The organism is Rathayibacter sp. Leaf248 (genome assembly GCF_920939495.1).
GTDB lineage: Bacteria > Actinomycetota > Actinomycetes > Actinomycetales > Microbacteriaceae > Rathayibacter > Rathayibacter caricis.
Genome location: NZ_CAKLAV010000001.1, coordinates 281,434 through 395,128, shown reverse-complemented (window position 1 = coordinate 395,128; position 113,695 = coordinate 281,434). Strand labels below are relative to the sequence as shown.

The window sequence follows — 113,695 nt, the reverse complement described above, 5'->3', positions numbered from 1 at the left end:
GCGTTCCAGACGGAGGACCTGGTGACCCGGGCGCGGCAGACGGCGTTCCTGGTGCCGGGGCTCACGATCGACATCGTCGACGACCGCGCCGAGGAGCGGCGCGCCGAGATGTTCCGCTACGACGGCGGCATCTCGGAGTTCGTCGAGTTCCTCGCCCCCGATTCCGCGGTGACCGACGTGCTCCGGCTCACGGGCACCGGCACCTTCACCGAGAGCGTCCCCGTGCTCACCCCCGGCGGTGCGATGGTCTCGACCGAGGTCGAGCGCACCTGCGAGGTCGACATCGCGCTGCGCTGGGGAACGGGCTACGAGACGGTGATGCGCAGCTTCGTCAACATCATCGCCACTCCCAAGGGCGGCACGCACCAGACCGGCTTCGAGCAGGGACTGCTGAAGCTGCTCCGCTCGCAGGTCGAGGCGAACGCCCGCCGACTCAAGGCGGGCTCCGACAAGGTCGAGAAGGACGACGTCCTGGCCGGCCTGACCGCGGTGCTGACCGTACGCCTGCCCGAGCCGCAGTTCGAGGGGCAGACGAAGGAGATCCTCGGGACGCCGGCCGTGCGCGCGATCGTCGCCCAGACGGTCGGATCGACGCTGGGCGCGGTGTTCTCCTCGTCCAAGCGCGAGGACAAGACGCAGATGTCGCAGCTGCTCGAGAAGGTCGTCGCCGAGATGAAGTCGCGCATCTCGGCCCGCGCGCACAAGGAGACGCAGCGCCGCAAGAACGCGCTGGAGTCCTCCTCGCTTCCCGCGAAGCTCGTCGACTGCCGCAGCAACGACGTCGAGAACAGCGAGCTGTTCATCGTCGAGGGCGACTCGGCGCTCGGCACGGCCAAACTGGCCCGCAACAGCGAGTACCAGGCGCTGCTGCCCATCCGCGGCAAGATCCTCAACGTGCAGAAGGCCAGCGTCGCCGACATGCTCTCGAACACGGAGTGCGCGTCCATGATCCAGGTCATCGGAGCCGGCTCGGGCCGCTCCTTCGACCTCTCGGTCGCGCGCTACGGGAAGATCATCCTGATGAGCGACGCCGATGTCGACGGCGCCCACATCCGGACCCTGCTGCTGACGCTCTTCTTCCGCTACATGCGTCCGCTCGTGGAGGCGGGGCGCGTGTTCGCCGCCGTGCCCCCGCTGCACCGGGTGGTCGTCATGAACGCGGGCAAGAAGCCGAACGAGACGATCTACACCTACTCCGAGAAGGAGCTGCAGGGCGTCCTGGCCGGTCTCGCCAAGGCCGGACGCCGGTTCCAGGACCCCATCCAGCGCTACAAGGGCCTCGGGGAGATGGACGCGGACCAGCTCGCGACCACCACGATGGATCGGGCGCGCCGGACGCTGCGACGCGTCCGCGTCTCGGACGCCGAGAACGCGGGCCGCGTCTTCGAGCTGCTGATGGGCAACGAGGTCGCGCCGCGGAAGGACTTCATCGTCCGGGGGTCCGAGACGCTCTCGCGAGACCGCATCGACGTCTGACCCGCGCAGGGGCCGCCCTTCGAGAGGGCAGCGCCCCGGTTCGGGCGAGCCCACACGTCAGAGCAGCTCGGGGGCCGCGCCGATCGTCGCGATCGGGACGGCGACGGGCACACCCGAGCCGTCGCGCTTCATCCCGGACTCGGGCAGCGCGGCGACCGAGCCGTCGGCCTCGAGGGCGTGGGCGGGGCCGGGGCCGACCCAGGCGACTCCGAGCGCCGTCTCGCCCTTGAGGAAGCGCTGCGCGCGCACACCGCCCGTCGCGCGGCCCTTCGGCGGGAACTCCGAGAACGGCGAGACCTTCGCGCTGCCGGCGTCGGTGCCGGTCAGCGCCCAGCTGTCGACGGCGACGGTCGCGACGACGGCGTCCTCGTGATCGTCCGCCGAGACGACCGAGAAGTGCACCACCTCGTCCGTCTCGCCGAGCTTCACGCCCGCCATGCCCGCCGCGGTCCGGCCCTGGGGGCGCACAGCGGAGGCGGAGAAGCGCAGCAACTGGGCCTCGCCGGTGACGAAGACGAGCTCGTCGTCGTCGGCGGCGGGTGCCGCTCCGACCACCGCGTCCTTCGGACGGAGTGCGATGAGCTCGACGTCGGGCCGGTTCTGCAGCTCGGCGACCGAGACGCGCTTGACGACTCCCTGGAGGGTTCCGAGGGCGATAGGCCGGGTGTCGTCGAGCGCGACGAGGGCGAGGACGCGCTCGTTCTTGGCCAGGCCGGTCAGGTAGTCGGCCATCCGGACGCCCGCTCCGAGCTGCACGGACGACGACGGGACGGACGGGACGTCGACGGGGGAGAAGCGCAGGAGGCGTCCGGCGGACGTGACGGCGCCGATCTCGCTCCGGCTGGTCGTGTCGAGGGTGCTCAGCACGGCGTCGTGCTTGCTGCGGCGCGTCGCGCGGACGGGCTGCGCGGCCGCCTCCGGATCGCGGTCGACGCGGACCATGCGGCCCGTGGTGCTGAGGTGGATGCGGCACGGGACGTCGGCGATCTCGAGTACGGCCGCGGTCTTGCGACCGGTCGTCGCGACGGACGGCCGCGCCTCGGTCAGCAGGGTGCGGCGGGGGGTGCCGAGGCGCTGGGCGACGTCGTCGAGCTCGTCCGAGACGAGCGCCTCGATCCGGGCGCGGCTGCCCAGGAGCTCTTCGAGCTCGGCGATCTCGGCGAGAAGGGTGTCGCGCTCGGTCTCGAGTTCGATGCGCGAGAACTTCGTCAGACGGCGCAACTGGAGCTCGAGGATGTAGTCGGCCTGGATCGTGCTGAGATCGAACACCTCGATGAGGCGCGCCCGCGCGGCCGCGGTGTCGTCGCTGCCGCGGATGAGCTGGATGACCTCGTCGATGTCGAGGATCGCGACGAGGAGTCCCTCCACGAGGTGCAGCCGCTCCTGACGCTTGCGGAGGCGGTACCGCGAGCGTCGCGTCACGACCGTCACGCGGTGGCCGACGTAGACCTGCAGGAGCTCCTTGAGCCCGAGGGTGCGGGGCTGGCCGTCGACGAGCGCGACGTTGTTGATCGCGAACGCGTCCTCCAGCGGGGTGTAGCGGTAGAGCTGCTCGAGCACCGCCTCCGGGCTGAAGCCGGTCTTGATCCCGATGACGAGTCGGAGTCCGTTGTCGCGGTCGGTGAGGTCGGTGACGTCGGCGATGCCGCTCAGCTTCTTGTTCTGGACGCCGTCCTTGATCTTGTCGATGACCTTCTCGGCGCCGACGAGGTACGGGAGCTCCGTCACCACGAGCCCGGACTTGCGGGCGGTGATGCTCTCGACCGAGACGCGGGCGCGGGTCTTGAAGCTGCCCCGCCCGGTGGCGTAGGCGTCCCGCACACCCGCGAGACCGACAATGGTACCCCCGCTCGGGAAGTCGGGACCGGGCACGAAGGACATCAGATCCTCGAGCGAGGCATCGGGGTGCGCGATGAGGTGCCGCGCCGCGCCGATGACCTCGATGAGGTTGTGCGGGGCCATGTTCGTGGCCATGCCGACCGCGATGCCGCTCGCACCGTTGACCAGGAGGTTCGGGAACGCGGCCGGCAGCACCTCCGGCTGCTGGTGCGAGTTGTCGTAATTGGGGACGAAGTCGACGACGTCCTCGCCGAGGTGCTCCGTCATCGCCAGGGCGGCGGGAGCGAGACGCGCCTCGGTGTAGCGGGCGGCCGCCGGACCGTCGTCGAGGGAGCCGAAGTTGCCGTGCCCGTCGACCAGCGGGACCCGGAGGGTGAACGGCTGCGCGAGGCGCACGAGGGAGTCGTAGATCGAGGCGTCGCCGTGCGGGTGCAGCTTGCCCATCACCTCGCCGGTCACGCGGGCCGACTTCACGTGGCCGTGATCGGGACGCAGACCCATCTCGCTCATCATGTAGAGGATCCGGCGCTGCACGGGCTTCAGACCGTCGCGAGCATCGGGAAGGGCGCGCGAGTAGATGACCGAGTAGGCGTACTCGAGGAACGAGCCCTCCATCTCGGTGGAGACGTCGACGTCCTCGATGCGCTCGACCAGCGAGGAGTGCGCGGGCTGGGAGGGGGTTGCGGCGTTCATGACTCACTTCGACGGCGGACGCGGGCGCGGCACCGGAGCGGCACCTCTCGCGCTCCGAGGGCGGTGCGCCCACCTCCGCAGACGAGCGGACGGGGCGACGACCGGGATCACGGGGGTGTCGGGCGGACCCCGGTGACGCCGACCCGCACGGGCCTCGGCCCCGCGGGGCTCGCCGCACGCGAGGAGCACTGTGCGAAACTGAGCGCGATGACCCACATGCTACCCGCCGCCCCCCTCGGGCGGCGGAGCCTCGCCGACGTCCTCCCCGGTGCCCTCGACGCGGTGCTCGGTGTGCCGGGCGTGTTCGGCGCCCCGAGGGTCGACCGCGTCGTCGTCGTCCTGGTGGACGGGCTGGGGGCGTCGAGCCTGAAGCAGCGTGCCGGCCACGCCCGCACCCTCGCGCCCGCGCTGACGCGCGCGACGACCATCCCCTCCGGGTTCCCGACGACCACCGCCGCAGCACTCGCCAGTCTCACGACGGGGACGCGGCCCGGAGAGCACGGCATGGTGGGGTACCGGGTGCTCGACCGCTCGGCCGACCGCCTCGTCAACCAGCTCTCGGGGTGGGACGCGGGCATGGTCCCGGAGCTGTGGCAGCCGCGTCCGACGGTTTTCGAGCGGGCGACCGCGGAGCACGTCGCCGCGAGCGTCATCGGCCCGTCGCGGTACGCCAGGTCGGGCCTGACCCGCGCGATCCTCCGCGGGGCCGAGTACCGGTCGGCCGGCAGCATCGCCGAGCGCTTCGCGGCCGCGCGCGATCTGCTCGACGGCGGTGGGCGCCGCCTCGTCTACCTGTACGTGCCTGAGCTCGACATGACCGCGCACGCCCGCGGCTGGGAGTCGCCGGAGTGGACCGCCGCCCTCGAGCTCCTCGACGGCGAGGTCTCGTCGTTCGTCCGCGGCCTGGGGCCGCGCGAGGCCGCGCTGCTCACGGCCGATCACGGCGTCCTCGACGTCCCCGCCTCCTCCCACGTCCTCGTCGGAGGACCGCTTCTGGAGGGGGTGCGCCACCTCGCCGGCGAGCCCCGCTGCCTCCAGCTGCACCTGGAGGCGGACGCCGATCTCAGGGCCGTGCTCGAGCGCTGGCGGGCTGCCGAGGGCGACAGAGCGTGGATCGCCTCCCGCGACGAGGTCGCCGCCAGCGGCTGGTTCGGCGAGGTCGGCCCCGCCGCCGCCGACCGGATGGGCGACGTGTTCGTCGCAGCCCGGAAGGCGATCGCCTACTACGACGCCGAGGACGCCTCCGGCCGCTCCATGATCGGCCAGCACGGCTCGCTCACCCCCGAGGAGACCCAGGTGCCGCTGATCGGCTTCGGAGCCCTCGCGGGCGTCTGACGGGATCCGGCGAGCCGCGCCTCAGTCCTCGCTGCGGGCTCCGAAGACGATCTCGTCCCAGCTCGGCATCGACGCCCGACCCCGGCGGAAGCCGCCGCGGGCGCTCGACGGGGCCTGCTCCTTGGCCGGAGCGGGAGCGGCGGCGGGCGGTGCCGGGCGCTCGGGCTCGGGGGCCTTCTCGACGACCGGCGCCTCCTGCACGGGCTCCTCGCGCACGCGCAGCGACGATGCGTGATCGCGCTCGCCCCGACGACGCCGCAGCGCATCGAGCAGATCGGCGGTGTCGTTGAGGTTCCGCTCACGCTGCTCGGTCGTGGTCGACACGCGGGGGAGGGTCGACACCACGCGGGGCGTCTCGGCGAGGGCCGGCTGCGGCTCCGTGTCGGAGGGGCGGACAGCGGTCGGCCGCGCATGCGGCAGGGCCGACGGGCGTCCGGTCGCGGGGTGCTCGCCGCGGGAGCTCCTCGAGGAGTCGCCCGATCGGGAGAAGGCGTCGGTGTCGAAGCGCGTCGCGAGCTCGTCCACGGCGGCAGGGATGACGGCGCGCAGGCGGGGGATGAGGGTCGGCCGGATCTCACCCTGCTGGGAGAGGGTCGTGGCCTCGGGCGTCAGCGGAGAGAGCAGCGCCTTCCGCGGGTCGAAGCGCCAGCGCGCGTCGTGGTCGATCTCGTCCGAGCGGAACAGGAGCTTGACGACCCAGCCGTCCTCCTCCTTCCAGCTCGACCACTGCTCGCCCTCGGCGCCCAGGGAGGCGAGGCGCTCCCGGATGACGTCGCCGAACGGCGTGCCCTCCTCGAGGGGATCCGGGTCGGCGCTCGTGTAGACGCGCACGGAGAGTGCGGAGGCGACGACGTGCTCGCGCTCGGCGGTCACGGGGCCCTCGAAGCGCTGCACGTGCTCGAGCGAAGCGCCGGTGAGCTCGGCGACCTCCTCGGGGGAGAGCCCCGAGCGGATGTGGGCCTGGATCTCGCGGGGCGAGACGCGCGTCTCGCGCGGCGGCAGGGAGTGCACGCGCGGGCGGAGCTGGCTCTGCAGCGTCTCGTCGATCCGCACCGAGAACCGTTCGCCTCCGTCGGAGACGAGGACGAGCGATCCGCTCTCGACGCCGATCACCTTCAGTTCCATCATCGTGCGGGACCTCCTTCTGGACGCGAACGGGGCAAGGATGACACGGGTTGCGCCCGATGCCCGGGAATACCGCGGGCGGGTCGAAAGTTGGGCCGGACGAGGGCGCTGACAGGCGGTGTCAACCACGGATCCATTTGGTTTGCGAATCGATACGTCTTGATGCACACTGTCCCCGCCGATTTGTTGAACAGCTGAATATAAGAAGTGGATGGGAATGGCTACGGACTACGACGCCCCCCGCAAGACCGATGACGACTCCGAGTCGATCGAGGCCCTGAAGGAGCGAGTCCCCGACAAGATGTCCGGAGTCGTCGACGTCGATGACGCCGACAACCCGGGCGGATTCGAACTGCCCGGAGCCGATCTCTCCGACCTCGATCTGGACGTCGTGGTCCTTCCGCCCCAGGCGGACGAATTCACGTGCGTGAGCTGCTTCCTCGTGAAGCACCGCTCTCAGATCGACCACGAGGAGAAGCTGGGACCGATCTGCCTGGAGTGCGCCGCTTAGGCCTCTCCACGCTCCGAAGGACGACCTCTCCGTCGCCGTGATCCCCGGATCGCGGCGACGATGTCGTTCGGGCGGCGACTCGACAGCAGCCAGTACGGCGTCGGGTCCTCAGGGTCCTCGATCGGCACCCGCACCACGTCGCGCACCCACCCGCGGATCACGAGGTACGCCCGCGCGTCCAGCCGCGGCCCCCGCTCCGCGAACGCCTGCTGCCCCGCGTGGGTCGTCGGCTCGCCCACGAGCTCCAGCGGGATGTGCGCCCGCCCGGCCCGGAGCTCCCCGTCGACGACCTCGATCACGGGCGAGAGCGCGAGCAGGGCGCCGATCGTCCCTCCGTACAGCACGAGTGCGACGACGACGCCGACGACCGGATCGATCGGCGCGAAGACCAGGATGCTGGCGGGGATCACGAGGGCTGTGGAGACGAAGAGCCACGGCGCGGGCCAGAGCCTCTCCCGGTAGGACTGCATGTCCCTATTGCACCAGACAACTGGTCTACCCTCGTCACGTGAACGAATCCGTCGACGTCCCGATCCGCGCGGACAGCATCCCCGGCTACGCGCACCCCGGAGACGCCGGAGCAGATCTGCGAGCGAGCGAGGACGTGGTCCTCGCCCCCGGTCGGCGGGCCAGCGTCGGCACCGGAGTGGCCATCGCCCTCCCGGACGGCCACGTCGGCTTCGTCGTCCCGCGCAGCGGGCTGGCCTTCAATCACGGCATCACCATCGTCAACGCCCCCGGCACCATCGACGCCGGCTACCGGGGCGAGATCCGCGTCGCGCTCCTCAACACCGATGCGGAGCAGGCCTACCGCGTCTCGGCGGGCGACCGGATCGCGCAGCTCGTGATCGTCCCCGTCGTCCGCGCGCGCTTCACCCCGGTCGACGAGCTGCCCGACTCCGTCCGCGGACTCGGCGGCTTCGGATCGACCGGCTACGACGCCTCCACGACCAGCACTCCGAAGGAGAACGCATGAGCGACATCCAGGCAGCGACCGGCTCGGACGCGCCCGCCGAGACCGTCGAGCAGGACTTCGAGAAGTCCGCTCCCGAGGATCGCGCGGAGGCGGGGCCCCTCGACGAGCGCGAGGCCAACCCGGTCCGTCCCTACATCGACCTCGGCGGAGTGAAGGTGCTCCCGCGCGAGGGCATGCACATCCGCCTCGAGGTCGAGGAGGGGACGAAGCGGGTCATCGCCGTCGGCCTCGACTACGCCGGCTCGACCCTGCAGGTGCAGCCGTTCGCCGCACCGCGCTCGTCCGGACTGTGGCACGAGATCCGCGGTCAGATCGCCGACCAGGTCGCCAAGCAGGGCGGTCGCACCGCCGAGCGGGAGGGCGTCTTCGGACCCGAGCTCGTCGCGCAGCTCCCGATCGCAGGAGGGGAGTCGCGCGTCGCCCGCTTCGTCGGCGTCGACGGTCCCCGCTGGTTCCTGCGCGGAGTGATCGCCGGCGCGGGTGCGGTGAACCAGGAGGCGGCCGCCGCGGTGGAGGACCTGTTCCGCAGCATCGTCGTCGTCCGCGGCTCCGGCCCCATGCCTCCCCGCGACCTGATCCCGCTCAAGGTCCCCACCGGCGGGCAGACCCAGCAGAGCGCGAGCTGACCAGCATGGAGCAGAGCCCGTCCGAGCAGCGGCCGGGGGAGCCCGAGGCTCCCCGACCCGAGGTGGGCGAGGCGATCGCGCAGGCGGCGCGGCGCTCGGCCCTCGGCGCCGTCGCCGACGGCGAGCCGTTCGACGGCCGCGCGCTGCTGCGCTCGATGGGCGGGGTGCGCGGGATCCTCGAGGCCGTCGTGCCCGGAGTCGCCTTCGTCCTCCTCTTCACGATCACCGGCGAGCTCGTGCTCTCGCTCGTCGCGTCGGTCGGCCTGGCGGTCGCCTTCACCGTCGCCAGGATCCTCGGTCGGACACCCGTGATCCAGGCCGTGGGCGGACTGCTCGGCGTCGTCGTGTCGGCGGTGCTCGCGCTGGTCACCGGACGCGCGGTCGACAACTTCGTGCCGGGGCTGATCACCAACCTGGTCTACGGCGCGGTCTTCCTGGTGTCCGTGCTCGTGCGGTGGCCGCTGATCGGAGTGGCCGCCGGCTACCTGATGGGCGAGGGCACCGCGTGGCGGGACGACAAGCGCAAGCGCCGCCTCTTCGCCGCGCTGACGCTCGCCTGGGCCGGACTGTTCCTGCTCCGCCTCGCGGTGCAGTACCCGCTGTTCCTCGCCGAGGACACGACCGCGCTCGGCACCTGGAAGCTCGTGCTCGGCCTTCCGCTCTACGCGCCGCTGCTCGTGCTCACTGTGCTCGCCGTGCGCGCCGAGTACCGCGGCGCTCGGGAGCGCGCGGACGAGGGAACCGCCGCGCCGCGTGCGTGACGGCCGCGTCGTGCACGTAGAATTGTCTCGACGTCGAGATAAATAGCTCCCGTTCGCCGCGCGCTCCGATGCGCCGTGCAGCGGGTGCGACGACGCACCGGTGTTAGGTCCTCCTTGGTGGAGGCCGCTCTGCGCGGTCGCCAAGATGGACTCGGATATGTGGGTCCGCCCGTCGGCGGGATCCACGTCAGCGAAGGAGAGGGCGACGTGTCCGCGGTAGACAGCTTTGGATCGAAAGACACCCTGAAGGTCGGTCAGACCGACTACGAGGTGTTCCGCATCGACCGGGTCCCCGGTCACGAGAAGCTCCCGTTCAGCCTCAAGGTGCTGCTCGAGAACCTCCTCCGCACGGAGGACGGCGCCAACATCACCGCCGACCACATCCGCGCCCTCGGCGAGTGGGTCCCGGAGTCGGAGCCCGACACCGAGATCCAGTTCACGCCGGCGCGCGTGGTCATGCAGGACTTCACCGGCGTGCCCTGCATCGTCGACCTCGCCACCATGCGCGAGGCCGTCGCGGCCCTCGGCGGCGACCCGGACAAGATCAACCCGCTCGCTCCGGCCGAGATGGTCATCGACCACTCCGTCATCGCCGACCTGTTCGGCACCGAGGACGCCCTCGAGCGCAACGTCGAGCTCGAGTACGAGCGCAACGGCGAGCGGTACCAGTTCCTCCGCTGGGGCCAGACCGCCTTCGACGACTTCAAGGTCGTCCCGCCCGGAACCGGCATCGTCCACCAGGTCAACATCGAGTACCTCGCTCGGGTCACCATGACCCGTGAGATCGGCGGAGTCCTGCGCGCCTACCCCGACACCTGCGTCGGCACCGACTCGCACACCACCATGGTCAACGGCCTCGGCGTGCTGGGCTGGGGCGTCGGCGGCATCGAGGCCGAGGCGGCCATGCTCGGCCAGCCCGTCTCGATGCTCATCCCGAAGGTCGTCGGCTTCAAGCTGTCGGGCGCGATCCCCACGGGCGTGACTGCGACCGACGTCGTGCTCACGATCACCGAGATGCTGCGCAAGCACGGCGTCGTCGGCAAGTTCGTCGAGTTCTACGGAGCCGGCGTCGCCGAGGTCCCCCTCGCGAACCGCGCGACCATCGGCAACATGAGCCCCGAGTTCGGCTCGACCGCCGCGATGTTCCCGATCGACGACGTGACCCTCGACTACCTGCGTCTCACCGGCCGCAGCGACGAGCAGATCGCCCTCGTGGAGCAGTACTCGAAGCTGCAGAAGCTCTGGCACGACGCCGACGTGGAGCCCGTCTTCAGCGAGTACCTCGAGCTCGACCTCAGCACCGTCGTCCCGTCGATCGCCGGCCCGAAGCGCCCCCAGGACCGCATCGAGCTGACCTCGGCCAAGACGCAGTTCGAGTCGGACCTCAACAACTACGCCGACGTCTCGCACGACATCGTCGACCTGACGATCGCGGAGTCGTTCCCCGCGTCGGATCCGGGCGAGCTCCAGCCGCAGGACGCGCACAGCTCGCACGAGCACGTGCACCGCTCGCACGCTCCGAGCACGGCGTCCAAGCCCACCACCGTGGAGCTGGGCGACCGCGGAGAGACCTTCACGATCGACCACGGCGCCGTCGCGATCGCCGCGATCACGTCGTGCACCAACACGTCGAACCCCTCCGTGATGCTGGCCGCGGGCCTGCTCGCCCGGAACGCCGCGCAGAAGGGCCTCAAGGCCAAGCCGTGGGTCAAGACGACCCTCGCGCCCGGCTCGAAGGTCGTCACCGACTACTACGAGAAGGCCGGCCTGACCGAGTCGCTCGAGGCGCTCGGCTTCTACACCGTCGGCTACGGCTGCACGACCTGCATCGGCAACTCCGGTCCGCTGCTCGAGGAGATCTCGGCCGCGGTCCAGGACAACGACCTCGCCGTGACCGCGGTGCTCTCGGGCAACCGCAACTTCGAGGGCCGCATCAACCCCGACGTCAAGATGAACTACCTGGCGAGCCCGCCGCTGGTCATCGCGTACGCCCTCGCCGGGTCGATGAACTTCGACTTCGAGGTCGACGCGCTGGGCACCGACGCCGACGGCAACGACGTGTTCCTCAAGGACATCTGGCCCGACGCCGCCGAGGTGCAGGCGACGATCGACTCGTCGATCGACAAGTCGATGTTCGACACGCAGTACAGCGGCGTGTTCGACGGCGACGAGCGCTGGCGCTCGCTCCAGACCCCCGAGGGCGCGACCTTCGAGTGGGACCAGGAGTCGACCTACGTGCGGAAGCCCCCGTACTTCGACGGCATGACGATGGAGACGACTCCGGTCACCGACATCGCCTCGGCCCGCGTGCTCGCGAAGCTCGGCGACTCCGTCACGACGGACCACATCAGCCCCGCGGGCTCGATCAAGGCCGACAGCCCCGCCGGCCAGTACCTGGCCGAGCACAACGTCGACCGGAAGGACTACAACTCCTACGGATCGCGTCGCGGCAACCACGAGGTCATGATCCGCGGCACGTTCGCGAACATCCGACTGAAGAACCAGCTGCTGGACGGCGTGGAGGGCGGCTACACCCGCGACTTCACGCAGCCCGACGCTCCGCAGTCGTTCATCTACGACGCGTCGCAGAACTACCAGGCCGAGGGCACGCCGCTCGTCATCCTGGGCGGCAAGGAGTACGGCTCCGGATCCTCGCGCGACTGGGCGGCGAAGGGCACGAGCCTCCTGGGCGTCAAGGCGGTCATCGTCGAGAGCTTCGAGCGGATCCACCGCTCGAACCTGATCGGCATGGGCGTCATCCCGCTGCAGTTCCCGGCCGGCGAGACCTGGGCCTCGCTCGGGCTGGACGGCACCGAGTCGATCAGCATCTCGGGCATCGAGGCGCTGAACGAGGGCGTCACGCCCAAGACGGTGCACGTCGTCGCCGAGCCGACCGCCCACTCGTCCGAGGGCAAGCAGACGATCGAGTTCGACGCGGTCGTCCGCATCGACACCCCCGGCGAGGCCGACTACTACCGCAACGGCGGGATCCTGCAGTACGTCCTCCGCTCGCTCGTCTAGCGCCGACACGGTTGTGCGCCTCCCCGCAAGGGGGAGGCGCACAGCCGTTCCCGGGGGCCGCGTGCGTAGACTCGGGAGACGTCCACTCCCTCTCATCGACCCCGGAAGGCGGCGCGAATGGCTGTTCTCGAGACCATCGGCGGACCGCGCGACCTCGATCGCCTGACCCGCACCGAGCTCGAGGCCCTGGCGCAGGAGATCCGGGACTTCCTGGTGCGCGAGGTCTCGAAGACCGGCGGGCACCTCGGTCCGAACCTCGGGGTCGTCGAGACCACGATCGCGATCCACCGCGTCTTCGATTCGCCGCGCGACGCGATCATCTTCGACACGGGGCACCAGTCGTACGTCCACAAACTGCTGACCGGACGGCAGGACTTCTCGGGCCTGCGTCAGCGCGGCGGCCTCGCCGGCTACCCGCAGCGCTCGGAGTCGCCGCACGACATCGTCGAGAGCTCGCACGCCTCGAGCTCGCTCTCGTGGGCCGACGGCATCTCACGCGCCTTCACGATGACAGGTCAGACCGATCGCCACGTCGTCGCCGTTGTGGGCGACGGCGCCCTCACCGGCGGTATGACCTGGGAGGCGCTGAACAACATCAGCGACGACAACGCGCGCGGTCTCGTCATCGTCGTCAACGACAACGGCCGCTCGTACGCGCCGACGATCGGCGGCATGGCGCGCTTCCTCAACGGAGTGCGGACGAAGCGCAGCTACCGCACCCTGCACCGGGGCTCGCGAGCCGTGTCGGAGCGCCTGGGCAGCCCTGCCGCGGCCGTCTACCGCGGCGTGCGCGGGGGCCTCCACGGCTTCCTCAGCCGATTCATCAACAACGAGGCGCTGTACTCCAACCTCGACATCAAGTACCTCGGCCCGATCGACGGGCACGACGTGACCGCGATGGAGGAGGCGCTGCAGCAGGCCAAGGACTACGGCCAGCCCGTCATCGTCCACGCGATCACCCAGAAGGGCAAGGGGTTCGGCCCGGCGGTCAAGGACCTCGCCGACCAGTTCCACGCGGTCGGCCAGATCGACCCCGAGACCGGCGAGCCTCTCGCGGCTCCGGGAGCCCAGTCGTGGACCTCGGTGTTCGCCGACGAGATCGTCGCCCTCGCCGACGAGGACGCGACGATCGTCGGCATCACCGCCGCGATGCTCCGGCCGGTCGGGCTGCACAAGATGGCCGAGAAGCACCCGGACCGCGTCTTCGACGTCGGCATCGCGGAGCAGCACGCGGTCACCTCCGCGGCGGGGCTCGCCTTCGGCGGTCTCCACCCCGTCGTCGCCCTCTACGCGACCTTCGTCAACCGCGCCTTCGACCAGGTGCTGATGGATGTGGCGCTGCACCGCGCCGGAGTGACGTTCGTGCTCGACCGCGCCGGGGTGACGGGGCCGGACGGTCCGAGCCATCACGGCATGTGGGATCTCGCGATCCTGCAGGTCGTGCCGAACATCCGGCTGTCGGCGCCGCGCGATTCCGTCCGCCTCCGCGAGGAGCTGCGCGAGGCTGTCGGCGTCACCGATGCCCCGACCGTCGTGCGCTTCTCGAAGGGCAACGTCGGCGAGGAGATCGAGGCCCTCGAGCGCCTCTCCGACGGCGTCGACGTGCTCTCGCGCGCCGAGCGCCAGGACGTGCTGGTCGTCACCGTCGGCCCCATGGCGACGATGGGTCTGGACGTCGCGCGCCGCCTCGCGGCGCAGGGCATCGGCGCCACGGTCGTCGACCCGCGCTGGGTCGTCCCCGTGCCCGCCAGCATCATCGAGCTCGCCCGCGACCACCGGCTCGTCATCTCGATCGAGGACGGCGTCCGCGTGGGCGGCATCGGCACCCGCATCCGCCAGGACCTGCGGGAGGCCGGTGTCGACACCGCGGTGACCGAGCTCGGCCTGCCGGATCAGTTCCTCGACCATGCGAAGCGCGAGGAGATCCTGGAGGACGTGGGGCTCACCCCGCAGCACATCGCGCGCGACGTCGTGGCCCAGGTCCTCGGCAGCAAGATCCCCGTGGCGCGCCCGCTGCCCGAAGAGGCCGAGGCGCACGACGAGGCCCGCACCGATTGACGAGGCCTGTCGCAGGACCGATCAGAACCGGTAGACGAGCTCGATCGCTCCGCCCGAGAACGGTGTGGTGCCGACGAGCTCGAACGGCTCGGTGCGGCGCATCGGCAGCAGCGGCCGACCGCTCCCGAGCAGGACGGGCATGATCGTGACCAGGATCTCGTCCAGCGCTCCGATCTCGGCGAGGCCGGCTGCGACGCCGCCTCCGCCGACGACCCAGACGTCGCGACCGCCGGCGGAGTCGCGGATCGCGGGGAGCAGCTCGGCGAGGTCACCGGACGCGAAGCGCACCTCGCCGCCCTCGGGCTGCGGTCGGTCGGCGGAGGTCAGCACCCAGGCGGGGAGCTCGTACGGCCAGGCGCCCTCGCGACGGACGAACTCGTAGGTCGTCGAGCCCATCACCACCGCGCCGACCGTCTCGAGGAACCGGTCGTAGTGCTCCTGGAAGGCCTCGAAGCCGAACTGGAGGAGCCAGTCGAGGCCGTCGTCGGAGTCGGCGATGAAGCCGTCGAGGGAGGAGGCGACGTAATAGACGATGCGGGTCATGCGGGGAGGCTAGACCGGACGTCCGACACGGGACGACGTCTCGGGTCCGGTGCGGGCCGCAGGACCTCAGCCGGACAGGAACGGAGGCGGCTCACGGGAACCGGCGGCTCCTGCGAGCCGAACCGATTCCCGTGAGCCGGAGGTCGTTCTGCCCGCCGCCAGCGCGACCGTCAGTCGACTCCGCGGATCACCGGGTGGTGGAAGGTGTCGCCGAAGGCCCGCTCGCTCGCGCCCACCCGATCGAGGTAGGGCGTCAGTCCGCCCATCTGGAACGGGTAGCCGGCGCCCAGGATCAGGCAGAGGTCGATGTCCTCGGCGCCGTGGACGACGTCGTCGTCGAGCATCCGCTTCACCTCGTCCGCGAGACCCGTCTCGACCCGCAGACGCAGCTCCTCGGCGGTCATCGGGTCCGTCCCTCCTGCGACGATCGCCACCGCGCGCTTGTCGACGCCCTTCACCCGGCCCTTCGAGTCGCGCTCGAAGACGTGGCCGAGCTCGGCCAGGCGGTGCAGGTTCTCGCTGTCGAAGAAGCGGTCGGGGAACGCGGCGTGGTGCGTGTCGAGCACGTGCGCCCCGACCTTCAGCCCGACGAGCTCGAGCAGCTCGAACGGAGTCATCGGCAGCCCGAACGGAGCGAGCGACTGCTCGACCACCTCGAACGGCGTGCCGGTGTCGACGGCGTGCATCGCCTCTCCGAGGACCTTCGCGAGAACGCGGTTCACGACGAAGCCCGGGGTGTCGCGCGTGATGACGGCGTTCTTCTTGAGCTTCGCCGCCGTCACCATCGCGGTCGACAGCGTCTCCTCGTCGGTGAGAGGAGTCCGGACGACCTCGACGAGCGGCATGACCGCGACCGGGTTGAAGAAGTGGAAGCCGACGAGCCGCTCGGGGTGCTCGAGATGCTCGCCGATCCGCTCGACCGACAACGACGAGGTGTTGGTCGCCAGCACGGCGGTGGGGGAGACGTACCGCTCGATGTCGGCGAAGACGTCCTGCTTCACCGACAGCTCCTCGAAGACGGCCTCGATCACCCAGTCGGCGTCGGCGAAATCGGCGCGATCGGTCGTGCCGGTGATGAGACTCCGGAGCCGGTTCGCCTCGTCGGGGGAGACCCGGCCCTTCGCGAGCAGAGCGTCGATCTCGCCGACGATGCCCGCCACTCCGCGGTCGACCCGCTCCTGGTCGAGGTCGGTGATGACGACGGGCACCTGCAGCCGTCGGACGAAGAGGAGGGCGAACTGCGTGGCCATCAGCCCCGCGCCGACGACGCCGACCTTCGTGACCGGCTTCGCGAGCGCCTTGTCGGGAGCACCGGCAGGACGCTTGGCGCGCTTCTGCACGAGGTCGAAGGCGTAGATGCTCGCGCGGAACTGGTCTCCCGAGATCAGATCGGCGAGGGCCTCGTCCTCGGCGGCGAACCCCTCCTCGCGCGTCGCGCTCTTCGCGCCCTTGAGGAGCTCGAGTGCTCGGTACGGCGAGGCCGCGACGGTCCCGATGCGCGACTCGAGCTGCTTCCGGGCGATGCCGACGGCGACGTCCCACTTCACCATCCGCTCGAGTCGCCCGGGAGCGTTCGGGCGCGAGACGACGACCGTGCCGCCGAGCACGCCGTCGGCCCAGCGCAGCGAGTCCTCGAGGAACGAGGCGGACGGGAAGAGCGCATCCGCGATGCCCAGGTCGAGGACCTCGCGGGCCTTGAGCGTCCGATTGTTCTTGAGCGGGTTCTCGACCACGACCTTGAGCGCGTTCTCGATGCCGATCAGGTTCGGCAGGAGCCAGCTGCCGCCCCAGCCCGGGATGATGCCGAGGAACACCTCGGGCAGCCCGAGAGCCGGGATGGAGGCGTCGACGGTGCGGTAGTCGGCGTTGAGCGCGATCTCGGTGCCGCCGCCGAGCGCCAGTCCGTTGATGAACACGAAGGACGGGACGCCGAGCTCCGAGAGCATGCCGAGCGTGCGATGGCCGAGCCGCGCCAGCTGGCGGCCGATCTCGCGGCTCGGGATGCTCCCGACCTTGCTCAGGTCGGCGCCCGCGGCGAGGATGAACGGCTTGCCCGTCACCGCGACGCCCTGGATCGCGCCGGCGGCCGCCCGCTCCTTCTGCGCGATCAGCACGTCGGCGAGCTCGAAGAGCGATGCCGGACCGAACGTGTTCGGCCGCGTGTGATCGCGGTCGTTGTCGAGGGTGATGAGCGCGAGCACGCGGCCGCCTGCCAGCGTCACGTCGCGGACGTAGGAGTGGGTGACGACCTCTCCGTCGGAGAGTTCGGCGAGGTCCTCGAAACCGTCGAGCATGATCAGCGTCCCTTTCGTCGTGCGCGCTTGCCGTCGAAGTGCGGGTTCTCCCAGATGACGGTCCCGCCCTGGCCCAGCCCCACGCACATGGCGGTGAGGCCGTAGCGCACCTCAGGGTGCGCCTCGAACTGCCGGGCGAGCTGGATCATCAGCCGCACCCCCGAGGAGGCCAGGGGATGACCGACGGCGATAGCTCCGCCGTACTCGTTCACGCGCGGATCGTCGTCGTCGATGCCGAAGTGGTCGAGGAAGGACAGCACCTGCACGGCGAAGGCCTCGTTCAGCTCGAAGAGGCCGATGTCCTCGATGGTCAGGCCCGCCTTGCGCAGCGCCTTCTCGGTGCTCGGGACCGGTCCGATCCCCATGATCTCGGGCTCGACTCCGGCGAAGGCGAAGCTGACGAGACGCATCTTCGTCGACAGGCCGAGCTCCTTCGCGGCGTCGGCGCTCGCGAGGAGGGAGACGGTCGCGCCGTCGTTGAGCCCGGAGGAGTTGCCGGCGGTCACCCGCCCGTGCGGGCGGAACGGCGTCCGCAGTCCGGCGAGCCCCTCGAGCGTGGTCTCGGGGCGCGGAGCCTCGTCGGCGGTCGCGAGTCCCCATCCCGCGGCGCTGCGGGTCGCGACGGGGATCAGGTCGGGCTGGATGTCACCGGCGGCGTAGGCCGCGGCGAGCTTCTGCTGACTGCGCAGCGCGTAGCGGTCGGAGCGCTCCTTGGTGAGCTGGGGGAAGCGGTCGTGGATCCGCTCGGCCGTCTTGCCCATGTTCAGCGCCTCGTCGCCCACGAGCCGCTCCGAGAGGAAGCGCGGGTTCGGATCGGCGTTGAAGCCCATGGGGTGTCGCCCCATGTGCTCGACGCCTCCGGCGAGCACGACGTCGTACGCACCGAAGGCGATGCCCCCGGCCGTCGTCGTCACGGAGGTCATCGCACCCGCGCACATCCGGTCGATCGCGAAGCCGGGGACGGTGCGGGGGAGCCCCGCGAGGAGGGCAGTGGTTCGCCCCAGGGTGAGGCCCTGATCGCCCTGCTGCGTCGTCGCCGCGATCGCGACCTCGTCGACGCGGTCCTTCGGCAGCGACGGGTTCCGCTCCAGCAGGCCGATCATGGCCTTCACGACCAGGTCGTCTGCCCGCGTCTGCCAGTACACGCCCTTCTCGCCCGCACGTCCGAACGGAGTACGCACTCCATCGACGAACACGACTTCGGATCTCTCGGCCACAATGCCTCCCTGGAACTCACGGTCGCCCCGATCGTAGGAAGAGCACGGTCGCAGCCGGAATCCTTTGCCGCTTCCTACGAAGCGTTTTCCGTGCTGTCCTCGGTCGCTTGGGCGGCTTCCACAAACGCTGTCACCAGCGGACCGGAGGTCGCGTCGACCTGCCAGGCGCGCGCTCCACCGCGGCGGAGCTCGGCGGCGACGGTCTCGGGAGTGAGCGGCTCCGGCGGGTTCCAGGCGAGGCGGCGCAGCAGCTCCGGGGTGAGCAGGTTCTCGACGGGGAGCGAGAGCAGCTCCGCGATCTCGATGACCACCGCGCGCGCCGACTTGAGCCGCAGATCCGCGGGCGGATTGCGGTCGCCCCAGGCCCGCGGCGGGGGCAGCGTCTCGACGGCGGGCCGCGTCGCCGAGGGGAGGTCCTCGGTCGTCATGCCGCGCTGGATGGCCGTCCACCAGCGGTCGACCTCGCCGCGGCTCGCGCGCCCGGTGAAGTCGCGGCGACCCGAGAGCTGGCCGAGGCTGGTGGGGATGTTGCGGGACACGGCGACGATCGAGGAGTCGGGGATGAGCCGGCCCGGGGCGATGTCCCGCTCGCGCGCGAACGCGTCGCGGGCCAGCCAGAGCTCGCGCGCGACGGCGAGGGCGCGCAGACCGCGGAGGGAGTGCATGCCCGAGAGCCTGCGCCACGGATCCGGGAGCGCCGCCTTGGGCTGCCGAGCGAGCGTCGCCTCGAACTCCTCGCGCGCGATCCTGGTCTTCCGCGCCTCGATGAGCATCTCCTCCATCCGGTCGCGCAGGTCGACGAGGAGCTCGACGTCCTTCGCGGCGTAGACGAGCCAGCTCTGCGGGAGGGGGCGGGTCGACCAGTCGGCCGCGGAGTGCTCCTTGGCCAGGTGGATGCCGAGGAGATCCTCCACCACCGCGCCGAGGCCCACCTTCGGGAGCCCGAGCAGGCGCGCGGCGAGCTCGGTGTCGAAGATGCGGGTCGGGTCGAGTCCGACCTCGCGCAGGCAGGCGAGATCCTGGCTGGCCGCGTGCAGCACCCACTCCTCGTCGCCGATGACGTCCTGCAGGGCGTCCATCCGCCCGATCGCCGGAGGATCGAAGAGGAACGCTCCCGCACCGCGTCGGTAGACCTGGATCAGGTACGCGCGCTGGGAGTAGGTGAAGCCGGACGCGCGCTCCGCGTCGACCGCGACCGGCCCCTCGCCCGCGGCGAGGGCGTCGACGGCGGCGAGGAACTCGTCGGGAGTGGAGAGGACACGGTAATCAGTCACGGTTGTTCCGTCGGAAGGCGAGTGAGGTCACACCGTCGCTCGATACGGGCGGGAGACCCGCGAGCATGCACAACAGCTCCCCCCAGCCTTCCACGTGTGCGGCGAGCTGCGCATCATCGGGGCTCCAGGAGGCGCGGATCTCGATCTGCGCTCCGTCTCCCTGGGCGGCGAGCTCGCCGAATCCGGTGGAGAGGACCTTCGTCGCCGTGCCCGAGGCGGCGTGGTAGGCGGCTCCGCGGGCGTCGAGGGCGTCGATGAGCCACGACCACGCGACCTCGGCCAGGAAGGGGTCGGTGCCGATCTCGACCTCGAGCGGCGCCTGGGCGAAGCAGACGACGCGGAAGGCGCCGCCCCACTGCTCGGGCTCCTCGGGGTCGTGCAGCAGGATGAAGCGGCCCGTCCCCAGCTCGGAGTCGCGTCCGTGCGCGTGCGGCGACACGTCGCCCGAGAGCGCCAGTGCGTACGGCGCGAGCCCGGTGGGGGACGGGATCTCGGACACGGTGAGCTCGGAACGGGTCGAGACCGCGCGGATCGCCTCCGTCGCGGCCCGGAACTCCTCCGGAGGCTGAGACGGCGCTGGGAAGTCGGGCACGTTCCGAAGACTAGAGTTCCGGCATGCCCGATGCCCGCAGGCACGCCGCGGAGGGCGGTCGGCGCACCGGCGCCCTCCTGCTCGCCCTCCTCGCCCTCCCCGCTCTCGCCTCCGCCGTCGCGCTCGGCACCTCCGCCCTCGTCACCGCCTTCGTGCGCGGAGTGGTCATCCCGCCCTCGCGACGGAGCGAGGACGCCCGCGTGCTCGACGTGCGTCCCGCCGCCCGCGAGATCGTCCTCGCCGCCGACGCCGACACGACCGTGCACGGCGGCTTCAGCCTCTGGTTCGACGGCGGCCGCGGTCATGCGCGCATCGGTCGCGTGCTCGCGACGGGGCAGGGGCGCGTGGTGCGGGAGCTCGGCACCGTGGACCGGGGGACCCTGCGGCCGGGGGCTCGGGGCCGCATCAACGGCTGGCTGCTCCTCTCCCCTCGGGAGACGGGGCTGCCCTTCAGCTCCGAGCAGGTGCCGACGCAGTACGGGCCCGCACCCGCCTGGCTCTTCCCGGCGGGTGACGGCGGCACGTGGGCGATCCACGTGCACGGCCGGGCGACGCACCGCGAGGAGACCCTGCGCGGTGTGGCCGTGTTCCATCGGGCCGGGCTGAGCTCGCTGGTCGTCTCGTACCGCAACGACGGCGACGCTCCGGCGAGTCCGGACGGCCGCTACGGGCTGGGCGACACGGAGTGGCGGGACGTCGACGCGGCGATCCGCTTCGCGCACCGGCGAGGTGCCCGCTCCGTCGTGCTGGTCGGCTGGTCGATGGGCGGGGCGATCTCGCTGCAGACCGCGCTGCGCTCCTCCCTGCGCCACCTGATCGCCGGGGTGGTCCTGGACTCGCCCGTGATCGACTGGCGCGAGACGCTGCGCGGTCAGGCGCGGCTCCGGCGACTCCCTCCCGTGATCGCCGCTCTGGCGCTGACAGCGATGCAGCTCCCGTGGTCGACGGCCGTCACGGGGCAGAGCGAGCTGATACCGCTCCAGGACCTGGACCTCGTGGCGCGTGCCGCTGAGCTCACGACTCCGGTGCTGCTGCTGCACAGCGTCGACGACGACTTCGTGCCGAGCGCACCCTCCGAGGCACTCGCCGCCGCGCGGCCCCACCTCGTCGAGCTCGTGCTGGTGCACGGCGCCCGGCACACCCGGATCTGGAACGACGATCCCGAGCGCTGGGAGCGCGCCGTCGAGCAGTGGCTCGACCGGCGGGGGATCAGCGGATCCGCGTCCAGCGCGCGTACGTGAACCCGGCGTCGTCGACCGCGAGCCGCTCGAGCGCGTAGCCCTCGTCGACCGCCACACCCGTCGTCGCGACGGGAAGCCCGGGGAGGACGACGCGCGGAGCGGTCGTCAGGCAGATCTCGTCGACGAGCCCGGCCGCCAGGAACTGACCCGACAGCGAGGCTCCGCCCTCGCAGACGACGCGCTCGAGCCCGAGGTCGGCGAGGGCGGCGAGCATCTCCGCCGGGCTCATCCGACCGTCGACGGCGGGGACGCGCACCACCTCGACCCCGGGCGGCAGGGGCCCGGTGGCGGCGAGCGACTCCGGGACGAGCAGCAGCACGCGGGCGCCGTCCTGCAGACGCAGCCGGTGGCCGGCGAGGTCGCCGCGCGACGAGACGACGGCAAGCGGGACGCGCCGGGGGACCCGGTAGCCCTCGGCCCGCACGCTCGCGGCGCCCACGAGGACCACCTGCGCCTGCGCCCGGATCACACCGAGGATCGTGCGGTCGACGCGGTTGGTGAGGGTCTCGCTCGTGCCGTCCGAGCCGATGCTCGACCCGTTGACGCTCGCGATCATGTTGAGGCGGACGCGGACCGCGTCCGCCGGCCGATAGGCGTCCTCGATCGCGGCCCTCGCGCCGTCGTCCTCCAGCCGCACCGCGGGTCCGCCGGGGACGAGCGGCTGCAGGATCACGCGGCGGCGTGCGCGCGGATCTGGCGCTTCGTGCGGCCGAGCAGCGCGCTCATCCCTCGCAGACGTAGCGGCGAGACCGCCTCCGAGAGTCCGATCGTCTGCGGGAAGTCGTCGGGCACGGCGAGGACCTGCTCCGGGGTCAGCCCGTCGAGGCCCTGCGCGAGGATCGAGGCGAAGCCTCGGGTCGTCGGCGCCTCGCGCGGCGCGGTCGCGTGCAGGTGGATCACGTCGCCCGCGAACTCGACGACGATGAAGACGGGGGACTGGCACTCCTCGACCCGCTCGAACAGGTCGGGGTGGTCGCGGTAGCGCTCGGGCAGCTCGGGCAGCTCGTTCGAGAACTCGAGGAGGAGCTGGAGTCGCTCCGGCTTCTCGAGGGCGAGGAACTCGTCGCGGATCTCGCGGAGGGCGTCGGGCAGCAGGTCGTCGGTCGGCACCGTGTCGGAAGTCATCGTGTCGATTCTCTCACCGCGTGAGGCCCCGACCGTGGAACGGTCGGGGCCTCACGGACGGTCAGCGGGCGGCCGGGGCCTCGCCGGGCTCGGAGCCCTTGACGATCGGGACGCGCACGGCGCTGCCCCACTCGGTCCACGAGCCGTCGTAGTTGCGCACGCCCTCGAAGCCGAGGAGGTGGGTGAGGACGAACCACGTGTGCGAGGAGCGCTCGCCGATGCGGCAGTAGGCGATGACGGTGTCGCCCTCGGCGAGGCCCGCACCGTCGCGGTAGATGCCGTTCAGCTCCTCCAGCGGACGGAAGGTGCCGTCCTCGGCGGCCGCCTTGCCCCACGGCACGTTCTTCGCGCTCGGGATGTGGCCGGCGCGCAGCGTCCCCTCCTCCGGGTAGGCGGGTGCCGTGGTGCGCTCGCCCGAGAACTCCTCGGCCGAGCGGACGTCGATCAGCGGGTTGCCGAAGTGCGCGAGCACGTCCTCCTTGAAGGCGCGGATGTCACCGTCGCGGCGCTCGACGACGGGGTACTCGACCGCCTCCGGCGTCGAGGCGTCGGTGGTCAGGGGGCGGCCGTCGGCGATCCACTTGTCGCGGCCGCCGTCGAGCAGGCGGACGTCCTCGTGACCGAAGAGCGTGAAGACCCACAGGGCGTAGGCCGCCCACCAGTTGTTCTTGTCGCCGTAGATGACGACCGTGGTGTCGCGGGTGATGCCCTTGGCGCCGACCAGGGCGGCGAAGGCCGCTCCGTCGATGTAGTCGCGCTCGACCGGGTCGTTGAGATCGGTGTGCCAGTCGACCTTCACGGAGCCGGGGATGTGCCCGGTCTCGTAGAGGAGGACGTCCTCGTCGGACTCGACGACGACGAGGCCGGGGGTGCCCAGCCGTTGCTCCAGCCACTCACCGCTGACGAGTCGTTCGGGGTGCGCGTAGGCGGCGAACTTCGGCGACGGATCGAGTTCAACGGACAAGGAGGACCTCCAGGGTGGTGCGCGGAGCGCGGGCGTGAATCCAGGAGCGGGCTACGCTGGAGCCCGCCCTTCAGCGACAGTACGCGCCCCCGAGCGCGGGTGCACGGAAGGGGCCGTAAGAGTTCGACACAGAGCCGTCCGGGTCCTCCACGGAGTCCCGCGGCCCGTGCCGCACGGTTCGATGCAGAGTCAGACAGAGCGGCCGGAACCGTCCGGACGCACGATGCGAGGTGCGCGTGATCCCCGACGACGTCCGTTCGACGAGCAGCCTCACGACTCGCTCGCCCCAGATCAGCGGGCACGAGATCGCGTCGACCCTCGTGCCGCCGCGCCAGTTCGAGGGCGCGACCTTCGAGAGCTACCGCCCCGACCCGGAGTACCCGTCCCAGGCGGAGGCGGTCGAGGCGCTGCGCGCGTTCGCCGCCGGCGGCGGCTCCCGCGGGGGCGGCGGCGGGTTCTTCGGCTTCGGCCGGAAGAAGGCCCCGGAGGTGAAGCCGGGCGTGTACCTCGACGGAGGGTTCGGCGTCGGCAAGACGCACCTCCTCGCCGCGATCTGGCACGCGGTGCCGGGCCGCACCTACTTCGGCACGTTCATCGAGTACACCGCCCTCGTCGGCGCGCTCGGGTACGCGGCGACGGTGTCGCTCCTGAAGGGCTCCGCCCTCCTCTGCATCGACGAGTTCGAGCTCGACGACCCGGGTGACACGATGCTGATGACCCGCCTGCTGGGCGAGCTCGTCGCCTCCGGCACCCGGATCGCGGCGACCTCGAACACCCCGCCGAACGCACTCGGCGAGGGCCGGTTCGCGGCCGCCGACTTCCTCCGCGAGATCCACGCGATGGCGGAGCACTTCCAGACGATGCGGATCGACGGCACGGACTACCGCCGTCGCGACATCGAGGGCCACGCCGTCACCCGGACCGACGCCGAGATCGCCGAGGCCCTCGCGCAGGCGCCGACCGACGCCGTCGTCACCGACGACTCCTTCCGCGCGGCCGTGGACCACCTCGGCTCCGTGCACCCCTCGCGCTACATCAAGGTGATCGACGGAGTGGACGCGATCGTGCTGCGCGACGTCGTGGCGCTGACCGACCAGACCGACGCGCTGCGCCTCGTCGCCTTCATCGACCGCGTCTACGACGCGCAGATCCCGGTGCTCGCCTCGGGCGTGCCGCTCGACGAGGTCTTCGGGGGCGACATGCTCAGCGGCGGCTACCGCAAGAAGTACCTCCGCTCGATGTCCCGGCTCATCGCGCTGACGAGCATGGCGGCGTTCGCGGCGCCGTCTTCGTAGGATCCGAGCCCCATCGGAGGGTCCGAGTCGTTCCGCAGAGCGCTCCGGCAGGTCCGTGTAACGCGTTGTTCACACGAATCGCTTCCCTGTAACGCGCCCGAAACGCGGCGCCCCTCGGAACGAAACGTCGCACGGCCAGACTGTCCGCGTACTCAAGCGACTCGACTCCGCTGACGCCCAGGCGTTCTCCGGGTCGCTCCTGCGCACCCGAAGAAAGGTTTCAGAATGGATCAAGGCAACACCGCCTTCCTTCTCATCGCCGCGGCACTCGTGCTGCTGATGACGCCGGGACTGGCGTTCTTCTACGGCGGTCTCGTCCGGGCGAAGAGCGTCATCAGCATGATGATGCTCAGCTTCGGAGCGATGGGGCTGATCGGAGTCCTCTGGGTCCTCTACGGCTACGCCATCGCGTTCGGCAACGGCCCCGCTGGCCCCGCCGGCACCGACACCTTCTTCGGGATCGACGGCTTCCTCGGCATCGACGTCGCGCAGATCGGCCTGCAGGGCCTCTACAACGACGCGCTCGGCGAGCAGACCGCGGCCTACCCGACGATCGCGTTCGCGGCGTTCCAGGCCACGTTCGCCATCATCACGGTCGCGCTCATCTCGGGTGCGATCGCCGACCGCGCGAAGTTCGGCGCCTGGATGGTCTTCGCCGGCGTCTGGGCGACCCTGGTGTACTTCCCGGTCGCCTCCTGGGTCTTCAACTTCACCCTCGGTGACGAGGGGGTCGTGGACGGCGGCTGGATCGCCTACAACGTCGGAGCGATCGACTTCGCCGGTGGCACCGCGGTGCACATCAACGCCGGTGCGGCGGCCCTGGCCCTCGCCCTGGTCCTGGGCAAGCGCGTCAACTTCACCAAGGGCGCGCACCAGCCGCACAACCCGCCGTTCGTGCTGCTCGGCGCGGGTCTCCTCTGGTTCGGCTGGTTCGGCTTCAACGCCGGCTCCGAGCTGGCCGCCGACGGCATCGCCGCGATCGCGTTCCTGAACACCATCGCCGCTCCGGCCGCCGCGATCCTCGGCTGGCTCGTCGTCGAGAAGATCAAGGACGGCAAGCCCACCTCGATCGGCGCCGCCTCCGGTGCCGTCGCGGGTCTCGTCGCGATCACCCCCGCGTGCGCCAGCCTGTCGCCGTTCTGGGCGATCGTCCTGGGCATCATCACCGGAGCCGTCTGCGCCCTGGCGATCGACCTGAAGTACCGCCTCGGCTACGACGACTCGCTCGACGTGGTCGGCGTCCACCTTGTCGGCGGTCTCATCGGAACGCTCTACATCGGCTTCTTCGGCACCGATGTCGGACTGTTCCTCGGCGGCGGAGCCGCTCAGCTCGGCGCGCAGGCCCTCGCGGCGTTCACGGTCCTCGCCTACTCCTTCCTGATGACCCTCCTGATCGGCTTCGTGATCCAGAAGACCATCGGGTTCCGCGTCAAGAACGAGGACGAGGTCGCCGGCATCGACACCGCGATCCACGGCGAGGCGGGCTACGTCCTCGCGGACTGACCCCTCCCACCCGCACCGCACCGCACGGGGTGCCGCTCTTCCGAGAGCGGCACCCCGTCGCTGTTCCCGCGCCGCGCCGGGGATCCGGGCTAGGGTTCCCGGGTGCCCTCCTCGCGCTCGGTCGTGTCCCTGCTCCTCCGACTCCTCGGCCGCACCGTCGCGCCGCGGGCCGACGCGCAGCCGCCGGCGCAGCGTCCGTTCCTGACGCCGACGGCGTCGACTCCGGGAGCGAGCGGAGTCGGCCGGACGGTCGAGATCGACCCGGCCCGCCTGCGCGGAGTGCACGCCGGCTACGCGCCGACCGCCGACGGCGACCCCGACCCGGGGGAGATCGTCTGGACCTGGGTCCCCTACGAGGAGGACGACGGGCGTGGCAAGGACCGCCCGGTGCTCGTCCTCGCGGTCGAGAAGGCCGGGACCGTCCTCGCGGTGCGCCTGAGCTCGAAGCAGCACGACGGCTACCTGCCGGTCGGCACGGGGGACTGGGACGCCGAGGGGCGGCCGAGCTGGGTCGACCCGGAGCGGGTGTTCCGCATCCACCCCGCCGGCATGCGTCGCGAGGGCGCGGTGCTCGAGCGCTCGCGGTTCGACCCGATCGCGAAGGCCGTCTCGGCGCGCTACGGCTGGCGCTGACGGCGCCCGCCCGTTCCGGACGGGGCCACGGGGGCTCAGGCCAGAGGATCGATCGGCACGAAGTCCGGGAACTTCGCCGCGCGGCCGTCGCCGGAGGAGGTGCCGGTCAGGCGCCTGCGCACCCACGGGGCCACGTGCTCGCGGTAGTACTGCGCGGATCCCTGCCGGGCGGCCGGCTCCGACGGGATGTCCCGCCAGGCGGCGGGCGGGGTCAGCCCGAGGGCCGAGAGGACCTTGGACGCGACGCGGTGGTGCCCGCGCGTGCCCATGTGCAGCCGGTCCTCCGACCACATCTCGGGACGCTGGAAGGCGGAGTCGTTCCAGTTGTCGGCGACGACGATGTCGTCGCGTCCGCCGATGCGGTCCAGGACCGCGGCGGTGAGAGCGTCGCCACGGCGCTTGATCATGCGCCCCAGCGGCAGTCGGGCGGAGGGGTCGGCGCCGGCCAGGGCGATCAGCACCACGCCCTCCTCGTCGCAGCGGCGGAGCACGTGCGCGTACGAATCGGCGATCCTGTCGATGTCGGCGCGGGGGCGGAGCATGTCGTTGCCGCCGCCGTTGAAGGACAGGTGGGTCGGCTTCAGGGCGAGGGCGGGCTCGAGCTGCTCCTCGACGATGGGCGCGATGAGCCGGCCCCGGATCGCGAGGTTGGCGTAGCCGATCCGCTCGCCGGTCGCCTCGGCCCAGCCCTGCGCGGCCAGGTCGGCCCAGCCGCGGGTGGTCCCGTCGGGCAGCTCGTCGCCGACGCCCTCGGTGAAGGAGTCGCCGATCGCGACGTAGCGGACGGCGGTCATCGGTGTACTCCCCGGCACTGCATCGTCCCACGGTAGCGGGCGGGACGGAGCCCGACCTCGGGGATGGACCGTCAGCCCTCCCAGCCGAGGAGCCAGGTGATGCCGTACCGGTCGCGGACCTGACCGTCGGTCGCTCCCCACGGCTTCGCCCCGAGCGGATCGACAACGGCGCCGCCCTCGGCGAGCCCCTCGAACCAGCGCTGGAGCACCTCCGGTTCCGCGGCTCCGAGGAGCGCGAAGAGGACGCCCTCGAGGTGGAGCGACTCCTCGCCGGTCGCCGCGTCGGACGCGGCGAGCGCCACCGGGCCGGTGAGCACGCCGTGGGCGATCGCCTCGCCGGGGCCGTCGGTGCGGCCGAACTGCGCGAAGGTGTGCAGGGCGAGCTCGCCGCCGAAGACGTCGCGGTAGAAGCCGAGGGCGGACCGGGCTGTGCCGGGGAACGCGAGGTAGGGCAGCGGCGCAGTCATGCGGGCCACCCTAGAGCGCCGTGCCCGCCCTCGGGAAGCGGCCCGGCACTCAGATGCCGCGGCCGAAGACGTGGAGGTCGAGGTCGGCGCTCAGCCGATCGCTGACCCGGCGGCCGCGGACGCTGGTGCCGTCGCGGTCCAGGGGCGGGCTCACGACGGCCGCGCCCAGCCGACCGGGGACCGAGAGGACCAGTGCGCCCGACACGCTCGACTTCGAGGGGATCCCGACCGCGCGCATCCAGCGGCCGGAGCCGTCGTAGACCCCGCAGGTGGCCATCACCGAGAGCACGTCGCGCGCGACCGAGGGAGGGACGACGCGCTCGCCCGTGACGGGGTTCACTCCGCCGAGGGCGAGAGTCGCGCCCATGACCGCGAGCGCGCGGGTGTCGACGAGCACGGCGCAGGCGCGCGCGTAGGCCGAGACCGCGTCGTCGGCTCCGACGTGCAGCGTGCCCTCGGCGCGCATGAGGTGCGCGAGGGCGTGGTTGCGATCGCCGAGCAGGTGCTCGTTGCGGGCGACGGAGCCGTCGATCTCCAGGGGGCGGCCGGCGAACGCCGACAGACCGCGGAGGATGCGCTCGCTCCGCTCGTCGGCGCCGTCGCCGTCGACGAGGGAGGCGGTGAGCAGCGCGCCCGCGTTCACCATCGGGTTCGGCGGCCGGCCCGTGCCGCTCTCGAGCTTGACGGCGTCGAACGCCTCGCCGGTCGGCTCGATGCCGACCCGCTCGAGTGCGTCACCGCCGGTGTCGAGCAGCGCCAGGGCGAACAGGAACGGCTTCACGGCCGACTGGATGCTGAAGGGCACGTCCGCCTCCTCGCTGGAACGCACGGAGCCGTCGGGCAGCACGAGGGCGAGGGCGAGCAGGTGCGGGTCGGCGGCGGCGAGCTCGGGGATGCTGTCGTCGACGGCGCCGACCTCGTCCCCGTCGTCGGCGAGGACCCGGCGGCGCAGCGCGTCGAGGTCGTAGGTGCGGGGATCGGCGGGGGAGCTCATCCGACCAGCGTGACACGCGCACCTCGACGCAGCGCCTGAGGGCGACCGGCGGTCACCGGGTGGATACCCTGGCCGGATGAGCACTCCGCGCCCCCTCGAGCAGTCCGCGAAACTCCGGAACGTCCTCTACGAGATCCGCGGGAAGGCCCTCGTCGAGGCGTCGCGACTCGAGAGCGAGGGGCACCGCATCCTCAAGCTCAACACCGGCAACCCGGCCGGCTTCGACTTCGAGGCGCCGCACCAGATCGTGCGCGACATGATCGCCGCGGTTCCGAACGCCCACGGCTACAGCGACAGCCGCGGGATCCTCTCGGCACGCCAGGCCGTCACCTACCGCTACGAGGAGATCCCGGGCTTCCCGCCGGTCGATCCCGAGTGGGTGTTCCTGGGCAACGGCGTGTCGGAGCTCATCACGATGACTCTGCAGGCCCTGCTCGACGACGGCGACGAGGTGCTGATCCCGGCGCCCGACTACCCGCTCTGGACGGCGATGACGAGCCTCGCCGGCGGCACGGCGGTGCACTACCGCTGCGCGGAGGAGGACGCCTGGCAGCCGGACCTCGAGGACATCCGCTCGAAGATCACGCCGAAGACCAAGGCGATCGTCGTGATCAACCCCAACAACCCGACCGGGGCGGTCTACAGCCGCGCGGTGCTGGAGGGGATCGTCGCCGTCGCCCGCGAGCACTCGCTGCTGCTGCTCGCCGACGAGATCTACGACCGCATCCTCTACGACGACGCGGTGCACATCCCGCTCGCGTCGCTCGCACCGAACCTGCTCTGCCTGACGTTCAACGGGCTGTCGAAGACGTACCGGGTGGCCGGCTACCGCTCCGGATGGATGGCGGTCACGGGGCCGCGGGCGCACGCGGAGGGGTTCCTCGAGGGCATCACCCTGCTCGCGTCGACGCGGCTGTGCCCGAACGTGCCCGGGCAGTACGCGATCCAGGCGGCGCTGTCGGGCGTGCAGTCGATCGAGGCGCTCGTGGCGCCGGAGGGGCGGCTGCACCGCCAGCGGGACGCCGCGTGGTCGGGGCTCGAGCGGATCCCGGGCGTCTCGTGCGAACTGCCGCGCGGTGCGCTCTACGCGTTCCCGCGGCTGGACCCCGAGGTGCACGACATCCGCGACGACGGGAGGCTCGTCTACGACCTGCTGATCGCGGAGCACATCCTGCTCGTGCCGGGGACGGGGTTCAACTGGCCGACGCCCGACCACCTCCGCATCGTCACCCTCCCCGAGGAGCGGGTGATCTCGGAGGCGATCGAGCGGCTCGGCAACTTCCTCTCGTCGTACCGGCAGTAGTCCCACGCCGGGCGGGTCAACCCAGGAGTGCGCGCAGGTCCTCCACCGTCCGGCCCTCGAGGGTCGGCCAGAGCACGCGATCGGCGCCCTCGGCGAGCGCCACCTGGTGCGGGACCCCGACGGCCGCGGCACCCGAGGCGACGGCGGCGGCGAGACCCGTCAGGGAGTCCTCGACGGCCGCGCAGTCCTCGATCGCGACTGCGAGGCGGCGGGCGGCGAGCAGGTAGGGCTCGGGATCCGGCTTCCCGTGGACGACGTCGTCGCCCGTGACGATCTCGGCGAAGGAGACCACCTCGGCCAGCCTCTCGGCGACGATCGAGGCGAGTCGCCACGACGAGGTGGTCACGATCGCCTGCGGGATCCCCGCGGCCGTGACGGAGCGGAGCAGTTCGTGCGCTCCGGGTCGCCACGCGATGCCCGCGCGCAGGGCGGCCGCGACGTCGCCCTCGAGCGCGTCCTCGATCGCGGCGTCGTCGAGGTCCACCCCCGCCGCGCGGAGGGCGACGGCGGTCTGCTCCAGGGTCGATCCGACGAGCGCGAGCGCGTCGGCGTCGCTCCAGACTCCGCCGGAGCGCTCGACCAGGGCGTACTGGGCGGCGATCCAGGCGGGCTCGGAGTCGACGAGGGTGCCGTCCATGTCCCAGAGGACGGCGGCGAGCACCCGGCTCACTGCGCGGCCTCCCCGCGGGAGCGGCGCGTACTCAGCACGGGGGAGAGGACGACCGCCAGGACCGCCGCGAGCGGGACGACGGCCAGGCCGGCGCGCAGGCCCGCGCTGTCGGCGATCAATCCGACGAGCGGCGGCGACAGGAGGAAGCCGAGCCGCATGAGCCACGAGACGAGAGTCACTCCGGTGCCGGCGCGCAACCCCGGGATCTCATCGGCCTCGTGCATCGCGGCGGGGACGGTCGTCGCGAGACCGAAGCCGGCGGCGGCGAAGCCGAGGATCGTGCCGGGGACCGAGGGGAGCAGGAGAGCGAGACCCATCCCGATCCCGGCGATCGCTCCTCCGGTGCGCACCACGGCACGCTGACCGAAGCGGTCGACCAGGCGGTCGCCGAGGATCCGGCCGACGAACTGGGCGCCGACGAGGGCCACGAAGCCGTACGCGGCGACCGGGGCGCTCGCTCCGAGATCGGCGGACAGGTAGAGGGCCGCCCAGGTCGATCCCGCGTCCTCGACGAGCGTGCCCGCGATCGCCACGCCGACCAGCGCGGCGAGGACGAGGGCGACCCGCGCGCCGACGCGGGCCCGCGGAGTGCGGTCGCCGGCCACGGGAGCCGGTCGGGCCTCGTCGTCGCGACCAGGGAGGCAGAACCGCAGCGCGACCAGCGCCACGATCGCGAAGAGGGTTCCCGAGAGCACGAGATGGAGGGAGCGGGGGACACCCAGCGCGAGGGCGCCGGCCGCCATCGAGCCGCCGAGCACCGCTCCGATCGACCACACCGCGTGGAAGGAGTTGATGATGGAGCGGCCGTAGCGGCGCTGGACCCGCAGCCCGTGGGTGTTCTGCGCCACGTCGGTGATCGCATCGGTCGCACCGGCCAGGAGGAGTGCCGCGGCGAAGGCGAGCAGGGTCGGCGAGAAGCCGGCGACCATCGTGCCGATCGCGGTCAGGACCGTGCCGGCCACGGCCGCGCGGCCGCTCCCGAAACGCCGGATCACGGAGGCGGAGGCGAGGCCGGCGAGGACCGCGCCGGTCGGGAACGCCGCGATCGCGACTCCGTACGCCGCGTTGTCGAGCAGGAGGTCGGACTTGATCTCGGGGAGTCGGGGCACGAGGTTGGCGAACAGCGCGCCGTTGGTGAGGAACAGGGCCGCGACGGCACCGCGGGCGCGGCGGGCCTCCCTGGTCGGAGGAGCGGAGTCGGGAGCAGGCATGCGTACGAACGTACACGTCATGTGTACGATCGTGCACATGGAGTGCTTCGCAGAAGACGATCGGACGGACCGGCGGACGCCTGCCGGCTCTCCGCGTGCGGTCGGCGATCCGGAGGCCGACCGGTGACCGGGGAGGACCGGGTGCGCGCGGTCCGGCGCACCGATCCGCATCGGCGAGATCGGATCATCGACGCCTGCCTCGACGTGATCGCGGAGGTCGGCGTCTCCGGGACGTCCCACCGGCGCGTGGCCGCGGCCGCCGATGTCCCGCTCGGCTCGATGACCTACCACTTCGCCGGGATGGACGAGCTGCTGCACGCCGCGTTCGCGCGCTTCTCCGACTCGGTGGCGGCCCAGGCGCAGCGCCGGATGGACGGCGCCTCGACGCGGGACGAGGCGCGGCAGGCACTGGTCGACCTGGTCGTGCACGATGTCTTCGGCAGCCAGCGCGAACTCGTGCTGACGCACGAGCTGTACACGCTCGCCTCCCGGCAGCCCGAGTTCCGCGCTCTGACCCACCGCTGGATGGCGCGGACCCGCGCGGCGCTCGAGCAGCACTTCGATCCCGCGACCGCGCGGATGCTCGACGCGCTGATGGAGGGGCTGACGATCCACCGGGCGCTCGACGACGAACCGGCGGACGACGCCCTGGTGGCGGAGGCGGTGCGCCGGCTCCTTGCCTGACGCCGTCAGGGACGCCGCTGAGCTTCCCTTCGGCGCGGGGCACGTCGGTGACGCTGGTCGATCCCCTCCGTCGTCCTCAGCACGGCTCCTCCGATCCTGCGGCACCGGAGTAGCATCGGCCCGTTCCCGCCGACGAGAGGACCGCCATGACCCCGAGCGACGAGATCGACGCGCTGATCGCCCGCACCCCCGACTGGCGCGGGGAGGTGCTCGCGGAGCTGCGCCGAGTCGTCCTCGCCGCCGAGCCCGGCATCGTCGAGGAGTGGAAGTGGATGGGATCGCCCGTGTGGGAGCTCGACGGGATCCTTTGCGTCGGCGACGTCTTCACGGCGAAGGTCAAGCTCGGCTTCCTCTACGGGGCCTCGCTGCCCGATCCGCACGGGATCTTCAACGGCGAGCTGGGCGGCAACCAGCGCCGCTCGGTCGAGTTCGGCGAGGGCGACACGGTCGACGCGGAGGCGCTCGCCGAGCTCGTCCGCGAGGCCGTGGCGCTCAATGGGAGGAAGGTCGCCGAGCGCGCGGCCGCGAAGGTCGCGAAGCGGGAGGCTGCCAAGGCCGCCCGGGCGGCCGCGAACGGCTGATCCGGCCGCGCACGTTCGGTCGCCGCCGAGCCCGGATCAGGCCCGGGCGGCCTTCACGTAGGCGACGAGCGCGTTCGCGTGCCCGTGGCCGAGTCCGTGCTCCGACTTCAGCCACGCCACGACCTGCATGTGGGGCTCGGAGTCGAGGCGCTCGTCGACGAGATCGAGCCACTCCTGCACCGGTCGACCGTAGGTCTTCTCGATGCTGGGGAAGTAGGAGGCGGGGCCCTTCGGCTTCGAGCCGTCGGCGGGCGGTTCCGGAGCGAGAACGCGGTCGGTCATGGCGACACCCTAGCCAGCGCCCGCCCGCGGCACGAGTGCCCGCGCGAGGGGGCACCGCTCCGTAGGCTCGGAGCGTGACGGTGGAGCGGACGGACGTGCTCGTGGTCGGCGGCGGGCCCGTCGGGGTGTTCCTCGGCGCGCTGCTCGCGCAGGCGGACGTCGGCGTGCAGGTGTGGGAGAAGCGGGCGTCGGTGCCTGCGGGATCGCGCGCGATCGGCATCCATCCGCCGTCCCTCGACGCGTTCGAGGTGATCGGAGCGGCGGGGCCCGTCCTCGCGGAAGCGGCGCTCGTGACGCACGGCGTCGCGCGCAGCCGGGGCCAAGATCTGGGCGTGCTGTCGTTCGCTCGCGCGTCGCGGACGCATCCCTACGTCGCGACCCTCGATCAGCACCGGACGGAGACGATCCTCCGGGGACGGCTCGAGGCCCTCGACCCGACGGCCCTGCGGACGGGGATCGAGGTGAGCGGCCTGCACCGTCGCGGGACGCAGGTCGAGGTGACGGGCACCGGCCGGCACGGCGAGGCGATCGAGCTGCACGCCTCCTTCGTCGTCGGGGCGGACGGCGCCCGGAGCGCTGTGCGGGAGCTGCTCGGCATCAGCGTCTCCGGCCGCGACTACTCCGATCGTTACGTGATGGGCGACTTCGCCGACCCCGAGGTGGCCTCGCTGGCGTCCTCCGCTCTCGTCGACGTCGGTCCGGAGGGCGTCGTGGAGTCCTTCCCCCTGCCCGGCGGTCGGCGGCGCTACGTCGCGCTCAGCGGACCGGACGCCTCGCTCGGTGCCCCCGCCTGGCGCCCCGACGCGGCTCCGGACACGACGGCGGCGGCCGCGCTCGCCGCGGTCGTCCGCGCGCGCACGGGAGCACCTGTCGACGCGGCGACCTGCACGATGCTCAGCGGCTTCCGGGTCCGCCGGCGCGAGGCGGGCCTCGTCGGGATGGGGCGCGTGGTGCTCGTCGGCGACGCTGCGCACGAGATCAGCCCGATCGGCGGCCAGGGGATGAACCTGGGCTGGCTCGATGCGGCGGAACTCGCTCCGCTCCTGGTGCACGGCGTCCGCTCGGGAACGGCCGGCCCGTGGTCCGCCTTCGCCCGTCGACGGATGCGCGTGGCGCGCCGGGCCGCCCGACAAGCCGAGCTGAACATGGCGCTCGGTCGGCCGCTGGGAGCCGTCGCCCATCGAGGTCGCACGGCCCTCCTGCGCACGCTGCTCGCGCTGCCGACGTCCGATCTTCTGGCGCGCGTCTACGCGATGCGCTGGTCCTGATCCGGGTCAGGCCACGAGACGGGCGCCCGAGAGCCCCAGCTCGACGACGAGCACGAGCGACGCCGCGATCACCAGGCGGAAGAGCAGACGCGTCGGGGGTCCGGTCAGCACGAGGCGGATCCCGACGGCGGCGAGCGCGATCACGGCGAGGGCCCCGGCGACGGCCAGCGCGATGCCCGGCCCGCGCACCGCCTCCGCACCCCCGATCTGACCGAGAAGAACCAGGAGCGCGGCGACGACGAGGGAGCCGAAGGCGACGACGCCCGAGAGCCGGAGTCCCAGTCGGTGCGGGAACCCGCGGACGCCGGTGGCCTCGTCGTCGACCAGGTCCGGCAGCACGTTGGTGCAGTGGATCGCGACGCCGAACACGGCTCCGGTCGCGATCGCCCAGACGGCCGGGAGGGGACCGCCGCCGGCCGCGACGGCGACGACGGGGAGGAGGCCGAACGCGACGACGAAGGGGAGCACCGAGACGGCTGTGCGCTTGAGTCCGGCGTCGTACGCCCAGCCGGCCGCGACCAGCACGATGTGGGCGATCGCCGAGACCGGGCCGAGCAGGAGCGAGAGCACGACCGAGACGGCGGCGGTGACGATCGCGGCGGTCCGCACGGCGCGGACGCTGATCGCTCCGACGGCCGCCGGCTTGTCGATGCGACCGACCGCGCGGTCGCGGTCGACGTCGATCCAGTCGTTCGCGAGCCCGATCGAGAGCTGCCCCGCGAGCACGGCCAGCGCGACGAGCACCACCACGGGGAGGGGTCGACCCGCCGCGGCGGCGAGCACCGTGGCGAGGACCGTGACGGTGACGGTGGGCCCGGGGTGCGACGAAGCCAGGAGGAGGCGCACCCGGGACGTCATCGCCCCAGCCTACGGGCCGCTGCCGTCGTTCAGCCGACCGTGACCGCCGCGCTGGAGGGCCTGCGACCGTGCCGCATCCAGACGAAGAACCCGAGCAGCGTGAACGCTCCGTAGACGACGTACATGAGGCCGGAGGCGTAGTACCCGGCCGAGAAGAGCAGGGGCACGCCCACGACATCGACGGCGACCCAGATCAGCCAGAACTCGACCCACCCCTTCGCCATGCCGTAGGTCGCGAGCAGCGACCCGGTGAAGATCCACGCGTCGCTCCACACCGGCTCGTACGAGCCCAGGGCGCGGAACAGCGGAGTGAGCACCGCGGTGCCGCCGACCATCCCGAGCACCAGGAGCGCGCGGGTCCGCCAGGACGCCCACCGCGGCTCGATCACGGTCGGCGACGACTCCGGGCGGTGCGTCCACCGGTACCAGCCGTAGACGCTCACGATCATGAACATGACCTGCCGTCCGGCCTGTCCGAGCAGGTTCACGGGGTTCGGAGTGCCGAAGAGGGCGCCCATGAAGACCGTGAAGAGCAGGGCGTTGCCGACGAGCCCGACCGGCCAGGCCCAGACCTTCCGCCGCATGCCGCCCAGAGCACTCGCGAGCCCGAAAGCGTTGCCGATGACCTCGCGCCACAGCACCCTCTGGTCGCCCAGGACGATCTGCGCATCGAACAGCCAGTGCACGAGCTCCACGTGATCCTCCTCAGCCCCCTCGTGCAGCAACGGAGGAGGGCCGCGCATTCCCGAGGTCAGAACAGCGAGTAGACCACGTCGAAGCAGACCGCCGCGGCCGCCGTGACCGCGAGTGACGCGAGCACGACCAGCGGGCCGGGCCTGCGACGCAGGACGGCGAGCAGGAGGAACCCGACGCCGAGCACGATCTCGAGCCACCAGTAGACCGGGCTCGTGGTGTCGGCGACGGCGCCCAGCGCCCAGATCCCCTCGCCGATCAGGACCCCCGAGAGCGGAGCGACAGCCGGCACCCGCCAGGCGGTCGTGCCGTGCAGAGTGAGCGCCGCGGCGGCTCCGAGGATCGGGCCGGCGGGGACGGCGAGCAGCCAGAACGGATCGGAGAACGGCGGCGACCAGCCGAAGCCGCGCCAGCCGGTGACCAGGTCGTAGCCCTCGAGCATCGCGAGGAACGAGACGAGGCCGACGACCGCGCCGGGCACGGGACGCACCCGCGTGAGCCGCACGAGGGCGAACACCAGCATCGACCAGCCACCGGACGAGTTGGCGAACGAGTTCAGCGCGGGCGGGAGGACGGTCTGCAGGAGGCTCGTCGCCCCTCCCAGCAGCAGTCCGCCGACGAGGGCGAGGGCGAGGGCGGACAGCAGGGAGGATCGCGAGGCGGAGGGCACGCTCCGATCCTGTCGGGCCGCGCGGCCGAGCGGATCGGGGAGAACCCTGATTCCACACCGGCCCGTGCCGGGACGGGCTCAGTCGGCCCGCACCGACACGTTCTCGCCGAGCGGCGTCCAGTCCTCGAAGGAGGAGTCCTCCGGCCCGCCGCCGTCGGGATGGAGCTGCACCGTCCAGGCGCCCGGACCCGACGACACGGTCCCTCCGCCCGTCGTGCAGGCGCTGCTCGACTGAGCGCCGGCGTCGACGATCACGCACTGATCGCCGCGTTCGACGGAGGAGCCGAGGTACACCTCCAGGCCCTCGACCGAGCCCGCGTAGCGCGCCGACTCCGGATCGATCCCGTCGGTGACGACTCCGAGATCCGGCAGTACATCGGTGTCGGTGCGCTCGCGACCGAAGTCCGAGAACGCGATCGGTCCCGCGCATCCCGAGAGCAGCGGCACCGCCGCGAGCACGACCGCGAGCGCGGCGATCCGTCGTCCGTCCCTGGTCCTGCTCCGCGCCATCGAGGCCCCCTTCGCGCTGCGGTCCGCCCACCCTAGCGGGGGAGCGCGATGCCGGGGCCACGAGGGCTCAGGCCGAGCTCTCCCGCACGATCAGGCGCGGCGCGGCCATGTACTCCTCGGCCGCCGTGGTCCCGCCCGCGATCCGGTAGACGAGCCGCTCGACCGCGGTGCGCGCCATGAAGGCGTGGTCGGGATCGATCGTGGTCAGCCTCGGCACCGTGTACTCGCCCTCGAGGATCGCGTCGAAGGCGGCGACCCTGACCTGTCCCGGCACCGGGATCCCTCGATCCGCGAGACCCCGGAGGACCCCGATCCCGACGGTGTCGGTGATGCAGAACACCCCGTCGAAGGGGACGCCGCGGTCGAGGAAGTCGCGGATGCCCCGGGCACCGCCGGCCATCGTGAACTCGCCGACCTCGATGTGCAGCGCCGGGTCGACCGCGAGTCCGGCCTCCTCGTGCGCGCGACGATAGCCCTCGAGGCGCAGACTCGAGACGTCGACCTCGTCGGGTGCCGGATCGTCGACCATCACGATCCGGCGGCAGCCCTTCTCGATCAGATGGGCGACGGCCATCCGGGCCCCGTCCACGTTCGCCATGGCCACGTGATCGACCGGCCCCTCGAAGATGCGCTCGCCGAGGATCACGAGCGGATGATCGACGCGCAGCAGCTCCGTGTCGGCCGCGCCGAGCCCGACGGTGCTCAGGATGATGCCGTCGTACAGCCGCTTCCGGGAGGACGCGAGCGCCCCGAGCTCGTTCTCGCGCTGGGCGCCGGTCTGCTCGATCACGACGCGGAGGTCGTGCTTCTCGGCGGCGGCGATGATCTCGGCAGCGAGCCGGCCGTAGTACGGCCGGTCGATCTCGGGCACCGCGAGTCCGATGGTGCCGGTGCGTCCCGTCCGCAGGTTCCGCGCGGCGACGTTCACCCGGTAGTCGAGCCGCGTGATCACGTCGAGCACCTTCTCGCGCGTGGTCTCGCGGACGTGCGGGTGGTCGTTCAGCACGTGCGACACGGTCATCGCCGAGACCCCGGCCTCTTTCGCCACGTCGTGGATGGTCACCATGACGCACCTCCTCCCCTCGAGCTTCCCACGGGTGCAGGCCCGATCCCGGCACGGGAGCGGAGCCGTGCCGCTTCGTCGTCGGTGAGCGCGAGGAGCGACCCGTGGCGCGCGTCGTCGGGTAGACGCGCGCCACGGACCGGTTCGAACCCTCCGGTCCCGGGTCGGGCGGAGGAGAAGACGCGGTACCCGCGCAGGCCGAACTCATCGATCAGCAGCCAGGTCGTGGTCCCGTCGGGGGAGCGGATGACCGCGGGACCTTCGCCGCGGGCGAGCTCGGGGCGGCCAATCCCCGTCCGCACGGTCTCGAAGCGGCCGTCCAGGGACACTCCGCGCGCGAGCGTGATCGAGGTCGCGTCGGCTCCCGTCGGCGTCTCGACCGTGAAGCGGAGCCACCCGTCGCCGTCGGGGAGGAACGTCGCGTCGATGACGTCGCGACCGGTGTCCAGGGCGATCCTCGCAGAGGAGAAGCGCACGAAGTCCTCCGTCTCGACAACGAGGATCCTCTGGTGGACGGCGGTGCCGCGATCCTGCCCGGGCGGGAAGAGCGCGCTCGAGAAGAAGACCTGCCAGCAGCCGCGCTCCTCGCTCCGGTACGCCTTCGGCGCCCACGCGTTGCCCGCCTCCTCCGGAGCGACGGCTCGCAGCTGGGGATCGCCCCAGTCGACGAGATCCGACGACTCCCACACCAGGATCGACCGGCTGCCGTGCCGCACCGCCCGGTGCCAGTCGTCGACGTCCTCCGTGCGCAGGTCCGTGGCGAGCAGCACGACCCGTCCCGAGGCGGTATCCCGCACGAGGAACGGGTCCCTGGCTCCGCCCTCGCCCACGTCCGAGCGCAGAGGCCCGCCCGGCAGTGCATGGAAGACGAGCGGAGTCGCGTCCGCGCTCACGGCGAACCGCACGGCCTCCCCACCGGGTCCCGGGAGGAAGTAGGCGAGGAGGTACCCGGTCACCCCTTCACGCTGCCGGACACCAGACCGCCCACGATGTGCTTTTGCATCAGGACGAAGAAGACCACCATCGGCAGCAGCACGACGACGCTCAGCGTGAGGAACGCGGGCCAGTTCACTCCGAACTGCCCGACCGCCTTGTACACCTGCAGCACGAGCGTCTGCTTCTCGGACGAGCTGATGAAGACGTTCGGGGTGATGAAGTCGTTCCACACCCACATCGTCTGGAAGACGCCCACGGTGATGAGGATCGGCCGGATCAGGGGGAGCACGATGCGCCAGTAGATCTGCCACGGACCCGCCCCGTCGATCCGCGCGGCCTCGAAGATCTCGAGCGGGAGCGACTTCATGTACCCCTGGATCAGGAAGTAGCAGAAGATCGACCCCGCGGCGTAGAGCAGGATCAGCCCCTCCAGGCTGTCGACCAGACCGGCGCTCGCCAGGAGGCGGTAGAGCGGGATCAGCGTCGCCTGACCGGGCACCAGGAACGCGATGATCAGCACGACCGACACGATCCGGGTGAGGAGCGTGGTGCGCAGCAGCATCGCGTAGGCCGCCATCGAGCCCACGAGGAGCATGAGCGCCACCGACACGACCGTCACGTAGAACGTGTTCGCGAAGGCCCCGACGATCGGGACGGAAACGAACACGTCGGCGTAGTTGCCGAAGTCGAGGCGGGTCGGCAGGGCGAACGGAGCGTTCGACACCTCCTGCTGCGTCTTCAGCGTGCTGACGACGATGTAGTAGAAGGGTGCGCCGACCAGCGCGGCCAGCGCGATCATGCCGATGCTGGTCAGGGCGCCCGCCACTCCGCGACGGCGCTGAGCGCGCGTGGGACGCGGGCGTCGGCGGGGGACGGGGGGATCGGCGACCGGCGGCGCCGGGGGCAGGGAGACCGCGGTGGTGGTCATGAGGTCCTCTCCTCGAATCGGCGCGAGATGAGCAGCTGCACGGCGACGATCGAGCCGACGACGAGCAGGAACACGACGGCGAGGGCCGAGGCCTTGCCGAACTGCGCCTGGCCGACTCCGTTCTGGATGATCGACTGCGTGATCGTGTAAGTCGAGAACCCCGGCCCGCCCTTGGTCAGGGTGAAGGGCAGGTCGTAGACCTTCAGCCCGCCCGTCATGAGGAGCAGCGTGCTCACCGTCACCGCGGGGGCGAGCAGGGGAAGCGTGATCGAGAAGAAGCGCCGCGGGGCCGACGCCCCGTCGATGCGGGCGACCTCGTAGTAGTCCTCGGGGATCGACTGCAGGTAGGCGAGGTAGAGGATCGCGTGCCAGCCGGTGCTCGACCAGACCCCCACGACGATGACCGAGAGCTGGGCGAGGGCGCCGTTCGAGAGCCACGGCACCGGACCGAGCCCCGCGACGGTCTCGAGCACCCGGTTGATAGCTCCGGAGCCCAGCGGCGACAGGATCAGGCCCCAGACGAGGCCGAGGATCGCGATGCTGGGGATGGCCGGGAAGAAGAGGACGGCTCGGACCGCTCCGCGACCGGCGAAGGGGCGGTTGAGGACGAGGGCCAGAGGGATCGCCAGCGCGGTGACGAGGACCGTGGTCCCGAGGCTGTAGGTCAGCGTGAAGAGGAGCCCGGCCAGCATCGCCGGGTCGCGGACGATGCTGGCGTAGTTCGCGAGTCCGACGAACTCGGAGTCGACGGAGTAGCCGTCGAAGTCGGTCAGGCTGAAGTAGAACGACTGGGCGAGCGGCACGGCGAAGAGCAGGACGAAGACGAGCACGATCGGCACGAGGAACAGGCTCGTGCTGACGGTCTCGCGACGCCGGAGCGGATCGATGCGGGCGCGCCGGACGACGGCGGCGCTTCGGCGCGGTGCGGTGAGGGCTGACATGGTTCTCCGTTCCCGGAGGGCCGGCCCGGCCGGAGCCGGGCCGAGCCCTCAGCCCTGCGACTCGAGTCGCGCCTGCAGCGCCGCCGAGACGTCCTCGGGGGAGGCCTGCCCCTGCACGAGCAGCTGGATCTGGGCGACCGCCTCGGTGCTCAGCGCGTCCTGCTCGCGCGGCCAGGCGATCGAGGGGAGGTAGAAGCGCCCCTCCTGCAGGCCGGCGAGGTTCGGCTCGAGCGCCGGATCGACGACCGGCGTGTAGTTGGCGGTGGTCGTCAGCGCGGAGGTCCCCTCCTGGTAGATCCGGACGCCCTCCTCGCTGCCGAGGAAGCTCAGGAACGCCTCCGCCTCGGCCTCGTGGTCGGTCTTCGCGTTGATCGCGAAGCCGGGGGACGCGGCTCCGGCCCAGAAGCCGGCACCGTCGAGAGTGGGGAAGGGAGCGAACTCGACGTCGAGGTCCGGGGCCTTCTCGCGGACGGCGGGCAGGTTCCACGGTCCGGCAGCGATCATCGCGACGCGTCCGTTCGCGAACTCGTCCACGATCTGGTCGCCGGTCAGGCTGACCACGTCCTGGCTCATCAGCCCGCTGGTGAGCAGCTCGCTCCAGGCGGCGAGCGGCTCGTCCCAGAGGTCGCCGAACTCGGCGCTCCCGTCGAAGATCGCCTCGTCGACCGCGCCGCCCTGCTCGGCGTCGACCGAGCCGACCATCGCCGACAGGCCCATCGGGATCTGCGTGGCGGCGTCGTAGTACGGCACGACCCCGGTGTCCTTCACGCTCGACAGCGCGTCGAGGAAGCCGTCCCAGTCGGTCGGCACCTCCGTGACGCCCGCCGCGTCCAGCAGTGCCCGGTTGTAGAGGATCCCTCCGGCCCAGGAGGAGGTCGACATGCCGTACGCCTTGCCGTCGCTGCTGTACGTCTCGGTGTTGTACGGCGACATCTCGGCCATGAACGGCTCATCGGTCAGGTCCTTCACGAAGCCGCCGTCGATGAGGTTCGTCTTGTTCTCGGCGGCGATCAGGAACACGTCCGCCGCGTTGTTCCCCGCGAGGCGGGTCTGCAGGGTCGAGACGTACTCGGCGACCGGAGGAGCGTTCGAGAACTCGACCGAGATCTCCGGGTTCGCCGCCTCGAAGGCCTCGATGACCGGGGTCATCGTCGCCTCGTTGTCCCAGGAGAAGAAGCTGAGCTCGGTCTTCCCGGAGTCGGCGCCGGCGGACCCGCAGGCGGTCAGGGAGAAGGCGCTCGCCGCGGCGACGGCGAGGGCGGCCGTGCGGAGGGCGACGGCGTGGGGGCGATGCGACATTGCATTCCTCGTTCTGTGGTGGGTGGGTGGGTGGGATCAGGAGAGAGGGAGTCGGAGGTGGGCGTGCCGGGGGACGACGGGCACGAGTCGGTCGCCGTCGTGGTGGAGAAGGTCGAAGACGATCTCGCGGTGCACCCCGTCTCCGCCCGGCACGGCGAAGCGGTGGTAGGCGATGACCCAGTCGTCCGTGCCGGGGACGCGGCAGATCGAGTGGTGGCCGGTCGCGAGGATGCCCTCGGCGGTGTTCTTCTCGAGCAGAACGCCGCCGTCGGTCCAGGGGCCGAAGGGGCTGCGGCCGACCGCCCAGCGCACGCGGTAGTCCTCCTCCCTGGTGTCGTTCTCGGACCAGGTGAGGAAGTAGGCGTCGCCGCGCCGGTGCAGGTGCGCCGCCTCCCGGAACCCGGTCGGCACCCACGAGTGCACCGCGTCCTCGTCGAACGACATCAGGTCGTCGCCCAGGCGCACCAGGTGGGCGACGGAGTTGCCCCAGAGCAGGTAGACCGCACCGTCGTCGTCGACGAACACCGATGGATCGATGGCGGTGCCGGGGAAGCGGCCGGCGGGGACGAGGGGGGTGCCGAGGTCGGCGTAGGGGCCCGCGGCGTCGGTGGCGCGGGCCGCTCCGATGCTGTTGCCCGCCGTGAAGTAGAGGTAGTGGGTGCCGTCCCGCTCGAGAGCGGCGGGCGCCCAGGCGAAGGAGTCGGCCCAGACGACGTCGCGCCCGAGGCGGAGGATCTCGCCCTCGTCCGTCCAGTCGACCAGGTCGGGGGAGGAGTAGCACCGGAAGGCCCGGGCGCCCCAGTCCTGGATGCCGTCGGTCGTCGGGAACAGGTGCCATCTGCCTCCGGAGACGACGAGCGACGGATCGGCGAGGAACCGCTCCAGAGGCGAGGGGGAGGGAGCCCTCGTGCCGGTGTCGTGCATCGCACTCCTTCGTGCTCGCGCTCCTGTATCGATACAGGGTTGATCATGTATCGATAAAGTACGTCGCGCTCGAAGCCGTGTCAAGAGAGCGGAGGAGTGGACTCATCGCCGGGGCGACGACTCCGGCGTCCGGATCACGCTGCGCCGGCGATGCCCGCGACGACCAGGCCCGCGCCGCCGAGAGCCGCGACGACGAGGGTGACCCGTCGCACCGCTGCGCCCGACACTCGGGGCGCGACGAGCATCGCCGCGATCGTCCCGATGACGAGCCCAGCCGCCGCCCAGCCCGCTCCCGACAGATCAGCCGGGGACGGGCCGAGCACCAGCAGCGTCAGCAGGTTGAGGGGGAGCGCGAACGCCTGGAGGGTCGCGCTCGCGACGACGGGTGTCCAGCGGCGCTGGGCGGCGAAGAGGGCGACGGGCGGACCGCCGGCGCCCGCCAGCACGGTGAAGACTCCGCTGAGCGCCCCGGCGAGGACCGCGCCCCGCGCGCCGTCGAGGAACGGGAGTGCACGTCCGCCTGCCACGAGCGCCGTCGCGAGCAGGATCACCACTCCCGCGACGACGGCGAGGGCCGCGGGCCGGACGGCGTCCAGCAGGAGTGCCGCCGGCACGACCAGCAGTGCCGCGGGCACGAGGAGGCGCAGCGCCTCCGCCGGACGCACGTGCCGGAACGATCGGAGGAGGACGACGGCGTTGAGGACGATCGAGAGCGCCAGAACGGTGCGGACGCCGCGGTCGTGGCCGATCGCGAGCACGAGCAGGGGAGAGGCGACCAGCGCGAAACCGACTCCCGACAGCACCTGGCACACCGCGCCGACGGCGACCACGAGCAGGACGAGCGCGCTCAACGCCTCCACGGACGGCTCCCTCTCCGGATCCGAACGGCGGCAGGAGCGACGTGGGTGATCAACGGCTCGCGTCCTGCGCGCGAGGTCGGCGGAGGCGCAGGGCGGTCCGGACGACGATCACCGCGACGATCACGAGCCAGACCCAGAGGTTCGCGGGAGCTCCGAGCAGAGACCGGTGCGCCGTCTCGCACCGCGACGCCGACGGCTCGACGGCGTCGTAGCAGGTGGAGACGGTCGAGAGCGGCGCGAGGACGAGGGTCGCCAGGAGCACGAGACCGATGGCCGTCAGGAGGATCAGCGGTCGCGACATGTCCCGATCCGATCAGATCGCGCGGCCGCAGGAGGCGCGACTCGCCCGGAGCGCACGAAGGCCCGCCGATCGGTGACCGGCGGGCCTTCGCAGGAAGGGTGGCGCGGCCCGCCCTACCTGACCTTCTTGATCGGGAAGATGACCAGCGCTCCGATGATCGCGGCGACCGCGCAGACGGAGAACCAGAGTGCGTAGTTGTTGCCCGACGGGTCGCTGACGTAGACGAGGATGCCGCCGATGAGCGGCGCGATCGTCTGGGGGAGGGCGTTGGCGATGTTGAACACGCCGAGGTCCTTGCCCGAGTTCTCGGGGTCGGGGAGGACGTCCACGACGAGGGCGAGGTCGACGCCGACGTAGATGCCGTAGGCGATGCCGAGCAGCGCCTCGAGGATGTAGAAGGTGGGGACGTCCTGCACGAAGATCAGCGCGAAGGTCCCGATCGCGAACAGCGCGGTGGAGCTCCAGACGAAGACCTTGCGCCGTCCGATCCGGTCCGACAGCCAGCCGGCGAAGTAGCTGGCTCCGACCAGGGTGGCGGTGTAGATGAGCACGCTCGTCGTGATGACGCCGGGGATGTCCTCGGCGTCGACGCCGATGTGGTTGAGGAGGTAGAAGAATCGGAACGTCGTGAAGCCGAAGCTCGCGAAGGTGATGAGGAAGCGGGACCACCAGGCGAGCGCGTAGTCGGGGTTCTTGCGCGGGCTGACCCAGAAGGTCTCGGCCCAGTCGCGGAGGGTCGCACGCGGCGGAGCGGCGGGCAGGCGGCGGTCGGGGAGGACGACGGCGAAGACGACCATGACGATGATGGCGAGGACCGAGGGGCCGACGAAGAGGATGAGGAGCTGGTCCTGGAACGCCTGCGCGACGTAGGTGCCGCCGAGGACGCCGACGTTCTGCGCGATGCCGAGGGCCGCGGTGATCTTGCCGCGCTGGAACTTGGGCACCTGGTCGGCGATCGTCGCGATGAAGGGCGCGAGCGTCATGTTGGCGCCGAGCTGGGCGAGCGACCAGCCGACCGTGGCGAGAAGGAGGCTGGGCGCCAGCGCCATGATCACGAAGGCCACGGTCATGATGACGGTGCCGGCGACGATCCAGACGCGACGACGGCCGAAGCGGCTCGTCGTGCGGTCCGAGAGCCGACCGAAGGCGACGTTGGCGATCGTGGCGAACAGGGCACCGAATCCGCCCAGCACCGCTGCGGCTCCGGTCGCACCGTTCGCGTCGATGACGCCCGCGTCGACGAACGACTGGATCTTGATTCCGATGCCGACGATCGCCGGCCCCAGCAGGGCGATGAAGAACACCAGCTGCGCCGCGAGCAGCCAGAAGATGTAGCTCCCCTTGGCGGGCTCGGTCGGCTCCGGGAAGCCCTGGTCGCGCCTGACCGTCGCGGTCGCCGTCGTCATTCCGGACGGCATACCCGCCGCGGATCCACTCGCAGTTGTCATCTCTGAGTCCTCTCACCGTTGAGTCGACGGGTCTCCACAGCCTCTGCCGAAAACCGAACGTCGTTTGGGAACTGAGTATGCACGGGGCGGATCGACGCCGCAAGAGATCGGACGCAGAAATTCCGACCGATGTATGGTTTTCACGTCGCGGCAGGGACGCCCGACGGATCGGAGCAGAACCACGACCCCGACCGCCCGCCGCGACCCCGCCGATGGCGTGCCCGCCACGTGAGGACACGCCGGTGAGCACCCGGCCGCCGCGTGTCGGGGAGACTGTCGGAATGGCAGCAGAGCGCAGCATCCGCCACGGGCGGCTCCGGCGACGGTCGGGACGGCGGACCGCGCTGGTCGCGGTGGCGGCGGGACTGGCCGTCCTCGGCGTCAGCGCGACCTCGCTGGTGGCCATCGCGGCCGCGAGCATCAGTCGCAACGTCACCGGCAACGCCGTCGACCTCGGCGTCGAGGCCGACGGCACCGGAGGCCTGCGGCTCGGCGCGATCGAGGGCGGCTTCAGCGTCCTGATCGTCGGCACCGACAACGACGCCGCGCAGGGCGAGCAGTTCGGCGTCCGCGACGCCACGCTCAACGACGTCAACATCCTCCTGCACGTCTCGGAGGACCACGGCAGCGCGACGGTGATCAGCTTCCCGCGCGACCTGATCCTCGACCGCCCCGAGTGCACCGACCCCGAGACGGGAGTCGTCTCACCGGCCGAGACCGCCGCCTCGCTCAACCGTGCGTTCGGCGCCGGGGGACTGGCCTGCGTCAACGACACCCTGCAGGCGTTCACCGGCCTCTCCGTGCCCTACGCCGGCTGGGTCTCGTTCAACGGCGTCATCGAGATGAGCAACGCGGTCGGGGGAGTGCCGATCTGCCTCGCCGGTTCGATCCGGGACACCGACTCCGGCCTCGACCTGCCCGCAGGCGTGTCGACCGTCTCCGGAGAGACGGCGCTCGCGTTCCTGCGCACCCGCAAGGGCGTCGGCGACGGCAGCGATCTTGGGCGCATCTCCTCCCAGCAGCAGTACCTCGCCTCGCTGATGCGCACCGTCCGCTCGGCCGACACGCTCTCGAACCCGCCCGTGCTCTACGGGCTCGCCCAGGCGGCCTCCTCGAACCTGCACCTCTCGACGACGATGACGAACCCGAGCACGATGATCTCCCTCGCGCTCGCCCTCAAGGACATCGACCTCGAGCGGATGGTGTTCGTGCAGTACCCCGCGCTCGACGACCCGGACTACCCGGGGAAGGTCGTCCCGGATCCGGTGCTCGGCGCCGAGCTGATGGCACGGGTCCTGGCGGACGAGCCCGTCGTGCTCGCCCCGGCTCCGGGAGACCCGGTCGAGCCCGCGCCGCCCGCCGTCGAGCCCACGGCCGGCGCACAGGAGCCTGCTCCGCCGCAGGAGCCCGCGGCGGTCGCCGCTCCGGGCCAGACGGCCGCGGAGGAGACCTGCGCGGTCCCCTCCGGCTGAGCCCGGGGCCTCCGATCCGAGGCCTCGGGGATCGTCAGCGCGCGTCGAGCCGCTGCGCCACGTCGGCCGGGAACCCGCCCGTCGAGACGGGGCTCCAGCGCGTCGGAGTGACGCGCAGGAGGGACTTGTCCTGCAGTGCCATCGCCGCGCGGTACTCGTCCCAGTCGGGGTGCTCGCCCGCGATGCAGCGGTAGTAGTCGACCAGTCCGTCCGCGGCCTCGGGCATGTGGAGGACCTCGCCGTCGCCGTCGACCTGGATCCAGGCTCCGTCCCACTCGTCGGACAGCACCAGCACCGACACGGCGGACCGGCGTTCGATGTTCCGGGTCTTCGCGCGGCCCGGATACGTGGAGACGACGATCCGGCCCTCCTCGTCGACCCCGCCGGACACCGGCGACATCTGCGGCCTGCCGTCGCCCCGGGTGGTCGCGACGATCATCCGGTGCCGGGGCCGCACGAAGGCGAGCATCCCGGCACGGTCGACGGCGGTGTTCGTGGAGATCGTCCTGGCCATGCCTCCACGGTAGGCCACCGACGTGATGCGGCTCGCGGTGCGGAGTCAGCCGCCGCGGCGCCCGGACAGGAGCGCGTGGAGCAGCGGCACGATCGACACGATCATGAGCGCGGATCCGAGACCGCCGTCGTCGCTCCGCACCACCGCGCCCGCGATGAGCAGCCCTGTGAACAGGACGGCCGACACCACCCGGCGCACGGTCGCGTCGAGCCGGTTCAGCCGACGCTCGACGCTCGGCACCGTCACCGCGAGAGTGCCGTCCTCGAGGGTCGAGGCGAGCGACTCCAACCGGCGGGGGAGCCGCCAGAGCAGACCGAGGTTCTCGACCGCCTGCCGGCCCAGATCCTGCGCCACGTTGCCGCGCTCCTCCCGGATCAGCCGCTGCGCGTACGGCTCGACCGAGTCCCACAGGTTGAAGGACGGGTCGAGCGCACTGCAGACGCCGGAGGTGAGTGACATCGCCCGGATGATCAGCAGGAAGTTCTCGGGCAGCTGGAACGGCAGCGAGCGGACGACGTCGCCGAACTGCTCGGCGAACTGGCGGAACTCGCGCGGGTCGACTTCACGCAGCTCCGCGAAGCCCATCCCGCCGAAGCGCGCGAACAGCTGCGTCATCGCCTTCTCGAGCTCGCGGGAGTCGGCGGAGGGCAGCAGAACGCCGAGGTCGCGCGCCGCATCGACGAGGCCCTTGCCGTCGCGCGAGGCGGCCGCGATGAGCATCGTGCGCAGCCCCGCCCGAGTCGTCGGCGGGACCTCGCCCATCATCCCGAAGTCGATGAAGGTGAGCCGCCAGGGCAGCTCGGCGCCGGGGGTCGGAGTGACGAACACGTTCCCCGGGTGCGGATCCGCGTGGAACCAGCCGGTCGTGAACAACTGGTCGAACATCACCGCGGCGAACACCGGAGCGACGTCGCGCGGGTCGATGCCGGCCGCGCGCAACCCGTCGGCGTCGGTGATCTTGATCGCGGTGACGTCCTGCAGGGTGAGGACCTTGCGGGTCGAGCGCTCCCAGACGACGTCCGGCACGCCGATCCGCGGGTCGCCGGCGAAGTCCGCGGCGAAGCGGACGGAGTTGGCGGCCTCCTGCAGGTAGTCGATCTCCTCGAGGCTGGTCGCTGCGAACTCCTCGACGAGCGCGGGGGCGTCGACGCGGTCGGAGACGAGGCGGACGTGGGTGAGCCAGCGCCCGACCCGGCGGAGCGCGGCGAGGTCGACGTCGACGATCGCGTCGATCCCGGGTCGCTGCACCTTCAGGATCGCGGTGGTGTGACCGGTGTCGGCTGAGTCGAGCGGCGACAGGAGCGCCCGATGGGCCTGGCCGAGCGACGCCGCCGCCACGGGCGACTCGTCGACTCCGGCGTACGCGCGCTCCAGTGACATGCCGAGCTCGGCCTCGGCGAGGGCGCGGATGCGGGGGAAGGGGACGGGCGGGACCTCGTCCTGCAGTCCCTCGAGCTCCCGCGTGATCTCGGGCGGCAGGACGTCCAGGCGCGACGACATGAACTGCCCGACCTTGATCATCAGACCGCCCAGCTCGACCGCGAGCACGTGGAAGCTGCGGGCGAACCGCCGCATCCGGTGCGGTCGCGTGCGCAGGGCGATCACGTTCAGCCCCAGCCGGGGGAGGACCAGATCGAACCACCAGGTCACCGCGAGGTGCCAGGCGGCGAAGCGCAGGATGCGGCGGTAGCGCCGCCGCTCACTGCTCGCTCGGCGGCCCGGGTCCCCAGGACCCGGGCTGTCCGACGGCACCCGGGTCAGTCCTGCGCGAGGATCGCGTACAGGCGGCGGCGCACGTCCTCGAGTTCGGTCACGGCCTGGCGGATCTGGGCGGGGGTTCCCGAGCGCTGCACCTGCGCGGCGGCCTGCGCCAGCGCGATACCCGCCTTGGGCAGGGCGCCGGCCTCGACGCCGTCGGTCTCGGCGAAGGGGGAGGAGGCTCCGGACGCGGCGACCTGGGCGTGGCCCGCCTCCGTGAGGGAGTAGGTCTTGCGGCCGTTCGACTCGTCGGCCGAGATCAGTCCCTCGTCGGCGAGGAGCTGGAGGGTGGGGTAGACGGAGCCGGGGCTCGGCTTCCAGCTGCCTCCGCTGCGCTCCTCGATCTCGTGGATGATCTGGTAGCCGTGCATGGGCTGCTCCGCGAGGAGCGCCAGGACGGCCGCGCGGACGTCGCCGCGCCCGACCCGGGTGCCGACCCGCTTCTCGAAGCCGGCGCGCGCCTGCTCCATCGCCTGCCAGATGCTGTCGATCGGGTTGCCGGCGCCGAACGCACCGGTCGAGGAAGAGCTGTTCATGATGACCTCCGTTTTTCCGAACGATACTCAGCGACATGTACGCCGACTGTGAGCGACATGATCGGTGCGCAGTCCGACGCGAAGCTCGGGGGGACTCCCGGGCGACGTCGGATCAGAGGGTGCCGCTGTCCGGGACCGGTCGGCGGACCGTGAACTCGAGCGCGAGCTTCGGCGCCGTGCGCGTGTCGTAGACGACCGTGAGGTAGCGCTTCCCGATCCGGGCGCCGAGGGCCGTGAGGAACGGCGCCGCCTCGAGGAGTCGGCCGCGGTGCGGTTCCCGATCGACCGTCACGCAGGTCGTCTCGAGGAGGTCGGAGTGGTGGAGACGGCCGGTCGACGTGTTCCTGGGGGAGCGGACCGCGACGTGGCGGGGATCGCGGGCGCGGAGGACGTCGTTCGCGTGGGCGGCGAGCCGGGTCTCGAGGGCGTCCTTCCGGTCGCCCGGGCCCGCCTTCGCCGTGCGGACCGCGTCCCACAGGGTCGGATAGCGGATCTGCCGGATCTGCTCGACCATCCAGAGCGGCAGGCTCGACGACTCGGCCCTCTCGATGGCGGCGACCTGCTGCGGAGTGAGGTCGACGAAGTTCGACGGATGCGACCGGTTCAATGGATGCCGGTAGTAGGAGTACGAGAGCGAGATGCCGTCGACCCTCGCTCGATCACTGAGGGTCGCCGCGGCGAGCTCGGAGAGGTGCGGCTGGGCGGCGAATCCGAAGACGGGCCCGTCGAGGGACCGCAGGGTCGCCTCCACCCCGGACGGCTCCAGCGGATCTCGGGTCGTCACGGTGGCGGTCGTCATGGATGGGCTGCTCCTGGAGGCGTCGGCTGCGGCGGAGAACGGTGCGTCGAACCCTCAGCGGAAGGACCACGTCCCTCCGAACCACTATCTTTATCGTAAAGTTACTTTACGACGAAGGTTTCTCTCTGCACAAGCCGTCGTCGGCCTCGCGAGGATGCCGATTCGTCGCGAGAGCAGCCTCGTTCGCGCGGACGACGGAGTGTCGAGATCGGCATCGCCGCCGGGACCGGTCCGAGTGCGTCGTCCGTTGCCGTCGGAACGGAGGGGTGGCTCGGGTCCTGGCATCGGTTCGGACTGACATAATGTGCATTATCGGATATTGAACGAAAGGCGCCTGGCGCCGGTTTCCCGTGCCGACGGATCGTCGCCGACCCGACGCCTGCGGCGACTACGCGCCGACGAAGTCCGTGATGTCGCCCACCAGGCGCGTGTTCTCCGCCGGGATCGGCTCGACGGCCGCCAGAGCGACCTCGGCGGCGAACTCTCCGACGTTGTAGAGCTTGCCGGCCGACTCGCGGCGCGAGCTGATCGCTCCGGGGTTCGAGCGCTCGAGCAGCGTCGCCGTGATGGTGCCCTCGATCATGTCGCCCGACACCACGACGAACTCGATGCCGCGCTCGGCGAGCTCGGGGATGCGGTCGCGCAGGGCGTCCTCACCCGCGCGCTTGGACAGCGCGACGGGCTCGTACTCGGGCATCGTCGGCGTCGAGCGGATGAAGTGGGCCTGGTGGCTCGTCACGAAGACGATGCGCGAGCCCTCGCCGAGCAGCGGCAGCGCCGCCTCGAGGGTCGCCACCTGGGAGTCGCGGTTCAGGACCATCGCGTAGTCCTCGCCCATGTTGCTCTCCATGCCGCCGGACGCGTTCAGGACCAGCACGTCCAGTCCCCCGAGCTCGTCCTGGATGCGGGCGAAGAGGTCGGTGCGCGACTGAGCGTCGGTGAGATCCGCTCCGACCGCGAAGGCCGAGCCGCCCGCGGCGACGATCTGGTCGACGAGCTTGTTCGCCCGCGGCGCCTTGGAGCGGTAGTTGACGACCACACGGGCGCCCGCCTCGGCGAAGTAGCGGATCGTGTCCGCGCCGATGCCGCGGGAGGAGCCGGTGACGAGGACGCGCTTGCCGTCGAGCGAGCCGGGAGCGAGGGGGTTGGACACGAGGAGATCCTCCAGGACGCCGATGCGAAGACCGGGGCGGGCACGATGACGGGCCGGGGCCCCGACAGGCGATCCTACCGAAACCGTCCGCCCCGCGCCCCTCGACCCGGCCGCCGACCCTCCCAGCCCGCTTCCGGGGGGCCTTGTTACGGTGGAACCGCTCATCCGGGGAAGGAGCAACCAGCATGGACGCTGTCCTCCAGTACGCGTGGATCCTCTGGCTCGCGCTGATCCTGATCTTCGTGATCGTCGAGATGATCACTCTCGAGTTCACGTTCCTGATGCTCGCCGTCGGCAGCATCGGCGGACTCCTGACCGGCCTCGTCGGAGCGCCCTTCTGGGTGCAGGTCCCGGTCGCCGCGGTCCTCGCGGTGCTGCTGCTGCTGACCGTCCGTCCGCCCCTGCTCCGCCTGCTCCGACGCGGCGGTGATCCGGCTCCGATCGGCGCCGACGCCCTGCTCGGACTCGCGGGCAGCGTCGTGATCGCGGGCGACGGCCCCGGTCAGGTCAAGCTGGCCAACGGCGAGACCTGGACGGTACGCCTGTCGCCGCTCGTCGAATCACGTCCACTCGGTCTCGGCGAACGTGTCGTCGTCACCGCCATCGACGGCGCGACCGCTGTCGTCGTCCCCGCCGAAAGGAGCTCCTCGTGACCACCTCCGCACTCGTGACGACCATCGTCGTCGCGGTGATCGTCGTCTTCGCCCTGGTCGTCCTGTTCAAATCCATCAGGATCGTCCCGCAGGCCACCGCGGGGGTCGTCGAGCGGCTCGGCAAGTACCACCGCACGCTGCTGCCGGGCCTCAATCTCGTCATCCCCTTCATCGACCGCGTGCGCCCCTCGGTCGATCTGCGCGAGCAGGTCGTCTCGTTCCCGCCCCAGCCGGTGATCACCGAGGACAACCTCGTCGTCTCGATCGACACGGTCGTCTACTTCCAGGTCACCGATGCCCGCGCGGCCACCTACGAGATCGCGAACTACCTCGGCGCCGTCGAGCAGCTCACGACGACAACACTCCGCAACGTGGTCGGTGGTCTGAACCTCGAGGAGGCGCTCACCTCCCGCGACAACATCAACGGACAGCTGCGCATCGTCCTCGACGAAGCCACCACCAAGTGGGGCATCCGCGTCGGCCGCGTCGAGCTCAAGGCGATCGACCCGCCCGCCTCCATCCAGGACTCGATGGAGAAGCAGATGCGCGCCGAGCGAGACCGCCGCGCCGTCATCCTCACCGCCGAGGGCACCAAGCAGTCGCAGATCCTGAACGCGGAGGGGCACCGCCAGGCGGCCATCCTCGCTGCTGAGGGAGACGCGAAGGCCGCGATCCTGCGCGCCGAAGGCGAGGCGAAGGCCATCACGACGGTGTTCGAGGCGATCCACCAGGGCCGTCCGGACAAGGAGCTGCTCGCGTACCAGTACCTGCAGACGCTCCCCAAGCTCGCCGACGGCAGCGCCAACAAGCTCTGGATCGTGCCGAGCGAGCTGACCGAGGCGCTGAAGGGCATCGGTGCCGCGTTCGGCCCGAAGGGCCAGGACCCCGAGCGTCCGCAGGACACCGCGGTCACTCCCCCGGCACCGCGCTTCTAGGGTCCGCGCACCGTGAGCGACAGGCGGCCGCCGTTCCTCCGGGGACGGCGGCCGCGCGTCATCGCCCACCGCGGGTTCGGGCCGGATCGGATCGGCAACACCCTGGGCGCGTTCGAGCGGGCACTGGAAGCCGGCGCCGACCTGCTCGAGACCGACGTCCGAGCCTCTCTCGACGGAGTCGCCGTCCTCGTCCACGACGAGGTCGTCCGCGATGCCGAAGGTCGGCCCCACCGGATCGGCGCCGAGCGCTGGGAGGATCTCGCGCGTCTCGTCCTCCCCGGCGGAGAGGCGCTGCTGAGCCTCGAGGACGCACTGCGGCTGCTGCCCGACGCCCTCCTGAACATCGACGTGAAGGCCCGCGCCGCGGTGGTCCCCACTGCACGTGCCGTCGACCGGCAGGGTGCGGGCGACCGCGTGCTGATCACCTCCTTCTCGGAGTCCCGCCGCGCCTCGACCGTGCGACTGCTCCCCGGAGTCGCCACATCGGCGTCCGCCCCCCGCTTCCTGGCGGCGCTGATCGGAGCGCACCTCCGTCTCCCCGCGCTCGTGCAGCTCGCGCTGCACGGGATGGACGCGCTCCAGGTCCCGGAGTCGGCGGTCGGCCTGCGCGTCACCACTCCCCCGATCCTCGCGCGCCTGCGGGTCACCGGGGTCGAGATCCATCTGTGGACCATCAACGACGCGCAGCGGATGACCCGCCTGCTCGCCCTGGGCGTCGACGGACTCGTCACCGACCGGACGGACCTCGCGCGCCGCGCCGTCGATGACCGGAAATCCCCTCTCACCTGAAGGTTCTCTGGCAAAGGAGACGACCGCAAGACCACCTCCAGGTACGCGGTCGACACTTGTCGGAGCACAGCGAGAGGAGACCACACAATGGCAGATCGAAGCTTGCGAGGAATGAGACTGGGTTCTCAGAGCCTGCAGAGCGAGGAGGGTGTCGTCTTCTCACCGCGATCGACGCACACCTACCACTGCACGAACTGCGGCCACGACACCGACATGGTGTTCTCGGCCGACGCCGAGGCGCCGGAGACCTGGGAGTGCCGCGCGTGCGGTCACGAGGCCACCCTCCTGGTGGACTCGAAGCCCGTCGTCGTCGACCGCGGTGAGCAGAAGGCGCCCCGTACCCACTGGGACATGCTGCTCGAGCGCCGCACCCGCGCGGAGCTGGAGGAGCTGCTCGAGGAGCGGCTCGCCTATCTGCGTGCCCGTCGAGGCGAGCACAAGATCGGCGCTTAGCGCCGGTCTGCGTCCCGGGGCCGGGGAGCGCGCGTCCGCAGGACGAACGAGACCAGGCCCGTGAGACCTGCGGCGAGGACGTACCAGCCGAGGTTCCGGGACCACACCAGAGCCGGGGTCGTGGTGGAGGCGAGGGGGACCTCGTCCACCATGGCACCCGGCTCGAACCATGTCAGGGAGTCGAGCGTCGAGCCGTCGGGTGCGATGATCGCGCTCGTGCCGACCGTCGAGATGTTCACCACGCTCCGGCCGGTCTCGATCGCCCTCAACCGCGCGATCGCGAGCTGCTGGACGCTCTCGTCCGTGCGCCCGAAGTCGGCGTTGTTCGTCTGGGCGAGGATGATCTCGGCGTCGCCGTCGATCATCGCATTCGTCAGGGCGTCGTCCGAGATGTCGAAGCAGATCGCGATGCCCGCCAGCACGCCGTCGATGTCGAACACGTTCGGCCGGGTGCCGATCGAGTAGTCCCGGCTCACCAGATCGACGAGGTCCGGAGCGAACATCCGCCAGAACGCCCGATCCGGCATGTACTCGGCGAACGGCACCGGATGCACCTTGTCGTAGACCTGAGTCGCGCCCTGCCCCGCCTTCCACAGCAGCGAGCTGTTGTAGAAGACGTCCTCCTCGGGGTTGGTGATCGTGCCGACGATGAATGGAGCGTCCATGGTGCGGCTGAGGTAGTCGAGCACCGCGGCCGACTGGGCGTTGCGCGTCGGATCGATGTCGACGCCGTTCTCGGGCCAGACGACCATGTCGACGTCCTCGTCGAGCACGGGAAGAGTCGCGGAAGTGTGGTCCTCGAGGATCTGCCCGCGATAGCTCTCCGAGAAGAGGCCCGCGTCGGAGTCGCCCTGGATCGCCGCGATACGGGTCGTCCCGTCGGTCGGCGCCGGCCACGCGGGGAACACCAGGGCGCCGATCGCGAAGCCGGCGACCGTCGCGACTCGGGCGGTGCCGGGGACCGAGACCTCACGGACGGCCTGCGCCAGGAGCGCCGCGAGGAACGCCACCACGAAGCTCAGCCCGGTGAATCCGATCCAGGCGGCGAGATCGGCCAGCGGGCCCGTCGACTGCGAGAGCGCGAGCCTCCCCCAGGCGAAGCCGCCGTACGGCCAGACGCTCGTGATCGTCTCGCGGCCCGCCCAGAGTGCGGCGAGCAGGGCCGGGATGCCGACCATGCGCCCGAGCGGTCCGGTCCAGACGAAGTGGCCGCGGGTGGACACGAGCGCCATCAGACCGGCGGAGAGGGCGAAGAAGATCGCCTGGAGTCCCGCCAGGGCCGCCCACGGGACGGGCCCGAGGTACAGCGTCAGCCACTCGATGTGGACGCCCCAGAACACGCCGCCGCCGACGAGGCCCACCAGCGCACCGCTCCAGAAGCCGCGACCGGCGAGCGCGAACAGGATCGCCGCGGCGCCCACGATCGCGAGCGGCCAGACGTCGGTGTCCGGGAACCCGCGGTCCAGGACCGCTCCCCCGAGCGCGGCGAGGATCAGCGCGAGCCACAGCGGTGCCGTGCGCCCCGGAGGCGCAGGAGTCGCTCCGGTCATGCGACCGCGGAGTAGGCGACGATGCCCCGGCGCACGAGGTCGAGTGCCGTGCGGGCGGCGCGGCCGACCTTGCCGTCGGCGACCACCGAGAGCTGATCGAGGAGGTCGATGGTCTGCTTCGCCCACCGGACGAAGTCTCCGGCCGCCATGTCGGCTTCGCGCAGGACGGCGTCCAAGGGCATCCCGCGGGCCCACATGTTCATCGCGAGCGCGAGGCTCGTCGAGATCGGGTTGCTGCCGGGAAGCCGGTGGTCGCGCTCGACGTCGTCGAGTCGCGCCCAGAGCAGCTGCGTCTTCTCGAGCGCCTCGGGGAAGCCTCCGCGCGGCAGGAACTTCTCGTTGAGCGTCCCCTCCTCGCGCCGCGGCTCGAAGACGAGGCAGCAGGCCATCGCCGCGAGGCCGGCCGGGTCGAGCTCCGTCCACGCCTGCTTCCGGAGGCACTCCGCGACGAGCAGATCGCGCTCCCCGTAGATGCGGCGCAGGGTCCGCCCGTTCGGCGTGAGCGAGAGCTCGCCCGCGTCGTCGCGCCGGAAGTAGCCCAGCTCGAGGAGGACCTCGGTGATGCGGTCGAAGACCTTGGCCACCGCTCCGGTGCGCGAGCGGATCTGGCGCTCGATCTCGTCGGTCTCCCGGCGGAGCTTCCACCACCGCTCGGCCCAGCGCGCGTGCTGCTCCCGATCGGTGCAGGCGTGGCAGGGGTGCGCCTTCATCCGGCGACGGAGCGAGGTCAGCTGCCCCTGCCTCTTCTCGCGCTCGGCGTGCGAGGCGGACTCCCCCCGGATCGCGCCGCGGCGCTCGAGCTCGCTGATCTCGCGCCGGATGGCGGCGTACTGCTCGAAGTCGCCCAGGTGGCACTGCATCGCCGTGACGTAGCCGTCGAGCGACTCCTCCTGCTGGCGCACCCGTCGCGCGAGGTCGACGACGGAGCGGTCGGCCTGGAACTGGGCGAACGAGGACTCGAGGATCTCGCGCGTGCGCGTCCGGCCGAACTGCTCGATGAGGTTGCAGGCCATGTTGTAGCTCGGCCGGAAGCTCGAGTTCAGCGGGTACGTCCGGCGCGAGGCCAGCGACGCCACCGCCTGCGGATTCATCCCGCCGCGCCACTGGATGACGGAGTGGCCCTCGACGTCGATGCCGCGCCGGCCCGCGCGACCGGTCAGCTGGGTGTACTCCCCCGGAGTGATGGGGACGCGGGCCTCGCCGTTGAACTTCTCGAGCTTCTCGAGCACGACCGTGCGGGCGGGCATGTTGATGCCGAGCGCGAGGGTCTCGGTGGCGAAGACGACGCGCACGAGCTTGCGCAGGAACAGCTCCTCGACGACCTCCTTGAAGGCGGGGAGCATGCCCGCGTGGTGGGCGGCGACCCCGCGCTGCAGTCCGTCGAGCCACTCCCAGTAGCCCAGGACGGCGAGGTCCTCGTCGCGGATGGTGCGGCAGCGCTCCTCCACGATGGCGCGGATCTCGTCGCGCTCGTGCCGCTCGGTGAGCCGGACCCCCGAGCGCAGCACCTGGCGCACCGCCTGGTCGCAGCCTGCCCGGCTGAAGACGAAGAAGATGGCGGGGAGGAGGTTCTTGCCCTCGAGGATCTCCACGACCTCGGAGCGCTGGACGAGATCGTCGGCCGGACGGGTGTCCTGGAACCGACCACGACCCCGGCCGCGCGGGCCTCCCCTGCCGCCGCGCTCGACGCGCGTCCCGCCCTGAGCGAGACGCGCCAGCTCGGGGTTGACCCGGTTCGTCGCTGCCCGGCCCGAGGAGTCGAACAGGTCGAGCAGCTTGCCGCCGACGAGCACGTGCTGATCCAGCGGCACCGGGCGCTCCTCCGACACGATGACCTCGGTCTCGCCCCGGACGGTCTGCAGCCAGTCGCCGAACTCCTCGGCGTTCGACACCGTCGCGCTGAGCGAGACGAGGCGGACACGCTGCGGCAGGTGGATGATGACCTCCTCCCACACCGCCCCGCGGAAGCGGTCGGCGAGGTAGTGCACCTCGTCCATCACCACGTACGCGAGATCGCGCAGCAGATCCGAGTCGGCGTAGAGCATGTTCCGGAGGACCTCGGTCGTCATGACGACGATGCGGGCCCGGGCGTTGACGTTCGAGTCGCCGGTCAGGAGGCCCACCTCGGACGCGCCGTAGTCCTCGACGAACTCCTGGAACTTCTGGTTGCTGAGCGCCTTCATCGGCGTCGTGTAGAAGACCTTGGCGGTCGGGTCCTGCATGGCGAGGTGGATCGCGAACTCGGCGACGGCGGTCTTCCCCGCACCCGTGGGGGCCGCGACCAGGACGCTCCGACCGTCGTCGAGAGCGCTGCACGCCTCGTACTGGAACGGATCGAGGTCGAACGCGAGGGTCGAGCGGAACGACTCGACCCTCGCGTGGCCCTGGCGGGTGCGGAACGCGGCGAACCGCTCCGACGGGGACTGATCGCTCACGCGGGCAGGTCGGAGGCGGTGCCGTCGAACACCGGCTGGCGCTTCGCGACGCGACGGTCGTGGAGGATCGCGATGCCGCACGCGAGGAAGAACAGCACGATGATCGGGATCGCGAGCAGGAACATCGAGATCGGGTCCGCCGCGGGAGTCGCGATCGCGGTGAAGAAGACGATCACCATGATCGCGATGCGCCACGACTTCAGGATCAGCATGCCGGGCAGGATCCCGAGGAAGTTCAGCAGCACCAGGAACACCGGCAGCACGAACGCGATGCCGACCATCAGGACGAGCTTGAGCACGAAGTCGTAGTAGTACTTCGCATCGATGAAGCTCGCCGCGTTGTCCCCGGTGAAGCCGGTGAGCAGCTCGACGATGTGCGGGAAGACGAACCAGCCCGCCGCGCATCCGGCGAAGAAGAGCGGAATGGCGGTCAGGATGAACCCGAGCCCGTACCGCATCTCCTTCTTGGTGAGACCGGGGACGAGGAACGCCCAGATCTGGTAGAGCCACACCGGGCTCGCAATCACGATGCCGACCGTCATGGCGATCTGGAGGCGCAGATCGAAGGCGCCCGCGATCGTCGGGAAGTTGAGGATCGCCTCTTTGCCCTGGGTCGACGCCACCTCGAGGATGGGCGCCTTGAGCGACTCGAAGACCCACTCCGAGACGAACCATCCGGCGATGCAACCGAGAACGATCGCGATCGCCGACTTGAAGAGCCGGTTGCGGAGCTCGATCAGGTGAGCGCCGAGGGACATGCGCCCCTCGGGATCCTTCCCCGATCGCTTCGTCCGTGGCTTCTTCGCTGCCACGGACGTCATTACTTGAGCGGTGACTCGGGCGGCGTGGTCGTGCCGGTGCCGGTGGTCGAGCCGGTGGTGGTACCGGTGGACGACGCGGGACCCTCGGTGGAGCGCTCGGAGCCGTCCTCCTCCTTCATGGTCTTGACCTCGCTCTTGAAGATGCGCATCGACTGGCCGACGCTGCGCGCGAGCTGCGGGAGCTTGGGCGCACCGAAGAGCAGGAGGATCACGGCGAGGATGATGAGGAGGTGCCACCCCTGGAGGCCAGCGAACATTGCAGACTCACTTTGCTTGTCGGTTGCGGTGTATCAGGAGCTTACCCCGTTCGACTCGCGCCGACCGGCGATCCTCGGTCCTGTCACGGCGGGAGTCGCGACGCGACTCGTGGGCCCGTCGCACCGCGTCGCGATCGGCGAAGAGCGACGACGGGGGCCGGTCGACGACCGGATCGCCGCCCTCGGGCTGGATCGCGTCGAGCTTCGCGGTGAGCTCGTCGAGCTGCCCGAGCAGAGCGCGACCCCTGCGCCAGTACGACACCAAGAAGAGCGCGAGCACCGCCAGCGCGGCGATCGCGAGCACCGCCCAGATCAGGATCCACGACCACCAGGTCACGACTCCTCCTCCCCGTTGGCCCGCAGAGCTGCGAGAGTCCACTGGGCGACGGCGACGCGAGCGGCGGGCGGAGCGACGACGGTCACGAGGCCGGGCAGAGAGGCGACCAGGCGGGTGAGGCCCTCCAGGTGCGCGACGCGGATCCGGACGAGCACTCCCTGCTCCGCCTCATCGGCGGGAACCGGCGGGAACTCGGCGTCCACGGCGTAGTCGCCGAGGAGCGGGACGGAGCTCGGCGCGACGCGGAGATCGACGAGCAGATCGGAGTCGGACGCCTCGAAGAGGCGGTCCGGCAGCGTGACCTCGTTGCGGCGGCGCAGGATCGGCGATCCGGTGTCGGCGAGACCGCGCATCCGATCGACGCGGAACGTGCGCACGCCCTCGCGGAGGTGGCACCAGCCGCGGAGGTACCAGTCGCGGTCGACGGACTCGAGGAGGAAGGGGTCGACCAGTCGCGACTCCGTCTCGCCGCGGGCGTTGCGGTAGTCGAAGGCGAGCTGGGTCCCCGAGGCCAGAGCGGTCCGGATCACCTCGAGCCCGGCATCGGCTCCGGTGCCGCGCGCGACGGCCACCGCGCTCGGCGCCGAGGAGGCTCCGCGCGACAGCTTGCCCATCAGGGCGGCGATGCGGTCGTTGCCCTGGTTCTCGGGCAGGGCGGCGAGGTACTGCATGCCGGCGATGAGCGCGGCCGCCTCCCGCGCCGAGAAGCGGGGCGAGTCGTCGATGGCGACCTGCTGGGTCAGGACGACGTGGTCGTTCTCCTCGAAGTCGTCCCAGCTGATGTCGAACAGGTCGTTCGCCTGGTACTGGGCCGTCTCTCCCGGGATGCCCGACACGGCGATGAGGCGGACGGCGCGCCGCACCTCCTCCGGGGCGATGTCGAAGTGCTCGGCGACCTCGCCGACGCTGACCCGGCCGCGGTCGAGCAGGTACGGGACGAGGGAGAGCAGGACCGCGAGGCGGTCGCGGGCCTGGAGCGTGCGGGGCCTAGCCATCGTGACTCCCTCCGGGGTCGGACTGCAGGCGGTGGTCGGACAGGGAGCGGCGCAGGCGGCGGACCACCGCGTCGCGCAGCTCGAGCGGCTCGAGGACGACGACCTCCGGACCGTAGCCCGCGAGCTCGTCCGCCAGGATGTCGGCGTCCGTGAAGTGGAGGCGGAGCAGGTGCTCGCCCTCCCCCGCCGTCTCGGCACGGCGGCCGAGGCGCAGCGCCGCGTCGGAGTCGGGCGCCACCCGCAGGAGAGCGCTGTTGCGGCGCAGCACGTCGTCGAGCTGGGCGAGCGCCGCGACCGCGTGGTCCCCCTCCTCCGGTGCGAACGTGCGGCCCGTCGACGCGACCGGCCCGACGATGCGGGAGAGGAGGAAGGTGCGCGTCCCCTCCGCACCCTCGTCCCAGGCGTGCAGGTGCCAGCGGCCCTGGTGGTTGACGAGGGCCCGCGGCCGGACGATGCGGACACGCGGCTCGGCGGCGCCGGGCTTGAGGTAGGGGAAGCGGACGACCTGACCGCGGTCGAGCGCGGTGCTCAGCGGCTCGAAGGAGGCCTCGCGGACCCGGATGGACGGGCTGATCCCGATCACCGGGTCGACCGACTCCACGCCGATCGAGCGGAGCTTGATCAGCGCCCGGCGGGACTCGGCCGAGAGGGTGCCCTCCCGCCACACCGCGCCGGCGAGGCGGAGCAGGGCGACCTCCTCCGGATCGAAGGAGATGTCGGCGGGGAGGTCGTAGCTGCGCTTCGCGATGCGGTAGCGCACGGTCTGCGTGTTGCCCGGGTCCCCCGGGGCGTCGACCGTCTCGATCGGGATGCCGAGTTCGCGCAGATCGTCCTTGTCGCGCTCGAACTGCCGCTCAAGCGAGGAGCGATCGCCGCGGTCGGACCGCTGGCGGTAGCCCTGCACGGTCGAGAGGACGTCCGCCTTGGTCAGTCCGTTCTCGGCGGCCACGAGGGCGAGCACGAGGTTGAACAGACGCTCCTCGGCCGGGATGCGGCTCGAGGGAGAAGCATCGGCGGGCACGCCCTCCAGTCTAGGGCGCAATTGGTCCCATCGATCTCGAGGATCATCCTCGCAGCCGCGTGCCAAAGGCTTTTGTTAGGACTCCAGTTAGATACTGCAAAAATCTCAGGGCCCGAGGAGCTATCGCTACCCACCTACGTGTGACCGTCGACCTGCAACGCCAAATTCGCTTGAACCGATCCATTTCCGTAACGAGATGACGTCAATTTAGGCGCCGGCAGTCCCGGAGGACCAGATGGCACGATTTCCTTCCCAGAGTGGCTTATTGTAAAGTACCAAGTTGCCATCCGCCTGCATCACAAGATTATGAACGCCGTATTGGTTTGCCGTTCCTGTGGACCACCAGACTCGCTGAGTCCACGGAGGAAGATTATAAATGACGACATTGCCGTCACCCTGAAATTTGAGTGTCTTCGACGAAGATGACGATGAATTGGACGACCAGACTGCCCGAGATCCCTTGTAGACTACGAAATTACCGTCGCCTTGAAACACTGCTTTGAATGACCCTTGCGTAAGGCAGAACGTTCCTGCTCTGAAGTCACGTTCCTAGTGAAAAACGTTTCCGTAGCTGTATGAACTTTGGGAACCGCAACTGATCGGCGGTTCGGAAGCGGCTTGAGCTGGCGCCGCGAGGAAGAGGTTAGTTCCCGCGACCAGACCGATGGCCAGGCCCCCTGCCAACAACCGATCCCGCACTTTTCCCCGCATAACAACATCCCCCTCTTAGCCAAGAATATCAATGACAAAGATGAGTGTAGATCCAGCTGGAATCTTCGGATTGTCAGTGTCGCCATATCCTTCGTCCGGTGGCACGATCGCGATGACCTGCGAGCCGACGGGCTGGTCGATGAGGGCCTCGGCGAAGCCGGGGATCACTCCGCCCTGGGTCGTGGAGCCGTCGGCCGCGGTGAAGACGACCGGCGCGCCCTTCTCCCAGCTGGAGTCGAAGGTCTCGCCCGTGCTCCAGAGCCAGCCGGTGTAGGCGACGACGACCTGGTCGCCCTCCTCGACGACCTCGCCGTCGCCCTTCTTCAGCTGCGCGATCTCGAGCTCGGTCGGAGCGTCGCCCGAGGGCTTCGCCAGCCCCGGCTGACCGTTCTCGTCGAGAGTCACGGTCGGGAAGCCGCTGGGAGCGGGCTGCTGCTCGCCGTTCGCGCGGGCGAGCGAGGCGCTCTGCACGTCGGCGACCAGGACGAGGGTGTCCTCGGGCGAGATGCCGAGCTGGGCCGAGGACTCGCCGAAGCCGTCCTCCGGGGCGATCGCGATCGCGACGCGAGAGCCGACCTGCGTGCAGAGCAGGCCGTCGTTCAGGCCCACCAGGCCGGAGCCGCCCACGGCGAAGCGTGCGGTGCTCTCGCCGTCGTACGGGGAGGCCTCGAGCACGCTGCCGTCGGCGCCGTTGACGAGCGTGTAGTCGATCGTGACCAGCTGGCCCTTCTCCAGCGGGTCGCCCGAGCCCTCGATCAGGGTGCTGACCTGCGAGGTCGAGACCTTCAGCGGGCTCGGCACCGTCACGTCGGGCTGCGAGCCGAAGTCGCCGCTCGCCTCGACCGCCGACGACGAGTCGCCCGAGGAGAAGGGGGCGTCGCAGTCGGCCGTCGGCGAGGACGCGGAGCATCCCGCGAGAGCGGCGACGATGCCGATGCTGGCGATGAGCGCGGTGGTGCGGCGCACGGGTCCTCTATTCGACGGGTGGAGCGGGGGCCCGGGTGCGGGGCCATCGGGACGGCGGCCCGGAGGCCGGAATCAGCTTAGACGATGCCCTCGTCGCCCTCGGAGCCGTCCGAGGGCTCCTCGGCGCCGAAGCCTCGCGCCCGCGACAGCTCTGCGCTGGTCGCCGATTCGCGGACCCGCTTGCGGAGGCTCTTGGGGCTGACCGCCCGCTCGCCGAGTGCGCCGGGCGTCCAGGCCTCGACGTCCTCGTCGCTGAAGTCGGTCTTGGACGGGCGGCGCTTGAGCTCGGGGAGCACGGTGTCCGGAGCGAGCCGGCGCGCGGTGATCAGGAAGCCGGTGTGCCCGATCATGCGGTGGTCCGGGCGCACGGCCAGGCCCTCCACGTGCCAGCCGCGCACCATCGTCTCGTTGGAGGACGGGTTGGTGAAGAGACCGGACGCGCGGATCGCCTCGGCCGTCCGCGAGAGCTGCGTCACGGTCGCGACGTAGCAGAGGAGCACTCCGCCGGGGGTGAGCGCCTCGGCGGCGACGTCGAGGCACTCCCACGGCGCGAGCATGTCGAGGACCACGCGGTCGGCCTCGCCTGCCGGCACCGCTCCGGGCAGCTCGTCGACGAGGTCGCCGACGGTGACGGTCCAGTTGTCGGGCGTGTAGCCGAGGAACGTCTCGACGTTGGCGCGGGCGACGTCGGCGAACTCGTCGCGGCGCTCGAACGAGGCCAGGCGGCCGGTCGGTCCGACCGCGCGCAGGAGCCACAGCGAGAGGGCCCCCGAGCCCACGCCCGCCTCGACGACGCGCGCACCGGGGAACACGTCCGCGAGCGCGAGGATCTGCGCGGCGTCCTTGGGGTAGACGATCGCCGCTCCGCGCGGCATCGACATCACGAAGTCGGCCAGGAGCGGTCGGAGGGCCAGGTGCTCCACCCCGACGGTGTTGACGACCACGGAGCCGTCGGGCAGGCCGATGATCGTGTCGTGCTCGATCCCTCCGCGGTGCGTGTGGAAGACCTTGCCCGGGATGAGCGTGATGGTGTTCATCCGCCCCTTCGGCCCGGTCAGCTGGACGCGATCGCCCGCGCGGAAGGGTCCGGAATGCTGCAGTGCCTCACCGGTCATCGGAGGGCCTCCGTCTCGGTCGTGAGCGGTCGGTCGCCGCTGTGCTCGGAGGACACCAGCGCGAGGTCCGCGAGGGTGCGGCCCGCGAGGGTGGGCCAGAGGGAGTAGGGAGCGTCGGAGTCGAGCTCGAGCTGGTGGGGCACGCCGATCGCGGCGGCGCCGGAGGCGACTGCGGCGGCGAGGCCCGCGTGCGAGTCCTCGATCGCCACGCACGCGCCGACGGGCACGCCGAGGGTCCGCGCGGCGAGCAGGTACGCCTCGGGGTCGGGCTTGCTCCGCTCCACCATGTCGCCGCTGACGACGGCGTCGAACGCCGGGAAGGGCAGGCGGTCGACGACGGCGTGCGCCATCCGTCCGATGGACATCGTCACCAGGGCCTGGGGCACGCCCGCGTCTCGCACCGCGGCGAGGAGCTCGAGCGCCCCGGGCCGCCAGGGGATCTCGACGGCCAGCTGCGCGACGACCTCGTCGGTCATCCGGTCGATGATCTGCTCGACGCTCAGGTCGACGCCCTTGCCCTGCAGGATGCGGGCAGAGGCGGGCAGCCCCGATCCGACGAGGCTCATCGCGTCCTCGTGGGTCCAGACACCGCCGTAGGACGCGACGAGCGCGTGCTCGGAGGCCATCCAGTACGGCTCGGTGTCGACGAGCGTGCCGTCCATGTCCCAGAGGACCGCGGCCGGGGCGTCGAGGGTCGGGCGCGCGGCGGAGGAGTCGGAAGTCACGAGCGACCATCGTACCGGCAGCCCTGCATGAGCCGTCCGTACGCGGACAGCGGAAAGCACCGGCGTCGCGCGGGCGCGGGCGGGGCGGGTCCTATCCTTGTGCAACGGGTGCCCGCGGACCGCGCAGGCCCGGACCTCGAGCCGAACGCGGAGATCGTGCCTATGAACGTGATCAAGGGAAACGTCCTCGTCGTGGCCTTCGAAGGCTGGAACGACGCGGGGGACGCCGCGAGCGGGGCGGTCCGCCTCGTCAAGGACGACGGCGACTACGTGCCCCTGTTCGCGGTCGACGCCGAGCAGTACTACGACTTCCAGTACACCCGTCCGATGCTCTCGATCGGCGAGGACGGCCGGCGCACGCTCGCGTGGCCCGGCACCCAGATCTTCGGACCGGCCGACACCTCCGTCCACGCCGAGAGCGCGCTCTACGTGATGATCGGCACCGAGCCGTCGCGGAGCTGGAAGAGCTTCGCCGCGGAGGTCGTCGACGCGATGCTCGCCATCGACATCTCGGCCGTCGTGTTCCTCGGCGCGATGCTCGCCGACGTCCCGCACACCCGGCCGATCTCGATCTTCGCCTCGAGCGAGAACGCCGAGCTGCGCTCCGAGCTCGAGCTCGAGCGCTCGAGCTACGAGGGCCCCGTCGGCATCCTCAGCGTGATCGGCGACGCGGCGCAGAAGGTCGGGATCCCCGCCGTCTCGATCTGGGCCTCGGTCCCCCACTACGTGCACAACGCGCCCTCGCCCAAGGCGATGCTGGCGCTGCTCGAGAAGCTCGAGGAGGTCGTCGGCCTGGGCATCCCCCGCGGCGACCTCGTCGAGGAGGCCGAGGAGTGGGAGCGCGGGATCGACGCGCTCGCGGCCGACGACGAGGAGATGGCCGCCTACATCGCCCAGCTCGAGCAGGCGCGCGACACGGTCGACTCGCCCGAGGCGAGCGGCGAGGCCATCGCGCAGGAGTTCGAGCGCTACCTCCGTCGCCGTGGCGACGGCCGCTCGGGCGAGGAGCCCTGGCGGGCGTGACCTGCTGAGCCGCGCGTCGCCGCAGCTCCTGCCGGGAATCAGCCCAGGCGGATCCCGAGCAGGGCGTCGACGGTGTCGCGCAGCAGCGCGGGGTCGTCGACCCCGGTCGCGGCGACGGCGTCCAGGAGTGCGATCGCGCCCGGAGCGTCCATGTCCTCGCGGAGGACGGCGCGGAGCCGCTCGAGCACCTCGAGAGCCGAGGCGGTCCCGGTCGCCGCGAGCGACGCCTCCCAGCGGCCGAGACGCTCGACGGCCGCGGGCAGATCCTCCGGCAGCCACTCCCAGTCGGAGCGGTAGTGGTGCGCGAGGAGCGCGAGGCGGATCGCCCGCGGATCCGCGCCCTGGGCGCGCAGTCGCGACACCAGCACGAGGTTGCCGAGCGACTTGCTCATTTTCTCGCCCTCGTAGCCGACCATGCCGGCGTGCGCGTAGGCACGGGCGAGCGGACGGCCGGACAGCGAGGCGGCGTGACCGGCGCTGAACTCGTGGTGCGGGAAGACGAGGTCGCTCCCGCCGCCCTGCAGCGTGAAGTCGGGGCCGAGCCGATCGAGCGCGATGACCGAGCACTCGATGTGCCAGCCGGGGCGGCCTCGACCGACGGCGGAGTCCCAGGCGGGCTCCCCCGGACGCTCGGCGCGCCAGAGCAGCGGGTCGAGCGGGTGCCGCTTGCCGGCCCGCTCCGGATCGCCGCCGCGGAGTGCGAACAGCTCGGCCATGGCGGCGGAGTCGAGTCGGCTCTCGCTGCCGAGGTGCCAGACGGCGCTCTCCGCCGCGGCGACGTCGTAGTAGAGGTCCGCGGCGCCCTCGGTCTCAGCGTCGGGCGCGGGGACGCGGTAGGCCACTCCGTCGCGCTCGAGACGGGCGACCGCGTCGGCGATCGGCTCGACGCTCTCGGTGACGCCGATGTAGTGCGCCGGCGGCAGGATGCGCAGCGCGGCCATGTCCCCGCGGAACAGCTCCACCTGCTCCTCGGCGAGGTGCCGCCAGTCGACGCCGGTCGCCGTCGCGCGCTCGAGGAGCGGGTCGTCGACGTCGGTGATGTTCTGCGCGTAGTCGACCTCGACACCCGCGTCGCGCCAGAGCCGCTGCACGGTGTCGAAGGCGAGATAGGTCGACGCGTGACCGAGATGGGTGGCGTCGTACGGCGTGATGCCGCAGACGTAGAGGCGGGCGGTCCCCTCCGGGGCCGCGAGCTCGACGAGCCCGCCGGTCGAGGTGTCGTGGATCCGGGGCACGGGTCCGGCTCCCGGCAGAGCGGGGAGGTCCGGGGAGGTCCAGGCGCGCATCTAGGCGGCGATGAGCCCGGTGCTGAGCGCGACCATCAGGACGCCGCCGAGCAGGATCCGGTAGATCACGAACGGGAGGAAGCTGCGGCGCGAGATGTAGCCCATGAAGAACGCGATAACGACGAAGCCGACGACGAACGCGACCACCGTCGCCACGAGCGTCTCGACTCCGCCGACCTGGATCTGGTTCGGCAGGACCTCGGGATCGGTGAGGCTCTTGTAGAGCTGGTAGAGCCCGCTGCCGAACACGGCGGGGATGGCCAGGAGGAACGAGTAGCGGGCCGCTGCGGCGCGCTCGTAGCCCATGAAGAGACCGGCGGTGATGGTGCCGCCCGAGCGCGAGACGCCCGGGATGAGGGCCAGCGCCTGGGCGCCGCCGTAGATGAGTCCGTCGCGGCCGTTCAGATCGCGCAGGCGGCGCTTCTTCGCTCCGACGTGGTCGGCGATGCCGAGCAGGATGCCGAAGAGGATGAGCGTCGTGGCGACCACCCAGAGCGAGCGGAGCGTCGTCTCGATCGCGTCCTGGAAGATCAGGCCGAGGACGATGATCGGGAGGCTGCCGATGATGATCAGCCAGCCCATCCGGGCGTTCGGATCGGAGCGGGGCACGCGGCCCACGAGCGACCGGCACCAGTTGCCGACGATCTTCACGATGTCGCGCCAGAAGTAGATGATCACCGCGGTCTCGGTGCCCAGCTGCGTGATCGCGGTGAACGCCGCACCCGTGTCGCGGCCGCCCAGGCCCGGCAGCAGCTCGCTGACGATGCGGAGGTGGGCGCTGGAGGAGATGGGGAGGAATTCGGTCAGACCCTGGACGAGTCCCAGGATCAGCGCTTCGAGCAGGCCCATGCGTCACTTTCGAGGAGGGCTGGGGCGTCGTCGGCCAGCAGGCGGTCGGTGGCGGTCGGAAGGCCGGCCTCAGGATCGCAGGAGCAGATCGGTCAGGACCTTCCTGCCAAACACTAGTGCGTCGAGCGGAACCCGCTCATCGACCCCGTGGAACAGCGCGGGGAAGTCGAGGGACCCCGGCAGCTGCAGCGGCGCGAAGCCGTAGCCCGTGATGCCGAGGGTCGAGAGGGCCTTGTTGTCGGTCCCTCCGGAGAGCAGGTAGGGCAGCACCTCGGCCTCGGGGTCGAACCGCCGGAGCGACGCCGCCATGCTGTCGACCAGGGGGCCTGCGAACGGGACCTCGAGGCCGATGTCGCGGTGCTGGACCTCGATCTCGATGTGCTCGCCGGCGAGCTCGCGGATGCGCTCGAGCACCGCGTCCTCCTCGCCGGGGAGCACGCGGACGTCGACGACGGCCTCGGCGAACTCGGGGATGACGTTGGCCTTGTATCCGGCGGAGAGCATCGAGGGGTTCGCTGTGGTGCGCAGCGTGGCCGCGATGAAGCGCGAGGCGGTGCCCGTGGCGATGGCGAGCTCCTCCGGAGTGCTGCGCTGGGGATCGCGGCCGAGGATGCGGGCGACCTCGCCGAGGAGCTCGCGCGTGGTGTCGGTGAGGCGGGTGGGCCACTCCTCGCTGCCGATGCGCGCGATCGCCTCGGCCAGGCGCGTGACCGCGTTCTCGCGGTTGATCTGCGAGCCGTGTCCGGCGGTGCCGCGGGCGCGGAGCTTGAGCCAGAGCAGCGCCTTCTCTCCGGTCTGCACGAGGTAGGCGCGCGTGCCGTCGAGGTCGATGGAGTAGCCGCCGACCTCGCTGATCGCCTCGGTCGCCCCGTCGAACAGCTCGGGACGGGTCTTCACGAGGTGCCCGGAGCCGCGCACGCCGCCCGCCTCCTCGTCGGCGAAGAACGCGACGACGAGATCACGGGAGGGTCGACGGCCGGAGCGGAGGACGTCGCCGAGCGACGCCAGGATCATCGCGTCCATGTTCTTCATGTCGACGGCGCCGCGACCCCAGAGCATGCCGTCCTTGATCACCCCGCCGAAGGGGTCCACGCTCCAGTCCTCGGCGATCGCCGGGACCACGTCGAGATGCCCGTGCACGACGAGGGCGCCGCGCTCGCGGTCCTCCCCCGCGACCCGGGCGACGACGCTCGTGCGTCCCGGGTCCGAGTCGACGAGCTCCGGCTCGAGGCCGAGGTCGCGCAGGTACGACGCGACGTACTCGGCGGCCTCCCGCTCGGGCTCCGCCCGGCCCTCGCCGTAGTTGCTCGTGTCGAAGCGGATGAGGTCGCGCGCGATCAGCGCGGTCTCGTCGAGCTCCTGGTCGGGGACGGAGGAGTGGGGGGCGCTGGTCATGCCCCCACGCTACCGGCGGGCCGCGGTCATGGACCGCTCCGAAACCGTGCTAATGTCTTCTTCGGCCGCGGAAACGCAGGCCGGAGACAACACTCGTCCGGGTGGCGGAAATGGCAGACGCGCTAGCTTGAGGTGCTAGTGCCCGTATAGGGCGTGGGGGTTCAAGTCCCCCCTCGGACACAGATCGAGAACGACGCATCGGAACCCCTGTTCCTCTTCGGAGGAGCGGGGGTTCTCGCATGTCCGAAGGCGATCGGGTCGGTTCGGGCGGTCGGTTCTGCCGTCGATCAGGCTGGCGGGCGGGCTCGGATCACGCCGGGGGTATCGTGCGGGCAGCCCACTCGCGGATCGCGCGGTCGAACCGCTCCGGGTCCAGGTTGTACTCCCCTCCGTGCACCGTGCCGGGGAACGCGGCGACCTCGACGAACCGCTTGTTCGCCGTGGCGAAGCGCTCTGTCAGTGCGAAGGGCACCTCGGGATCGCCGACGGAGTGCACGACGAGGGTCGGCACGGACACCAGCGGACCGGCGCCCCAGTCGAGGGCGTCGAGGTCGATCGGAGCGGGGAGCCCGACGATCCTGCTGAGGACCCGATCGCCGAGGGCCCACTCCGCGAGCCGCCCCGCCCCACGGGGCAGACCGGCGCGAGCTGCACCGTGACGGATGGCTCCGCGCCAGGTGGTCGCGGGGCAGACGAGGACGAGGCCGGCGATGCGGGCGCGATGCGCCGAACGCTCATGGAGCAGGAGCGCGATCTGCGCGCCGAGCGACCAGCCGACGAGGACGATCGACCGGGCGCCCTGCGCGACGGCGTGATCCAGGGCCGCCTCCACATCGGCCCACTCGGCCTGCCCGAGCATCGACGCGCCCCGCGGAGTGCCGGGTCCGTCGCCGTCGCCGCGGAAGGAGGGGACGATCGAGGTGAAGCCGAGCTGCCGAGCGACGGGGACGGAGCGCAGCGACGTGATGCGCGTGGTGCGGATGCCGTGGATGTGCACGACCCAGACGTCGGCCTCGGGACCCGCGCCCGGGAAGACCCAGGCGGGGGCCGTTCCTCCGGGGACGGCGAGGTCGACGGAGCCGACCTCGACCCCGAGCTGCTGCGGCGCGGCGAACACGTGACCGGTCCACCGGACGGGCCCCGGGCTGATCGCGGCGCCCCAGGAGCCGAGGACCTCGCGCTCGACCAGGCGTCCCGAGTCGCGGGTGCCGAGGACGGCGCCGACGCGCACGTGCCCGTCGCGCGACGGGGACCAGATCCCGAAGGACCCGGGACGGGTCGTCGCGTCGTCGGCGTCGAGGACGACGGACTCGGCCGACGCCGAACGGAGACGCACGAACCTCGGCCGACCGCCGAGCACGACGCGGCGGGCGAGCAGCACCCCGACCGCGGCGACCACGGCTCCGACCGCCCCTGCCGCGACGACGACGGTCGCGGCGGCGCGCTCCCCCGGCACCGGGCTCAGACGGCGGCCGCGCGCGCGGACGTCCAGCCAAGGGCGGGCGCGATCGACTCGGCGACGGTCTGCAGGAGCCGCGCGTTGTACTCGACGCCCAGCTGGTTCGGCACTGTGAGCAGGAGGGTGTCCGCCTCCTGCACGGCGGCGTCGGCGGCGAGCTCCGAGGCGATGAGGTCGGGCTCACCGGTGTAGCTGCGGCCGAAGCGCGCCGGCACGCCCTCGAGGGACGCGACCTGGTCCGCTCCCCCGCGGCCGCCGAAGTAGAGGCGGTCGAGCTCGCTCGTGATCGGGAGGACGCTGCGCGAGACCGAGACGCGCGGCTCCCGCTGCCAGCCGGCCTCGGCCCAGGCCGAGCGGTACTCGCGGATCTGCCGGGCCTGGAGCTCGTCGAAGGGGATGCCCTCCTCCTCGAGCAGGAGGGTCGAGGACTGCAGGTTCATGCCCTGCTCGGCGGCCCAGCGCGCCGTGGCGAAGCTGCCGGCGCCCCACCAGATGCGGTCCTCGAGTCCGGGCGAGCGCGGCTCGATCGGGAGCGGGAGCGACTGCCGCGTCATCGCCGGGTCGGACTGCGCCACGGGAGCACCGGACAGCGCCTCGCGGAAGAGCTGCACCTTGTGCCGGGCGAGGTCGGCGTCGGTCATTCCTTCCGGGGGCACGAAGCCGAACGCCTCGGAGCCGCGCAGAGCGGTCTCGGGCGATCCCCGGCTCACGCCGAGCTCGAGCCTGCCGCCCGAGATGAGGTCGGTCGCCGCCGCCTCTTCGGCCATGTAGAGGGGGTTCTCGTAGCGCATGTCGATCACGCCCGTGCCGATCTCGATGCGGCGGGTGCGAGCGGCGATCGCTGCCAGCAGCGGGAAGGGCGAGGCGAGCTGCGTCGCGAAGTGGTGCACGCGCACGTAGGCGCCGTCGAGGCCGATCTCCTCCGCCGCCTCGGCGAGCTCGATGGTCTGGAGGAGCACGTCGCGTGCGGTGTGGGTCATCGACCCCGGCACCGACTGGTAGTGGCCGAAGGAGAGGAAGCCGATGCGCGAGACCATGCCTGCTTCAGCGCCCGCGGACGGCTCGGTATTCCCCGGGCCGGATCTCAGAGCGCGTCGAAGTCGGCCGAGATCGACGCGGCGATCTCGATGTCCTCGGGCTTCAGGGCGAGCGGCTCCTCATGGGAGGCGAAGGCGGCGGCGCGGCTCATCGTGCCGTAGCCGCCTCCTCCGCCCGAGGTGTGCGGCCGCAGACCGGGCTCGAACAGGGTGAGCACGCGGGGCTGGCCGAGCCCGAGGGCGGAGGCGTACGCGGCGGCGCGCTCCTGCGCGTCGCGGACGGCCGCCACGCGGACCTCGCGCTCCACGCTCGCCCGTCGGGCGGCGGTCAGATCCCAGTCGACTCCCGAGACCACGACGCCCGGCAGTCCGGACACCGACGACACCCATCGGCCGAGTGCGTCGAAATCCCGGTACTTGACCCGCACGCTCGCCGCGGCGATGTGGAAGACCTCGGCCACGTCCGAGTCCTTGAGGAATCGGCGGACGGTCGAGACCGACACCTGGTCGGCCGACCACCACGTGGCCGCTCCGGACTGCTGCTCGGCGCGGGCCTGATCGCGCACGGTGGCGTGCAGCGACGAGACCTCGGCGAGCACCGCCGAGCGGGACCGCGACTCGCGGCGGATCTCGAGGCGGACGGTCCCCCGCTCAGCGGGGTGGAAGTGCTGCGCGGTGCCGGCGACGGTGAGGGTGACCATGCCCTCATGGTGCCCCATCCGCCTCCGCCGCGCTCCTCCGCCGCCCTCCGGCGTGCTGCCGCGTCACCCGCGCGCCTCGAGCGACCTCCGGATCGTGTCGGCGAGGGCGCGCTCGACGGAGAGGTTGCTGAGGATCTGCTCGCGGTAGCCGCCCCGGGCGGGCGGGACAGGGCGTCCCGAGACCGGGTCGGCGGATCCGCGGAGGGCGCGCTCGCCGTCGGCGATCGACTGCTCGAGCAGCTCGAGGCGCCGTACGAGACGGTCGGATTGGAAGCCCTCGGCGGTGATCCGCTCGTCGGGGGCGGTGGGGAAGGGCGAGGTGGTCGCGCTCATGGTGGTCCGATCCTTCGGGGCGCCCGGAATCGGCGCCGTCACCAGGGAGACACGGGAGAGGCCCTTCCATGACGCGGTGGCGCGGAATCAAGGTCGGGCGTGGCGCGAAGCGTCGCCTCCGGATCAGTCGCGGAAGACCGACAGGTGCTGGTTCTCGACGATCGCGAGGGTGCGGACGAGGCGGGTGTAGCGCTCGACGAGCTCCCCCTCCTCGGCGCCCTGGCCCAGCAGGGCCGAGATGCTCTCGGCGGGGAACAGTCCGACGATCTCCATCGCGACCGCCCGGGCGTGCTCGAACGACAGCGCGCGGGCGTACTCGAGGGCGCGGGCGAGCTGGGGGCGCTCGCCGTCGGCCGGCCGGGCGTCCGCTCCGCTCGCCGCGGCGTGCGCCAGGACGGCCACGAACACGCGGGCGATCTCGTCGACGCGCAGGGCCCGCACGAGCGTGAGCAGGCGGGAGGAGACGCGCGTCACTCCGCGGGCCAGGAGCTCGCCGCTCAGGGCGCGCACCTCGATGACGTCGCCGCCCGTGAACTCCCCCGACACCCGCTTGATCCCGGAGGCGAAGAGGCTCGACCCGGAGTGGACGCTCCGCTCGGCCTCGAGGTTGATCTCGACCCGCCCGCGCGCCGTGGCGACGCCCGAGATCCAGCGCTGCTCCACTGCGGGGTGCGCGTGCACCGCGCGGACGAGCGTGCCGGGGCCGGGGCTCTCGAGGGCGCGCAGGATGACCTCGGGGGTCCGCGCGCCGGCGATCCTCGTCGAGACGCCGTTGTGCGCGGCGAGCTCAGCCGCCTTGAGCTTCGAGCGGATCCCTCCGCGTCCGGTGCCGCCCTTCTGCACGCCGATGCCGCGCAGCTCGGCAATGCCGAGCTCGTCGAGGTGCACGCCCTCGGCGATGCTGCCGGCGAAGACGCCGGGCACGTCGGTGAGCAGCAGGAGGAGGTCGGCGCCCAGGAGCATCGCGAGGCCGCCGGCGACCCCGTCGTTGTCGGAGCCCGCCGAGTCGATGGTGTCGTTGCCGTTGACGATCGGCACCACTCCGGCGTCGAGCGCGTGGCGGATCGCCTCGGCCACGTGCGACATCTGCCGAGGGGAGGCCAGGTCGGACTCGCCGATCAGGATCTGGGCGACGAGCGACCCGGACAGCTCGGCGACCGAGCGGTAGAAGCCCATGAGCACGGTCTGGCCCACCGCGGCGGCGAGCCTCGAGCTGATCGGCTCGTCCTGCGAGCGGGCGAAGAGGGCGCGGCCGGAGGAGACGGCGCCGGAGGAGACGAGGACCACGTCCCAGCCGAGACCGCGGGCCGTGAAGGCGCTCTCGAGGGCACTGGCCAGGAGCACGGGGTCGGGTCCGGACTGCTTGGTGACGGAGCTCGAGCCCATCTTGACCACGAGGGTGCGCCTGCGCGGTGCGACCGCCTCGTCGGAGGAGGGAGCGGCGGCGGAGTCGGGCAGTGCGTCGGGCATGGCCCCCATGGTAGAGCTGAGCACTCCCTCCCCGGTTACCGAGCGGTGGTCGGTAATCGGGTAGCGTGCCCGGTGGAGCCGACGAGGGCTCCCCCTCGGAAGGACCTCCCATGACAGCGTCGTCGACCTCCTCGCCCACCGGCTCGCCCGTGGACCGCCGCTACCTCGATCCGCTCCGGCCCGTCGAGGAGCGGGTGCGGATCCTGCTCGGGCAGATGACCCTCGAGGAGAAGGCGGGCCTGCTCTTCCAGACGATGATCGTGCTGGGCGAGGGCGGGGCGCTCGCCGGAGCGGACGACGCCTTCGGGCTCCCCTCCACCTCCGACATGGTGCTCGAGCGGAGGATGACCCACTTCAACCTCCTGGGCGGGGCGCAGGCGTCTGCGCGCGAGATCGCGGAGTGGCACAACCGGCTGCAGGAGCTCGCCGCCTCGACCCGCCTCGGCATTCCCGTGACCGTGTCCACCGATCCGCGCCACTCCTTCACCGACAACCCCGGCACGGGATCGTCCGCCGCGGCGTTCTCGCAGTGGCCGGAGCCGCTCGGACTGGGAGCGATCGGGGACGAGGCCCTCGTCGAGCGCTTCAGCGACATCGCGCGGCGGGAGTACCTCGCCGTCGGGCTGCGGGTGGCGCTGCATCCGCAGGTCGACCTGGCGACGGAGTCGCGCTGGGCACGGCAGGTCGGCACGTTCGGCGAGGACGCCGACCTCACGGGGCGACTGGGCGCGGCCTACATCCGCGGGTTCCAGGGCGCCGCGCTCGGCCCCGAGTCCGTCGCGACGATGACCAAGCACTTCCCGGGCGGCGGCCCGCAGAAGGACGGCGAGGATCCGCACTTCGCCTACGGACGCGAGCAGGTGTACCCGGGCGGCAACGCCGAGTACCACCTGCGGCCGTTCGAGAAGGCCTTCGAGGCCGGGACGAGCCAGATCATGCCCTATTACGGGATGCCGGTCGGCACGGAGCACGAGGAGGTCGGCTTCGGCTTCAACCGCTCGGTGATCACGGGGCTGCTGCGGGAGCGGTTCGGGTTCGACGGCGTCGTGTGCACCGACTGGGGGCTGCTCACGGACGCCGACATCCTCGGCGACCGGCACCCGGCCCGCGCCTGGGGCGTCGAGCACCTCACCGTGCCGGAGCGGATGGCGAAGGCACTGGACGCGGGCGTCGACCAGTTCGGCGGCGAGGCGATCCCGGAGGTGCTCGTCCAGCTGGTGCGCGACGGGGTGGTCGAGGAGGAGCGCCTGGACGTCTCGGTACGGCGGCTGCTGCGGGAGAAGTTCGTGCTGGGGCTGTTCGACGCGCGCTCGGTCGACCCGCTCCGGGCGGAGGAGGTGGTCGGGTCGACGGAGTTCCGCGCCGCGGGCGAGGACGCCCAGCGCGCGGCCGTCACGGTGCTCGCGCACGACGACGTCCTGCCGGTGCGGCGCGGCGTGCGGCTGTACGTCGAGGGGGTCTCCCCCGAGGCGGCCGCCGGGTACGGCGAGGTGGTGGAGTCGCCGGGGGAGGCGGAGCTCGCCGTGATCCGCCTGCAGGCGCCCTTCGAGCAGCGGACGACGGCGTTCGAGGGCTTCTTCCACGCGGGGTCGCTGGAGTTCCCGGACGAGGTGGTCGCGCACGTGCTGGACGTCGCGGGGCGGGTGCCGACGATCGTGGTCGTGTTCCTGGACCGGCCGGCCGTCCTGACTCCGTTCGTGGGATCGACCGCGGCGCTGCTCGCCGAGTTCGGGGCGTCGGACGAGGCGGTGCTGGACGTACTGGTCGGCGGATCGGCTCCCCGGGGGAGGCTGCCGATGGACCTGCCGCGCTCGATGGCGGCGGCCGCGGCGCGGCGGCCCGATGTGCCGTTCGACACCGTGGATCCGCTGTTCCGCTTCGGTCACGGACTGCGGATCGGCACGGCGGAGTAGCCGCTCGGGAGGGGTGGAGACTCCTCCCCAGGGCTGCGATGACGGTGCTGCGGCGTAGTCTCCGAGGACCGCATCGGGGATGTCGGTGGCGATTGACATACTCGAACACATGTTCGAATATGGGCAGATGACAGCCTCCTCCCCCACCCTCTCCGAGGGGACGGCCGAGGCTGCGGAGCCGCTGCTGCGCCAGCTCGCGTCGGTGAAGGAGCTGCAGTCGCGGATCCGCGACATGCAGGCCACCACGCTCGAGACGAAGAGCCTGGCAACGCTGCCGGCGTTCACCTCGGTGCTGCCGGGAGGCGCGCTGAAGCAGGGCGCCGCCTACTCGGTCGAGGGGTCCCTGAGCCTCGCGATGGGGCTGCTCGCGGGCCCGTCCTCCGAGGGGGCGTGGTGCGGGGTCGTCGGCGTGCCCGAGTTCGGCGCCGAGGCGGCGGCCGGCATCGGGATCGACCTCGAGCGGCTGGTGCTCGTGCCCGCTCCGGCGGAGCACTGGCTCACCGTCACCGCCGCGCTCGTCGACGTCCTCACCGTCGTGCTCACCCGGCCGCCCGCCTCCGTCTCCTCGGCCGACGTCTCCCGGCTCGGCGCCCGGCTCCGCCAGCGCGGAGCGGCACTCGTCGTGCTCGGCGAGTGGCCGCAGGCCGAGGCGCGGCTCAGCATCCGCAGCAGCCGCTGGGAGGGGCTGGGGGCCGGTCACGGCTATCTGCGCTCCCGGGAGGCCCTCGTCGACGTCGTCGGTCGCGCGGGGACCCGCGTGCGGACCGTGCGGATGAGCATGCCCGGCTCCGACCAGGCCTTCGGAGTGCACCACGAGCACTCGCGCCTGCGCGAACGGGCGGTGTGAGGTGGCGACCGCACCCGAGCTGCGCCGCACGATCCTCGTGTGGTGCCCGGACTGGCCGCTGCTCGCCGCGGCGGGCGACGCCGGCCTGCCCGCGGAGGCGCCGCTGGCGCTCACCGAGAAGAGCCGCGTCTTCGCCTGCTCCCCGACCGCGCGCGCCGAGGGGGTGCGACGGGGCATGCGGATCCGCGAGGCGCAGTCGCGCTGCACCGGGCTCACCGTGCTGCCCTACGACCCGGTGCTCGACCACCGGGCGTTCGAGCCGCTCGTGCAGGCGCTGGAGGAGATCACCCCGGGTGTGCAGCTGATCCGGCCGGGTCTCTGCGCGATCCGCGCCAGAGGCCCCCGCCGCTACTACGGGAGCGAGCGGTCGGCGGCCGAGGCGGTGCTGCGGCGACTGGCCGAGCTCGGGGTCGACCGGGCCCGCATCGGCATCGCCGACGGGCTCTTCGCCTCCGAGCTCGCCGCCAAGCACTCGGGCGAGGACGTCGCGATCGTGCCCGCGGGGACGACCGCGGCGTTCCTCGCGCCGCTCCCCCTCGAGGCGCTCGGCACCGAGGCGGTCGGAGCCGCCGCGACGCGCTCGAAGCCGGTCCGCGGCGAGGACCTGGTGACCCTCCTGCGCCGGCTGGGCGTGCGGACGCTGGGCGCCTTCGCCGCGCTGCCGGCCGAGGACGTCGCCGCCCGGTTCGGACCGGACGGGGCCCGGTCCCACCTCCTGGCCCGCGGGGCCGAGACCGAGGCGGTCGTGCCGCGCCTGCCTCCCGAGCGGCTCGACCGGTCGCTCGAGTTCGAGCCCCCGCTCGACCGCATCGACCAGGCCGCCTTCGCCTTCCGGATCCCCGCGGAGGAGTTCGTCGCGGGGCTCACCCGGGCGCAGCTGGTGGCCACCGCGATCCGCATCGACGTCACCAGCGACCGGGGCGAGCTCTCCTCGCGCAGCTGGCTGCATCCGCGCTGGTTCACCCCGGGCGACGTGCTCGACCGCGTGCGCTGGCAGCTGCAGGGCAGCGGGGCGATCGACACGGGCCTGGGCTCCCCGATCGCGCGCATCGCCGTGGAACCGGAGGCGGTGGACGCGATCGGGAACCACGAGCAGGGCCTCTGGGGCACCGCCCCCGAGGAGCGGGTCCACCACGGTCTCAGCCGCGTGCAGAGCATGCTCGGGCACGAGGCGGTCGTGACGGCGTCGATCGGCGGCGGCCGGGCGCTCCGCGATCGGCAGCACCTCGTCCCCTGGGGTGATCGCGAGCCGGGCGACGCCCGGCCCAAAGGACTGCCGTGGCCGGGATCGCTCCCGCCGCCCCACCCGCCCACGGTGTTCACCGAGCCGGTGGCGGCACTCGTGCGGGGTCCGCGCGGGGAGCCCGTGTCGGTGGACGACCGCGGGTCCCTCGTCTCGGTCCCCGCCTACTTCACTCCCGGCACCTCGCAGGCCCGGCTCGAACCGGTGGCCGGCTGGGCGGGACCGTGGCCCGTCGACGAGCGCTGGTGGGACGCGAGGACCGCCACCCGCTACGACCGCTTCCAGGTGGTCGACGCGGCCGGGACCGCCTGGCTCCTGGTCTGCCGCGACGGGGAATGGGCCGCCGAGGCCCGGTACGACTGACCCCCGCACCTCCCTCCCGCACCACGATCACGATGACGAAGGAGCCCCGCATGGGCTGGAACAACCCGCCGATCCCCTGGTCGGAGTTCGAACGGCGCCTCTCCACCGGCCGCCGGGCCGACGGCACGGTGGTCCGGGGCGACGGAGGGGACAGCCCCGCCTGGTCGCACAAGCGGCCGGCCTACTCCGCGGGCGACGACGTGCGCTCCCCCGACCTGAAGGTGCCCTACGCCGAGCTGCACGCGCACTCCAACTTCAGCTTCCTCGACGGCGCCAACCGCCCCGAGCAGATGGTCGAGGAGGCGGTGCGCCTGGGCATCGACACCCTCGCCCTAACCGATCACGACGGCCTCTACGGGATCGTCCGGATGGCCGAGGCGGCGCAGGGCCACCCCGTCCGGACCGCCTTCGGGGCCGAGCTCTCGCTCGGGCTCCGCACCCCGCAGAACGGCATCGCCGATCCCGAGGGCTCGCACCTGCTCGTCCTCGCCCGCCGCGAGGAGGGCTACCACCGACTGGCCCGCGCCCTGACCACCGCCCAGCTCGCGGGAGCCGAGAAGGGCAAGCCGAGCTACGACCTCGAGGAGCTCGCCCGCGCGGCGGACGGGCACTGGATCGTGCTCACCGGCTGCCGCAAGGGTGCGGTGCGCCAGGCGCTGATCGCCGAGGGCGAGGCGGCGGCCGAGGCCGAGGTGCGCGAGCTCGTGCGCCTCTTCGGGGCGGCGAACGTGCTCGTCGAGCTCTACGACCACGGAGATCCGCTCGCCTCCCTGCACAACGACGCCCTGGCGGTCATCGCCGAGCGGCTGCGGCTGCGGGTCGTGGCCACCGGGAACGTGCACTACGCCCGACCCGAGGACCGCCCTCTGCAGACCGCGCTGTCCGCGGTCCGCGCCCGGCGCAGCCTCGAGGAGATGGACGGCTGGCTCCCCGCGGCGGCGGGCGCCCACCTGCGCTCCGGAGCCGAGATGGCCGAGAGGTTCGCGCGCTACCCCGGCTCCGTCGAGAACACCGTCCGCGTCGCGGACGAGATCGCCTTCGAACTCGGGAAGGTCCGCCCCCGTCTCCCCCGCCAGGACGTCCCGGAGGGGCACACCCCCATGAGCTGGCTCCGCGAGCTCGTGCACCGGGCCGTCCCGCAGAAGTACCCGGGAGCCGACTCCGACGTGCTCGAGCGGCTCGAGAAGGAGCTCGCGGTCATCGAGGCGAAGGACTTCCCCGGCTACTTCCTGATCGTGCACGACATCGTGCACTTCGCGAAGGGGCAGGGGATCCTCTGCCAGGGCCGGGGATCCGCCGCCAACTCGGCGGTCTGCTACGTCCTGGGCATCACCGCGGTCGACTCGATCTTCTACGACCTCCCGTTCGAGCGGTTCCTCTCGAGCATCCGCGACGAGGAGCCCGACATCGACGTCGACTTCGACTCGGAGCGGCGCGAGGAGGTCATCCAGCACGTCTACGAGAAGTACGGGCGCCTGAACGCCGCGCAGGTGGCCAACGTGATCACCTACCGGCCCAAGTTCGCGGTCCGGGACATGGCGAAGGCCCTCGGCTACAGCCCCGGGCAGCAGGACGGCTGGTCGAAGCAGGTCGAGGCGTGGGGGGCCATCACCGAGAGCACCGACCACGACATCCCCGACGACGTCGTGGCCCTCGCCACCCGCGTCCTCGGCGCACCCCGGCACCTCGGCATCCACTCCGGCGGCATGGTCCTCACCGACCGCCCCGTGGGCGAGGTCTGCCCGATCGAGCCGGCACGGATGGAGAAGCGGACCGTCCTGCAGTGGGACAAGGACGACTGCGCCTGGATGGGCCTGGTGAAGTTCGACCTGCTCGGGCTCGGGATGCTCGCCGCCCTGCAGTACACCTTCGACCTCGTCGCCGAGCACGTCGGCGAGCAGTGGGACCTCTCCACGATCCCCCGGGAGGAGAAGGGCGTCTACGACCAGCTCTGCCGGGCCGACTCCATCGGTGTGTTCCAGGTCGAGAGCCGCGCCCAGATGGGCACCCTGCCGCGCCTGCAGCCGCGCCGCTTCTACGACCTGGTGATCGAGGTCGCGCTGATCCGACCGGGCCCCATCCAGGGAGGCGCGGTGCACCCCTACATCCGCCGCAAGCTCGGCGAGGAGCCGGTCACCTACCAGCACCCCCTGCTCGTCACCCCGCTCAAGCGGACCCTGGGCGTCCCGCTGTTCCAGGAGCAGCTGATGCAGGTCGCGGTCGCGGTCGGCGACTGCAACGCCGAGGACGCCGATCTCCTCCGGCGCGCGATGGGCTCCAAGAGGGGGACGGAGAAGATCGAGACGCTGCGCGAGCGGCTCTACCAGGGCATGGCGCGCAACGGCATCACGGGCGAGGTCGCGGACGACATCTACACGCGGATCCAGGCCTTCGCCAACTTCGGCTTCGCCGAGAGCCACGCGATCAGCTTCGCCCTGCTCGTCTACGCGAGCGCCTGGCTGCGGCTGCACTACCCGGCGGCGTTCACCGCGGCGCTGCTCCGCGCCCAGCCCATGGGCTTCTACGCCCCGCACACCCTCGTGGCCGATGCGCGCCGGCACGGGGTGCGCGTCGAGTCTCCCGACGTCAACCGCTCGCTGCCCCACCCCGGCCTCGAGGCCGCACAGGACGCGCCTCCCCGGCGTCGGGGCGGGGCCGGCTACGGGAGCGAGGAGTGCCTGGCCGTCCACCAGCCGCCGACCGGTCTCTTCGACCGCACGGAGCCCTTCCACACCGACGACCACCGCCGCGACGCGGGCTTCGTGATCCGCCTCGGGCTCTCGGGGGTGAAGGGGATCGGCGACGCGCTCGCCCAGCACATCGTGGCCGAGCGCGAGCGAGGCGGCGCCTACGCGAGCATGTCCGACCTCTCGCGACGGGTCGGGCTGAACGCGACCCAGCTCGAAGCGCTCGGCGCCGCGGGGGCCTTCGACTCCCTCGGGCTCGACCGCCGCCAGGCGCTGTGGGAGGCGGGCACCGCCGCCGCCGACCGCGAGGAGTTCCTGCCCGGATCCGTCGTCGCCGTGCAGCCTCCGCTGCTGCCGATGCTCTCGGCGCAGGAGCGCGTCGTCTTCGACTTCTGGGCCACCGGGATCTCCCCCGACGACCACCCGCTCCGGCACCTCCGCGCCGATCTCCGAGCGCGCGGCGCGCGGTCCACGGCCGACCTGCCGGGCACCTCCTCCGGCACCCGGATCGAGGTGGCCGGCGTGGTGATCCACCGCCAGCGTCCCTCCACAGCCGGCGGAGTGACCTTCATGAACCTCGAGGACGAGCACGGGATCCTCAACGTGATCTGCTCCGTCGGAGTATGGAACCGCTACCGGCGGATCGCCCGCGAGGCGCCCGCCCTCCTCGTGCGGGGCATCCTCGAGCGCTCCGAGGAGGGCGTCACCAACCTCCTCGCCGACCGCTTCGAACCCCTCTCGGTCGGCGCCCGCACGACCTCCCGCAACTTCCGATGACCACGGCCACCCGGCGACGACCGCTCCCGCGATCGCACGCTCCACGAGAAAGCGATCCCATGACGACCACCCACTCCGCCGGTCCGCTCCCGCACCTGGACGCGCCGCTGCTCGACGACCGCGATCTGCGCGATCGCGTCACCTCCCTCATCGGCCCGGCCTACCGGCGCGCGCTCTGGCCGATCCTGCTCGACCGGGCCGGATTCCAGCTGCCGATCCTCTACCCCGTCGACGGGCTGCCCGTGCATCCCGACGAGGAGCGCACCGAGCGGATCGTCGCGACGCTCGCCAAGGCCGTCGCCCACCACGAGGTCGGCTCCCTCGCCTTCGCGCTCGAGCGTCCCGGCCGGGCCTTCCTCGGCGAGACCGACCGGGTGCTCGCCCGCTACCTCGCCGCGGCGTGCCACCGGCGAGCGATCCCCCTGCGCGCGCTGCTGCTGGTGCACGACGAGGGCGTGCGCGTCGTCGCCGAGGCCGAGTACACGGCCTCGATCCGCTGACCGGGGAGCACCCCGTCGGGAACCACCGGGGGAACGACGGAGGGACGACCCGCCGAGGCGAGCCGTCCCTCTCCGAGCGATCGGGGTCAGTCCGTGGTCGTGAGCGTGATCAGCAGCGACGAGGCGCCGAGATCGACCTCGGTGTCACCGGGCTGCACGGCGTACTCGCCGACGCCGAGCAGCGACTCCGCCACCTCGGGCAGGGGCACCCGGGCCGCCGCCTCGCCCACGTTGATCGCGATGGTCACCCGACCGCGTCCGAGCGTCAGCCAGCGCTGCTCCTCGTCGAACTCGACGACGAGCGAGCCGAAGCGCGGATCGGTCAGCTCGGGGAAGCGGCGGCGCAGCGCCGCGAGCTCCCGGTACACGCCGAGGATCCGGGCGTGGCGCCCCTCCTCCGCCTCGGACCAGTCCAGGCGCGAGCGGGTGAACGTCTCGGGGTCCTGCGGGTCGGGCACGACCTCGGGGTCCCAGCCCATCTTCGCGAACTCCTCGATCCGGCCCTTCGCCGTCGCCTCGCCCAGGTCCTTCTCGGGGTGCGAGGTGAAGAACTGCCACGGGGTGGACGCGGCCCACTCCTCGCCCATGAAGAGCATCGGGGTGAACGGGCCGAGCAGGGTCAGCGCCGCGGCGATCGCCAGACGCCCCTCGTCGAGAGTGGCCGTCAGACGGTCGCCGATGGCGCGGTTGCCGATCTGATCGTGGTTCTGGCTGCAGACCACGAGACGCCAGGCGGGCATCCGCTCGGTGTCGATCGGACGACCGTGGTGACGTCCCCGGAACGTCGAGAGCGTGCCGTCGTGGAAGAACCCGCGCGTGAGCACCTTCTCGAGAGCGCCGAGCGGAGCGAAGTCCTCGTAGTACCCGGTGGTCTCCCCGGTCAGTGCGACGTGGACCGCGTGGTGGAAGTCGTCGCTCCACTGCGCGTCGAGACCGTAGCCGCCCGCCTCGCGCGGGGTGATCAGCGTCGGGTCGTTGAGGTCGGACTCGGCGATCAGGGTGAGCGGTCGGCCGACCTGAGCCGAGAGCACCGCGACCTCCGACGCCAGCTCCTCGAGCACGTGCACCGCGCGCTCGTCCGAGAGGGCGTGGACCGCGTCCAGACGCAACGCGTCGACGTGGTAGTCGCGCAGCCACATCAGGGCGTTGTCGATGATGTAGCCGCGGACGACGTCCGAGCCCTCGCCGTCGAGGTTCACCGAGCTGCCCCAGGTGTTGGCCTTCTCGTTCTTGAGGTACGGGCCGAACTCCGGCAGGTAGTTCCCGCTCGGGCCGAGGTGGTTGTAGACCACGTCCTGCACGATCCCCATGCCAGCCCGGTGCGCGGCGTCCACGAAGCGCTGGTACGCCTCCGGTCCGCCGTACGGCTCGTGCACGGCGTACCAGAGCACTCCGTCGTAGCCCCAGTTGTGCGTGCCGTTCACCGCGTTCACCGGCAGGATCTCGATGAAGTCGACCCCCAGCGAGCGCAGGTGGTCGAGCTTCCCGGCTGCGGCGTCCAGCGTGCCCTCCGGGGTGAAGGTGCCGATGTGCAGCTCGTAGATCACCGAGCCAGCCAGCTGGCGCCCGGTCCAGGCCCCGTCCTGCCAGGCGTACGCGCTCGGGTCGAAGGTGCGCGACAGCTCGTGCACGCCCTCGGGCTGACGGCGCGAGCGCGGGTCAGGGAAGGGTCCGGAGCCGTCGACGCGGTAGCCGTAGTCGACCTCGCCCGACGGGACGGAGCCGGAGACCCGCCACCACCCCTCCGACCCGGCGGGCGTCATCGGGACGGAGTCCCCGCCGCCGAGCACCAGCTCGACGGCGGAGACCGTGGGCGCCCAGACGTCGAAGCGGTCGGGTCCGGCGGTGGCGAGGGCGTAGCGGTAGGGAGTCGTGCTGATCACGGAGATCTCCTGACGGTGTCGTGCGAGCGGGAACGGAGCCGGCCGGGCCGCGGGGGCCCGGCCGGACGGTCAGACGACCGGGACGAGCAGGGCGACGGGGAGGCCGCCGCCGAGGATCTCCGCGACGGGGGTGACCCCACCGGCGAAGGTCCGTCCGGTGAGCAGATCCTCGACCGGGTGGCCCGGCAGCACGACGACGGTGCCGCCCCAGCCGCCGGCCTCGGCCAGCCGGTGCGGGAGCCGCGTCGCGACCGTCAGGGCGCCGCCCCGGTCGAAGGCGACGGCGTGCTCGGCCGCCTCGCCGATCGCCGAGACCGGCGCGTAGCGGGTGAACAGCTCCGGCCGGTCGCGGCGCAGCCGCAGCGCGCGCGAGGTGACGAGCAGCTTGGCGGCCCCCTCCTCGTCGATCGGCGGCAGCCAGCCGCCGTCGATCCGCTCGAGCAGCGCGCGGCGCTCGGCGAAGTCGACCGGGCGGCGGTTGTCGGGGTCCACGAGCGAGGTCTCCCACAGCTCGCTGCCCTGGTAGACGTCGGGGATCCCGGGGGCGGTCAGCTGCACGAGCTTCGCCGAGAGGCTGTTCGACCAGCCGATCCCCTTCACCCGGGCGACGGTCCCCTCGATCAGGCTCCGCACGCGGGAGTCGTCGAAGGCGGCGTCTACGGCGGCGTGCATCCGCTCCTCGAACGCCTCGTCGGGCGCGGTCCACTTCGTCGAGCTGCCGGCTTCGCGCGACGCCTTCTCGGCGTAGGCGTGCAGGCGCTCCCGCGACGCGGGCCAGGATCCGACGATCGCCTCCCAGAGGAGGTGCTCGACGGGACCGTCGCCGAAGCCGACGAGCGAGTGCAGCGAGCGCAGAGTCTCGGCCCAGACCTCGGGCTCCTCCGCCAGCGCGGTGATCCTGGCGCGGGTGTCCTCCCCGCGCTTCGTGTCGTGCGTCGAGAGGGTCGTGAGCGAGGCGGGGAACGAGGACTGCCGCACGCCCTGCCGGCGGTGGAACTCCTCGAGGTCGATCGCGAACTCGTCCGGGTCGGCCCCGACCTCGTTGAGCGACGTGAGCCGGCTGTAGCGGTAGAACGCCGTGTCCTCGACGCCCTTCGCCATCACCATGCCGGAGGTCTGCTGGAACCGGACGGAGACGGCGGTGCCGGTCTCGCCGAGCAGCGCGGCGACCCGGTCGATCGTGCCGGCGATCTCGGGGCGGCGCCGCACCGCGTCGAGGCGGGCGTGCTCCAGGTGCTCGGCGCCGTAGGGCAGGTAGCTGCGATAGACCGGGAAGGTCGCGAGCAGCTCGGCGAGAGCGTCGTCCGCCCCGTCCACCGAGGGGATCAGCCGTGCGAGGCGGAGCACCTCGGAGCGGAGGATCCCGTCGGCGATGCCGCGCTTCGTGTCGTGGATGAGGTCGGCCCAGACGACCGGCGATCCGCCGTGGCCGAGTTCGGCGTCCAGTCCTTCGAGCACGCTCCGCGCCTCCGGGTCCACGAGGATCCGGTCGATGTCCGCGAGGGCGTCGTAGCCGGTGGTCCCGACGGTCGCCCAGTGCGCGGGCAGCGCCTCGTCGCCCTCGAGGATCTTCTCGACCCAGACCGGTGCCCCGCCGATGGCGCGGGCGAGGTCGTCGAGGTACCCGCCCGGGTCGGCGAGTCCGTCGGGGTGGTCCACCCGGAGGCCGTCCGCGAGCCCCTCGGTGAACCAGCGCACGATCTCGGCGTGCGAGGCGTCGAACACCTCGGGACGCTCGACCGTGATGGCGGCGAGGGTGTTCACCGCGAAGAAGCGGCGGTAGTTCAGCTCGGCGTCCGCGCGCCGCCAGTTGACGAGCTCGTAGCTCTGCCGCGCGTGCACCGTGCGTCCGGAGTCGCCGGGCTGCGCCGTCCCCGGAGCGATCGGCAGGCGGTTCTCGTAGTAGTGCAGCTCGTCGCCGACGACCTCGAGCGCGTCGAGCTCGCTGTCGCTGTCGCCCTCGCTCGCGCCGTCGCCCAGGATCGGCACGCGCAGCTTCCCGCCGCCCGCCTCCCAGTCGACGTCGAACGCGGACGCGTAGCGGGAGGACGTCCCGTTCTTCAGGAGATCCCACCACCACGAGTTCTCACTCGGCGTCGCGACGCCCATGTGGTTCGGCACGATGTCGATGAGCACGCCCAGGCCCTCGGCCTTCGCCGCAGCGGAGGCGTGGGCCAGGCCCTCGCCGCCGCCGCGGGCCGGGTCGACCTGCGAGTGGTCGACGACGTCGTAGCCGTGGTCGGAGCCCGGCTCCGCCGTCAGCAGCGGCGAGAAGTAGAGCCAGTCGGCGCCCAGGGAGCGCACGTAGTCGGCGACCTGCGCCCCCTCGTCGAGATCGAAGCCGGAGCGGATCTGGAGTCGGTAGGTCGAAGCGGGCAGTCGCACGTCAGGCTCCTGTCGAAGAGGCGGTCGCGGAGTCGGTCGACTCCGAGTGGGGGCTGGTGGAGGCGATGATCGGGATCGCGGAGGTCGCGGCCAGCGAGGCCAGCGAGGCGGCCACCGAGTGGTCCACCTCCGGCTCCGGGGCGCTGTGCTCCTGGAGGATCACGAGCGACTTGGCCTGGACGGTCAGCATCGCGCCGGCCGGACGCGGGATCGAGTCCGCCTCGGCGCCCGCGGTGTCCACGAGCACGCTCCACAGCGCGGCGTACTCGTCGCTGGGCACCGAGAACTCCACGTCGACGTCGTCGGCGTTGAAGTAGAGGAGGAAGCTGTCGTCCGTCACGGGCAGTCCGCGCTCGTCGCGCTCGCGGATCCCGTTGCCGTTGAGGTAGATGCCGACCGAGCGGCCCAGGCCCGAGTCCCAGTCCTCCGGCGACATCTCCGTGCCGTCGGCCTTGAACCAGACGATGTCGGGCAGGGGCTCCTCCGAGCCGCGGACGACGGGCCGGCCGTCGAAGAAGCGGCCGCGGCGGAACGTGGGGTGCTCGGCGCGCAGGCGGATCAGCGCGGCCGTGAACTCCAGCAGCGGGCGATCCGCGGTCGACCAGTCGATCCAGGTCAGCTCGCTGTCCTGGGCGTAGGTGTTGTTGTTGCCGTTCTGCGAGCGGCCCAGCTCGTCGCCGTGCAGGATCATCGGCACGCCCTGCGAGATGAGCATGGTGGCGAGGAAGTTGCGCTGCTGCCGGGCGCGGAGGCCCAGGACCTTCGGGTCGTCCGTCGGCCCCTCGACTCCGTGGTTCCAAGAGCGGTTGTGCGACTCCCCGTCGTTGTTGTCCTCGCCGTTGGCGTCGTTGTGCTTCTCGTTGTACGAGACGAGGTCGCGCAGGGTGAACCCGTCGTGGGCCGTCACGAAGTTGATCGAGGCGACCGGGCGGCGACCGGAGCGCGCGTAGAGGTCGGCCGATCCGGTCAGCCGTGAGGCGAACTCGCCCAGCGTCGACGGCTCGCCGCGCCAGAAGTCGCGGACCGTGTCGCGGTACTTGCCGTTCCACTCCGTCCACTGCGGCGGGAAGTTGCCGACCTGGTAGCCGCCGGGTCCGACGTCCCACGGCTCGGCGATGAGCTTGACCTGCGAGACGACCGGATCCTGCTGCACGAGCTCGAAGAAGGTCGAGAGCCGATCGACGTCGTAGAACTCGCGGGCGAGCGCCGAGGCGAGGTCGAAGCGGAAGCCGTCGACGCGCATCTCGGTCACCCAGTAGCGCAGCGAGTCCATGATCAGCTGCAGCGAGTGGGGGTGCCGGACGTTGAGGGTGTTCCCGGTCCCGGTGTAGTCCATGTAGTAGCGCTTGTCGTCGTCGACGAGGCGGTAGTACGCCTCGTTGTCGATGCCGCGGAACGAGAGCGACGGGCCGAGGTGGTTCCCCTCGGCGGTGTGGTTGTAGACCACGTCGAGGATGACCTCGATGCCGGCCGCGTGCAGCGCCCGCACCATGCTCTTGAACTCCTGGACCTGCTGGCCCTGGTCGCCCGTGGACGAGTAGGTGTTCTGCGGCGCGAAGAAGCCGATCGTGTTGTAGCCCCAGTAGTTCGAGAGGCCCTTCTCGATCAGGGTCGAATCGTTGACGAACTGGTGCACCGGCATCAGCTCGATCGCCGTGATGCCCAGGTGCTTGAGGTGCGCGATGACCGCGGGGTGCGCGACGCCCGCGTACGTGCCGCGCAGCTCCTCCGGGATGTCGGGGTGGCTCTTCGTGAGCCCCTTCACGTGCGCCTCGTAGATGACCGTGCGGTCGTAGGAGATGCGCGGACGGCGGTCCCCCGCCCAGTCGAAGAACGGGTTGATGACGACGCCCATCATCATGTGCGGCGCCGAGTCCTCGTCGTTCGTCGAGTCCGGGTCGCCGAAGGTGTACGAGAAGAGCGACTGGTCCCAGTCGATCTCGCCCGAGACGGCCTTCGCGTAGGGGTCGAGCAGCAGCTTGTTCGGGTTGCAGCGCTGCCCTGCGGCCGGGTCGTACGGGCCGTGGATGCGGTAGCCGTACTTCTGGCCGGGCTGCACCTGCGGCAGGTAGCAGTGCCAGACGTAGGCGTCCGATTCGAGCACGTCGACGCGCGTCTCGGTGCCGTCGTCGTCGAACAGGCAGAGCTCGACGCGCTCGGCGACCTCGCTGAAGAGAGCGAAGTTCGTGCCGCTTCCGTCGAAAGTGGCGCCCAAGGGGTAGGCGGTTCCGGGCCAGGTCTCCACGAGACTCCTCTGGGGTGTGGTCTCGGGCGATCCGGATGAGGCCGTCGTTCGGTCCGCGGATGCCCGACGTCGGGGGTGATGGTCCATCACCTTCGCGACGGACCGACTGCCCACCTTAGCGAGGGGCTCCTCCCGCTCACCCGGGAGCCGCTCGTCGGCGGGGGTCACCGGGCGCCGTCCTCGAGTGCAGCGAGCGAGCGCATCGCGACGAGCGGGAGGAGCGGCGGGGTCACGTCTCGAACAGTACGGGCGGCGCCGATCCCGCCGGAGGGGCTGGCGCCGCGCCGGGCCGATCGGCTATCGCCCCGTCGCGCTCAGTGCGAGCCGATCCTCCGCCGCAGCAGGTCGATCCGCGCCTGCAGCTGGGTGACGCTGGCCTGGGCGACGGCCGGCCCGCCGCAGAGCCGCCGCAGCTCGGTGTGCACCTGGCCGTGGGTCTCCCCCGTGTTGCGCGCCCACAGCCCGACGAGCGAGTTCAGGAGGCTCCGCTGCTCCTTCAGGGTGCGGTAGAGCGGCGCGGGGATCTCGCTCTCCTTCGCCTCCGGAGCTGCCGCGGCGCCCGGGCGGGTGCCGGCGCGCTTCGCCTGCCGCTGCTGCCGGTGCTGCAGGAGCTCGCGCACCTGGTCGGGCTCGAGGAGGCCGGGGAGGCCGATGAAGTCGAGCTCCTCCTCGCTCTCGACCTCGACCTCCATGCCGAACTCGGCGCCCTCGTAGACGACCCGGTCGAAGGTCGCGGCGGAGCCGAGCGACTCGAACCGCCCCTCCTCGAGCAGATCGGAGGACGCCTTCTCCTGCCGCTCGGCGTCGGCCATCAGGTCGGCCTCGGGGTACTCCTCGTCGTCCGAGCTCTTCCGGTCGAGCGCGTGGTCGCGCTGCTGCTCCATCGAGCTCGCGAGCGCGAGCAGCCCCGGCACGTTCGGGAGGAAGATCGACGCGGTCTCGCCGCGGCGCCGGGCCCGCACGAAGCGGCCGATCGCCTGCGCGAAGAACAGCGGAGTCGACGCCGACGTCGCGTAGACGCCCACGGCCAGCCGCGGCACGTCCACGCCCTCCGACACCATCCGCACGGCGACCATCCACCGGCTGGTGTCCTTCGAGAACTCCTCGATCCGGTCGCTCGCCTCCTTCTCGTCCGAGAGGACGACGGTGACGGGCTCACCGCTGATCTCGCGCAGCATCGCGGCATAGGCGCGGGCGGCGTAGTGGTCGGTCGCGATCACCAGCCCGCCGGCGTCGGGGATCGCGCGGCGCACCTCGCTGAGGCGCGTGTTGGCGGCGCGCAGCACCGACGGGATCCAGTCGCCCTTGGGGTCCAGCGCCGTGCGCCACGCCTGAGAGGTGATGTCCTTCGTGTTGCCCTCGCCGAGCCGCGCCTCCATCTCGTCGCCGGCCTTCGACTTCCAGCGCATCTGACCCGCGTACACCATGAAGAGCACCGGACGGACGACGCCGTCGGCCAGGGCGCGGCCGTACCCGTAGGCGTAGTCGGTCAGCGAGGTGCGGATGCCCTCCTCGTCGGGCAGGTAGCTGACGAACGGGATCGGCGCCGTGTCCGAGCGGAACGGCGTCCCGGTCAGCGACAGGCGCCGCACGGCGGGCTCGAAGGCCTCGCGGATCGCGTCGCCCCAGCTGAGCGCGTCGCCGCCGTGGTGCACCTCGTCGAGGATCACGAGCGAGCGCCCCGAGAGGGTGAGCTCGCGGTGGAGCTCCGGGCGCACCGCGATCTGCGCGTAGGTGACGGCGACGCCGTGGTAGTGCCGGGCGTGGCGCCCCATCCGGTTCGTGAAGGTGGGGTCCAGGCGGATGCCGACGCGGTGCGCGGCCTCGGCCCACTGGCGCTTGAGGTGCTCGGTCGGAGCGACCACGGTGATGCGGTCGACGGTGCGGTTGTGCAGCAGCTCGGCCGCGAGCCGGAGGGCGAAGGTCGTCTTGCCCGCGCCGGGGGTCGCAGCGGCGAGGAAGTCGCGCGGCTCGGTCTGGAAGTACGCCTCGAGCGCCTCCGCCTGCCAGGCCCGCAGCTTGTTCGCCGTGCCCCAGGGAGCGCGGCCCGGGAACGACGGGGACAGGTGCTCCGCAGCGGAGGTGCCGACCTGATGACCGAAGCTCGAGGGACTGTTCACGTGCGCCAACGGTAGCCGACGCCACCGACGCGGGGGCCGGGTCCGCGCGATCGGGCGCCGCACCGGGCGTGGCCTGGGCGTGTCGCGATCGTCCGCGCGACGGATCCGGCTCACCGCGTCGCGGAGCAGAATGGAGGGATGGTCGAGCAGCGTCATCCGTGGTCCCGCTACGTCGCCCTGGGCGACTCGTTCACCGAGGGGATCGGCGATCCCGAGCCCGCCAGCCCCGGCGGTCACCGCGGATGGGCCGACCGCGTCGCCGAGGTGCTGGGCAGCCAGGTCGACGACTTCGCCTACGCGAACCTGGCCGTCCGCGGGAAGCTGCTCCAGCAGATCCTCGACGAGCAGGTCGAGCCGGCGCTGGAGCTGCGCCCGGACCTCATCACGATCTCCGCGGGCGGCAACGACGTCATCCGCCCGGGCACCGACCCGGACGACATCGCCGCGCGCTTCGAGTCGGGCCTGGCGCGGCTGCGCGCGGACGACGCTACGGTCGTGCTCTTCACCGGTGTCGACGTCGGCTTCTCCCCCGTGTTCGGGCGCATCCGCGGCAAGGTCGCGATCTACAACGAGAACCTGCGCGCGCTCGCCAAGCGCTACGACTGCATCGTCGCCGACCAGTGGTCGCTGCAGGAGATCCAGGACGTGCGGATGTGGGCGCCCGACCGCCTGCACCTCAACCCGCACGGGCACCACGAGGTCGCCCGCATGGTTCTCGAGGCGCTCGCCGTCGAGAACTCGCTCCGGCCGCTCGCTCCGGAGCCGCTGCCCACGCCGACCTGGCGCGCGGCGCGCACCGAGGACGTGAAGTGGGCGCGCGAGTACCTCGTGCCGTGGGTGCTGCGGCGCGTGCGCCACCAGTCCTCGGGCGACTTCATCACGGCCAAGCGCCCGTCCGCGGAGCCCTACCGTGCCGACGCCGAGCGCGCGCAGCCCGCCCCCTCCGCACCGGGCACCGCGGCGCCGGGCAACGCGACGCCCGAGGAGGTCGCCGCCGACATCGCGACGGCCGGCGTCCGCATCGTCGTCGAGGGCGACTGAGCGCCGGCCGAGCAGTCCCGACTAGCCGAGCAGTTCCGCCGGGTGCGAGGCGCGCCAGCCGAACCCCGGATCCTCGATCGACCCGTCGGCGACCAGGGGCAGCTCGTAGGGCGTGCCGTTGACGCTCACAGTCGCGGTCCCGACGCCCGAGCCGTCGGCCACCGTCTCGAGCGGATCGAGCTCGACCGTCGTCGAGGTCGTGACCGCTCCCCAGGTCAGCACCGACCGCGCCTCGGGGGTCTCGGCCACGGCCGACTCGCCCCAGAGGCTCGTGAAGGAGCCGAAGTCCTGCCCCTCGGTCGTCAGCGGTACCGTGCGGAACCCCGCCTCGACGCTCGGCAGCAGGGTCAGGATGTCCGAGGCGAGCTGCGGATGCGTCCGCGCGCCCACGACGACGCCGACGAGCGTCACCGGCTCGCCCTCGACGACGGTGTCCACCGAGAACAGGAGGCACGATCCCGCCTCGTCCGTCGTCCCCGTCTTGATCCCGTCCACTCCCCCGCGCCCGAGGAGCGTGTTGGTGTTCTGCACCACGCCCACCCCGGGGACGTCGGCGCGGGGCAGGGCGACGATCGGCGCCAGCACCGGATCAGCGACGAGCAGCTGGCCCAGGCGCACCATGTCGGAGGTGGTGCTCACGGTGTCGGGCGAGAGCCCGCTCGTGTCGGTGACGACCGTGCGCGTCAGCCCCTGCTGGTCGAGCCAGGTGCGCGCGGCGGCGAGGTACGCCTCCTCCGAGCCGAAGGCCCAGATCGCGAGGGACTTCGAGTAGTTGTTCGCGGACGGCAGCATCAGCACCGTCAGCGCCTCGCGCTGCGTCAGCTCGAGGCCCGCGGAGACGGGCGCGACGGAGCCGTTCTCGGCCAGCGAGTCACTGTAGTAGCCGACGTCGGCACTCGTGAAGGTGATGTCCGCGCCGTCGGTCCCGTCGGCGATCGGCCGCGCGGCGAGGATCACCAGCGCCGTCACGACCTTCGCGATGCTCCCGGTGGGCACGGGCTCGGTCGAGCCGTAGCTCGCGAGCACGCCGTCCTGCTCGGCGTCGTCGAATCCGACCGCCCCGATCGCCCCGGAGCCGTACGCCGGCCAGGCGAGCACCGGAGCCTCCGTCGTCGCCCCGGGCGTCTGCGCCACGAGGGCGGTCGCGACGGGCAGCTCGGCGCTCGCCGCGGTCGCGGAGTAGGCGCCGCCCGCGCCGACCAGGACGACGGCGAGCGCGCCCCCGATGATCGCGCCGACGCGGCGCCGACGGGGCGGAGGGCCGGCAGGCTGCTCCGGCAGGACCGCTCCGAGCACGTCGATCGGCGAGTCGTCGGGTCGCGTCGGGGAGCTCACTCCGTCATCGTAGGCGCGGTGTCCGCCCGATCCTCGGAGGGTGCGGCCGCGCGCGTCAGCGCCCAGAGCGCCACCGCTCCGGCGGACGCCACGTTCAGCGAGTCGACCCCGTGCAGCATCGGGATCGTGACCACCGTGTCCGCCGCGTCGAGAGCGGCCCGGCTCAACCCGTCCCCTTCTGCTCCGAGCACGATCGCCACGCGCTCGGGGCGCCGGGCGGCGTAGACGTCCAGCGGCACCGCGTCCGGCGCCAGAGCGAGTGCCGCGATCGAGAACCCGGAGGCGAGCAGCTCGTCCCGCGCCGGCCCCCACTCCGGCGTCCTGGTCCACGGCACCTGCAGCACCGTGCCCATGCTGACCCGCACGCTGCGGCGGTAGAGCGGATCCGCGCACCGCGGCGTCACGAGGACGGCGTCCGCCCCCATCCCGGCGGCCGCGCGGAACACCGCGCCGACGTTCGTGTGGTCGACGAGGTCCTCGAGGATCACGACGAGGCGGGCGTCCGCGAGGAGCTCCGTCACGGTGGGCAGCACGGGCCGGTGCATCGAGGCCAGCGCCCCGCGGTGCAGGTGGAACCCGGTCAGCTCCTCGATGGTCTCGTCGGGCGCCACGAACACCGGGACCTCGGGGAAGCGCTCGAGCACGTCCGCCGCGTCGCCCAGCCGCTTCTCCTGCACCAGGACCGAGCGCGGGCGGTGCCCGGCGTCGAGGGCCCGGCCGATCACCTTGGCCGACTCCGCGATGTAGAGCCCGCCCTCCGGCTCCAGCACCCGCCGCAGGGCGACGTCCGTCAGCCGGTGGTAGTCGGCGAGGAGGGGATGGTCGAGGTCAGCGATGTGCACGATCGGCATCCCGGCACCCTAGGGCCGATCGACGGGGATCGCCGGCGCTCGCGACGGCGATCCCCTCTTCACAGCCCTCGGGCACCGCGGCGCTCTAGACTTCGAGACGGGCCCGCCGCGCACGCGGAGGGATCACCGACGGGAGGCGCGGATGGAGTCGAGTCCGACACCGGTCGAGGACGGCACCCGTGCCGACGCGATCGAGCAGGCCGTCGAACTCCTCAGCGGGCGGCGCATCGCCGCCGTCACCGGCGCGGGCGTCAGCACCGACTCCGGCATCCCGGACTACCGCGGAGCCGGCGCGCCGGTGCGCACCCCGATGACCTACTCGCAGTTCGTCGCCGACCCCGACTACCGCAAGCGGTACTGGGCCGGCAGCCAGATCGGCTGGCGGCGCTTCACGAGCACGCTCCCCAACGACGGGCACCGCGCCCTGGCCCGACTCGAGGAGCGGGGCGTCCTGACCGGAGTCGTCACCCAGAACGTCGACGGGCTGCACGTCCGCGCCGGATCCCGGCGCGTCGTCGACCTGCACGGGTCCGCCGACCGCGTCCGATGCATGACCTGCGGGCAGTACTTCGCCCGTGACGCCGTGGCCGACCGGATCGCCGAGGCGAACCCCTGGCTCGACGACCCGGACGTCTCCTCCCTCAACCCCGACGGCGACGCCGAGGTGCACGACGTCTCGGCGATGACCGTGCCCGACTGCACCGTCTGCGGCGGGATCCTCAAGCCCGACATCGTGTTCTTCGGCGAGTTCATCCCCACCGAGCGGTTCCAGGAGGCGCGCGCCATCGTCGCCGGCGCCGACGCCCTCCTCGTGGCCGGCTCCTCCCTCGTCGTCAACTCCGGCATCCGCTTCCTCGAGATCGCGCGCCGCGGCAAGATGCCGATCGTCATCGTCAATCGCGGCACGACCAAGGGCGACGGCCGCGCCGCGATCAAGATCGACGGCGGCACGAGCGAGGTCCTGCGGATCCTCGCCGACCGCCTCCCCGCCCGCTGACCCGGGCGTCCTCCCCTCCCCGCACCTCGAGAGGCTCCCGTGACCCAGCTCACCCTCGTCCGCCACGGCCAGACCGACTGGAACGCGGCGCGCCGCATCCAGGGAGCGAGCGACATCCCGCTGAACGACACCGGCCGTTCGCAGGCGCGGGCGGCCGCGCGGATCCTCGGCGAGCGGGAGTGGGACGCGGTCGTCGCGAGTCCGCTGCAGCGCGCCTACGAGACGGGTGCCGTCATCGCCCGGGGTCTGGGCCTCGACGAGCCGCTCGTCGTGCCCGGGCTGGCCGAGCGCGCCTACGGCGAGGCCGAGGGCATGACCGGGGACGACCTCCGCGCCCTCTTCCCCGGCGGCATCGAGGGTGAGCGCATCCCCGGCTGCGAGACCCGCGCCGAGGTCGTCGCGCGGGCGACGGAGGCGCTGCTCGAGGTCGCCGAGCGCTTCCCCGACCAGCGGGTGATCGTGGCGACGCACGGCGCCGTCATCGGCAGCCTTCTCCGCTCGCTCAGCGAGGACGCGCTGCTGCCGCAGGGGATCACCGTCGGCAACGGGTCGCGCCACGACTTCGCGATCGTCGACGGCGCCCTGCGGATCGTCGCGTTCGACGACTCCGGTGACGTGGTGGTCGTGGACGCCGATCTCGACGACGTCCTCAGCCCCACCGCTCCCTAGGGCCTGTCGAGCGAGGTCAGCAGCTCGTAGAGCACCCGGGCGGAGTCGCGCCACGAGTACGCCGCCGCGCGCTCGCGCGACCGCTCCGAACGCTCCGTCCACACCGCCGCATCCTCGAGCGAGCGGACTCCGCGCGCCACGTCTTTCGCACTGCCCGGATCCACCAGGACCGCCGCGTCCCCGCCGATCTCGCGGAAGATCGGGATGTCGCTGACGACGACGGGGGTGCCGAGCGCCATCGCCTCGACCAGCGGGATCCCGAAGCCCTCGTCGCGGCTCGCGCTGACGAGGGCGGTCGCGCGCGCGAGCACCGACCGGTAGGTGGCGTCGTCCGCGCCCTGGTGGAACACCAGCTTCGCCGTCGGGGCGAGCGAGCGCAGCGTCTCGACCGTCTCGTCGCTCGCCCGGCTCATCAGGTGCAGCTCGTAGTCGGGAAGCAGCCGCATCGCGCGGGCCAGCGTCTCGACGTTCTTGTAGGGCATGTAGGAGCCCATGTACACGAGCGAGCGGGCGTCGGAGCGGTCGGGCAGCGACGCGGCCAGCGCGGTGCTCGCCTCGTCCGGGTCGCCCGCCGCGTTCGGCACCACCACGATCGGGCGGGTCGTCAGGCGGTGCTCCCGGATCAGCTCGCGAGTGGTCTCCGACACCGTCACCACGGCGTCGGCCCGCTGCAGCAGTCGGCGCTGCGGCCACCAGGACAGGTGGTAGAGCCGCCACAGCCCGCGGACGGGCAGCGGCAGATCGCGCGGGGGCGTGCGATGGCGGTAGTAGATGAGGTCGTGCACGGTCAGCACGAGGCGGTAGCGGCGACCGAGCGACCCCATGGTCTGCATCGGCGAGAAGACCACGTCCGGCTTCAACCGGTTCACGAGGAGCGCCACGAACGGCTCGAACGGACCGGTCGGCGACGTGACCTTCTCCCACGGCAGGTCGGGCAGCAGCGCGAGCTGGCGTCGGTCGCTGATCAGCATCGTCACGTCGTGCAGAACCGAGAGCTCGCGCACGAGCTCGGAGGTGTAGCGGCTGATGCCGTCGTGGCGCTCGAGCCGGGTGTAGCGGCAGTCGACGACGATCCTCATCGGTCGATCCCCTCCTCGAGGGCGCGGCGGAGCACCGCGGCGGCCTCGTCCGGCGTCTCGTAGTGGATGAGGTGGCCGACCCCGTCGATCACGTGCAGCCGGGCGTGCGGGAGCGCCGCGAGCAGGCGGTGCTGCGCGGCGAGCGGCGTGATGTCGTCCTGCGCCGCCGCGATCAGCAGCGTCGGCACCGTGAGGCGCGCCGCGTACTCGCTCACGTCGTGCGAGACCGAGGCGCGGAACGCCTCGAGCACCGTGTCGCGCGACGCGAACGCGCTGAAGTAGCGGTCGTGCTGGTCGTGCACGAAGCGCCGCAGACCGGCGTCCTTCGTCTTCACCATCGTCAGGCTCATCACGCGCACGATCCACGGATCGCGCAACAGCCGGTACCCGAGAGTCCGCGGCAGCACCGCTCCGAGCCGGTAGTAGAGCACCGCGAGCCGTGTCAGCACTCCCCGAGGGCCGGCGAGGGCCGGAGCCGCGATCGGATTGACGAGCACGAGCAGCGGAGTCTGCAGCCCCGATGCGACGGCCGCCGCGGCCACGATCGAGCCGAAGGAGTGACCGAGCACCACGGCCTCGCCGCGGAGCCCGAGCACGTCCAGGAACTCCCCCAGCCAGGCCGCGTAGCCCTCCACGTCGTGCGCGTGCGCCGTCATGGGCGGGGACGCGCCGAATCCCGGCAGGTCCGGAGCGATGACGCGGACGTCCGCCCCTCCCCCGAGCAGACGGGCGATCACCGGCTCCAGACCGTGGTGCTCGCCGCGGAAGCCGTGCACGAGCACGATCACCGTCGCCGCGTCGTCCGAGCCGTAGCTCCAGTAGGCGGTGGACGCCCCCGGGACGGCCGCGGAGGCCTCCCGGATCGGGAGTCGTCCGAGGTCGGCGGCGTAGGGCGAAGCGACGGTCATCTCGGTCCCCATCGTAGGCAAGACCGCCCGAACTTCTCGCCGCAACGCCTTGCGTGGCCGCGATCCGAGCCGGGAGCATGAGGACGCGCTCGCTTCGCGACGCACCGCCCCGTCCTCCGTGACGGTCATCCGCTCAGGCAGCAGCAGAAGGAGCACCGTGAGCTTCACGTCGCCGATCCAACTCCCCGGACTCGCCCTCGATCCCCAGTGGTACCGCCGTGCGGTGTTCTACGAGGTCATGATCCGGTCGTACTACGACTCGAACGGGGACGGCGCCGGGGACATCAACGGACTGGCCTCCAAGCTCGACTACCTGCAGTGGCTCGGCATCGACGCGCTCTGGCTGCCGCCCTTCTACATGTCGCCGCTGCGCGACGGCGGCTACGACGTCTCGGACTTCAAGGCGATCCTCCCCGAGTTCGGCACGATGGAGGACTTCCGCGACCTGGTGCGCAAGGCGCACGAGCGCAACATGCGCATCGTCATGGACTTCCCGCTCAACCACACGAGCGACCAGCACGAGTGGTTCCAGCAGTCGCGGTCGGACCCCGAGGGCCCGTACGGCGACTTCTACGTCTGGAACGACACCGACGACCGCTACCCCGACATCCGCATTATCTTCGTCGACACCGAGGACTCGAACTGGGCGTTCGACTCCGAGCGCCGGCAGTTCTACTTCCACCGCTTCTTCTCGCACCAGCCGGACCTCAACTTCGAGAACCCGGCCGTCCGCGAGGCGATCCACGACGTGGTGAAGTTCTGGCTCGACCTCGGCGTCGACGGCATCCGGCTGGACGCGATCCCCTACCTCTACGAGTCCGACGAGGGCAACGGCGAGGGCGAGCCGCCCACCCACGACTTCATCAAGAACCTCCGGCAGATGGTCGACCGCGACTACCCCGGCCGCATCCTGATCGCGGAGGCGAACCAGTGGCCGCGCGAGGTCGCCGCGTTCTTCGGCACCGAGGAGGAGCCGGAGTGCCACATGGCCTTCGACTTCCCGGTCATGCCGCGTATCTTCTACTCCCTCCGCGCGCAGACGGCGAACGAGCTGAAGAAGGTCCTCTCCGAGACCTTCGACATCCCCACCGGAGCCGCGTGGGGCGTGTTCCTGCGCAACCACGACGAGCTCACGCTCGAGATGGTCTCGGAGGAGTACCGCCAGGCGATGTACGGCTGGTACGCCTACGACCCGCGGATGCGCTCCAACATCGGCATCCGGCGTCGCCTCGCCCCGCTGCTCGACAACTCCCGCGCCGAGCTCGAGCTGATCAACGCCCTGCTCTTCTCGCTCGCGGGCAGTCCGTTCCTCTACTACGGCGACGAGATCGGGATGGGCGACAACATCTGGCTGAACGACCGCGACGCCTCCCGCACGCCGATGCAGTGGACCCCCGACCGCAACGCCGGCTTCTCGGCCGCCGACCCCGGCAAGCTCGTCCAGCCGATCGTGCAATCGCTCGTCTACCACTACAACCAGGTGAACGTGGAGGCTCAGCTCGCGCAGTCCCGCTCGCTCCTGCACTGGATGCGGAACGTGCTGCACGTACGCCGTGGCCACCCGGCCTTCGGCCTCGGCTCGATGCGCGTGCTCGAGACGGACCACGAGTCGGTGCTCGCCTTCGTGCGCGACTACGCCGGGTCCGGCTCCGCCATGGGCGACCAGCCCGAGGAGGTGCTCTGCGTCTTCAGCTTCAACCACAACCCGGTGTCGGTGACCATCACCGACCCCGAGAACCCCGGCTCCGCGCTGAGCGACCTGTTCGGCGGCGGACGCTTCCCCGGCTTCTCGGCGGACGGCACCCTCACGATGACCCTCGGCACGCAGGGCTTCTTCTGGCTGCACGTCGCGAAGGCGGACCACGACCGATGAACCACTCGTGAGCACGCCGCGGGGCCTCCGACCGATGTCGGAGGCCCCGTTTAGGCTGTCCGCGTGAGCATCACCGCAACGACCGAGCCGACCCTGTTCGACGACGGCGCGTTCGAGGCCCTCCCGTCCGACGAGGCTCGCGCCGCTCCGGCACCCGCCGAGCTCGCGCCCGCCGAGGGCGCGCCCTGGTTCGACCTCCTCGCCGTCTTCGATCTCGAGACCACGGGCATCGACGTCCGCACGAGCCGCATCGTGACCGCGCACGTCGGAGTGATCGGAGCCGACGGAGAAGCGATCGAGGGCACCACGTGGCTCGCCGATCCGGGAGTCGAGATCCCCGCGGGGGCCAGCGCCGTGCACGGCATCAGCACCGAGCACGCGCGCGAGCACGGCCGCCCGGCGGGCGAGGTCGTCGCCGAGGTGTCCGAGGCGCTCCGCTCCCTGCTCGCCCGCGGTATCCCGGTCGTCGTCTACAACGCCCCCTACGACCTCTCGCTGCTCGCCCACGAGGCGCGACGCTGGGGTGTGCCGGTCCTGATCGATCCGAGCCCGGTCGTCGATCCCCTCGTCATCGACAAGGCCGTCGACCGCTACCGCAAGGGCAAGCGCACCCTCACCCTCGCCGCCGAGCACTACGGAGTGAGCCTCACCGACGCCCACGACGCCGGAGCCGACGCCGTCGCGGCGGGCAGGGTCGCCCAGGCGCTCGGCCGCGCCTTCGCCGACGAGCTCGGAGTGGGCGCCGACGCCCTGCACGCGCTGCAGATCGACTGGTGCCGCGACCAGGCCGAGTCGTTCCAGGAGTACATGCGCCGCGTCCGCGACGAGGCCTTCGTCGCCGACGGCGCCTGGCCCGTACGCCACTGACGCCGCGCCAGCGCCGGGTTGGGTTCAGCAGGACCTAGGTGAGCGTGCGCCCCTCCCGCAGCAGCGCCACGTACTCGCGGATCCGGCGCTCGCGCGACTCCGGCCGCTTCAACTGCTTCAGGCGGAAGAGGAACGCGAAGCGCTTCTGCCCGCCCAGGGTCGCGAAGAACGCCGCCGCCTCCGGGTCGGCCTCCAGGGCCGCCAGCAGGTCCGGAGGCACCTCCGCCCCCTTCTGCCGGTACGCCGCGTCCCAGCGGCCGTCCGCCTTGGCGCGCTCGATCTCCGCGAGTCCGGCGGGGCGCATCCGGCCCTCTTCGACCAGCCGGACGACGTGCTCGCGGTTCACCTGCGACCACGGACTGGCCCGGCGACGCGGGGTGAAGGCCTGCAGCGTGAACTGCTCGTCGAACGCGCTGGCCTGCCCGTCGATCCAGCCGTGGCAGAGCGCCACGTCGAGGGCCTCGGCGTAGGTAAGGCCGGGATCGACCGCCGCCTTCTTGCGCAGCTTCAGACGCACCCCGCCGGGATCCGGGGAGTCCGACAGGTACGCCTCCCACTCCTCCGCGGTGACGACGGGGAGGATCGGCTTGTCGGCGAAGGACACCATGCCCGGACGCTACCGCACCGGCGTCGCCAGGGACACGACGAAGGGCCCCCGACCGTGAGGTCGAGGGCCCTTCGAGGAGCGGCTACTTGCCGAAGTTCTTGTAGCGGCTGTTGAACTTCTCGACGCGGCCGGCCGAGTCCATGATGCGCTGCTTGCCCGTGTAGAACGGGTGCGAGGCCGACGAGATCTCGACGTCGATGACCGGGTAGGTGACGCCGTCGAGCTCGATGGTCTTGCTGCTCTTCGCCGTCGAACGGGTGAGGAAGGTCTCACCGGAGGCGAGGTCGCGGAAGACGATCGGCGCGTACTCGGGGTGGATGTCGGTCTTCATGGCGTGTCCTGTCGTTGGTGGTCCTGAACCGCACCTGTCGTCGACGGGAACGGGTGGAAGGGTGGTGGGCGCACCGCGAACGGGCCCGAACCAGCTATCGAGTGTAGCAGATCGTGCGGCCGTCGACGAGGGGATCCGCGGCGCGGCGGACCCGGTCGATCAGCGGCGGGCGCGAGCCGAGTACCGGCCGTCCTCGCGAGTGAGGGCGATGTCGAGTCCGAACGTCTCGGAGAGCGTCTGCTCGGTCAGAGCCTCGGCCAGCGGCCCGGCGGCGACGGCCTTCCCGTCGCGCAGCAGGAGCGCGTGGGTGAAGCCGTCGGGGATCTCCTCGACGTGGTGGGTGACCATCACGATCGCGGGCGACGCCGGGTCCTTCGCGAAACCGCTGAGGAGCGCGACGAGCTCCTCGCGGGCGCCGAGGTCGAGGCTCGCGGCCGGCTCGTCGAGCAGGAGGAGCTCGGGGTCCGTCATGATCGCACGCGCTATCTGCACCCGCTTCTGCTCGCCGTCCGAGAGCGTCCCGAACGTGCGGTCCGCGAGGTGGTCGAGCTTCCACTCGGCGAGCACGCGGCGGGCGCGGCGCTCGTCGACGGCGTCGTACGACTCGTTCCAGCGACCGGTCACCGAGTAGGCGGCGGTCATCACGACGTCCAGGACCGATTCGTCCACCGGCAGGCGGCGGGCCATCGCGGTCGAGGCGTAGCCGATGCGCGGGCGCAGCTCGAAGACGTCGACGCGGCCGAGGGTCTCGTCGAGGATCCCGGCGGTACCGGTCGAGGGGTAGTTCTGCGCCGCGGCGATCTGCAGGATCGACGTCTTGCCCGCGCCGTTGGGTCCGAGGACGACCCAGCGGTCCTCCTCGGCGACGGCCCACTCGATGTGATCGAGGATCCGCTTGCCGTTCCGGACGAAGGAGACATCGGAGAACGAGACGACGCTGGGCATGCGTCCCATCCTAAAGGGCGAGCGCGGAGGGATCAGACGAGCGAGTCGTAGATCGCCCGGGTGTCCCGCGCGATCTGCGTCCAGCTGAAATCGCTCTGCGCCCGCTCGCGGCCCGCCGCTCCCATGCGCTTGGCCGCCTCGGGATCCGCGACCACCTCGGCGAGAGCCGCCGCGAGGTCCGCGACGTAGCGGTCGGGGTCGACCGGGGTGCCGGTGCCGTCGGTGACCTGCTCGATCGGGACCAGGCGGCCCGTCACTCCGTCCACGACGACCTCGGGGATGCCGCCGGTGGCCGTGCCGACGACCGCGGCGCCGCACGCCATGGCCTCGAGGTTCACGATGCCGAGCGGCTCGTAGATCGACGGGCAGACGAAGGTCGTCGCCGCCGTCAGCACCGCGGAGAGCTCGTGACGAGGGAGGTGGCGGTCGATCCAGACGACGCCGGTCCGCTCCTCCTGCAGCCCGCGCACCAGCGCGGTGACCTCCGCCATGATCTCGGGGGTGTCGGGAGCACCCGCGCACAGCACGAGCTGCACCTCGGGAGGGAGCGTCGCCGCCGCGCGCAGGAGGTACGGGAGCCCCTTCTGCCGCGTGATGCGGCCGACGAAGACCACCGACGGGCGGGAGGGGTCGATGCCGAGGCTCTCGAGGACCGCCTCGTCCTCGACGGGGTGCCACGCGTCGAGATCGATGCCGTTGTAGACCACGTGCACCTTCGCCGGGTCCAGCGCCGGGTAGGAGCGGAGGATGTCGGCGCGCATGCCGCCGGAGACCGCGATCACGGCGTCCGCGGTCTCGTACGCCTCGCGCTCGATCCAGCTCGAGACGCGGTAGCCGCCGCCGAGCTGCTCGGCCTTCCAGGGGCGCAGCGGCTCGAGGCTGTGCGCCGAGACCACGTGCGGGACACCGTGGAGCAGCTGGGCGAGACGGCCCGCCGCGTTCGCGTACCAGGTGTGCGAGTGCACGAGATCGGCTCCCGCCGCGTCCTGCGCGATCTGCAGGTCGACGCCGAGGGTCTGGAGTGCTCCATTGGCCTGGGCGAGTTCGGCGGGGACCGGGTACGCGAACGCTCCCGGCTCGTCCCGGGGAGCTCCGAAGCAGCGGACCACGACCTCGATGTCGTGGCGCAGCGCCTTGGTGAGCTCGGCGACATGGACGCCGGCTCCTCCGTACACCTCGGGCGGGTATTCCTTGGTCAGCAGATCGACTCGCACACCCCGAACCGTAGTACAGCCGATTCCCCGGCGACAGCAGGGGTCTTCGGCGGGGCCCCACCCCCTACTGTTGAGCCATGCAGTCAAAGAAGATCTTCGGCATCGTCCTCGCCGGCGGCGAGGGCAAGCGGCTCATGCCCCTCACGGCCGATCGCGCCAAGCCCGCGGTCCCGTTCGGCGGCCAGTACCGCCTGATCGACTTCGCGCTGTCGAACCTCATCAACTCGGGGCTCACGCAGATCGTCGTGCTGACGCAGTACAAGTCGCACTCGCTCGACCGCCACGTCTCGCAGACCTGGCGCCTCTCGGGTCTGCTCAACTCCTACGTCGCCTCCGTGCCCGCGCAGCAGCGTCTGGGCAAGCGCTGGTTCAGCGGCTCCGCCGACGCGATCCTGCAGAGCCTCAACCTGATCCGCGACGAGAAGCCCGACATCGTCGTCGTGGTCGGCGCCGATCACGTGTACCGCATGGACTTCTCGCAGATGATCGACGCCCACATCAAGTCGGGTGCGAAGGCCACGGTCGCGGCGATCCGCCAGCCGATCGAGCTGGCCGACCAGTTCGGAGTCATCCAGCTCGCGGGCGACGAGGCGGGCGACGGCGTCGTCCCCACCAAGATCGCCGAGTTCCTCGAGAAGCCCAAGGACGCGGTCGGCCTGGCCGACTCGCCCCACGAGGTGCTCGCCTCGATGGGCAACTACGTCTTCGACGCCGACGCGCTGATCGACGCGGTCATCCGCGACGGAGAACTGTCGACCTCCGACCACGACATGGGCGGCGACATCATCCCCGACTTCGTCGCGCGCGGCGAGGCGGGCGTCTACGATCTCAAGCTCAACGAGGTCCCCGGATCGACCGATCGCGACCGCTACTACTGGCGCGACGTCGGCACCATCGACTCCTTCTTCGAGGCGCACCAGGACCTCATCTCGGCGCTGCCCGTCTTCAACCTCTACAACCAGCAGTGGCCGATCTTCTCGTCGCAGCTCAACTCGCCCCCCGCGAAGATCGTGCGGGACGGCAAGGGCAACATGGGCTCGACCGTCGACTCGGTCGTCTCGCTCGGCACCGTCATCTCGGGCGCGCACATCGAGCGCAGCGTCGTGGGTCCGTGGACCGTCATCGAGTCGAACGCGACCGTGACCGACTCGGTGGTCTTCGACAAGGTCCGCATCGGACCGGACGCGCTGGTCGTCCGCGCTATCCTCGACAAGGACGTCGTCGTCGAGCCCGGCGCGCGGGTCGGCGTGGATCACGATCACGACCGCGAGCGCGGGTTCACCGTCACCGACTCGGGGATCACCGTGGTCGGCAAGGGCGTCGTCGTCCGCCCGTAGCACCCCAACGGGCCGAGAGCACTGCGCTTCCGCGCGTCCGGCGTCACCGGCGCGCGGCCCGACCGATCGGACCGTCATGAGTGAGCGTCCTGCGACGCCTGCCCGCTTCCTCGTCGTCCTCGACGCCGATTCGACCCTGCTGCAGGACGAGGTGATCGAGCTCCTCGCGGCCCACGCGGGCTCCGAGGACCTCGTCGCCGCGGTGACCGAGCGCGCGATGCGCGGCGAGATCGACTTCGGCGAGAGCCTGCGGGAGCGGGTGGCGACCCTCGCGGGCGTCCCCGACTCCGTCTGCGAGAGCGTCCGGGCAGGGCTGCGCGTCACTCCCGGCGTGCAGGAGCTCATCGCGGGCGTGCATGACGCGGGCGGACGCATCGGAGTGGTGTCCGGCGGATTCCACGAAGTGCTCGATCCCGTCGCGCGCGAGCTGGGTCTCGACTACGCGCGGGCGAACCGCCTGGCCTCGCACTCCGGTGTGCTGACCGGCGCGGTCAGCGGCCCGGTCATCGACGCGCACGCGAAGGCCGCGGCGCTCCTCGAGTGGGCCGCCGACGCCGGTGTCCCCGCGCAGCGCACCGTCGCCATCGGAGACGGAGCGAACGACCTCGAGATGATGGCGGTCGCCGCACTGGCGGTCGCCTTCAACGCGAAGCCCCTCGTGCGGGAGCGCGCCGATCTCGTCGTCGACGGCATCGATCTCAGCCAGCTCCTCCCGGTGCTCGGTCTGCGCGGCTGACCCCGGTCAGTCCCCCGAGAGCGCGACCAGCCCTGCGCAGGCGAGGGCGAGCGTCCAGCTGACGAGGGAGCCGACGAGGAAGTACTCGGCCTTCGTCCCGCTGTCGCCGTCGCGCGAGATCTCGGGGAAGCGCACGATCCCCTTCGCCGCGAACACCGCTCCCGCGAGGCCGACCGCGCCGGTCAGGGTGAGCCCCGCGACCAGCACGCGCTCCAGCGGGCCGATCGCGCGTCCGCCGCGCAGGTCCGGCAGCGGCGCGGTCTCCGCGGGCGGGCGGAGGAATCGAGCGCGCAGCGACAGGGAACGGCGGGGCTCCGGATGCGGCGCGAGCTCCCGGTGCAGGGCCGCGCGGACGATCACGTTGCCGGTCTCGAGCAGGAGCAGTCCTGCTCCGACGGCGAGGAGCACCTGCTCCAGCGGCCAGCCCGAGGCGGTGCCGTCGAGTCGCGACCACGCGTTCACCAGGGGTCCCTCGGATGCGGCTCCCGCTCTGTCGACCAGGGTGAGCACGAGGACCGCGGCCGCCAGACCGACGACGGCGCGCAGTCCTCCCGGCGGTCGGCGTCCCGCTTCCGTCGTCGTGACCGGGAGCCAGAGCGCCGAGAGGATCACGACGACGACGACTCCGATGACCGGTGCGCCGAGCCCCACGGCGGAGGCGACTGCGGCGACGACGTCGACGACGATGATCGCGATCGCCACCGATCGGAGGCCCAGGTGGGTGCGCAGCACGTCGGCGGCGCCGACGAGGCCGAGCAGCAGGGCGGTCAGCACGCGTCCTCGAAGAGCCTCGCGCCGGTGAGGAGCGCGCCCGCGCTCGCGCGACGCAGCGCCTGCGACACCGCGGACTGCGAGATCGACTCCTGCTCCGCCAGCGTCTTCTGCGGCGTTCCCCGCGCTGCCCCGAGCACGAGTCGGCGGTCCCGCGCGCTCAAGGGCCCGATCAGCGCGTCCCGGGCGAGGAGGTAGGCGTTCACCGCGGCCTCCTCGGCCCCCGGCTCGTCGGAGCCCACGAACCAGGCCCGCGCACTCGGGACGGCGCCGTCCTCGAGCTCGTGGGCGCGGTCGATCGCGGTGCGGGCGCGCCACCACGCCGAGCCGTCCTGCAGGCCGCCCGCGACTCCCGAACCGATCACCCTGATCTCCCCCCGGCCGAGACCGACTCGGCAGTCGACCCCGGCGGGCAGGGACAGGCGCGCGTGCAGGGTGGCCGTGAGGGCGGCGGCGAGCGACGGGTAGACGCCCTGGAATTCGTCGCCCACCGTCGGGTGCAGCGGCTCGATCGCGGGGACGACTCCATCGACGGAGGCGAAGCCGGTCTCGATCTCGTGCTGCGCCACATCGCGGCGCTCGAGTCTGCGCGAACCGACCAGATCGATCAGAACGGCGACGACCGGCGCTTCTCTCATCCGATAAGCCTACAGCTGATATCCGGCGGATATAAGCCCACAGCTGAAGCGATCAGTGCCCCATCCCGAGGCCGCCGTCGACCGGGACCACCGCACCGGAGATGTAGGCGGCCTCGTCGCCGGCGAGCCAGCGGGTGACCTTCGCCACCTCGGCGGCGGTCCCGTACCGGCCGAGCGGGATGCTCTTGCGGTACTCCGCCTGCTGCTCCGCCGGCAGCTCCGCCGTCATGTCGGTCTCGATGAAGCCCGGAGCGACGACGTTCGCGGTGATGTTGCGCGCCCCGAGCTCGCGGGTGAGCGAGCGGGCGAAGCCGACGAGGGCGGCCTTCGACGACGAGTAGTTGATCTGACCCGGTCCGCCGTAGAGGCCCACGACGCTCGAGATCAGGATGACGCGCCCGAACTTCTGCTTGAGCATGCCCTTCGAGGCGCGCTTCACCACACGGAACGCCCCGGTCAGGTTGGTGTCGATGACCGACGTGAAGTCGTCCTCGGTCATGCGCAAGAGGAGGGTGTCGCGGGTGATCCCCGCGTTCGCCACGACGACCTCGACGGGACCGAGCTCGGCCTCCACCTGGGTGAAGGCGGCATCGATGGACGCGGAGTCGGTGACGTCGGCCACGACGGTGAGCGATCCGGCCGGACCCGATCCGGACCGAGCCGTGACGGCGACCCGGTGCCCCGCGGCGACGAACTCCTCGGCGATGGCGAAGCCGATGCCTCGGTTGCCTCCGGTGACGAGGACGGTGCGGGGCGTGGTCATGGTGTCCCTCCTGCCGACGCGCGGACGGCGCCGGACGACCCGTACATCCTACGGGCGCGCGGCGCAACACATCGGGAGATCCCGTCCGCCCAGCCTCCGCGACTCCCCCGCGACGTAGGGTTGTACAGCTGTGAAACCCCGCGAATCGCTCACCTCCCTCCCGCCGTCGCCGACCGCGGAACGTCGCTCCCGCGCGATCAAGTACTCCATCGCGATGGGCATCCGCATGATCTGCGTGATCTGCCTGATCTTCGCGCAGGGGTGGTGGCTCGCGTTCTTCGCCATCGGCGCCATCGTCCTCCCCTACTTCGCCGTGGTGCTCGCGAACGTCGGCGGAGTCGGCGAGAGCGGGAACGTGCAGCGCCCCGGTGCGATCGTCCTGTCGCGCCCCGTGCCGCCGCCCGCATCCGCCCCCGAGTCCGGCTCCTCGACCGACGACCGGGCCGAGGGCGGCGGAGCGACGACGGATCGACCGTGATCCCGCTCGGCACAGCGCCCGAGAAGCACACCTGCTCGAGAGCGGGCTGCACGAGCATCGCGACCTGGGCCGTAGAGTGGCGGAATCCGCGGATCCACGCGGAGGACCGGCGCAAGACCTGGCTCGCCTGCGGTGAGCACCTCGAGTTCCTCCGCGAGTTCCTCGCCGCACGGGAGTTCCCGCTCGAGGTGAGACCGCTTCAGACCATCGACCGGGGGACCTCGCGTTGACCGACTCCACGCCGCGTCCCTCCTGGCGCTTCGTGCTCTCGCGCCGCTGGTTCGGCTACCTCGCCCTCGCGGTGGTCTTCGCCGTCGCCTGCGTGCTGTTGTCGCGCTGGCAGGTGGCGCGCCTGGACGAGGCCGCCTCGACGAACCGGCTCGTCACGGCCAACTGGACGGCCGACCCCGTGGCTCTCGACGACCTGATCGGCGAGGACGGCGCGTGGGACGACGCGCTCGAGTTCCGGCCGGTCGAGGTCACGGGCGTCTACGAGACGCAGGACGAGACGCTCGTCCGCAACCGGCCCTACAACGGCAATCCCGGATTCGAGGTGCTCACACCGCTCCGACTCGCGGACGGCAGCCTGTTCATCGTGGACCGCGGTTGGGTCCCGGTCGGATCCGAGCAGGACTCCCCCGATGCCGTGCCCGCCCCTCCGGAGGGAGAGGTCACGGTGACGGCCAGGATCAAGCCGAGCGAGGGCCGCATCGAGGGGCGCTCCGCTCCCGCCGGTCAGATCGCGACCATCCAGCTCGACGACCTGCGTGCGCAGCTGGGAGAGCCGGTGCGCACGAGCGCCTACGGCCTGCTGGTCTCGGAATCCCCCGCACCCGTCGACGCTCCTCCTCTCGCGGCGCTGAAGCCGGTGGCCGACGAAGGCCTGCACATCAGCTACGCGATCCAGTGGGTGCTGTTCGCGCTGATGGGCTTCGGAGGACTGGGCTGGGCCGTGCGGCACGAGTTCCGGCTGCTCAACGCCGACGATCCCGAGGTCATCGCCGCGGAGGAACGGCGCGAGCAGCGCCGGCTGAAGCGCGGTCGCAGCGACTCCGAGATCGAGGACGAGCTGCTCGACGCCCACCGCTGAGCCGCCGCGCCCGGCGGGGACGGACCGCGATCAGGTCGGAGTGATCAGGCCAGGGTGATCAGGTCGAGGTAGTCCGCGGTCCAGTGGTCCTCGGTGCCCTCGGGCATGATGAGCACCCGCTCGGGGTTCAGCGCCTCGACGGCGCCCTCGTCGTGGCTGACCAGGACCACCGCGCCCTCGTAGTGCGCGAGCGCGTCGAGGATCTCGTCGCGGCTCGCCGGGTCGAGGTTGTTGGTCGGCTCGTCCAGGAGCAGCACGTTCGCCCCGGAGACGACGATCATCGCGAGGGCCAGACGGGTCTTCTCGCCACCCGAGAGCACTCCGGCCGGCTTGTGCGAGTCGTCGCCGGTGAACAGGAACGAGCCCAGGACGCGGCGCGCCTCGGTCTCGGTGAGGTTCGGGCTGCTCGACACCATGTTCTCGAGCACCGAGCGCTTGACGTCGATCGTCTCGTGCTCCTGGGCGTAGTAGCCGATCCGCAGACCGTGGCCGGGCTCGATCGACCCGGTGTCCGGCGCGTCCACCCCGCCGAGGATCCGCAGCAGGGTCGTCTTGCCTGCGCCGTTCAGACCCAGGATGACCACCTTGGATCCGCGATCGATCGCGAGGTCGACGGCGGTGAAGATCTCGAGCGAGCCGTAGCTCTTCGACAGGTTCTCGGCCTGCAGCGGGGTGCGGCCGCAGGGCATCGGCGTCGGGAAGCGCAGCTTGGCGACGCGGTCGACGGCGCGCACCTCCTCGAGGCCGCTCATCATCTTCTCGGCGCGCGCCACCATCTGGTGCGCGGCCGCCGCCTTGGAGGCCTTCGCTCCGAAGCGCGCCGCCTGCAGCTGCAGGGCGCCCGCCTTCTTCTCGACGTTCGCGCGCTCCTTCTTGCGGCGCTCCTCGTCGGCAGCGCGCTGGCGCTGGTAGTTCTTCCAGTTCATGTTGTAGACGTCGATGACCTGGCGGTTCGCATCCAGGTAGAAGACGCGGTTGACCGTCTCGCCGACCAGCTCGATGTCGTGACTGATGACGATGAATCCGCCGCGGTAGTTCTTCAGGAACTCGCGGAGCCACACCACCGAATCCGCGTCGAGGTGGTTGGTCGGCTCGTCCAGGATCAAGGTGCTGGCATCCGAGAACAGGATGCGCGCGAGCTCGATGCGCCGGCGCTGACCGCCCGAGAGCGTCTTCAGCGGCTGATCGAGGATCCGGTCCGGCAGGTTCAGGTTGCTCGCGATCGAGGCCGCCTCGGCCTCCGCGGCGTAACCGCCGAGCGCGAGGAAGCGGTCGGTCAGGTTGCCGTACTTCTTCATCCCCGCCGCACTGATCGCCGGGTCGCTGCTCGACATCGCCTCGGTCGCCTCCGACATGCCCACCACGAGGGAGCCCAGACCGCGGGCGTCGAGGATGCGCGTGCGCGCCAGCTCCTCCGGGTCGCCCGAGCGCGGGTCCTGCGGGAGGTAGCCGATCTCACCGCCGCGATCGACCGTGCCCTTGGCGGCGATGAGGTCGCCGGCCAGCACCTTGGTCAGCGTCGTCTTCCCCGCCCCGTTGCGGCCGACGAGGCCCACCTTGTCGCCGTCGCCCACCCGGAAGGAGACGTTCTCCATCAGGAGTCGGGCGCCGACTCGGAGTTCGAGATCGTGGACGCTCAGCACAGTGCTGTCCGTTCTCGCCAAGAAATGGCGGTCGCTTCGGGAGGTGTGGGGCAAGGGGCCGCGATGCGGCAGCCCTCTAGTATATTTCCTGAGCCGCGGGGCCGGTTCACGTCCGCTGTCCGCGGACGCGTCCGGACCCCTGCGCTCGGCCACCTGCAGGCTCGACCCCGTCGAGCTCGTCCTTCGTCGCCACCGGGCGCCACGGTCTTTGGAGACACTCATGT

Annotated in this window: 107 protein-coding genes and 1 tRNA gene (2 of these 108 running past the window's edge); 39 read left to right on the top strand and 69 right to left on the bottom strand. The window is 71.5% G+C overall.

Annotated elements, in window-relative coordinates; genetic code table 11:
* Window positions 1–1,476, top strand: the 3' portion of a protein-coding gene (locus LRG51_RS01895; protein WP_055792282.1) for a DNA gyrase/topoisomerase IV subunit B. Its footprint begins 606 nt before the window's first position; 1,476 of the gene's 2,082 nt are visible here — the last part of the coding sequence; its start codon lies beyond the left edge, outside the window; the stop codon is at window positions 1,474–1,476.
* 57 nt (window positions 1,477–1,533) lie between these two features.
* On the opposite strand, the gene LRG51_RS01890 is transcribed toward LRG51_RS01895, so the two are convergent.
* Window positions 1,534–4,008: a DNA gyrase/topoisomerase IV subunit A gene (locus LRG51_RS01890; RefSeq protein ID WP_230670695.1), complete on the bottom strand. Its 2,475-nt coding sequence runs from the start codon at window positions 4,006–4,008 to the stop codon at window positions 1,534–1,536.
* Window positions 4,009–4,215: 207 nt separating this feature from the next.
* On the opposite strand from LRG51_RS01890, the gene LRG51_RS01885 reads away from it, so the two are divergent.
* A complete protein-coding gene (locus LRG51_RS01885) occupies window positions 4,216–5,343 on the top strand; it encodes an alkaline phosphatase family protein (RefSeq protein ID WP_230670692.1) in 1,128 nt (375 codons plus the stop codon).
* Between the two features lie 21 nt (window positions 5,344–5,364).
* Here LRG51_RS01885 and sepH read toward each other — a convergent pair whose 3' ends face one another.
* Window positions 5,365–6,471 carry a septation protein SepH gene (sepH, locus tag LRG51_RS01880; RefSeq protein WP_230670689.1) on the bottom strand — a complete coding sequence of 369 codons (1,107 nt, stop codon included), beginning with the start codon at window positions 6,469–6,471 and terminating at the stop codon, window positions 5,365–5,367.
* Window positions 6,472–6,685: 214 nt separating this feature from the next.
* Between sepH and LRG51_RS01875 the strand changes: the two genes are divergently transcribed.
* Window positions 6,686–6,979 carry a DUF4193 domain-containing protein gene (locus LRG51_RS01875; protein ID WP_055792269.1) on the top strand — a complete coding sequence of 98 codons (294 nt, stop codon included), beginning with the start codon at window positions 6,686–6,688 and terminating at the stop codon, window positions 6,977–6,979.
* Here LRG51_RS01875 and LRG51_RS01870 read toward each other — a convergent pair.
* A complete protein-coding gene (locus tag LRG51_RS01870) occupies window positions 6,976–7,449 on the bottom strand; it encodes a DUF3093 domain-containing protein (RefSeq protein ID WP_055792266.1) in 474 nt (157 codons plus the stop codon). The genes LRG51_RS01875 and LRG51_RS01870 overlap by 4 nt on opposite strands.
* Before the next feature lie 38 nt (window positions 7,450–7,487).
* On the opposite strand from LRG51_RS01870, the gene dut reads away from it, so the two are divergent.
* The 5 genes from dut to dxs all read left to right on the top strand — a co-directional run bounded on the left by dut (window position 7,488) and on the right by dxs (window position 14,421).
* Complete coding sequence (gene dut, locus LRG51_RS01865; protein ID WP_230670686.1) at window positions 7,488–7,955, top strand: dUTP diphosphatase; 468 nt, start codon at window positions 7,488–7,490, stop codon at window positions 7,953–7,955.
* The gene (locus LRG51_RS01860) at window positions 7,952–8,581 is read left to right on the top strand and encodes a DUF3710 domain-containing protein (protein WP_055792260.1); all 630 of its coding nucleotides are present in this window, start codon (window positions 7,952–7,954) and stop codon (window positions 8,579–8,581) included. Before dut ends, LRG51_RS01860 begins: the two co-directional genes overlap by 4 nt.
* A gap of 5 nt (window positions 8,582–8,586) precedes the next feature.
* Window positions 8,587–9,342: a DUF3159 domain-containing protein gene (locus LRG51_RS01855; RefSeq protein ID WP_055792257.1), complete on the top strand. Its 756-nt coding sequence runs from the start codon at window positions 8,587–8,589 to the stop codon at window positions 9,340–9,342.
* A 207-nt stretch (window positions 9,343–9,549) separates the two neighbouring features.
* Complete coding sequence (gene acnA / locus LRG51_RS01850; RefSeq protein ID WP_230670683.1) at window positions 9,550–12,363, top strand: aconitate hydratase AcnA; 2,814 nt, start codon at window positions 9,550–9,552, stop codon at window positions 12,361–12,363.
* 117 nt (window positions 12,364–12,480) lie between these two features.
* A complete protein-coding gene (gene dxs, locus LRG51_RS01845; RefSeq protein WP_055792255.1) occupies window positions 12,481–14,421 on the top strand; it encodes a 1-deoxy-D-xylulose-5-phosphate synthase in 1,941 nt (646 codons plus the stop codon).
* Between the two features lie 21 nt (window positions 14,422–14,442).
* Here dxs and LRG51_RS01840 read toward each other — a convergent pair whose 3' ends face one another.
* The 5 genes from LRG51_RS01840 to LRG51_RS01820 all read right to left on the bottom strand — a co-directional run bounded on the left by LRG51_RS01840 (window position 14,443) and on the right by LRG51_RS01820 (window position 20,341).
* On the bottom strand, window positions 14,443–14,964 hold the full coding sequence (locus LRG51_RS01840) for a dihydrofolate reductase family protein (RefSeq protein WP_055792251.1): 522 nt from the start codon (window positions 14,962–14,964) through the stop codon (window positions 14,443–14,445).
* 170 nt (window positions 14,965–15,134) lie between these two features.
* Window positions 15,135–17,258: a 3-hydroxyacyl-CoA dehydrogenase NAD-binding domain-containing protein gene (locus LRG51_RS01835; protein ID WP_230670680.1), complete on the bottom strand. Its 2,124-nt coding sequence runs from the start codon at window positions 17,256–17,258 to the stop codon at window positions 15,135–15,137.
* A 2-nt stretch (window positions 17,259–17,260) separates the two neighbouring features.
* On the bottom strand, window positions 17,261–18,475 hold the full coding sequence (locus LRG51_RS01830; protein ID WP_230670676.1) for a thiolase family protein: 1,215 nt from the start codon (window positions 18,473–18,475) through the stop codon (window positions 17,261–17,263).
* 74 nt (window positions 18,476–18,549) lie between these two features.
* Window positions 18,550–19,749, bottom strand: coding sequence for a ribonuclease D (locus tag LRG51_RS01825; RefSeq protein WP_230670673.1), 1,200 nt, complete (start codon window positions 19,747–19,749; stop codon window positions 18,550–18,552).
* Window positions 19,742–20,341, bottom strand: a complete 600-nt coding sequence (locus tag LRG51_RS01820; RefSeq protein ID WP_055792238.1) for a DUF3000 domain-containing protein — start codon at window positions 20,339–20,341, stop codon at window positions 19,742–19,744. The genes LRG51_RS01825 and LRG51_RS01820 overlap by 8 nt, the downstream gene beginning before the upstream one ends.
* 23 nt (window positions 20,342–20,364) lie before the next feature.
* On the opposite strand from LRG51_RS01820, the gene LRG51_RS01815 reads away from it, so the two are divergent.
* Complete coding sequence (locus LRG51_RS01815; protein WP_230670669.1) at window positions 20,365–21,582, top strand: alpha/beta hydrolase; 1,218 nt, start codon at window positions 20,365–20,367, stop codon at window positions 21,580–21,582.
* On the opposite strand, the gene LRG51_RS01810 is transcribed toward LRG51_RS01815, so the two are convergent.
* The 3 genes from LRG51_RS01810 to LRG51_RS01800 form a co-directional block, all read right to left on the bottom strand.
* Window positions 21,551–22,255: a dihydrofolate reductase family protein gene (locus LRG51_RS01810; protein WP_230670666.1), complete on the bottom strand. Its 705-nt coding sequence runs from the start codon at window positions 22,253–22,255 to the stop codon at window positions 21,551–21,553. The two genes, LRG51_RS01815 and LRG51_RS01810, sit on opposite strands and share 32 nt — an antisense overlap.
* The gene (locus tag LRG51_RS01805) at window positions 22,252–22,707 is read right to left on the bottom strand and encodes a SufE family protein (protein ID WP_055792228.1); all 456 of its coding nucleotides are present in this window, start codon (window positions 22,705–22,707) and stop codon (window positions 22,252–22,254) included. Before LRG51_RS01805 ends, LRG51_RS01810 begins: the two co-directional genes overlap by 4 nt.
* Window positions 22,708–22,768: 61 nt before the next feature.
* Window positions 22,769–23,671 (bottom strand): sulfurtransferase, encoded by a 903-nt coding sequence (locus LRG51_RS01800; protein ID WP_107575179.1) that lies wholly within the window; start codon window positions 23,669–23,671, stop codon window positions 22,769–22,771.
* 236 nt (window positions 23,672–23,907) lie between these two features.
* Between LRG51_RS01800 and zapE the strand changes: the two genes are divergently transcribed.
* The 3 genes from zapE (at window position 23,908) to LRG51_RS01785 (ending at window position 27,102) form a co-directional block, all read left to right on the top strand.
* Window positions 23,908–24,966 carry a cell division protein ZapE gene (zapE, locus tag LRG51_RS01795; RefSeq protein WP_230670663.1) on the top strand — a complete coding sequence of 353 codons (1,059 nt, stop codon included), beginning with the start codon at window positions 23,908–23,910 and terminating at the stop codon, window positions 24,964–24,966.
* A 225-nt stretch (window positions 24,967–25,191) separates the two neighbouring features.
* Window positions 25,192–26,469 carry an ammonium transporter gene (locus LRG51_RS01790; protein ID WP_055792223.1) on the top strand — a complete coding sequence of 426 codons (1,278 nt, stop codon included), beginning with the start codon at window positions 25,192–25,194 and terminating at the stop codon, window positions 26,467–26,469.
* Window positions 26,470–26,571: 102 nt separating this feature from the next.
* Window positions 26,572–27,102 carry a type II toxin-antitoxin system PemK/MazF family toxin gene (locus LRG51_RS01785; protein WP_055792218.1) on the top strand — a complete coding sequence of 177 codons (531 nt, stop codon included), beginning with the start codon at window positions 26,572–26,574 and terminating at the stop codon, window positions 27,100–27,102.
* 35 nt (window positions 27,103–27,137) lie between these two features.
* On the opposite strand, the gene LRG51_RS01780 is transcribed toward LRG51_RS01785, so the two are convergent.
* From LRG51_RS01780 to glsA, 3 genes are all read right to left on the bottom strand, one after another.
* Entirely contained in the window at window positions 27,138–27,896 is a 759-nt protein-coding gene (locus LRG51_RS01780; protein ID WP_230670661.1) for an SGNH/GDSL hydrolase family protein, read from the bottom strand.
* Between the two features lie 71 nt (window positions 27,897–27,967).
* Entirely contained in the window at window positions 27,968–28,363 is a 396-nt protein-coding gene (locus tag LRG51_RS01775; protein WP_230670658.1) for a VOC family protein, read from the bottom strand.
* 49 nt (window positions 28,364–28,412) lie between these two features.
* Complete coding sequence (gene glsA / locus LRG51_RS01770; protein WP_230670655.1) at window positions 28,413–29,357, bottom strand: glutaminase A; 945 nt, start codon at window positions 29,355–29,357, stop codon at window positions 28,413–28,415.
* A 76-nt stretch (window positions 29,358–29,433) separates the two neighbouring features.
* On the opposite strand from glsA, the gene LRG51_RS01765 reads away from it, so the two are divergent.
* Window positions 29,434–30,660, top strand: a complete 1,227-nt coding sequence (locus tag LRG51_RS01765) for a pyridoxal phosphate-dependent aminotransferase (protein WP_230670652.1) — start codon at window positions 29,434–29,436, stop codon at window positions 30,658–30,660.
* A gap of 16 nt (window positions 30,661–30,676) precedes the next feature.
* Here LRG51_RS01765 and LRG51_RS01760 read toward each other — a convergent pair whose 3' ends face one another.
* Together LRG51_RS01760 and LRG51_RS01755 are read right to left on the bottom strand one after the other, a co-directional pair.
* A complete protein-coding gene (locus LRG51_RS01760; RefSeq protein ID WP_230670648.1) occupies window positions 30,677–31,330 on the bottom strand; it encodes an HAD family hydrolase in 654 nt (217 codons plus the stop codon).
* Entirely contained in the window at window positions 31,327–32,541 is a 1,215-nt protein-coding gene (locus LRG51_RS01755) for an MFS transporter (RefSeq protein ID WP_230670646.1), read from the bottom strand. Before LRG51_RS01755 ends, LRG51_RS01760 begins: the two co-directional genes overlap by 4 nt.
* A gap of 123 nt (window positions 32,542–32,664) precedes the next feature.
* Between LRG51_RS01755 and LRG51_RS01750 the strand changes: the two genes are divergently transcribed.
* Both LRG51_RS01750 and LRG51_RS01745 read left to right on the top strand, forming a co-directional pair.
* Window positions 32,665–33,225, top strand: coding sequence for a TetR/AcrR family transcriptional regulator (locus LRG51_RS01750; RefSeq protein WP_230670643.1), 561 nt, complete (start codon window positions 32,665–32,667; stop codon window positions 33,223–33,225).
* 146 nt (window positions 33,226–33,371) lie between these two features.
* Window positions 33,372–33,806: a DUF1801 domain-containing protein gene (locus tag LRG51_RS01745; protein WP_230670640.1), complete on the top strand. Its 435-nt coding sequence runs from the start codon at window positions 33,372–33,374 to the stop codon at window positions 33,804–33,806.
* 36 nt (window positions 33,807–33,842) lie between these two features.
* Here LRG51_RS01745 and LRG51_RS01740 read toward each other — a convergent pair whose 3' ends face one another.
* A complete protein-coding gene (locus tag LRG51_RS01740; protein ID WP_055792197.1) occupies window positions 33,843–34,088 on the bottom strand; it encodes a DUF4287 domain-containing protein in 246 nt (81 codons plus the stop codon).
* A 74-nt stretch (window positions 34,089–34,162) separates the two neighbouring features.
* Between LRG51_RS01740 and LRG51_RS01735 the strand changes: the two genes are divergently transcribed.
* Window positions 34,163–35,356 carry an FAD-dependent oxidoreductase gene (locus LRG51_RS01735; RefSeq protein ID WP_230670637.1) on the top strand — a complete coding sequence of 398 codons (1,194 nt, stop codon included), beginning with the start codon at window positions 34,163–34,165 and terminating at the stop codon, window positions 35,354–35,356.
* 6 nt (window positions 35,357–35,362) lie between these two features.
* Here LRG51_RS01735 and LRG51_RS01730 read toward each other — a convergent pair whose 3' ends face one another.
* The 13 genes from LRG51_RS01730 to LRG51_RS01670 form a co-directional block, all read right to left on the bottom strand.
* The gene (locus tag LRG51_RS01730; protein WP_055792191.1) at window positions 35,363–36,214 is read right to left on the bottom strand and encodes a UbiA family prenyltransferase; all 852 of its coding nucleotides are present in this window, start codon (window positions 36,212–36,214) and stop codon (window positions 35,363–35,365) included.
* A gap of 29 nt (window positions 36,215–36,243) precedes the next feature.
* On the bottom strand, window positions 36,244–36,909 hold the full coding sequence (pnuC, locus tag LRG51_RS01725) for a nicotinamide riboside transporter PnuC (protein WP_082481449.1): 666 nt from the start codon (window positions 36,907–36,909) through the stop codon (window positions 36,244–36,246).
* Between the two features lie 56 nt (window positions 36,910–36,965).
* The gene (locus LRG51_RS01720; RefSeq protein WP_055792185.1) at window positions 36,966–37,577 is read right to left on the bottom strand and encodes a DUF6518 family protein; all 612 of its coding nucleotides are present in this window, start codon (window positions 37,575–37,577) and stop codon (window positions 36,966–36,968) included.
* Between the two features lie 78 nt (window positions 37,578–37,655).
* The gene (locus tag LRG51_RS01715; protein ID WP_055792182.1) at window positions 37,656–38,087 is read right to left on the bottom strand and encodes a hypothetical protein; all 432 of its coding nucleotides are present in this window, start codon (window positions 38,085–38,087) and stop codon (window positions 37,656–37,658) included.
* A 67-nt stretch (window positions 38,088–38,154) separates the two neighbouring features.
* Window positions 38,155–39,153, bottom strand: a complete 999-nt coding sequence (locus LRG51_RS01710; RefSeq protein WP_055792180.1) for a LacI family DNA-binding transcriptional regulator — start codon at window positions 39,151–39,153, stop codon at window positions 38,155–38,157.
* Window positions 39,147–40,106: a glycoside hydrolase family 43 protein gene (locus tag LRG51_RS01705; RefSeq protein WP_055792177.1), complete on the bottom strand. Its 960-nt coding sequence runs from the start codon at window positions 40,104–40,106 to the stop codon at window positions 39,147–39,149. Before LRG51_RS01705 ends, LRG51_RS01710 begins: the two co-directional genes overlap by 7 nt.
* Window positions 40,103–41,014, bottom strand: coding sequence for a carbohydrate ABC transporter permease (locus tag LRG51_RS01700; protein WP_230670634.1), 912 nt, complete (start codon window positions 41,012–41,014; stop codon window positions 40,103–40,105). The genes LRG51_RS01705 and LRG51_RS01700 overlap by 4 nt, the downstream gene beginning before the upstream one ends.
* Window positions 41,011–41,955 (bottom strand): carbohydrate ABC transporter permease, encoded by a 945-nt coding sequence (locus tag LRG51_RS01695; protein ID WP_082481445.1) that lies wholly within the window; start codon window positions 41,953–41,955, stop codon window positions 41,011–41,013. Before LRG51_RS01695 ends, LRG51_RS01700 begins: the two co-directional genes overlap by 4 nt.
* Before the next feature lie 48 nt (window positions 41,956–42,003).
* Complete coding sequence (locus LRG51_RS01690) at window positions 42,004–43,254, bottom strand: ABC transporter substrate-binding protein (protein ID WP_055792174.1); 1,251 nt, start codon at window positions 43,252–43,254, stop codon at window positions 42,004–42,006.
* Window positions 43,255–43,290: 36 nt separating this feature from the next.
* Window positions 43,291–44,178, bottom strand: coding sequence for a family 43 glycosylhydrolase (locus LRG51_RS01685; RefSeq protein ID WP_055792172.1), 888 nt, complete (start codon window positions 44,176–44,178; stop codon window positions 43,291–43,293).
* Between the two features lie 134 nt (window positions 44,179–44,312).
* Window positions 44,313–45,038 carry a TSUP family transporter gene (locus LRG51_RS01680; protein ID WP_055792169.1) on the bottom strand — a complete coding sequence of 242 codons (726 nt, stop codon included), beginning with the start codon at window positions 45,036–45,038 and terminating at the stop codon, window positions 44,313–44,315.
* Window positions 45,039–45,087: 49 nt separating this feature from the next.
* Complete coding sequence (locus LRG51_RS01675) at window positions 45,088–45,339, bottom strand: hypothetical protein (protein ID WP_230670632.1); 252 nt, start codon at window positions 45,337–45,339, stop codon at window positions 45,088–45,090.
* Between the two features lie 113 nt (window positions 45,340–45,452).
* On the bottom strand, window positions 45,453–46,745 hold the full coding sequence (locus LRG51_RS01670; protein WP_230670628.1) for an MFS transporter: 1,293 nt from the start codon (window positions 46,743–46,745) through the stop codon (window positions 45,453–45,455).
* A 323-nt stretch (window positions 46,746–47,068) separates the two neighbouring features.
* Here LRG51_RS01670 and LRG51_RS01665 point away from each other — a divergent pair, with 323 nt between their 5' ends.
* Complete coding sequence (locus LRG51_RS01665; protein ID WP_230670625.1) at window positions 47,069–48,259, top strand: LCP family protein; 1,191 nt, start codon at window positions 47,069–47,071, stop codon at window positions 48,257–48,259.
* Between the two features lie 34 nt (window positions 48,260–48,293).
* Here the strand turns inward: LRG51_RS01665 and LRG51_RS01660 are convergent, their stop codons facing one another.
* From LRG51_RS01660 to LRG51_RS01640, 5 genes are all read right to left on the bottom strand, one after another.
* On the bottom strand, window positions 48,294–48,773 hold the full coding sequence (locus LRG51_RS01660; RefSeq protein ID WP_055792156.1) for a PPOX class F420-dependent oxidoreductase: 480 nt from the start codon (window positions 48,771–48,773) through the stop codon (window positions 48,294–48,296).
* A 45-nt stretch (window positions 48,774–48,818) separates the two neighbouring features.
* The gene (locus tag LRG51_RS01655; RefSeq protein WP_442966660.1) at window positions 48,819–50,534 is read right to left on the bottom strand and encodes an ABC1 kinase family protein; all 1,716 of its coding nucleotides are present in this window, start codon (window positions 50,532–50,534) and stop codon (window positions 48,819–48,821) included.
* Window positions 50,531–51,067, bottom strand: coding sequence for a PadR family transcriptional regulator (locus LRG51_RS01650; RefSeq protein WP_230670619.1), 537 nt, complete (start codon window positions 51,065–51,067; stop codon window positions 50,531–50,533). Before LRG51_RS01650 ends, LRG51_RS01655 begins: the two co-directional genes overlap by 4 nt.
* Before the next feature lie 112 nt (window positions 51,068–51,179).
* The gene (locus tag LRG51_RS01645) at window positions 51,180–51,866 is read right to left on the bottom strand and encodes a hypothetical protein (protein WP_230670617.1); all 687 of its coding nucleotides are present in this window, start codon (window positions 51,864–51,866) and stop codon (window positions 51,180–51,182) included.
* A gap of 388 nt (window positions 51,867–52,254) precedes the next feature.
* Window positions 52,255–53,019: an SDR family oxidoreductase gene (locus LRG51_RS01640; protein WP_055792146.1), complete on the bottom strand. Its 765-nt coding sequence runs from the start codon at window positions 53,017–53,019 to the stop codon at window positions 52,255–52,257.
* Between the two features lie 185 nt (window positions 53,020–53,204).
* Between LRG51_RS01640 and LRG51_RS01635 the strand changes: the two genes are divergently transcribed.
* The 4 genes from LRG51_RS01635 to LRG51_RS01620 all read left to right on the top strand — a co-directional run bounded on the left by LRG51_RS01635 (window position 53,205) and on the right by LRG51_RS01620 (window position 55,849).
* Complete coding sequence (locus tag LRG51_RS01635) at window positions 53,205–53,672, top strand: NfeD family protein (protein ID WP_230670615.1); 468 nt, start codon at window positions 53,205–53,207, stop codon at window positions 53,670–53,672.
* Window positions 53,669–54,607: an SPFH domain-containing protein gene (locus LRG51_RS01630; protein WP_055792140.1), complete on the top strand. Its 939-nt coding sequence runs from the start codon at window positions 53,669–53,671 to the stop codon at window positions 54,605–54,607. The genes LRG51_RS01635 and LRG51_RS01630 overlap by 4 nt, the downstream gene beginning before the upstream one ends.
* Before the next feature lie 12 nt (window positions 54,608–54,619).
* The gene (locus LRG51_RS01625; RefSeq protein WP_230670612.1) at window positions 54,620–55,396 is read left to right on the top strand and encodes a glycerophosphodiester phosphodiesterase family protein; all 777 of its coding nucleotides are present in this window, start codon (window positions 54,620–54,622) and stop codon (window positions 55,394–55,396) included.
* Between the two features lie 87 nt (window positions 55,397–55,483).
* Window positions 55,484–55,849, top strand: coding sequence for an RNA polymerase-binding protein RbpA (locus tag LRG51_RS01620; RefSeq protein WP_055792134.1), 366 nt, complete (start codon window positions 55,484–55,486; stop codon window positions 55,847–55,849).
* On the opposite strand, the gene lnt is transcribed toward LRG51_RS01620, so the two are convergent.
* The 10 genes from lnt to LRG51_RS01570 form a co-directional block, all read right to left on the bottom strand.
* Complete coding sequence (lnt, locus tag LRG51_RS01615; RefSeq protein WP_230670609.1) at window positions 55,846–57,399, bottom strand: apolipoprotein N-acyltransferase; 1,554 nt, start codon at window positions 57,397–57,399, stop codon at window positions 55,846–55,848. The genes LRG51_RS01620 and lnt overlap by 4 nt on opposite strands.
* Window positions 57,396–59,834 carry a DEAD/DEAH box helicase gene (locus tag LRG51_RS01610; protein ID WP_230670607.1) on the bottom strand — a complete coding sequence of 813 codons (2,439 nt, stop codon included), beginning with the start codon at window positions 59,832–59,834 and terminating at the stop codon, window positions 57,396–57,398. The genes lnt and LRG51_RS01610 overlap by 4 nt, the downstream gene beginning before the upstream one ends.
* Window positions 59,831–60,592, bottom strand: a complete 762-nt coding sequence (gene tatC, locus LRG51_RS01605; protein ID WP_055792125.1) for a twin-arginine translocase subunit TatC — start codon at window positions 60,590–60,592, stop codon at window positions 59,831–59,833. The genes LRG51_RS01610 and tatC overlap by 4 nt, the downstream gene beginning before the upstream one ends.
* Window positions 60,593–60,654: 62 nt before the next feature.
* Entirely contained in the window at window positions 60,655–60,912 is a 258-nt protein-coding gene (gene tatA / locus LRG51_RS01600) for a Sec-independent protein translocase subunit TatA (protein ID WP_055792117.1), read from the bottom strand.
* Between the two features lie 7 nt (window positions 60,913–60,919).
* Window positions 60,920–61,249 carry a hypothetical protein gene (locus LRG51_RS01595; RefSeq protein WP_230670604.1) on the bottom strand — a complete coding sequence of 110 codons (330 nt, stop codon included), beginning with the start codon at window positions 61,247–61,249 and terminating at the stop codon, window positions 60,920–60,922.
* Complete coding sequence (locus LRG51_RS01590; protein WP_055792112.1) at window positions 61,246–62,244, bottom strand: helix-turn-helix transcriptional regulator; 999 nt, start codon at window positions 62,242–62,244, stop codon at window positions 61,246–61,248. The genes LRG51_RS01595 and LRG51_RS01590 overlap by 4 nt, the downstream gene beginning before the upstream one ends.
* The gene (locus LRG51_RS01585) at window positions 62,237–63,265 is read right to left on the bottom strand and encodes a helix-turn-helix transcriptional regulator (RefSeq protein WP_230670602.1); all 1,029 of its coding nucleotides are present in this window, start codon (window positions 63,263–63,265) and stop codon (window positions 62,237–62,239) included. The genes LRG51_RS01590 and LRG51_RS01585 overlap by 8 nt, the downstream gene beginning before the upstream one ends.
* 726 nt (window positions 63,266–63,991) lie before the next feature.
* Window positions 63,992–64,942 (bottom strand): FKBP-type peptidyl-prolyl cis-trans isomerase, encoded by a 951-nt coding sequence (locus LRG51_RS01580; protein WP_055792106.1) that lies wholly within the window; start codon window positions 64,940–64,942, stop codon window positions 63,992–63,994.
* Window positions 64,943–65,019: 77 nt separating this feature from the next.
* Window positions 65,020–66,057 (bottom strand): tRNA (adenine-N1)-methyltransferase, encoded by a 1,038-nt coding sequence (locus LRG51_RS01575; RefSeq protein ID WP_230670600.1) that lies wholly within the window; start codon window positions 66,055–66,057, stop codon window positions 65,020–65,022.
* Entirely contained in the window at window positions 66,054–66,782 is a 729-nt protein-coding gene (locus tag LRG51_RS01570; protein WP_268966543.1) for an HAD family hydrolase, read from the bottom strand. The genes LRG51_RS01575 and LRG51_RS01570 overlap by 4 nt, the downstream gene beginning before the upstream one ends.
* A 162-nt stretch (window positions 66,783–66,944) precedes the next feature.
* Between LRG51_RS01570 and LRG51_RS01565 the strand changes: the two genes are divergently transcribed.
* Window positions 66,945–67,805, top strand: coding sequence for a proteasome assembly chaperone family protein (locus LRG51_RS01565; protein ID WP_055792100.1), 861 nt, complete (start codon window positions 66,945–66,947; stop codon window positions 67,803–67,805).
* A 38-nt stretch (window positions 67,806–67,843) separates the two neighbouring features.
* Here the strand turns inward: LRG51_RS01565 and mshC are convergent, their stop codons facing one another.
* The 3 genes from mshC to LRG51_RS01550 form a co-directional block, all read right to left on the bottom strand.
* Entirely contained in the window at window positions 67,844–69,091 is a 1,248-nt protein-coding gene (mshC, locus tag LRG51_RS01560; RefSeq protein WP_230670598.1) for a cysteine--1-D-myo-inosityl 2-amino-2-deoxy-alpha-D-glucopyranoside ligase, read from the bottom strand.
* Window positions 69,092–69,940 carry an undecaprenyl-diphosphate phosphatase gene (locus LRG51_RS01555; protein WP_055792095.1) on the bottom strand — a complete coding sequence of 283 codons (849 nt, stop codon included), beginning with the start codon at window positions 69,938–69,940 and terminating at the stop codon, window positions 69,092–69,094.
* Between the two features lie 69 nt (window positions 69,941–70,009).
* Window positions 70,010–71,335, bottom strand: coding sequence for a M20/M25/M40 family metallo-hydrolase (locus LRG51_RS01550; protein WP_230670596.1), 1,326 nt, complete (start codon window positions 71,333–71,335; stop codon window positions 70,010–70,012).
* 95 nt (window positions 71,336–71,430) lie between these two features.
* On the opposite strand from LRG51_RS01550, the gene LRG51_RS01545 reads away from it, so the two are divergent.
* Window positions 71,431–71,515 (top strand) — tRNA-Leu (locus LRG51_RS01545).
* Window positions 71,516–71,645: 130 nt separating this feature from the next.
* Here the strand turns inward: LRG51_RS01545 and LRG51_RS01540 are convergent.
* From LRG51_RS01540 to proB, 5 genes are all read right to left on the bottom strand, one after another.
* A complete protein-coding gene (locus LRG51_RS01540) occupies window positions 71,646–72,791 on the bottom strand; it encodes an alpha/beta hydrolase family protein (RefSeq protein WP_230670593.1) in 1,146 nt (381 codons plus the stop codon).
* Window positions 72,792–72,796: 5 nt separating this feature from the next.
* The gene (locus LRG51_RS01535) at window positions 72,797–73,831 is read right to left on the bottom strand and encodes an LLM class flavin-dependent oxidoreductase (RefSeq protein WP_230670589.1); all 1,035 of its coding nucleotides are present in this window, start codon (window positions 73,829–73,831) and stop codon (window positions 72,797–72,799) included.
* A gap of 47 nt (window positions 73,832–73,878) precedes the next feature.
* Window positions 73,879–74,532 (bottom strand): SIMPL domain-containing protein, encoded by a 654-nt coding sequence (locus LRG51_RS01530; protein ID WP_170116392.1) that lies wholly within the window; start codon window positions 74,530–74,532, stop codon window positions 73,879–73,881.
* Between the two features lie 63 nt (window positions 74,533–74,595).
* The gene (locus LRG51_RS01525; RefSeq protein ID WP_230670586.1) at window positions 74,596–74,865 is read right to left on the bottom strand and encodes a hypothetical protein; all 270 of its coding nucleotides are present in this window, start codon (window positions 74,863–74,865) and stop codon (window positions 74,596–74,598) included.
* Between the two features lie 123 nt (window positions 74,866–74,988).
* Window positions 74,989–76,335 carry a glutamate 5-kinase gene (gene proB, locus LRG51_RS01520; RefSeq protein ID WP_230670583.1) on the bottom strand — a complete coding sequence of 449 codons (1,347 nt, stop codon included), beginning with the start codon at window positions 76,333–76,335 and terminating at the stop codon, window positions 74,989–74,991.
* Window positions 76,336–76,445: 110 nt separating this feature from the next.
* On the opposite strand from proB, the gene LRG51_RS01515 reads away from it, so the two are divergent.
* The 5 genes from LRG51_RS01515 (at window position 76,446) to LRG51_RS01495 (ending at window position 84,665) form a co-directional block, all read left to right on the top strand.
* A complete protein-coding gene (locus LRG51_RS01515; protein ID WP_230670580.1) occupies window positions 76,446–78,248 on the top strand; it encodes a glycoside hydrolase family 3 protein in 1,803 nt (600 codons plus the stop codon).
* Between the two features lie 127 nt (window positions 78,249–78,375).
* On the top strand, window positions 78,376–79,095 hold the full coding sequence (locus tag LRG51_RS01510) for a hypothetical protein (RefSeq protein WP_230670576.1): 720 nt from the start codon (window positions 78,376–78,378) through the stop codon (window positions 79,093–79,095).
* Between the two features lies 1 nt (window position 79,096).
* Entirely contained in the window at window positions 79,097–80,701 is a 1,605-nt protein-coding gene (locus LRG51_RS01505) for a DNA polymerase Y family protein (RefSeq protein ID WP_055792069.1), read from the top strand.
* A 50-nt stretch (window positions 80,702–80,751) separates the two neighbouring features.
* The gene (locus LRG51_RS01500) at window positions 80,752–84,165 is read left to right on the top strand and encodes an error-prone DNA polymerase (RefSeq protein WP_055793119.1); all 3,414 of its coding nucleotides are present in this window, start codon (window positions 80,752–80,754) and stop codon (window positions 84,163–84,165) included.
* A gap of 59 nt (window positions 84,166–84,224) precedes the next feature.
* Complete coding sequence (locus LRG51_RS01495) at window positions 84,225–84,665, top strand: hypothetical protein (protein ID WP_055792067.1); 441 nt, start codon at window positions 84,225–84,227, stop codon at window positions 84,663–84,665.
* Between the two features lie 86 nt (window positions 84,666–84,751).
* Here the strand turns inward: LRG51_RS01495 and treZ are convergent, their stop codons facing one another.
* The 4 genes from treZ to LRG51_RS01475 all read right to left on the bottom strand — a co-directional run bounded on the left by treZ (window position 84,752) and on the right by LRG51_RS01475 (window position 93,298).
* Window positions 84,752–86,548, bottom strand: coding sequence for a malto-oligosyltrehalose trehalohydrolase (gene treZ / locus LRG51_RS01490; RefSeq protein ID WP_230670572.1), 1,797 nt, complete (start codon window positions 86,546–86,548; stop codon window positions 84,752–84,754).
* Window positions 86,549–86,617: 69 nt separating this feature from the next.
* Window positions 86,618–88,933 carry a malto-oligosyltrehalose synthase gene (treY, locus tag LRG51_RS01485; RefSeq protein ID WP_230670569.1) on the bottom strand — a complete coding sequence of 772 codons (2,316 nt, stop codon included), beginning with the start codon at window positions 88,931–88,933 and terminating at the stop codon, window positions 86,618–86,620.
* 1 nt (window position 88,934) lies between these two features.
* The gene (gene glgX, locus LRG51_RS01480) at window positions 88,935–91,178 is read right to left on the bottom strand and encodes a glycogen debranching protein GlgX (RefSeq protein ID WP_055792061.1); all 2,244 of its coding nucleotides are present in this window, start codon (window positions 91,176–91,178) and stop codon (window positions 88,935–88,937) included.
* Between the two features lie 314 nt (window positions 91,179–91,492).
* Entirely contained in the window at window positions 91,493–93,298 is a 1,806-nt protein-coding gene (locus LRG51_RS01475; protein WP_230670567.1) for a DEAD/DEAH box helicase, read from the bottom strand.
* Between the two features lie 138 nt (window positions 93,299–93,436).
* Here LRG51_RS01475 and LRG51_RS01470 point away from each other — a divergent pair, with 138 nt between their 5' ends.
* Entirely contained in the window at window positions 93,437–94,339 is a 903-nt protein-coding gene (locus LRG51_RS01470; RefSeq protein ID WP_230670564.1) for an SGNH/GDSL hydrolase family protein, read from the top strand.
* Between the two features lie 21 nt (window positions 94,340–94,360).
* Here the strand turns inward: LRG51_RS01470 and LRG51_RS01465 are convergent, their stop codons facing one another.
* Window positions 94,361–95,674, bottom strand: a complete 1,314-nt coding sequence (locus tag LRG51_RS01465) for a D-alanyl-D-alanine carboxypeptidase family protein (RefSeq protein ID WP_230670561.1) — start codon at window positions 95,672–95,674, stop codon at window positions 94,361–94,363.
* A complete protein-coding gene (locus LRG51_RS01460; RefSeq protein WP_230670558.1) occupies window positions 95,671–96,525 on the bottom strand; it encodes a TrmH family RNA methyltransferase in 855 nt (284 codons plus the stop codon). The genes LRG51_RS01465 and LRG51_RS01460 overlap by 4 nt, the downstream gene beginning before the upstream one ends.
* 142 nt (window positions 96,526–96,667) lie before the next feature.
* Between LRG51_RS01460 and LRG51_RS01455 the strand changes: the two genes are divergently transcribed.
* Both LRG51_RS01455 and LRG51_RS01450 read left to right on the top strand, forming a co-directional pair.
* Window positions 96,668–97,522 carry a Sir2 family NAD-dependent protein deacetylase gene (locus LRG51_RS01455; protein ID WP_055792052.1) on the top strand — a complete coding sequence of 285 codons (855 nt, stop codon included), beginning with the start codon at window positions 96,668–96,670 and terminating at the stop codon, window positions 97,520–97,522.
* A gap of 39 nt (window positions 97,523–97,561) precedes the next feature.
* On the top strand, window positions 97,562–98,191 hold the full coding sequence (locus tag LRG51_RS01450) for a histidine phosphatase family protein (protein ID WP_230670554.1): 630 nt from the start codon (window positions 97,562–97,564) through the stop codon (window positions 98,189–98,191).
* On the opposite strand, the gene LRG51_RS01445 is transcribed toward LRG51_RS01450, so the two are convergent.
* Both LRG51_RS01445 and LRG51_RS01440 read right to left on the bottom strand, forming a co-directional pair.
* Window positions 98,188–99,270: a glycosyltransferase family 4 protein gene (locus LRG51_RS01445; protein ID WP_230670551.1), complete on the bottom strand. Its 1,083-nt coding sequence runs from the start codon at window positions 99,268–99,270 to the stop codon at window positions 98,188–98,190. The genes LRG51_RS01450 and LRG51_RS01445 overlap by 4 nt on opposite strands.
* Window positions 99,267–100,178 carry an alpha/beta fold hydrolase gene (locus tag LRG51_RS01440; protein WP_230670548.1) on the bottom strand — a complete coding sequence of 304 codons (912 nt, stop codon included), beginning with the start codon at window positions 100,176–100,178 and terminating at the stop codon, window positions 99,267–99,269. Before LRG51_RS01440 ends, LRG51_RS01445 begins: the two co-directional genes overlap by 4 nt.
* Window positions 100,179–100,335: 157 nt before the next feature.
* Between LRG51_RS01440 and treS the strand changes: the two genes are divergently transcribed.
* Window positions 100,336–102,051: a maltose alpha-D-glucosyltransferase gene (treS, locus tag LRG51_RS01435; RefSeq protein WP_055792044.1), complete on the top strand. Its 1,716-nt coding sequence runs from the start codon at window positions 100,336–100,338 to the stop codon at window positions 102,049–102,051.
* Window positions 102,052–102,114: 63 nt separating this feature from the next.
* On the top strand, window positions 102,115–102,918 hold the full coding sequence (locus LRG51_RS01430; protein ID WP_268788514.1) for a 3'-5' exonuclease: 804 nt from the start codon (window positions 102,115–102,117) through the stop codon (window positions 102,916–102,918).
* A 34-nt stretch (window positions 102,919–102,952) separates the two neighbouring features.
* On the opposite strand, the gene LRG51_RS01425 is transcribed toward LRG51_RS01430, so the two are convergent.
* The 4 genes from LRG51_RS01425 to glgA all read right to left on the bottom strand — a co-directional run bounded on the left by LRG51_RS01425 (window position 102,953) and on the right by glgA (window position 106,015).
* Entirely contained in the window at window positions 102,953–103,525 is a 573-nt protein-coding gene (locus tag LRG51_RS01425; protein WP_055792041.1) for a YdeI/OmpD-associated family protein, read from the bottom strand.
* An 82-nt stretch (window positions 103,526–103,607) separates the two neighbouring features.
* Window positions 103,608–103,856, bottom strand: coding sequence for a type B 50S ribosomal protein L31 (locus tag LRG51_RS01420; RefSeq protein WP_055792039.1), 249 nt, complete (start codon window positions 103,854–103,856; stop codon window positions 103,608–103,610).
* 159 nt (window positions 103,857–104,015) lie between these two features.
* Entirely contained in the window at window positions 104,016–104,801 is a 786-nt protein-coding gene (locus LRG51_RS01415; protein WP_055792036.1) for an ABC transporter ATP-binding protein, read from the bottom strand.
* A 32-nt stretch (window positions 104,802–104,833) separates the two neighbouring features.
* Window positions 104,834–106,015: a glycogen synthase gene (glgA, locus tag LRG51_RS01410; RefSeq protein ID WP_055792033.1), complete on the bottom strand. Its 1,182-nt coding sequence runs from the start codon at window positions 106,013–106,015 to the stop codon at window positions 104,834–104,836.
* 77 nt (window positions 106,016–106,092) lie between these two features.
* Here glgA and LRG51_RS01405 point away from each other — a divergent pair, with 77 nt between their 5' ends.
* Window positions 106,093–107,352 carry a glucose-1-phosphate adenylyltransferase gene (locus LRG51_RS01405; protein WP_055792030.1) on the top strand — a complete coding sequence of 420 codons (1,260 nt, stop codon included), beginning with the start codon at window positions 106,093–106,095 and terminating at the stop codon, window positions 107,350–107,352.
* A gap of 76 nt (window positions 107,353–107,428) precedes the next feature.
* Window positions 107,429–108,088, top strand: coding sequence for a phosphoserine phosphatase SerB (gene serB, locus LRG51_RS01400; protein WP_230670545.1), 660 nt, complete (start codon window positions 107,429–107,431; stop codon window positions 108,086–108,088).
* 6 nt (window positions 108,089–108,094) lie between these two features.
* Here serB and LRG51_RS01395 read toward each other — a convergent pair whose 3' ends face one another.
* From LRG51_RS01395 to fabG, 3 genes are read right to left on the bottom strand one after another with little or no spacing between them, the layout of a single operon-like run.
* Window positions 108,095–108,862: a hypothetical protein gene (locus LRG51_RS01395; RefSeq protein WP_055792023.1), complete on the bottom strand. Its 768-nt coding sequence runs from the start codon at window positions 108,860–108,862 to the stop codon at window positions 108,095–108,097.
* Window positions 108,856–109,497 (bottom strand): SatD family protein, encoded by a 642-nt coding sequence (locus tag LRG51_RS01390; protein WP_230670543.1) that lies wholly within the window; start codon window positions 109,495–109,497, stop codon window positions 108,856–108,858. Before LRG51_RS01390 ends, LRG51_RS01395 begins: the two co-directional genes overlap by 7 nt.
* Window positions 109,498–109,549: 52 nt before the next feature.
* The gene (fabG, locus tag LRG51_RS01385) at window positions 109,550–110,260 is read right to left on the bottom strand and encodes a 3-oxoacyl-ACP reductase FabG (RefSeq protein WP_055792017.1); all 711 of its coding nucleotides are present in this window, start codon (window positions 110,258–110,260) and stop codon (window positions 109,550–109,552) included.
* A 130-nt stretch (window positions 110,261–110,390) separates the two neighbouring features.
* On the opposite strand from fabG, the gene LRG51_RS01380 reads away from it, so the two are divergent.
* Genes LRG51_RS01380 through LRG51_RS01370 form a run of 3 tightly spaced genes read left to right on the top strand, consistent with a single transcriptional unit; the run spans window position 110,391 to window position 111,828 of the window.
* Window positions 110,391–110,738 (top strand): DUF3099 domain-containing protein, encoded by a 348-nt coding sequence (locus LRG51_RS01380; protein ID WP_082481421.1) that lies wholly within the window; start codon window positions 110,391–110,393, stop codon window positions 110,736–110,738.
* Complete coding sequence (locus tag LRG51_RS01375; protein WP_055792014.1) at window positions 110,735–110,968, top strand: hypothetical protein; 234 nt, start codon at window positions 110,735–110,737, stop codon at window positions 110,966–110,968. The genes LRG51_RS01380 and LRG51_RS01375 overlap by 4 nt, the downstream gene beginning before the upstream one ends.
* The gene (locus LRG51_RS01370; protein ID WP_055792012.1) at window positions 110,965–111,828 is read left to right on the top strand and encodes an SURF1 family cytochrome oxidase biogenesis protein; all 864 of its coding nucleotides are present in this window, start codon (window positions 110,965–110,967) and stop codon (window positions 111,826–111,828) included. The genes LRG51_RS01375 and LRG51_RS01370 overlap by 4 nt, the downstream gene beginning before the upstream one ends.
* Window positions 111,829–111,872: 44 nt before the next feature.
* Here LRG51_RS01370 and abc-f read toward each other — a convergent pair whose 3' ends face one another.
* A complete protein-coding gene (abc-f, locus tag LRG51_RS01365; RefSeq protein ID WP_055792009.1) occupies window positions 111,873–113,471 on the bottom strand; it encodes a ribosomal protection-like ABC-F family protein in 1,599 nt (532 codons plus the stop codon).
* 220 nt (window positions 113,472–113,691) lie between these two features.
* On the opposite strand from abc-f, the gene LRG51_RS01360 reads away from it, so the two are divergent.
* Window positions 113,692–113,695: the 5' end (the start) of a biotin transporter BioY gene (locus tag LRG51_RS01360; RefSeq protein WP_055792006.1), read on the top strand. It continues 602 nt past the right edge of the window; 4 of the gene's 606 nt are visible here — the first part of the coding sequence; its start codon is at window positions 113,692–113,694; its stop codon lies beyond the right edge, outside the window.

Coding starts and splice junctions, on each gene's coding strand:
- LRG51_RS01890 (WP_230670695.1), bottom strand. CDS start 4,008: ATGAACGCCGCAACCCCCTCCCAGCCCGCGCACTCCTCGCTGGTCGAG.
- LRG51_RS01885 (WP_230670692.1), top strand. CDS start 4,216: ATGACCCACATGCTACCCGCCGCCCCCCTCGGGCGGCGGAGCCTCGCC.
- sepH (WP_230670689.1), bottom strand. CDS start 6,471: ATGATGGAACTGAAGGTGATCGGCGTCGAGAGCGGATCGCTCGTCCTC.
- LRG51_RS01875 (WP_055792269.1), top strand. CDS start 6,686: ATGGCTACGGACTACGACGCCCCCCGCAAGACCGATGACGACTCCGAG.
- LRG51_RS01870 (WP_055792266.1), bottom strand. CDS start 7,449: ATGCAGTCCTACCGGGAGAGGCTCTGGCCCGCGCCGTGGCTCTTCGTC.
- LRG51_RS01860 (WP_055792260.1), top strand. CDS start 7,952: ATGAGCGACATCCAGGCAGCGACCGGCTCGGACGCGCCCGCCGAGACC.
- LRG51_RS01855 (WP_055792257.1), top strand. CDS start 8,587: ATGGAGCAGAGCCCGTCCGAGCAGCGGCCGGGGGAGCCCGAGGCTCCC.
- dxs (WP_055792255.1), top strand. CDS start 12,481: ATGGCTGTTCTCGAGACCATCGGCGGACCGCGCGACCTCGATCGCCTG.
- LRG51_RS01840 (WP_055792251.1), bottom strand. CDS start 14,964: ATGACCCGCATCGTCTATTACGTCGCCTCCTCCCTCGACGGCTTCATC.
- LRG51_RS01835 (WP_230670680.1), bottom strand. CDS start 17,258: ATGCTCGACGGTTTCGAGGACCTCGCCGAACTCTCCGACGGAGAGGTC.
- LRG51_RS01815 (WP_230670669.1), top strand. CDS start 20,365: ATGCCCGATGCCCGCAGGCACGCCGCGGAGGGCGGTCGGCGCACCGGC.
- LRG51_RS01805 (WP_055792228.1), bottom strand. CDS start 22,707: ATGACTTCCGACACGGTGCCGACCGACGACCTGCTGCCCGACGCCCTC.
- LRG51_RS01790 (WP_055792223.1), top strand. CDS start 25,192: ATGGATCAAGGCAACACCGCCTTCCTTCTCATCGCCGCGGCACTCGTG.
- LRG51_RS01780 (WP_230670661.1), bottom strand. CDS start 27,896: ATGACCGCCGTCCGCTACGTCGCGATCGGCGACTCCTTCACCGAGGGC.
- LRG51_RS01775 (WP_230670658.1), bottom strand. CDS start 28,363: ATGACTGCGCCGCTGCCCTACCTCGCGTTCCCCGGCACAGCCCGGTCC.
- glsA (WP_230670655.1), bottom strand. CDS start 29,357: ATGAGCTCCCCCGCCGATCCCCGCACCTACGACCTCGACGCGCTGCGC.
- LRG51_RS01765 (WP_230670652.1), top strand. CDS start 29,434: ATGAGCACTCCGCGCCCCCTCGAGCAGTCCGCGAAACTCCGGAACGTC.
- LRG51_RS01755 (WP_230670646.1), bottom strand. CDS start 32,541: ATGCCTGCTCCCGACTCCGCTCCTCCGACCAGGGAGGCCCGCCGCGCC.
- LRG51_RS01745 (WP_230670640.1), top strand. CDS start 33,372: ATGACCCCGAGCGACGAGATCGACGCGCTGATCGCCCGCACCCCCGAC.
- LRG51_RS01740 (WP_055792197.1), bottom strand. CDS start 34,088: ATGACCGACCGCGTTCTCGCTCCGGAACCGCCCGCCGACGGCTCGAAG.
- LRG51_RS01730 (WP_055792191.1), bottom strand. CDS start 36,214: ATGACGTCCCGGGTGCGCCTCCTCCTGGCTTCGTCGCACCCCGGGCCC.
- LRG51_RS01715 (WP_055792182.1), bottom strand. CDS start 38,087: ATGGCGCGGAGCAGGACCAGGGACGGACGACGGATCGCCGCGCTCGCG.
- LRG51_RS01710 (WP_055792180.1), bottom strand. CDS start 39,153: ATGGTGACCATCCACGACGTGGCGAAAGAGGCCGGGGTCTCGGCGATG.
- LRG51_RS01700 (WP_230670634.1), bottom strand. CDS start 41,014: ATGACCACCACCGCGGTCTCCCTGCCCCCGGCGCCGCCGGTCGCCGAT.
- LRG51_RS01695 (WP_082481445.1), bottom strand. CDS start 41,955: ATGTCAGCCCTCACCGCACCGCGCCGAAGCGCCGCCGTCGTCCGGCGC.
- LRG51_RS01690 (WP_055792174.1), bottom strand. CDS start 43,254: ATGTCGCATCGCCCCCACGCCGTCGCCCTCCGCACGGCCGCCCTCGCC.
- LRG51_RS01685 (WP_055792172.1), bottom strand. CDS start 44,178: ATGCACGACACCGGCACGAGGGCTCCCTCCCCCTCGCCTCTGGAGCGG.
- LRG51_RS01675 (WP_230670632.1), bottom strand. CDS start 45,339: ATGTCGCGACCGCTGATCCTCCTGACGGCCATCGGTCTCGTGCTCCTG.
- LRG51_RS01670 (WP_230670628.1), bottom strand. CDS start 46,745: ATGACGACGGCGACCGCGACGGTCAGGCGCGACCAGGGCTTCCCGGAG.
- LRG51_RS01665 (WP_230670625.1), top strand. CDS start 47,069: ATGGCAGCAGAGCGCAGCATCCGCCACGGGCGGCTCCGGCGACGGTCG.
- LRG51_RS01660 (WP_055792156.1), bottom strand. CDS start 48,773: ATGGCCAGGACGATCTCCACGAACACCGCCGTCGACCGTGCCGGGATG.
- LRG51_RS01650 (WP_230670619.1), bottom strand. CDS start 51,067: ATGAACAGCTCTTCCTCGACCGGTGCGTTCGGCGCCGGCAACCCGATC.
- LRG51_RS01645 (WP_230670617.1), bottom strand. CDS start 51,866: ATGACGACCGCCACCGTGACGACCCGAGATCCGCTGGAGCCGTCCGGG.
- LRG51_RS01635 (WP_230670615.1), top strand. CDS start 53,205: ATGGACGCTGTCCTCCAGTACGCGTGGATCCTCTGGCTCGCGCTGATC.
- LRG51_RS01620 (WP_055792134.1), top strand. CDS start 55,484: ATGGCAGATCGAAGCTTGCGAGGAATGAGACTGGGTTCTCAGAGCCTG.
- lnt (WP_230670609.1), bottom strand. CDS start 57,399: ATGACCGGAGCGACTCCTGCGCCTCCGGGGCGCACGGCACCGCTGTGG.
- tatC (WP_055792125.1), bottom strand. CDS start 60,592: ATGTCCCTCGGCGCTCACCTGATCGAGCTCCGCAACCGGCTCTTCAAG.
- tatA (WP_055792117.1), bottom strand. CDS start 60,912: ATGTTCGCTGGCCTCCAGGGGTGGCACCTCCTCATCATCCTCGCCGTG.
- LRG51_RS01590 (WP_055792112.1), bottom strand. CDS start 62,244: ATGGCTAGGCCCCGCACGCTCCAGGCCCGCGACCGCCTCGCGGTCCTG.
- LRG51_RS01575 (WP_230670600.1), bottom strand. CDS start 66,057: ATGACCGGTGAGGCACTGCAGCATTCCGGACCCTTCCGCGCGGGCGAT.
- LRG51_RS01565 (WP_055792100.1), top strand. CDS start 66,945: ATGAACGTGATCAAGGGAAACGTCCTCGTCGTGGCCTTCGAAGGCTGG.
- mshC (WP_230670598.1), bottom strand. CDS start 69,091: ATGCGCGCCTGGACCTCCCCGGACCTCCCCGCTCTGCCGGGAGCCGGA.
- LRG51_RS01555 (WP_055792095.1), bottom strand. CDS start 69,940: ATGGGCCTGCTCGAAGCGCTGATCCTGGGACTCGTCCAGGGTCTGACC.
- LRG51_RS01550 (WP_230670596.1), bottom strand. CDS start 71,335: ATGACCAGCGCCCCCCACTCCTCCGTCCCCGACCAGGAGCTCGACGAG.
- LRG51_RS01535 (WP_230670589.1), bottom strand. CDS start 73,831: ATGGTCTCGCGCATCGGCTTCCTCTCCTTCGGCCACTACCAGTCGGTG.
- LRG51_RS01530 (WP_170116392.1), bottom strand. CDS start 74,532: ATGGTCACCCTCACCGTCGCCGGCACCGCGCAGCACTTCCACCCCGCT.
- LRG51_RS01525 (WP_230670586.1), bottom strand. CDS start 74,865: ATGAGCGCGACCACCTCGCCCTTCCCCACCGCCCCCGACGAGCGGATC.
- proB (WP_230670583.1), bottom strand. CDS start 76,335: ATGCCCGACGCACTGCCCGACTCCGCCGCCGCTCCCTCCTCCGACGAG.
- LRG51_RS01515 (WP_230670580.1), top strand. CDS start 76,446: ATGACAGCGTCGTCGACCTCCTCGCCCACCGGCTCGCCCGTGGACCGC.
- LRG51_RS01510 (WP_230670576.1), top strand. CDS start 78,376: ATGACAGCCTCCTCCCCCACCCTCTCCGAGGGGACGGCCGAGGCTGCG.
- LRG51_RS01500 (WP_055793119.1), top strand. CDS start 80,752: ATGGGCTGGAACAACCCGCCGATCCCCTGGTCGGAGTTCGAACGGCGC.
- LRG51_RS01495 (WP_055792067.1), top strand. CDS start 84,225: ATGACGACCACCCACTCCGCCGGTCCGCTCCCGCACCTGGACGCGCCG.
- LRG51_RS01470 (WP_230670564.1), top strand. CDS start 93,437: ATGGTCGAGCAGCGTCATCCGTGGTCCCGCTACGTCGCCCTGGGCGAC.
- LRG51_RS01460 (WP_230670558.1), bottom strand. CDS start 96,525: ATGCCGATCGTGCACATCGCTGACCTCGACCATCCCCTCCTCGCCGAC.
- LRG51_RS01455 (WP_055792052.1), top strand. CDS start 96,668: ATGGAGTCGAGTCCGACACCGGTCGAGGACGGCACCCGTGCCGACGCG.
- LRG51_RS01445 (WP_230670551.1), bottom strand. CDS start 99,270: ATGAGGATCGTCGTCGACTGCCGCTACACCCGGCTCGAGCGCCACGAC.
- LRG51_RS01440 (WP_230670548.1), bottom strand. CDS start 100,178: ATGACCGTCGCTTCGCCCTACGCCGCCGACCTCGGACGACTCCCGATC.
- LRG51_RS01425 (WP_055792041.1), bottom strand. CDS start 103,525: ATGGTGTCCTTCGCCGACAAGCCGATCCTCCCCGTCGTCACCGCGGAG.
- LRG51_RS01420 (WP_055792039.1), bottom strand. CDS start 103,856: ATGAAGACCGACATCCACCCCGAGTACGCGCCGATCGTCTTCCGCGAC.
- LRG51_RS01415 (WP_055792036.1), bottom strand. CDS start 104,801: ATGCCCAGCGTCGTCTCGTTCTCCGATGTCTCCTTCGTCCGGAACGGC.
- LRG51_RS01405 (WP_055792030.1), top strand. CDS start 106,093: ATGCAGTCAAAGAAGATCTTCGGCATCGTCCTCGCCGGCGGCGAGGGC.
- serB (WP_230670545.1), top strand. CDS start 107,429: ATGAGTGAGCGTCCTGCGACGCCTGCCCGCTTCCTCGTCGTCCTCGAC.
- LRG51_RS01390 (WP_230670543.1), bottom strand. CDS start 109,497: ATGAGAGAAGCGCCGGTCGTCGCCGTTCTGATCGATCTGGTCGGTTCG.
- fabG (WP_055792017.1), bottom strand. CDS start 110,260: ATGACCACGCCCCGCACCGTCCTCGTCACCGGAGGCAACCGAGGCATC.